The organism is Parahoeflea alexandrii, assembly GCF_027214025.1.
In the GTDB taxonomy this organism is placed as follows: domain Bacteria; phylum Pseudomonadota; class Alphaproteobacteria; order Rhizobiales; family Rhizobiaceae; genus Hoeflea; species Hoeflea alexandrii_A.
Genome location: NZ_JAPWHB010000004.1, coordinates 338,797 through 454,139, shown reverse-complemented (window position 1 = coordinate 454,139; position 115,343 = coordinate 338,797). Strand labels below are relative to the sequence as shown.

Genomic DNA, 115,343 nt, shown 5'->3' with positions numbered 1-115,343 from the left:
GATCTCGGTCTTGCCGGCATTGCCGGCGGTGCGGGCGATGTCGTCGATCAGGAAAGTGTGCTTGAGCGGGGCGCCGGCGCATTTCATCTCGGTCGCCGGACGGGTGAAGATGCCGACACCGCCCTCTTGGGTGAATTTCGACGCGGCCTGCCAGGTGCGCGCGGCATGGTCGGGGCCGGCATAGAGCGCGCCGATGCCGTTCGAGCCGACGAGATCGAGCGAGAAGCCCTCGATGGCGTCGTGATCGAGAACCAGGCCGGGGGCGACGACGAGAAAGTCATAGTCGAGCTTCTGGCCGCCGGAGGTGGTCACGGTGCGGGTCTCGGGGTCGATGCCGGCGGCGGCCTCGTTGATGTAGGTGATGCCGCCGGGCAGCCAGTCGCTGGTCCTGCTCTGGGTGTAGGACGCGGGCTTCAGCCCCGCGGCGACCAGCGACAGGCCAGGCTGGTAGAGGTGCTCCGCGCGGGCGTCGAGAATGGTGATCGCAGCGCCGTCGAGCCGGTCGACCAAGCGGTTGACCAGGGCCGTGCCGGCGGCGCCGGCGCCGATGATGACAATACGCGCGGAGGTCTTGATCGGAGCCGAGCGGGCCGGGCCGCCAAGGGTAGCGGCGGCCACGCCAGTTGCGGCGAGGCCGAGGAACATGCGCCGCGAGGGCGCGAAATCTGAATAGGTCATCCGGGGTTTCCTCCAAAATTATTCCGCATCTGTGCCACAGGATTTGGCGGCGGCAATTGATCTGGGTCAAAATACATTCGTATATTTGAATTCTTTTATGGACTTGCCGCCGCCGTCATGACCGAGGGCGGGAGCCCGGCATTTGCGACCGGCGCCAGAATGGCTGTTTACAAAAATAATATAGTATGATTTTTTAGCCTTCGGGCAGGAGCCCTGAATTTGGGAGGAAAACATGATTTCGAAGAAAGCTCTCGTTGGAGCGGGTGTACTCGCGTCCATGCTTATGATGTCGTCCAGCGTTATGGCGCAAACTGTCGGCTTTTCGCAGATCGGTTCGGAGTCGGGCTGGCGCGCGGCCGAGACCACGCTGACGCTGCAGCAGGCCAAGGAACGCGGCATCGACCTGAAGTTCGCCGATGCGCAGCAGAAGCAGGAAAACCAGATCAAGGCGCTGCGCTCGTTCATCGCGCAGGGTGTCGACGCCATCCTGATCGCACCGGTGGTCGCCACCGGATGGGATTCGGTGCTCGAGGAAGCCAAGGAAGCTGAAATTCCGGTGATCCTGCTCGACCGCATGGTCGATTCGTCGAAGGATCTCTACCTGACCGCGGTCGGCTCCGACCTGGTGCATGAAGGCAGCGTTGCCGGCCAGTGGCTGGTCGATACGCTTGCAGGCAAGGACTGCAACGTGGTCGAGCTGCAGGGCACCACCGGCTCGTCGCCGGCGATTGACCGCAAGAATGGCTTCGAGCAGGCCATCAAGGGTCATGACAACATCAAGCTGATCCGCAGCCAGACCGGCGACTTCACCCGCACCAAGGGCAAGGAAGTGATGGAAAGCTTCCTCAAGGCCGAGGGCGGCGGCAAGAACATCTGCGCGCTCTATGCCCACAATGACGACATGGCCGTCGGCGCCATCCAGGCGATCAAGGAAGCCGGCCTGAAGCCGGGTTCTGACATCCTGGTGGTCTCGATCGATGCCGTGCCGGACATCTTCCAGGCGATGGCCGCGGGCGAAGCCAACGCCACGGTGGAACTGACCCCGAACATGGCCGGCCCGGCCTTCGACGCGCTCGCCGCCTACATGAAGGACGGCACCATGCCGCCGAAGTTCATCCAGACGGAGTCCAAGCTCTACACCCAGGCCGATGATCCGCAGGCCGTCTACGAGCAGAAGAAAGATCTCGGCTACTGAGATCAGCCATTTCGGCGGCCGGAGATATTCTCCGGCCGCCTTTTTTGCTCTGGCCCCGATATGCCCTATTGTGCGCGCGGGGGATGACATGATCCAGACAACCGGGAGGCCCTGATGCCGCATGGCGATGCCAGGCAACCGCTGCTTCATGCGCGGGGTGTGCGAAAGATATTTCCAGGCACCATCGCGCTCGACGGGGTGGATTTCTCGCTTCATGCGGGCGAGGTGCACGCGCTGCTCGGCGAAAACGGGGCAGGAAAATCCACTCTGATCAAATGCCTGACCGGCGCCTACCGGCGCGACGGCGGTGATATCCTGCTCGACGGAGAAAGCATCGACCCCAAGGGGACGCTCGACGCGCAGGCCTACGGCATCGGCACGGTCTACCAGGAAGTCAACCTGCTGCCCAATCTGAGCGTGGCGGAAAACCTGTCGCTCGGCCACCAGCCGACGCGGTTCGGCATGATCTCGGTCCGCGCCATGAATGCCCGCGCCCGCGAGGTGCTTTCGCAATACGGGCTTGATATCGATGTCACGCGCACGCTCGACAGCTATTCGGTCGCCGTGCAGCAGGTGATTGCCATTGCCCGCGCGGTGATGCTGTCGGGCAAGGTGCTCATTCTCGACGAGCCGACGGCGAGCCTTGATGCCCACGAGGTGAAGATGCTGTTCGACGTGGTCCGCTCGCTCAAGGAGCGCGGGCTCGGCATCGTCTTCATTTCGCATTTCCTCGACCAGATCTTCGAGATTTCCGACCGCCTCACCGTGCTGCGCAACGGCCAGCTGGTGGGCACGGAAGTGACCGCCGAGATCGACCGGGTGCGGCTCATCAACATGATGCTGGGCCGCGAACTCGAGCACGAGACGCGGGCGCACGGCAAGCTGCATGAGGCTGCGGGCGATCCGCGGCTGGTGTTCAGCGGCTTCGGCCGCAAGGGCAGGATCGAGCCATTCGACCTGTCGATCCATGCAGGCGAGGTGATCGGGGTGGCGGGGCTTCTGGGCTCGGGGCGGACGGAAACCGCCGAAGTGCTGTTCGGCGTCGCCCATCATGACAGCGGCGAGGCGAGGCAGGACGGGGCGCCGGTGTCGCTTATGTCGCCCCGCCAGGCGATCAAGGCGGGATTCGGCTTCTGTCCCGAGGACCGCAAGACCGACGGCGTCATCGCCGATCTCAGCGTTCGCGAGAACATCGCTCTCGCCCTGCAGGCGCGGATCGGCTGGATGCGGCGAATTCCCGACCGGGAGCAGAAGGCGATGGCCAACGACTATATCCGCAAGCTGGATATCCGCACGCCCGACGCGGAAAAACCGGTGGGGCTCCTGTCGGGCGGCAACCAGCAGAAGGTGATGCTGGCGCGCTGGCTCGTCACCAACCCGTCCTTTCTCATCCTCGATGAGCCGACGCGCGGCATCGATGTCGGCGCGCATGCCGAGATCATCCGGCTGATCGAGGAGCTTTGCGCGCAAGGCATGTCGCTGCTGGTGATCTCGTCCGAGCTCGACGAACTGGTGGCCTACAGCCACCGGGTGATCGTCGTGCGCGACCGGCGCCACGTGGCAGAACTTGCCGGCGACCAGATCACAACCGGCAACATGGTCCGCGCCATTGCCGCACCGGAAAGGGAGGCCGTCAATTGACCGGGTTCAAGCTCCTGCTTCGCAGGATCCTGCCGCAGCTGATCACGCTGGCGCTGGTCGTCGGGCTGATATCGATCATGTTTCCCGGCTTCTTCGAGATCTCGCTCGCCAACGGGCGCCTCTATGGCAGCCCGGTCGACATCTTCAATCGCGGCGCACCGGTGGCGTTGCTGGCGATCGGGATGACGCTGGTGATCGCGACAGGCGGCATCGACCTGTCGGTCGGCGCGGTGATGGCGATATGCGGCGCGGTGGCTGCCTGGGGGATCACCGAAGGCTACGGCCTTCTGCCGACGCTTCTCATGGCGCTCGCCGCGGGCCTCGCTTGCGGATTATGGAACGGGCTGCTGGTGGCGTTTCTCGGCATCCAGCCGATCGTGGCGACACTGATCCTGATGGTGGCCGGGCGCGGCATCGCGCAATTGATCACCGAAGGCGCGATCCTGACATTCAACCACGAGGGGATGATCTTCTTCGGCTCGGGGTCGCTGCTGACCGTGCCGACGCCGATCATCATCGCGATCCTGACCGGTGCGCTGGTGACGCTGATCGTGCGGCGCTCGGCGCTCGGCATGCTGATCGAGGCGATCGGCATCAATTTCCGCGCCAGCACGCTTGCGGGCGTCAACACGCGCGTGCTGCTGGTCGCGGTCTACATGACTTCGGGCCTGTGCGCGGCGCTGGCCGGCATCATCGCGGCGGCAGACATCCGTGGCGCGGACGCGAACAATGCCGGGCTCTGGCTCGAGCTTGACGCGATCCTGGCGGTGGTGATCGGCGGAACCTCGCTGCTCGGCGGGCGGTTCTCGCTGATTGCGTCGCTGATCGGCGCGCTGATCATCCAGGCGGTCAATACCGGAATCCTGCTTTCTGGCTTCCCGCCCGAGTTCAACCTGATCATCAAGGCGGTGATCATCCTGATCATTCTCGTCCTCCAGTCGCCGCGCGTGCGCACCGTTCTGGCGTTCCTGTCCACGGCCAGGGCAGATGCTGCCGGCCAGGAGAAAAAGGTGGTGGAGCCATGAATTCCCGTCTCTTGCCGCTCCTGGCAACGCTCGTGATCTTTCTTGCGGCCTATGCGGTCTGTTACGCGCAATATCCGGCGATGCTGTCGACCCGGGTGATTGGCAACCTTCTGACCGACAACGCGTTCCTGGGCATCGTCGCGGTGGGCATGACGTTCGTCATCATCTCCGGCGGTATCGACCTGTCGGTCGGATCGGTTATTGCCTTTTCCGGGGTCTTCATCGCGGTCATGCTGCGTGACACCGGCCTGCATCCGCTCGCTGTCTTCGCGGCTCTTCTGGTGCTGACGACGCTGTTCGGCGCGGCGATGGGCGGGGTGATCCATTATCTTGAGATGCCGCCGTTCATCGTCACGCTTGCCGGCATGTTCCTGGCCCGCGGCATGGCCTATGTGCTGTCGATCGATTCCGTTCCAATCACGCATGAGTTCTACGAGGTGCTGCAGCGCAGCTATTGGCTGATGCCGGGCAAGGGACGGCTGACACTGATCGGCGGCATGATGCTCGTGGTGTTCCTGGCCGGGATCATGCTGGCGCACCGGACCCGGTTCGGCACCAATGTCTATGCCGTTGGCGGCGGGGTCCAGACGGCGCGGCTGATGGGCGTTCCCGTCGGGCGCACGACCGTCGGCATCTACGCGCTTTCCGGCTTCCTGGCGGGGCTGGCCGGAATCGTGTTTTCGATCTACACCTCGGCCGGCTACTCGCTGGCAACGGTCGGGGTGGAGCTCGATGCCATCGCCGCGGTGGTGATCGGCGGCACCTTGCTGACAGGCGGTAGCGGATTTGTCGCAGGAACCTTGATCGGGGTTCTGATAATGGGGCTTATCCAGACCTACATCATCTTCGACGGCACGCTGTCGAGCTGGTGGACCAAGATCCTGATCGGAATGCTGCTGTTTGCATTCATCGTGCTACAAAAGGGGCTGGTCTGGACTTCAGGCAAGAGACGGGCGGCCGGGGGATAGACGGCCAGGGAGAGAATATTTGCTCAACACCAGCTTTTCCGAACGCGCCAATCGCAGCCAGCATTCGTTCGTGGTCAACGAGCTTGGCAAGGAGATCGTGAGCGGGATCTATCCGAGCGGAACCCTGCTGCCGGGCGATGCGGAACTGGTGGAAAAGTTCGACGTTTCGCGCACCGTGCTGCGTGAGGCAATGAAGACCCTGACCGCGAAGGGCATGATCATACCGAAGGCCCGGATCGGGACACGCATCACCGAGCGGTCGGACTGGAACCTTTTCGATGCGGATGTCCTGGTCTGGCATATCGAAACCGGCGTCGATGTGACCTTTCTCAGGCACCTGACCGACATGCGCTATGCCATCGAGCCCTTTGCGGCCCGTCTGGCAGCCGAACGGGCCGGCAAGGACGAGATCGCGGTGCTCTACAAGCATGCCGAGGAGATGAGCAGGGCCAACTCCGACGAGAGTTTCGCCCAGGCCGACCTGAAATTTCACCTGGCGCTGCACGCCGCATCGGGCAATCCGTTCATGCTGTCGGTCGGCAACCTGATCGAGGCAGCGCTGGTGACGAGCTTCAAGATGAGCTCGCCCTATGGCGAATCCGACAGGCATGTGGCGACCGCGAACAAGCACCGGCTGATCGTCGAGGCGATCGAGCGCAAGGATGGCGAAGCTGCGTCGGCTGCGATGGAGCAGGTGATCAAGGACGGCTTTGAACGGATATCAAACAAGCTTGTCTGACGCAGGAATTTGTGGCCACACCCGTGCACGGTGTCGCGACATTTCCTGTCAGGTGGCGAGATCGATGAGAGCGCCGCGCTGCTGGATGACGGCGGCGGCCAGGGCGGATCCGGCAGCAAGTCCCTTGATCACGTCCCGGCTCTCGAGATAGCGGGCGAGAAATGCCGCGTTGAAACTGTCGCCGGCAGCCGTGCTGTCGACGATATCAGTGACGGGAGCAGGCCCGAAGCGGGTGATCTTGCCGTCTTCCAGCGCAAGCATCTCGCTGCCGGCATTCTTGACAACGACGAGGCGCACGCCTGCCCCGGCATAGCGTTGCGCGGTTTGCTCCGTCGCGACGTCGCCAAACGCGTTCGCGTCATCATCGAACGAGGGCAACAGGATGTCGCTGACCCGGGCTGCCGCCATCACGGCGTCGCGCATCGTGTCGGCATTTTCCCAAAGGCGGGGCCTGAGATTTGGATCGAAGGCCACGGTGGCACCGGCGCTGCGGGCTTTCGCAATTTCCGAAAGCAGGGTTTCCCGGTCCGCCGGCGAGAGGATCGCAAGGGTAATTCCCGAGAAGAAGATGACGTTGGCGGCCGCCAAGGCTGCGTGGAATGCGGCCGTGTTTGCGGCAAGCCTGCGGGCGGCCGAATCCGAGCGCCAATAGGCGAAGCTGCGCTCGCCGTTGTCGAGTTGGATCAGATAGAGACCGACCGTGCGATCGGGCAGGGTGCGGATCAAGTCGGTGCGGATGCCGGCGTCGCGGATGAAATCCGTCATGCGTTGAGACACCGCGTCCTGGCCGACGGCGGTGTAGTAGGCAATGTCCCACTCCGCACTGAATGTTTTCCGCGCATACCAGGCGGTGTTGAGCGTGTCGCCGGCAAACCCAAGGTGATAGTCACCCGACGCGGCCGGCGCCATTTCGACCATGCATTCGCCAATCGACAGGAAAGTCTGTGTCATGCATCGGTCTCGTCGGCGAAGTAGCGTTCGTGATCGGCGCGGATGCGGACGATCTGCTTCTTGATGCGGGAAAGATGCTCGCGCATGTTCTGCACGGCCAGGGTTTCGTCCCGGGCCCTGAGTGCATCCATGATGAGCAAGTGATCGCCGAAGGCGTCCTGTGAGGCGAAGGACAGGGAAAGGAACCGCACCCGATCCATGTGCGCCTTGTTCTCGCGAATGATGTCCCAAGCAAATCCAAGCCCGGCACGTTCGCAGATTTCCTTGTGGAACTGGTCGTCATAGCCGTGGAAGCTGACCGGATCCCTGGCCTCCACTGCCTGCCGTTGCTTTTCGATGATCGCGTCAAGTGCGGTCATGTCGTCGTCTGTCAGCACCTGGCATGCCATGCGGACGGTTTCGGCCTCGATGGCGCTGCGAATGAAACGTGCCTGCAGCACGGCGGTCGAGGAGATCTGGGAAACGAGCGTCGCCCGCTGCGGCCGGATTGACAGGAAGCCAAGCTTGGACAGGCGGTAGAAGGCATCGCGGACCGGCTGGCGCGAGACGCCAAACGCCTTGGCCACCTCGACTTCGGACATCTTGGTGCCTGGCGGAAGTTCCAGCAGCAGGATCTGGCTGTGCAATTCGTCAAACACGGTATCGGCCACCGATGGACGATTGAGCGGTTCCAGATTCCGCAAGGAGGAAGATACGGACATGCGTTCACTCCGTTGACTCAATATGCATACTAGCATATTACATTACCAGATTGATTGAAAGGGGCGCTTCGACAAGCGGCCTGTTTGGGAGGACTAGGGTGACATTGTTGGCCCCTGACAGATTGTTTCCGGTGGACCCGCAGACGCGGGGAATCGCGCGCGAACTCTATCAGACAGTTGCCGACAAGCCGATCATCAGCCCGCACGGTCATACCGATCCGCGCTGGTATGCCGAAAACCAGCCGTTTTCCGATCCGGCTCAATTGTTCATCACGCCGGACCACTACGTCTTCCGCATGCTGTTTTCGCAGGGGATCAGCCTCGAGAGCCTCGGCGTGCCGCGCGTTGATGGCGGCCCGACCGAGACCGACGGCCGCAAGATCTGGCGGCTGTTTGCCGAGAACTATCACCTGTTCCGGGGTACGCCGTCGCGGCTGTGGCTCGATCATGCGTTCCAGGACGTGTTCGGCATGACGACGCCGGTTTCGAAGGCGACGGCTGACCAGACCTATGACCATATCGCCGAGTGCCTGACAAAGCCGCAATTCCTGCCGCGGGCGCTGTTCGAGCGGTTCAACATCGAGGCGATCGCCACAACCGAGGGCCCGCTCGACGATCTGCGCTGGCACCGGATGATCCGCGACAGCGGCTGGAAGGGTCGGGTGGTCACCGCCTATCGCCCGGATGCGGTCGTGGATCCGGAATTTGCCGGCTTTGCCGCCAATGTCGAACAACTCGGCGCGTTGACCGGCGAGGACACGTCGACCTGGGAAGGTTACCTGCGCAGCCACCGCATCCGCCGCGCCTATTTCAAGGAGTTCGGCGCGACATCTTCGGATCACGGCCACCCGACGGCGCGCACCGAGAACCTGTCTGCACCGGAGGCAGCGGCGCTTTTCGCCAAAGCGCTCAAGGGAACGTGTTCGGCGGAGGAGGCCGATGCGTTCCGCGGGCACATGCTGACCGAGATGGCGCGCATGAGCCTGGAAGACGGGCTGGTGCTGCAGATCCATCCGGGCAGCCACCGCAACCATTCCGACCCGATCATGGCGGCGTTCGGGCGCGACAAGGGCTTCGATATCCCGACCCGGACCGACTATGTCCGCGCGCTCAAGCCGCTTCTCGATGCGGTGGGGCTGGAGAAGGATCTCACAATCATCGTCTTCACGCTCGACGAGACCAGCTATGCCCGGGAACTGGCGCCGCTTGCCGGCGCCTATCCGGCGCTGAAGCTCGGTCCTGCCTGGTGGTTTCACGACAGCCCCGAGGGCATGCGGCGGTTTCGCGAGATGACCACTGAAACCGCCGGCTTCTACAACACCGTCGGCTTCAACGACGATACACGTGCCTTCTGTTCCATCCCCGCCCGCCACGATGTGAGCCGGCGGGTGGATTGCGCCTTTCTCGCCACGCTGGTCGCGATCGGCCGGCTCTCCGGCGAGGATGCATTCGAGGTCGCAAATGACCTTGCCTATCGGCTTGCCAAGCAAGCTTACCGGCTCTGAGAGCCATTTCTGGGAGGAGACTGAACATGAAACTGATGAAAACCCTGGCCGGCATGCTGCTGGCCACCGCAGCCATGGCGATGACCGCAAGCGCATGTGAAACCACGCTCAAGTCGTCCGACACCCATCCCGACGGCTACCCGACGGTCGAAGCCGTCAAGGCGATGGGCAAGATGCTCGAAGAAAGCACCGGCGGCAAGCTGTGCGTCGAAATCTACCATTCGGCCCAGCTGGGCCAGGAGAAAGACACGATCGAGCAGACCCAGTTCGGTGCCATTGACCTGAACCGCGTCAGCCTTGGACCCTTCAACAACATCATCGAAGAAACCCAGGTTCCTTCGCTGCCCTACATCTTCCGCTCGGTCGATCACATGCACAAGGTGATGGACGGTCCGATCGGCCAGGAGATCCTGGACGCGTTTGCCGCCCATGACCTGATCGGTCTGGCGTTCTACGACGGCGGTTCGCGCAGCTTCTACAACAAGGAAAAGCCGATCAAGTCGATGGAAGACCTGAAGGGCATGAAGTTCCGCGTCATGCAGTCCGACATGTTCGTCGACATGGTCAGCGCACTGGGCGCCAACGCCACGCCGCTGCCTTACGGCGAGGTCTACTCGTCGATCCAGACCGGCGTCATCGATGGTGCGGAAAACAACTGGCCGTCCTATGACACCTCGGGTCATTTCGAAGTGGCGAAATACTACACGCTCGACCAGCACCTGATCGTGCCGGAAGTGCTGGTGATGTCGAAGAAGAGCTGGGACAAGCTGAGCGCCGACGAGCAGGAGAAGGTTCGCGCCGCTGCCAAGGCCTCCGTTCCGGTGATGCGCGAGCTCTGGGTCGCGCAGGAGAAGAAGTCGGAAGACAAGGTCCGCGCCGCCGGCAGCGAGATCATCACCGACATCGACAAGACCCCGTTCATCGAGGCGATGAAGCCGGTCTACGAGAAGTACGTCAAGTCCGACAAGCTCAAGGACATGGTCGCCCGCATCCAGGCAACCGAGTAGTCTTGATCACCGGCCCGCGGGGACTTTTCCCGCGGGCCGATTCCCAACGGAGGGGTGGACGTGCAGAGCCAGATGAGAAGTGTGGCGCGGGTAACCAGCGCCATGGCGCAGGCTGCGCTGTGGACATCGGGAGCGGGCCTGGTGCTGATGACGGTGCTGATCGCCTGCCAGGTGTTCTGGCGCTATGTTCTCAATGACAGCATTTCATGGACCGAACCCGGATCGGTGATGATCATGGGCTGGTTCATTTTCCTCGGGGCCGCGGTCGGCATTCGCGAGGGCTACCACCTTTCCTTCGACATCATGCTTCACCTTGTGCCTGAGCATGTGAAGCTGTGGATGCAGTCGATCTCGGACCTTGTCGTGATCGCCTTCGGCGGCGGCATGGTGGTCTATGGCACACAACTGGCGGTCAACGCCGCACCCAACGTGCTGCCGAGTCTGGGCATATCGGGCGCATTCGATTTCATTCCCATCGTAGCCGGCGGGGTGCTGGTGATCCTGTTCTCGATCGAACGCATTGCACGACGCCTGGCAGGCCTGCCGACGGCGCTTTTCGGCGAAACCGAGCTGGAGGACTAGGACAATGGAATTGTGGGTCCTTTTCGGCTCCTTCGTGGTGCTGCTGCTGCTTGGCACGCCGGTGGCGTTCTGCCTCGGCGTCTCGAGCTTCGCCACCATAGCCTATCTCGGGCTGCCGCCGGTCGTGGTGTTCCAGCGGATGAATTCCGGGGTCTCGGTGTTCGCGCTGATGGCGATCCCGTTCTTCATCTTCGCCGGCGACCTGATGGTGCGCGGCGACATCGCCCGGCGCCTGGTTGCGCTGGCCGGCGCCATGGTCGGCCACCTGCGCGGCGGTCTCGGGCAGGTCAATATTTTTGCCTCGATCATGTTCGGCGGAGTTTCCGGATCGGCAGCCGCTGACGCCAGTGCTGTCGGTGGGCTGATGGTGCCGCAGATGAAGGAGCGCGGTTACGATGTCGACTACGCGGTCAACATCACGGTGGTCGGGTCGATCATCGCGCTGATGATCCCGCCTTCGCACAACATGATCATCTATTCGATTTCGGCCGGCGGGAAGATCTCGATTGCCGACCTGTTCACCGCCGGCATCATCCCGGGCCTGCTTCTGGCATTGTCGCTGATGGTCGCCGCCTGGTTCGTGGCCAAGCGGCGCGGCTATCCGACCGAGGCTTTCCCCGGCTTCAGGATGCTGCTCAGCCTGTTTGGCAACGCCGTGCCGGGCCTTATCTTGATCGCGATCATCTTCGGAGGCGTGCGCTCGGGGATCTTCACGGCATCGGAATCCTCCAACATCGCCGTTGTCTACGCGATGTTCGTGACCTTCTTCGTCTACCGGTCGCTGAGCTGGAACGATTTCGTCGCCGCCACCTTCGCGGCAGTGCGCACCACGGCGATGGTGCTGATGGTGATCGGCTGCGCCGGCGCGTTTGGATGGCTGCTCGCCTATACGCGCGTCCCGGCCTCGATGGTGATGATGCTCAAGGGGCTCTCGGACAATCCGATCGTCATCCTGCTGTTGATGAACGTGGTGCTGCTGATCCTCGGCACCTTCATGGACATGTCGCCGCTGATCGTCATTACCACGCCGATCTTCCTGCCGGTGGCCACGGCCTTCGGCGTCGATCCGGTGCATTTCGGGGTGATCCTGATCCTCAACCTCGGCATCGGGCTGTGCACGCCTCCGGTGGGGGCGGTGCTGTTCGTCGGCTGCGCGGTGGGCAAGATACCGATATGGCAAGCGATGCGCACCATCTGGCCATTCTACGGCGCCGCTTTCGCCACTCTGATGCTGGTCACCTATATCCCGCAGCTATCGCTGTGGCTCCCGGCCCTGTTCCACTGAGGTCCCCATGATCAAGTGTTTTCCCGAGGTTCAGGCCGATCCCGGCGTCAGGCGGCAGGTGCTCAGCGACAGTCCGGAACTGATGGTAGTGGCCTTCCGGTTCCAGGCGGAAGGTGCGGAGGGCAAGCTGCACAGCCATCCGCATGTGCAGTCGACCTATGTCCAGTCCGGGCGGTTCGTGTTCTGCGTTGCGGACGAGGAATTCGAGGTTGCTCCGGGCGACAGCTTCGTCATTCCGTCCAACGCGGTGCATGGCTGCCGTTGCTTGGAACCCGGAACCCTGATCGACACGTTCGCGCCGCGGCGCGACGATTTTCTGACGCCTAACCCCTGAAGGGAGAGTTTCCATGCTGACGGTTGAAACCCGGCACGCCATCGATCCAGCCACGGCCAAAGGCCTCGACACGGCGGGACTGCGGTCGCATTTTCACGCCGGCGGGCTGTTTGCCGATGGCGAAATCCGGCTGGTCTACACCCACTACGACCGCCTTATCCTGGGCGGTGCGGTTCCGGGTGCGGGAAAGCTGACCCTCGACCATGTCAAGGAATGCGGCACGGCAACCATTCTCGAGCGGCGGGAGATGGGCATTCTCAATGTCGGCGACACGGGAACGGTTTCGGCCGGTGGCACCGACTACACCGTCAACCGCGGCGATGTGCTCTATCTCGGCATGGGTTCGGGACCGGTGACGTTTTCCGGCGGTGGCCGGTTCTACATCCTGTCGGCTCCGGCGCACCGAAAGTGCCCGAGCAAGCTGATCCGGATCGAGGACGCGCGGCGGGTGGAAATGGGATCAGCGGAAACCTCGAACGAGCGCGTCATCCTGCAGTTCCTGCATCCCGAGGTGGCCGAGAGCTGCCAGTTGCTGATGGGCTACACCCAGTTTGCGCCGGGCTCGGTCTGGAACACCATGCCGGCCCACCTGCATGACCGGCGCATGGAAGCCTATCTCTATTTCGACATGGGGCCGGAGCAGCGCGTTTTCCACATCATGGGCCGGCCGGATGAAACCCGCCACATCGTGATGGCGAACGAGGATGCTGTGATCTCGCCGCCCTGGTCGATCCACTGCGGTGCGGGCACCGGGGCCTACACCTTCTGCTGGGCCATGGCCGGCGACAATGTCGATTTCACCGACATGGACATGGTGGCGATGGGAGACCTGCGGTGAGCCCATTTTCGCTCGCGGGCAAGACGGCGCTGGTGACCGGCGCCAACACCGGCATCGGCCAGGCCATCGCGCTGGCGATGGGCCGGGCCGGAGCCAGCGTCATCTGCGCGGGACGCCAGTCCTGCGCAGAGACCGTGAGCCAGATGACGGATGCACGCGAACTGCTTCTCGATTTCGCCGACCCGATGGCAGCACGCGACGTGTTTTCGAACGAGCGGATCGATATTCTGGTCAACAATGCCGGGATCATCCGCCGCAACGACGCGGTCGATTTCACCGAGAGCGACTGGGACGACGTGCTGGACGTGAACCTGAAGGCGGTGTTCTTCACCTGTCAGGCGTTCGGGCGCGCTGTCTTTGCCCGTGGCGGAACCGGCGCGATCGTCAACATCGCCTCATTGTTGTCGTTCCAGGGCGGGATCCGCGTGCCGTCCTACACCGCTTCCAAGCATGGCGTTGCCGGCATCACCAAGCTGCTTGCCAATGAATGGGCAGCAAAGGGCATCAATGTGAATGCGATCGGTCCCGGCTACATCGTGACCAACAACACCGAAGCCCTGATCAGGGACGAGGCCCGCAACAAGGCGATCCTCGAACGTATCCCCGCCGGGCGCTGGGGCGAACCTGAAGACATCGGCGAGACGGCAGTCTTCCTGGCGTCGCCGGCGGCGAAGTACATTCATGGCGCAATCCTCAATGTCGATGGAGGCTGGCTTGCGCGTTGACGATCAAAGGCTCGGCCGTTCGGATGCTGTGAGGCCGGGGGCGGGGATCGTGCATCTCGGGCTGGGCGCCTTCTTCCGGGCTTTCGGCGCGGTCTATGTCGAGGATGCCGCCCGGTTGTCCGGCGGCGACTGGGGCATCGTCGGCGTGAGCCTGCAAAGCCCGTCGACGCGCGACCGGCTTGCCCCGCAGGACTTCGTCTATACCTGCGTGACCCAGAATGCCGAAGGCGGCGAGACCTTCCGCAAGATCGAGATCGTGCAGGATGTCCTGGTGGCGCCTGAAGACCCCGAAGCCGTTCTCAAGCGGATGGCTGATCCGGCGATCCGCATCGTCACGCTTACGGTGACGGAGAAGGGCTACTGCCATGATCCGGCGACCGGGAAGCTTAACTTCGACCATCCCGATATCGTTCACGATCTCGGCAACCCGCTGCCGCGTTCTGCTCCCGGCTTCCTGGTTCGTGCGCTGCAAAGGCGGCGAGACGCCGGGCTGCCGCCCTTCACGGTGCTGACCTGCGACAATCTTCCGGAAAACGGCAGGCTGGTCCGCCGCGCGGTGCTGGATCTGGCGGCAAAGGTCGATCCGTCGCTTGCCGACTGGATCGCGGCGGAGGGGCGGTTTCCGGCAACCATGGTCGACCGGATCACACCGGCCACGAAGCCCGAGGACATCGAGCGCCTGGCGCAGAAGATCGGTTACCGCGATGAAGCACCGGTGATGTGCGAGCCTTTCCGGCAATGGGTGGTGGAGGACGATTTCGTTCCCGCCTATGGCGCAGACGCCCGCCCGGATCTGGCCGCCGCCGGCGCCGAGATGGTGAAGTATGTGACGCCCTACGAGAACATGAAGCTCCGGATGCTCAACGGCACGCATTCCTCGCTTGCCTATCTCGGCTATCTCGCCGGTCATGAGACCATCGCAGAGACGGTGGCGGATCCCGTGTTCGCAACGTTCGTCAAGCGGCTGTGGCGCGAAGAGATCATGCCATCCTTTGCGCCGCCTGAAGGGGGTGACCTCGAAGCCTATGCGGACGCTCTGTTCGAGCGGTATTCCAACCCGGCCATCCGGCACCGCACCTGGCAGATCGCCATGGACGGTAGCCAGAAGCTGCCGCAGCGGATTCTCGGGACCATCACAGACAATCTTGATGCGGGCAGGGCCTGCCCGGGGCTGATGCTCGCGGTCGCGGGCTGGATGCGCTACGTCGGCGGCATCGACGAGAAGGGCCAGCCGATCGAGGTCAAGGATCCGCTGGCTCACCAGTTGCGCACCCTTTCGGATGCGGCTCCGACAGCGGAGCTCAAGGTCGCCGCGCTGCTCGGGGTTCGCGATGTCTTCAGTTCCCGGCTGGCAGACGAACTCGGTCAACCCGTCGCCCGCGCTTATGAATTCCTGTCCGTGCATGGCGCACGCAAAGCAGTTGAGGAAATCAAGTGAAGGAAAGCTGGCGCTGGTACGGCCCTCTCGACAAGATCTCTCTCGGTGAAATTGCGCAGACCGGCGCAAGCGGGATCGTGACCGCCTTGCACGAAGTGCCCTATGGCGAGGTCTGGAGCCGCGAGACGATCGCCCGGCGCAAGGCCGAAATCGAGGCTGCGGGTTTCGAGTGGGTGGTGGTCGAGAGCCTGCCGATTCACGAGCGGATCAAGCGGGGCGAGGGCGACCTGTCGGGGCTGTTTGCCAATTACCGCCAGTCGATGGCGAACCTCGCCGCCGAGGGGCTTTTCACGATCTGCTACAATTTCATGCCGCTGCTCGACTGGACCCGCACCGATCTTGCGGCACCCGTCGACCGCGGCGGCAGTTGCCTGCGGTTCTCGGCACCGAAGATGGCGGCGCTGGAACTCTTCATGCTAGGCCGCGGCGAGGCGCGCCAGGATTATCTGCCGGAGGTCGTTGCGCAGGCCGAGAGCTGGTTCCAGGCTTCCTCCGACGACGACCGTTCGCAACTCATGCATTCGGTGATGGCAGGCCTGCCCGGCGCCTATGACCGTTACGATGCCGACGGCCTGAAGGCCGCGCTCAAGCTCTATGAGGGCATCGACCGCGCGGAGCTGCGGAGCCATTTCAAGCGGTTCCTCGAAGAGGTGATCCCCACCGCCGAGGAACTCGGCATGCGGTTCTGTGTGCATCCCGACGATCCCCCCAGGAACATCCTCGGGCTTCCGCGCATCGTCTCCTGTGCCGATGACATCGCCTGGCTTCTGGGGACGTTCGACAGTCCTGCGAACGGGCTGACCCTGTGTTCGGGTTCGCTCGGGGCCAATCCGAAGAACGACGTGCCGGCGATTGCGCGGCGATTTGCGGACCGGATCCGCTTTGCCCATCTGCGCAATGTGCGCAAGGATGCAGACAGTTCCTTCGAGGAAGCCGCGCATCTGACCGGTGATACCGACATGGTCGATCTGGTTGCGGCGCTGCTTGAAGAAGAAAGCCGCCGCCGTGATGCGGGCCGAGCTGACTGTGAGATCCCGTTCCGGCCGGATCACGGTCACGAGTTGCTCGATGATGCGAGCCGGAACAGCCATCCGGGCTATCCGCTGATCGGGCGGATGCGGGGACTGGCGGAACTGCGCGGCGTTATCGCCGGCCTATCTTACGGCACGAAGCAAGCTGGCTGAACACGGCCGGTGAGAAACAACCTGTTCCGGACGACATCGGCCAAGATCGCGCGTCAGACCCGAAGTTCGATCATGCCGGTTTCCTTGACCGACTCCATGACCGCAAAGGAATGGGTCTGCATGACAGACGGCAGCTGGCTGATGCGCTCGCCGAGCAATTCGCGGAACTGGGTGATGTCGCGGGTGCGGACCTTGAGCATGTAGTCAAACGGACCAGCGATCATCAGGCAGCTCTGGACTTCCGGGATCAACCTCACGGCGCGGTTGAAGTCGTCAAGCGAACTGTCGCTGGTCTTGGACAGGTTTACATGCACGATCATGACATGCCCCATATCGACTTCAGAGGGGTCGATGCTGGCGCAATAGCCGGAAATGACACCTTCACGCTCCAGCCGTTTGACCCGTTCCGAACACGGGGTCTTGGTCAGATGCACACGTTCGGCAAGATCAACGATAGACATTCTGCCATGGGCCTGCAGCTCATTGAGAATACGGCGATCAATGGGGTCCAAGTTCCTTCTCATCTGGTCTTTTTTCCTTGTATTTCCTGATTTTTGGCCGAATGTCTTGAATGTAGACCAATAAAAGGTCCAATGACTAGTCTTTTTGACTAGAGTTACAGTGCGGGATCAACCGCACGGAATGCGTATTTCAGCGCCAGTTTCAGAAGTTTGATTGGTCGTATTGAGTGGTTGTTTCGGAAGCGGGCGTGGTTGCGACAACGACAAGAGAGGGACTTTGAAATGACGACAAAACTGGTTGTCGGCCTTGACGGCCACGAGTCAGGCGAACGCGCCCTGGCCTATGCGGAGCGACTGGCAAAACTCATCGGCGATTGCGAGCTGATGATTGTCTATGTGGTGGAATGGTCGCCCTATTCGTTCCAGACCGCGGAGGAGAATGCCCAGCGGCACAAGCGTCGCGAAGAGGAAATCTCGACCGCAACGGAGCGGGTCGTGGATCCGGCCGTGGCCAAGGTGACGGCTGCCGGTATCAAGGCAACTGGAAAGGTTCGGCATGGCGACGTGTCGTCGATCCTGATGGCTGTTGCCGAGGAAGAGAAGGCCGAGCAGATCATCGTCGGCCGTTCGTCGGAAGGCGGATTTGCCAAGCGCATCTTCGGCAGCGCCGCCTCCAACCTCGTCATGCACGCGTCCGTGCCTGTCACAGTCGTCAACTGAGGGGGCAATCATGAATAATCTTGGAAAACTGATGCTGTTGACGATTGCATCTTCAGCCCTTGCCGGCGCTGCCCATGCGCAGGAAGCCATGACGCTTGACCAGAAGGTCAATGAAATCTTTGCCGCAGTCACCGGCCCGTTTGTCAGTCTCATCTTTGCGCCAATTCCGGGGACTGGCTTTCCCTGGATCGTCATGTGGCTGGTTATCGCCGCGACGATTTTCACAATCTACTTCGGGTTTGTTCAGTTTCGCTTCTTCGGTCATGCCATCGGGCTGGTGAAGGGCGACTATTCGGATCCGAACGATGCCGGCGAAGTCAGCCACTTCCAGGCGCTTGCGACCGCGCTTTCAGGCACGGTCGGACTCGGCAACATTGCCGGTGTGGCTGTTGCCGTCGGCATCGGTGGCCCCGGCGCGACATTCTGGATGATCCTTGCGGGATTGCTCGGAATGGCGTCCAAGTTCACCGAATGTACGCTCGGTGTGAAGTACCGAAACGAGTATGAGGATGGCACGGTTTCCGGCGGTCCCATGTACTACATCTCCAAGGGCTTCAAGGAGCTGGGTCTTCCTGGCGGCAAGTTCCTCGCGATCATGTTCTCCATCTTCTGTATTCTGGGCGCCTTCGGCGGCGGCAACATGTTCCAGGCCAATCAGGCGCATGCCCAGATTTCCGGAATTGTCGGCGACTATCCCGGCTGGATTACAGGCATCATCTTCGCAGCGGTGGTCTTTGCGGTCATCGTCGGCGGAATCAAGTCGATCGCCAATGTGACCGAAAAGATCGTTCCGTTCATGGGCATTCTCTATGTCGGTGCGGCGCTGATCATCCTGCTGGTCAACTACGACAAGATCGGCTGGGCCTTCGGCCAGATCCTCGGTGGCGCCTTCACAGGCCTGGGCGTTGCCGGTGGCTTTGTCGGTGCCCTGATCCAGGGCTTCAAGCGGGCGGCATTCTCCAACGAAGCCGGTGTCGGTTCGGCGGCAATTGCCCACTCGGCGGTCAGGACCAAGGAGCCGATTACCGAAGGTTTCGTCTCGCTGCTCGAGCCGCTGATCGATACCGTCGTGATCTGCACGATGACTGCTCTGGTCATTACCATCTCGCAGCAGCTGATCGTTGATCCGGCGACCGGGCTTTACCAGCTCAACGAAGCCGGTTCTTCGATCGCCACTGTCGGCGATGTCAGCGGCGTTGCCCTGACCTCCGCGGCGTTCGGTTCGGCAATCGGCTGGTTCCCCTACGTGCTGGCGATCGCGGTTGTGCTGTTTGCCTTCTCGACGATGATTTCGTGGTCCTACTACGGTCTCAAGGCCTGGACCTATCTGTTCGGCGAAGGCAAAAGCTCCGAGCTGACGTTCAAGATCATCTTCTGCATCTTCATCGTCATCGGAGCGGCGGCCAGCCTCGGTCCGGTCATCGACTTCTCGGATGCCGCTATCTTCGCAATGAGCGTGGTCAACATCTTCTGCCTCTACTTCCTGATGGGTCTGGTGAAGAAGGAGCTGAGGTCCTACGCCTCACGTCTGAGCGCCGGAGAGATCAAGAAGTTCAAGCACTAGATCGTGTGACTGGAAAAGCACGAGGGGCGGGGAGATCCGCCCCTCAACAACGCGGCACCGGCGCAAAACGCCGGCGCCGTTTGTGTTGGCGGGCGTTGGCGCCCGAAACTTCATTACCAGAGTTTAACTAGGAGCCGGCGGCTATCGGGCGTATTCCAGAACACGGATTGGGAGGCAGATCGGAAAGGACCTAAACCGTGAAAAGCATACTCTCCTCTCGATATTTCTTCTGGGCGGTTCTGGCGCTGCCGGCGCTGCCGATGATGATTGCCCTGTCTTCCGATCCGGGCGCGGCCAAGGGGCTGCTGCACCCCAGCGGCGAGTTTTCCGCCCGTTTCATGATCATCGCGATGATGATCACGCCGCTCAGGATGATCTTTCCCAAGGCCGGCTGGCTCAATTGGCTCATGCGACGCCGCCGCGCGCTGGGCGTCGCGGCGTTTCTCTACGCCGTCCTGCACCTGGTGCTTTACGTGATGGAGAAAGGCGCGCTGGCGCCAATGCTGGCCGAGTTCATGGAACTGGGGATCTGGACCGGCTGGCTGGCGTTCGCCATCTTCGTGCCGCTGGGCCTGACCAGCAACAACATCTCGCAGCGCTGGCTGCTGAAAAAGTGGAAGACGCTGCAGCGGTTCGTCTACCCGGCAGCGGTGCTGACGCTTGTGCACTGGATCTTCGTGCACGACAATCTCGGGCCGGCGCTGGTCAACTTCCTGCCGCTGGCGGCGCTTGAAGCCTGGCGGATCTGGAAAAACCTGTCGGGTAGCGGCACACGGACAGTGGCTGCATAGCGCTGTCGGAGCGGGGCTCCGATTCAACCCCTGCCGGGATCGGCCGCCAACTGCCGGCGCACGCTTTCGAGCAGGCGCCGGTGGACATGGGAATGGCGGTTGCGCAGATGCATGGCACAATAGACTCCCTGGGGAATGCGCGGCGCGTCCTCGACATAGTCGAAGCCTTGCGCCGCCACCATCTCGGTGGCGGATTCCTCGAGCACATAGGCCGAGCCGCCCAGCGATGAAAGCAGGCCGCAGACGGTGATGTTCTGGCCGCTCGACAGCGGCGCCTCGGCGAGGTCGGCCATCATCGGATTGTGTACCTTCTCGAAGGCCGGCGAGAAGCGGGTGAAGATGTAGCTGGTCGGCTCGATCTCGGCGATGCGCCTGGCATTCGAGCTGATCAGCCGGTAGCCGACCTCGCCGATGAGTTCATGGTGAAGGTCGGGCATGTGCTTCGGCGTAAACATGATCGACAGGTCGAGTTCGCCCGCCAGCAGGTCGACGCTCATCTGGTTGGAAAAGTCGAGATCGATGTAGAAGGCGGCCCTTGGCAGGATGGCGCGAAAGCCTGCGACCCAATCGGCGATGTGGTTGGAGGCAAGGTCGTGTTGGATGCCGATCCGCATCGACTGGTCGAAATTGCCGGTGCTTTGCACTGAGCGGCGGGCCTCGTTCCATTGATGGCGCAGCGCCCTTGCATGGTCGAGCAGCCGGTATCCCGCGGGCGTCGGCTGGGTGCCGGCGCGGCTCCGCGTGAACAGCCTCTTGCCGAGCACCGATTCGAGCGTGTTGATGCGCGCCGACACGGTTGATTGCTTCAGGTTCAACCGGTCCGCCGTCCGGTTGAAGCTTTTCGTCTCCATCAGATCGAGAAATGTCTCCAGCAATTCGATCTGCATGGTCGATCTCCCGGAAATTGTTGCCCTGCACCCTAATCGAGTTTGTCGATTAATAATGGTGTTCGGGCCTGATTGCGAACTGAAAATTCGGGCTCGATACTCGCTTCAGACCGATCGATATGAGGGAGATGGCGGGTGAGCGAGATTGCAGGGCATGCGCGGGTTGTCATCATCGGTGGCGGCGTGGTTGGCGTCTCGGCGCTCTATCATCTGGCCAAGGCCGGCTGGACCGACTGCGTGCTTCTGGAGAAGAACGAGCTGACGGCTGGCTCCACCTGGCATGCGGCGGGCAACGTGCCGACTTTCTCGTCCTCCTGGTCGATCATGAACATGCAGCGCTATTCGGCCGAGCTCTACCGGGGGCTCGCGGCTGCGGTCGACTATCCGATGAACTACCACGTCACCGGTTCGATCCGGCTCGGGCATTCGAAGGAGCGGCTCAGGGAGTTCCAGCGCGTCGTCGGCATGGGCCGCTACCAGGGCATGGATCTCGACATTCTGTCGCCCGGCGAGATCACCTCGCGCTATCCCTTCGCCGAGATCCACGATCTCGCCGGCGCGCTTTACGATCCTTATGACGGCGACATCGATCCGGCGCAGCTGACCCAGGCACTGGCCAAGGGCGCGCGGGATCTCGGCGCGAAGATCTACCGCTTCTGTCCGGCGACCGGCGCGCGGCGTGAAAACGACGAGTGGGTGATCTCGACCGAAAAGGGCGAGATCCGCTGTGAATACGTGGTCAACGCTGCGGGCTATTATGCCCGCGAAGTCGGCAAGATGTTCGGCCGCGACGTGCCGATGATGGTGATGAGCCATCAGTACATGCTGTTTGACGAAGTGCCGGAAGTGGCGGCATGGACCGCCGAGGTCGGCCACAAGCTGCCGTTGATGCGCGATGTCGACAGCTCCTACTATCTCAGGCAGGAGAAGAACGGCTTCAATCTCGGCCCCTACGAGCGCAACTGCAAGGCGCATTGGGTGACGCCCGACGATCCGATGCCCGAGGATTTCTCGTTCCAGCTCTATCCGGACGATCTCGAGCGGCTGGAATGGTACATCAACGACGCCTGCGCGCGGGTGCCGCTGCTGGGCACGGCGGGGCTCACCAAGAACATCAACGGGCCGATTCCCTACACGCCGGACGGCAATCCGCTGATCGGGCCGATGCCGGGTGTCCCCAACGCGTTCGAGGCCTGCGTCTTCACCTTCGGCATCTGCCAGGGCGGCGGCGCCGGCAAGGTGCTGGCGGAATGGGTGATGGAGGGCGAGACCGAGTGGGACATGTGGTCGTGCGACCCGCGCCGCTTCACCGCGTTCTGCGACCAGGACTACACGGTCGCCAAGGGCATGGAGGTCTACGGCCACGAATACGCCATGCATTTCCCGCACCATGCCTGGCCGGTGGGGCGCAACAGGAAGCTGTCGCCGGTGCATGACCGGATCGCAGATCTCGGTGGCCAGTTCGGCGCCTACAATGGCTGGGAACGGGCCAACTGGTATGCGCGGCCCGGCGACGACACAAGCGAAGAGGCAACGCAGACCTGGGCGCGCGAGGGCGCATGGTTCGAAGCGGTCCGCGAGGAGTGCCTGGCGGTGCGCGACGCGGCCGGCATTCTCGACCTGCCGGGGTTCTCGCGGTTCCGGGTGCAGGGTGCGGGCGCGCGCGACTGGCTCAATTCGCTGATCACCGGCACGGCGCCGAAACCGGGCCGGATCGGGCTTGGCTATTTCGCCGATGCCAAGGGCCGCATAGTCACCGAGATGTCGCTGATGGCGCTGGACGAGGATTTCTTCTTCCTGATCACCGCGGCGACGGCGCAACTGCACGACTATGAATGGCTGATCAAGCACCTGCCGGCCGGCTCGGAAATCGCGGTCGAGGACGTCACCGAAGCGTTCTCCTGCCAGATCCTGACCGGTCCGAAATCGCGCGAGATCCTGGCGGCCGTGACTGAGGCGGATTTAAGTAAGGGATGGCTTACGCATCAGTCGGCGCAGCTGGATGGCACCTGGTGCCAGCTGGTGCGGGTGTCGTTTGCCGGCGAGCTCGGCTGGGAAATTCATTCCAAGGTCGAGGACACGCCAAAGATCTTCGATGCGGTGATGAAGGCCGGCAAACCGCACGGGCTCAAGCCCTTCGGCATGTTCGCGCTCAATTCGCTCAGGCTCGAGAAGGGCTACCGGGCCTGGAAGGGCGATCTGTCGACCGATTACACCGTGTTGCAGGGCGGTCTCGACCGGTTCGTCAAATGGGACAAGCCGGACTTTCTCGGCAAGCAGGCGCTCGAGGCGGAAAGGCAGCAGGGTGTTTCCAAGCGGTTCGTGACGCTGACCGTCGAGGCGGGCGACTGCGACGCGCCCTACATGTCGACGCTCTGGCACGACGGCGTCGTCGTGGGTGAAACCACGTCGGGCGGCTGGGGTCACCGGATCGGCAAGTCAATCGCGCTCGGCATGGTGCGGGCCGACCTCGCCGAACCCGGCACCCGGCTGGATGTCGAAATCTTCGGCGAACGCTTTTCCGCCACGGTTGAACCGGATCAGCCGCTGTGGGATCCCCAAAACGAAAGACTGCGGGCATGAGTGTGACTGTTCCCCAAAACGCCCGCGTGGTCATCGTCGGCGGCGGCGTCTCCGGCTGCTCGGTGGCCTATCACCTGGCCAAGCTGGGCTGGACCGACATCGTGCTTCTGGAACGCAAGCAGCTGACCTGTGGCACCACCTGGCATGCGGCCGGGTTGATCGGGCAATTGCGCGCCTCGCTCAACATGACGCGGCTCGCCAAATATTCCGCCGATCTCTACGTCAAGCTGGAGGAAGAAACCGGCGTCGCCACCGGCATGCGGCAATGCGGCTCGATCACCGTGGCGCTGACGGAAGCGCGCAAGGAAGAGATCTACCGGCAGGCGTCGCTTGCCCGGGCGTTCGACATCGACGTCCAGGAAATCGGGCCGGACGAGGTGCTGAAGATGTATCCGCATCTCAACATCTCCGATGTCACGGCGGCGGTGCACCTGCCGCTCGACGGGCAATGCGATCCGGCCAACATCGCCATGGCGCTGGCCAAGGGCGCGCGGCAGAACGGCGCACGGATCATCGAGGGCGTGAAGGTCACGTCGGTCAACAGCGCCAATGGAAGGGTGACCGGGGTCGACTGGCAGCAGGGCGAGGAAAGCGGCACGATCGCCGCCGACCTCGTGGTCAATTGCGGCGGCATGTGGGGCCGGGATCTGGCGGCGCAATCCGGCGTGACGCTGCCGCTGCATGCCTGCGAACATTTCTACATCGTCACCGAGGCGATTGAGGGCCTGCCGCGGCTGCCGGTGCTCAGGGTTCCGGACGAGTGCGCCTACTACAAGGAAGATGCCGGCAAGATGCTGCTCGGCGCCTTCGAGCCGGTGGCTAAGCCCTGGGGCATGAACGGCATCTCGGAAGACTTCTGCTTCGACCAGTTGCCGGAGGATTTCGACCATTTCGAGCCGATCCTCGAACAGGCCGTCAACCGGCTGCCGTTGCTTGCCACCGCCGGCATTCACACCTTCTTCAACGGGCCGGAAAGTTTCACACCGGACGACCGCTACTATCTCGGCGAAGCGCCGGAGATCAAAGGCTACTGGCTTGCCGCCGGGTACAATTCGATCGGTATCGTTTCCTCCGGCGGCGCCGGTTTCGCGCTGGCGCAGTGGATGAATGACGGCGAGCCGCCATTCGATCTGTGGGAAGTCGATATCCGCCGGGCGCAGCCCTTCCAGAAGAACCGGCACTACCTGCAGAGCCGCGTCACCGAAACGCTCGGCCTGCTTTACGCCGATCACTTTCCCTACCGGCAAATGGCGACGGCGCGCGGCGTGCGCCGCTCGCCGATCCACGAGCAGCTGAAGGCGCGCGGCGCGGTGTTCGGCGAAGTCGCCGGCTGGGAGCGGGCCAACTGGTTCGCGGACGAAGGGCAAACGCCCGAATACCAGTATTCCTGGAAGCGGCAGAACTGGTTCGACAACCAGAAGCGCGAACACCTGGCGGTGCGCGAAAAGGTCGGTCTGTTCGACATGACCTCGTTCGGCAAGATCCGGGTCGAGGGACGGGACGCGCTTAGCTACCTGCAGCGGCTCTGCGCCAACGACATGGATGTCGAGCCGGGGCGGATCGTCTACACCCAGATGCTCAATACGCGCGGCGGCATCGAGTGCGATCTGACCGTGACGCGGCTCAGCGAGACGGCGTTCCTGCTTGTCGTGCCGGGCGCGACGCTGCAGCGCGACCTCAGCTGGCTGAGGCGGCACCTGGGCGACGAGTTCGTGGTGATCACCGACATCACCGCGGCGGAATCTGTGCTCTGCGTCATGGGGCCGAATGCCCGTGCGCTGATGCAGGCTGTCAGCCCCAATGATTTCTCCAACGACGCGCATCCCTTCGGCACCGCCCGCGAGATCGAGATCGGCATGGGGCTCGCCCGCGCCCACCGGGTCACCTATGTCGGCGAACTGGGCTGGGAGCTCTACGTCTCTTCCGACCAGGCGGCGCATGTGTTCGAGGCGCTGGCGGAAGCGGGGAGCGATCACGGGCTCAAGCTTTGCGGTCTGCACGCGCTCGATTCCTGCCGCATCGAAAAGGCCTTCCGGCATTTCGGCCATGACATCACCGACGAGGACCATGTGCTCGAGGCCGGGCTGGGCTTCGCGGTGAAGACCGGGAAGGGTGATTTCATCGGCCGGGATGCGGTGCTGCGCAAGCGCGAGCAAGGGCTTTCGCGCCGGATGGTGCAATTCCAGCTGACAAACCCCGAACCATTGCTGTTCCACAACGAGGTGGTCGTGCGCGACGGCGAGATCGTCTCGATCGTCACCTCTGGCAATTACGGCCATCATCTCGGCGGTGCCATCGGCCTCGGTTACGTGCCGTGCGCCGGTGAAAGCGCGGAAGACGTACTCGCCTCAACCTATGAAATCGAAATTGCCGGGGAACGCCATTCTGCAACGGCGTCTCTCAAGCCCCTGTACGACCCCGGCGCGCTCCGCGTCCGGATGTGAATTGACCTTTGCTTCGGACCTCCTGGAGACCGCGATGGAACCCGTAATCGAACCTGCAATTGACCCCGTGGCAGAAATGCCGATCGTACCGCCAGTTCTCGAAAGGCAGGGCCGCCGCTCTGGTGGCCGTGCCGGGCGTGTCGCCGTCAGGACGGCGCCACTGGCCGAAAACCTGAGGCCGATCCGGCCGGGCATGAGCGGCGGGCAGTACTCGCCGCTGACGGATGCGAATGTGCTTCGCATTCACGAAGCCGCACTTGATGCGCTGGAAACCATCGGCCTGTCGCAGGCTCCGCCCTCGGGCGTCGAGATCATGACCCGGGCCGGGGCGATCCTCGGCGATGACGGGCGGTTGAGGTTCCCGCGCGCCCTGGTCGAAGACATGCTGGCGCTGGCCAAGAAGGATCTCGTGCTGTTTGGCCGAGACCCGAAATTCGATCTCGACCTGTCGGGAACACGGGTGCATTTCGGCACGGCAGGTGCGGCCGTTCATGTGGTCGACGTCGAAAAGCGCGAGTACCGGGAATCCACGGCGCAGGACCTCTATGACGCGGCGCGGCTGACCCATGCGCTCGACAATGTGCATTTCTTCCAGCGCGCCATGGTCTGCCGCGATGTCGTCGACAATTTCGAGATGGACATCAACACGCTCTATGCCTGCTGCGCCGGCACGACCAAGCATGTCGGCACCAGCTTCTCCGATCCGTCGCATTTCGAAGGCTGCATGGATCTCATTCACATGATCTCCGGCGGCGAAGCCAACTGGCGGGCGCGGCCGTTCGTGTCCAATTCCAACTGCTTCGTGGTTCCTCCGATGAAATTCGCGGAAGAGAGCTGCATCACCATGGAGAAGTGCATTCGCGCCGGCATGCCGGTGCTGCTGCTTTCGGCCGGGCAGGCGGGCGCCACGGCGCCGGCACCGCTCGCCACCGCGATCGTGCAGGCCGTGGCCGAATGCCTCGCCGGCGTTGTCTATGTCAACGCCATGGCGCCGGGCCATCCGGCGGTGTTCGGCACATGGCCGTTCGTCTCCGATCTGCGGTCCGGCGCGATGTCCGGCGGATCGGGCGAGCAGGCGCTGCTGACGGCGGGCTGCGCCCAGATGCACCGCTTCTACGGACTGCCCGGCGGGGCGGCGGCGGGGATTGCGGATTCCAAGCTGCCCGACATGCAGGCGGGATGGGAGCAGGCGATCTCCAACACCATGGCCGGACTGAGCGGTCTCAACATGGTCTATGAGGCGGTCGGCATGCATGCCTCGCTCCTAGGCTTCTGCCTTGAATCGCTGGTGCTGGGCGACGATCTGCTGGGCCAGGTGCTGCGCTGCGTGCGCGGCATCGACGTCACCGAGGACAGCGTCAGCCTGGAAGCGATGCGGGAAGTGTGCCTGGAAGGCCCCGGTCATTACCTCGGGCACCCGCAAACCTTGAGCGTGATGCAGACCGAATATGTCTATCCGGCGGTGGCCGACCGCACCAGCCCGAAGGAATGGGCTGAACTCGGCAAGCCGGATCTGATACAAAAGGCCATCGAGAGGAAGAACCGGATTCTTTCGCAATCCACGGGGCCTTTGTTCGATCCTGCCACCGACGCGGCGATCCGGGCGGCCTTCAACATCTATGTGTGAGGTTTGATCGATGGCCGATTACGGCAATCTCGGACGGTTCTATATCAATGGCGGGTGGGTCGCACCTTCTCAAGGCGCGACGCTGATCGACGTGATCAACCCGGCGACGGAAGAGAGCGTGGCGAAAGTGCCGCTTGGCACATCCGCCGATGCGGTAAAGGCAATCGCCGCGGCGCGGGCAGCGTTCCCGGGCTTCAGCGCTTGGAGTGCGGCCGACAGGCTCGCGCTTCTGGGGCGGATCCGCGACGCCTATGAATCCCGGCTTGACGAGATTGCCGAGGCGATCAGCACCGAAATGGGCGCGCCGCTGAAAATGGCGCGTTCCGACCAGGCCTGGTCCGGGCTCGGCCACATCGAAGCGACCATGACCGCGCTCAAGGATTTTGTGTTTGAGGAAAAACGCGGCTCGACGCTGATCGTGCACGAAGCCATCGGGGTCGCCGGGCTGATCACGCCCTGGAACTGGCCGATGAACCAGATCGCCTGCAAGGTGGCGCCGGCGCTGGCAGCGGGCTGCACGGTAGTGCTCAAGCCGAGCGAGATCGCGCCGCTGAGCGGCATCCTGTTCGCCGAGGTCCTGCACGAGGCCGGCGTTCCGGCCGGCGTGTTCAACCTGGTCAATGGCGACGGGCCGGGTGTCGGGCAGGTTCTCAGTTCCCATCCCGACATCGACATCGTCTCGTTCACGGGTTCGACGCGGGCAGGCATTCTGGTGGCAAAATCTGCGGCCGATACGGTCAAGCGGGTGGCGCAGGAGCTCGGCGGAAAATCGCCCAATCTCATCCTGGCGGACGCCGATCTCCAATCCGCGGTGGCCAATGGCGTGACCGGATGCTTCGGCAACAGCGGCCAGTCCTGCGATGCGCCGACGCGGATGCTGGTGCCGCGCGACCGTCATGAGGAAGCGCTCGCCATTGCCAAAAAGGCAGCCGAGGAACTGGCGACCGGGGATCCGCGCGATCCGCAGACCAACCTTGGACCGGTGATCAGCCAGGTCCAGTATGACAAGATCCAGGGCCTGATCGCATCGGGGATCCAGGACGGGGCGATCCTGGTGACCGGCGGGCGCGACCGGCCGGAAGGGCTCGACCGCGGCTATTATGTCAGGCCGACGGTGTTTGGCGGCGTGACGCGAGACATGCGTATCGCACGCGAGGAGATCTTCGGCCCGGTGCTGTCGATCATGCCTTATGACACCGAGGAAGAGGCCATCGAGATCGCCAACGACACGGTCTACGGGCTTGCCGCCTATGTGCAATCGGGCGATCTGGAGCATGCGCGCAAGGTCGCGCTGCAGATGCGCGCCGGCCAGGTGCATATCAATTATCCCGACTGGGATCTGTTCGCGCCTTTCGGCGGCTACAAGCAATCGGGCAACGGCCGCGAATATGCCGACTGGGGCATGCACGATTATCTCGAGACCAAGGCGCTGATCGGCCACGGCTGACGGCGCCCGCTCTCCCCCGCCATCTCTCTGAAGGTCATTCTCATGCGCTACGGTTTCATCGGTCTTGGCAATCTCGGCGGACATCTGGCGGCGAGCCTGCTGAAAGCGGGCTTTGAGGTCACGGTCAATGACCTCGATCCCTCGCTTGGCAAGCGCCATGTCGACATGGGCGGCGCCTGGGCCGCGACACCGGCGGAGCTGGCTCGCGAGTGCGACGCCATCGTCACCTGCCTGCCGTCGCCGGCGGTTTCGGAGAAGGTTCTCAAGAAGGTGCTGACGACGGCGAAATCGGGCGCCACCTGGATCGAGATGTCGACACTCGGCCGCGACGAGATCCTCCGGCTGGGTGCAATCGCCGCCGAAAAGGGCGTGCGCACCATGGAACTGCCGGTGACCGGCGGCGTTCACCTGGCGGCGCAGGGCCAGATCACCATGCTGGCGGGCGGCGACAAGGACCTGTTCGACCTGCATCTGCCGGCGCTTCAGGCGATGGGAAACCAGATCTTCCACATGGGGCCGCTCGGCAATTCCTCGATCATCAAGGTGATCACCAACATGCTGGCCTTCATTCATCTGAAGGCCTGCGGCGAGGCGCTGATGCTGGCCAAGCGCGGCGGTCTCGATCTCGGCCAGGCCTGGGCGGCGATCAAGGCGTCGTCGGGCAATTCCTTCGTGCACGAGACCGAGGGAGCGCTGATTCTGAACGGTTCCTACGACATTGCCTTCAACATCGACCTGGCGCTCAAGGATCTCGGCTTCGCCATGGAGTTCGGACGCGAATTCGGGGTGCCGCTGGAGCTGGCCTCGATGACGGAGCAGACCTATGTCGAGGCCAAGGCCGCCTATGGCGGAAACGCCCAGTCGCCGATGATCGCCAAGCTGCTCGAAGACCGGCTCGGCACCGACCTGCGCGCACCGGGGTTCCCCGCACGGCTCGAATAGCTCGGACCGGACCGGCCTTCACCTCCGCCGTCGTCGGGTGGGGGGAATGACGTGGATCAATACCTTCTGCCGCCGCCTGAGGCATGATGGCGTCGCCCTACCGGTCAGTCAGGAGGCCTCATGTTCAAGAATGCAGTGCAACTGTTCGAGATCTTTGACTTCAAGCTGAAGGTCGATCCCAGCTGGCTGCTGATCGCGGCGCTGATCGTCTGGAGCCTGTCGACCTCCTATTTCCCCGAAGCCCTGCCAGGCGAGACCGCGGGGCTCTACACGGTGCTCGGGATTTTCGCGATGCTCGGCATGTTCGTCTCGCTGATCCTGCACGAGCTGTCTCATTCTCTGGTGGCGCGATCGTATGGGCTTAAGGTCGGCGGCATTACGCTCTTCATCTTCGGCGGTGTTGCCGAGCTCGAGGAAGAGCCGCACGATCCGAAGTCGGAGTTCCTGATCGCCATTGCCGGGCCGCTGATGAGCCTGTTGCTGGCGGCGCTGTTTTATGGCGCCTCGGCGCTGGGCGATGCGCAATCGGGGGCCAGCCTCGCCGGCGCCGTGTTCGGCTACCTGGCGCTGATCAACCTGGTGCTGGCCGTATTCAACATGGTCCCGGCATTTCCGCTCGATGGCGGCCGGGTGTTCAGGGCCGTGATCTGGGGGGTGACGCAGGATCTTCTGAAGGCGACGCGGATTTCGAGCCGCATTGGCTTGGTGTTCGGGCTGTTTCTGATGCTCACCGGCGCGCTCGCCGTGTTCACCGGCGGTGGTGTCGGCGGTTTCTGGCAGATCCTGATCGGTTTCTTCATCCTCAATGCCTCCAACGGCAGCTACCAGAACCTCTTGGTCAAGACCGCGTTGCGCGGCAAGACCGCCAGACAGCTGATGAGCCGGACGGTTCACGCCGTCGACGCCACGGCATCCATCGCAGAGCTGGTCGACGATGTGATGCTGCGCCACGGAGTCAGTTTCGTTCCGGTGCTTTCGGGCGATGCGCTCAAGGGATATGTCGATACGGCGGCCGTGCGCAGCGTTGCCAGGGAAAACTGGGCTTCCCGGTCGGTCCTTGACATCACGGTGCCTGCGGAAGCCGACAATACGGTTGCAACGGATACGCCGCTCAATGAAGTATTCAGGCGGATGACGACCAACACAAGGCGCAAGCTGATGGTTGTCGAGGGCCGGCGCCTGGTGGGGGTGATCTCGCTTTCTGATCTGATGCATCACCTGGCGCTGGAGCAGGAGATCGGGACCGAGTTCAGGGCCGGCGGCTGAGGGTCGCCGTCATTTCGTTTGCGGAATGCATGCCCGGTCCCGGGCCGTTGATGCGATTGCCGGCTGTGGCAAAGTCAAAGCAGGGCGGATGATGAAGATACTGATGTTCACCAATACCTACACGCCGCATGTCGGCGGCGTGGCACGCAGTGTCAGCGAACTGGCGGCGGGGTTGCGGCGGGTCGGCGACGAGGTGCTGGTCGTGGCGCCCGAATATGGAAACATGGCAATCGAGGAGCCCGGGGTCCGGCGGATACCGGCGGTGCAGAACTTCGCGGGAAGCGACTTCTCCATGCCGCTGCCGCTTTCTCCCGGCCTTGCCGAGGCAACGGAAGCCTTCGATCCCGACATCATCCACAGCCACCATCCGTTTCTGCTCGGCGATACGGCGTTGCGGACGGCCAGCCTTCTCGATGTGCCCGTCGTCTTCACGCATCACACCCGTTACGAGCTTTACGGTCACTATGTGGCGCAGGATTCAGAGCTGCTGAAGCGCCTGGCGCTCAGCCTTTCGCTCGGCTATTGCGACCTCTGCGACGGAGTGATCGCGCCGAGCCGGAGCATTGCGGAATTTCTCGCCGATCACGGTGTCAGCACGCCTGTGAGCGTTGTGCCGACGGGGGTCGATGTATCCTGCTTTGCCGCAGGGGAACGCGCGCGCGGCCGCTCGTGCCTGTCCGTTCCCGACGGCGTCTTTCTCGCTGGGCATGTCGGGCGGTTGGCGCCGGAGAAAAATCTCGCCTTTCTGGCTGAAGCCTTTGTAAAGTTTCTGCGCCGGAATTCCAAAGCGCATGTGCTCGTCGTCGGCGACGGACCATCCCGGCCGGAGATGCAGCGGACGCTTGAAAGAGAGGGCATGGGCCATCGCGCGCATTTTGCCGGCGTGTTGAAAGGCGGTGCTCTTGCCGACGCTTACGCGGCCATGGATGTCTTCGCGTTCTCCTCGTTTTCTGAAACCCAGGGACTGGTGCTGGTGGAGGCGATGACGACCGGGAGCCCGGTGGTGGCGCTGGACGCGCCCGGCGCGCGGGATGTGGTGACGGACCGGCTCAACGGCCGTTTGCTTGACGCGGATACAGATGTGGCGGGGTTTGCCGCAGCGCTCGAGGAGCTTGCGACGGCCGGGGAAAGCCATCGACAGGCGATGCGCCGCGCCGCGCTGGAGACCGCCGCCGACTACGCGATCGACAAGACCGTCGCGCGAACCCGGGACTATTACCGACGGATACTCTCGGGCAACCGGAGCCAGGTCGCCGAAGCCGACAGTCTCTGGGCCCGCGCCAGGCGATCGCTTGCGCGGGAAATGGAAATTCTCGGAAACTTTGCCTATGCGGCGGCGGACGCCATTCTGCCGGATGACGATGGAAAGCCGGACAAGCATGGCTGAACGCATCCGGAAGATCGCGACCTCGATTGGTGTCCGGCTCGTTGCCGGTGCCTTTGTCGCGATCCTTCGGATATGGAGCGCTTCGCTTCGCAAGGACACGAGTCAGCTTGACAGGCTGGACCGCTACATCGCCGAGGGGCATCAGGTGCTGGCGGTTTTCTGGCACGGCAAGTACCTGCCGCTGTTTCCGTTGGCAAAAGGCAAGAACGCGATCGTCATTACCGTGAACTCGTTTCGCGGCCGGGTGATCGGAGAGATCTGCAAGCGCTTCGGCTACCGGCCGGTCCTGCTTCCCACGGATGCGAACTCGCATGGGTTTCCCGAGCTGGTGAGACAGGTGAAGGAGAGCGCCAGCCTGCTCGCGCTGGCCCTCGACGGTCCCAGCGGCCCACAACACCGCATCCGTTCGGGTGCGCTTACGCTCAGCGCCCTTCACGGCGTGGTGCTGGCGCCCATCGGCGTGGCCAGTTCGCGCAAGATCGTGATGAGATCCCGCTGGGACAGGCGGGAGGCGCCGTTGCCGTTTTCCCGCGTTGCCGTGGCGGTCGGGGAGATGATCGACCTCTCGCAGGATAAAAACCAGTTAGACGTCAAACAACAGGAGCAGATCGTGCGGGAGAGAATGGATGCGGTTGAACGGGAGGCGGAGTCCATCCTTGATGGGATGAGGCATTAATGGCCTGGTCCGGAGGAATCTTTTCCCTCAATTGACGTATGTCAATGGGACACGACCAACGGGCGGTACTCTCTCTTCCTGACGTTTTGAGAAAATGCCTGCCGGTCCGGTGTCCAGCCAATCGACCGGTCGGACCGTTACCAAGAAACCAAACCTGGAGGTCATCATGAGCATTGTTCGGAACAAGTCTGGCCGCATCGCCGCGGCACTGGCGTTTTTCCTTGCCTCGGCAACGGCGGCATCGGCATTCACCGCGTGTCAGGTCACCGACACCGGCGGCATTGACGACAATAGCTTCAACCAGACGGCGTGGAAGGGTGTCGAGGACGCCAAGGCGCAACTGGGCATCGAGGGCCGCTTTCTCGAGTCCCAGGCCGAAACGGATTACGAGGCCAACATCAACTCACTGCTCGGCGGCGACTGCGACGTGATCATCACCGTCGGCTTTCTGCTCGGCGACGCCACCAAGACAGCGGCGGAAGCCAATCCGGACCAGAAATTCTCGATCGTCGATTTTGCCTACGATCCGGCGGTTCCGAACATTCTGGGGCAGGTCTATGCGACCGATGAGGCAGCGTTCATGGCTGGCTATCTGGCTGCCGGGATGTCCAAGACCGGTGTGCTGGGTGTCTTTGGCGGCATCAACATTCCGCCGGTGACGATCTTCATGGATGGCTTCCATGCCGGCGCTGCCTACTACAACGAAAAGAAGGGCACTTCGGTCAGCGTTCTGGGCTGGGACCCGAAGACCCGCGAAGGGCTGTTCACCAACAATTTCGATTCCCTCGACGACGGCCGGGCCTTCGCGCAGAACCTCTACGATGAAGGCGCCGATATCATTGTTCCGGTCGCCGGTCCTGTCGGCCTCGGTTCGGCCACGCTGGCATCCGAGCTTGGTGCGGACAAGCTGAAGATCATTGGCGTCGATGCCGATCTGGTCCTCACCGATCCCGAACACAAGGAAATATACCTGACCTCCATCACCAAGCGGATGGATGCGACGGTGTTCGATGTGATCAAGCAGGTCATGGACGGCAAGTTTGAAGGCGGCATTCTTTTGGGGTCGCTGGAGAATGGCGGTGTTGATCTGGCTCCATTCCACGAGATGGAAGATGTGGTACCCGCCGATCTGAAGCAGGAACTCGAAACCATCCGCGCCGGCATTATCGACGGATCGATCACGGTCTCTCCGAAGTAATCCGCTCCGCTGAAAGACTGGCGCAGGGGCTTCCCTGCGCCACAGGACTCAAGGGGTGTGAGATGGATGTCGAACTTCGCGGTATCACCAAGCGTTTCGGGCCGGTGGTGGCCAACTCCGGCGTAAACCTGACGATCCGCAGCGGTGAAGTGCTGGGGCTTCTGGGCGAAAACGGCGCCGGCAAGTCGACGCTCATGAATGTGCTGTGCGGCCTTTACCGTCCCGACGAGGGCGAGATCCTGATCGACGGCAAGCCGGTCAGCTTCGACGGGCCAGGCCAGGCAATCGCAGCCGGCATCGGCATGGTGCATCAGCACTTCATGCTGGTGCCGGTCTTCACCGTGGCCGAGAACGTGGTGCTGGGCGTCGAGCCGACCGGCAGGCTCGACTATCTCGACCTGGGGACGGCGCGGGCCCAGGTGCTCGAGATCCGGGAGAAATATGGCCTTGCGGTCGATCCAGACGCGCTGATTGAAAACCTGCCGGTGGGCGTTCAGCAGCGGGTCGAGATCATCAAGGTGTTGTTCCGTTCCGCGGAGGTGCTGATCCTTGACGAGCCGACGGCGGTGCTGACGCCACAGGAAGTCGAGGAGTTCTTCGAAATCGTCAAATCCCTGCGCGATGCAGGCAAGGCTCTGGTGTTCATCACCCACAAGCTCAACGAGATCCTCGAGATCGCCGACCGGATCAGCGTGCTGCGCGGCGGTGAGATCGTCGGCGAGGGTGATCCGGCGACGGCCACGACGACGGAACTGGCGGAAATGATGGTCGGACGTCCGGTCAGCTTTGACGTGGTCAAGAAAGCTTATGAGCCGGGTCCGGTGCTGATGGAGATCGATGATCTCGTGGTGCTCAACGAGAACGACCAGATATCCGTCGATCACCTGAGCTTTTCGGTCAGGAGCGGTGAAATCGTCGGCATTGCCGGCGTGCAGGGCAACGGACAGACCGCGCTGGTCGAAGCGCTTGCCGGCGTGCGGGAGGCCGCCAGCGGGTCGATTCGCTTTGCCGGTGCGGATATCACCCGCGCCTCGCCGCGGGCACGCCACAGAATGGGCATCGCCCATATTCCCGAGGACCGTCAGCGTGCCGGCATCATTACCGATTTCACCGTGGCCGAGAACATGGTGCTCGACACCTATTATGACGAGAGATTTTCGTCGGGCATGCAGATCCGCTGGGACAAGGTCCAGGAGAGTGCGGCCCGGAACGCCGTGGATTTCGACGTTCGGACGCCCTCGGTGTTTGCCGAAGCCGGGACCCTTTCGGGCGGCAACCAGCAAAAGCTTGTCGTGGCGCGGGAAATGGCGCGCGACACCAGGTTCATGATTGCCGCACAGCCAACCCGCGGTCTCGATGTAGGGTCGATCGAATATATCCACCAGCGGCTGATCGATGCCCGGGACGAGGGGGACGGGGTGTTGATCGTCTCTTCCGAACTTGACGAGATCCTGGCGCTGTCGGACCGCATCCTGGTGATGTTCAAGGGCAGGGTGGTGGCCGAGTTCGACGCCAGCAAGGGCGAGGTCGACAAGAATGCCGTCGGATTGGCGATGGCGGGAGCAGGCGCATGAGCGAGGGAAAGACCGACACTGCCATCCAGAGCCTGCTCAAGCGGGCGGCGCCCGGGCGGCACGAATTCGAAGACCTGGTCATCGTGCCGTTGTTTGCAATCGTTGCGGCATTGGTGCTCGGCGCGTTGACGATGCTGGCGACCAGTGTGGAACCGGCGACAATCGCCAGGTCCTACCTGGCGCTGCTGCAGGGCTCGGTTGGATCGATCAGCGCGATATCGGAGACGCTGACCGCGGCGACGCCGCTCATCCTTGCCGGGCTCGGGCTGGCGCTCGGGTTTCGCGCCGGGCTGTTCAACATCGGCGCGGAAGGCCAGATCCTGATGGGGGGAATGGCGGCGGTGATAACCGGGTTCAGTTTTCCCGGCCTTCCGGTTTTCGTGCTCTTGCCGCTGTGCCTTCTGAGCGGGGCGCTGGCGGGTGCGTTCTATGCGGGGATCGCGGGCTGGCTGCGGGCCGCCACCGGTGCGCACGAGGTGATTTCCACGATCATGCTCAACCTGATTGCCTACCGCCTGATCGATTACATGCTGCGGCTGCCGTTCGTGCAGCGGCCGGGCCGCGCGGATCCCATCTCCAAGTCGGTTCCGGACCACGCGGGGCTGCCGCGATTGCTGGACTGGATCGATCCCAACCTGCGCGTCCATGCCGGCATCTTCCTGGCGCTGGCGGCGGTCTACCTGGTCTACTGGCTTTTGTTCAGGACCAAGATCGGCTTCGAGTTCCGGGCCAGCGGCGCCAATCCGGATGCGGCCCGTTTCGCCGGCATGCGCTCAGGGCTGATCATCGTCCTGGCGATGGCTTCGGCGGGCGCATTGGCAGGGCTTGCCGGTTCGGTGCAGGTGCTCGGTGTACTCGACCGGGTGACACCGGGATTTTCCGCCGGCATCGGGTTCGACGCCATTGCCGTGGCGCTGCTCGGCCGGTCGCATCCGGTCGGCGTGCTGTTCGCCGGGCTGCTGTTTGGCGGGCTTGAGGCAGGCGGCCGGCAGATGCAGGTCGACGCCGGGGTCAGCATCGATCTGATCGGGATCATCCAGGCGCTGATCATTGTCTTCATCGCCGCACCTCTCCTGGTGCGCGCAATATTCCCCTGGGGCTTTCGAAAGCCCGCAACACAACAGGGTAAATAACACTGATGGCGATGACCACCAATACGACTCCGACCTCTTCCTCCGCACTCGATATCGGCAAGCGGAAACATGCCCGGATCGTCGGGGCGGTGTTGATTGCCCTGGCTGTGCTGGTGGGGCTGGTGTTCGGGGCGGGCAGCGACGGCAACGCGGTGTTCCGGCTGTCGCGGCCAAACGATGCGCTCGTGCTGCCCGATCTGAGTGTCCCGGCGATGCAGTTCAACTACATCATTGCCGGTCTCCTGGCGTTCCTCGGTGTGCGCCAGTTCCTGCGTGGCGGCGTCAGGTGGTCGTCGCTGTCGCTTGGCATCGGCCTGGCGCTTGTCGTGGTGACGTTCCTGGTCTGGGCGACGGCCGGCAAGGCGTTCTCGCTCACCGGCATGCTGCAGGCGACGATGGTGCGGGCGGTGCCGATCGCGCTCGGGGGACTGGCCGGCGTGCTATGCGAGCGGGTCGCCGTCGTCAACATCGCGATCGAGGGCATGCTGCTGGCAGGCGCTTTCACGGGCGCGCTGCTGGGATCGGTCTTTGGCGGGATCACCGGACTTGCGGCTGCGGTTGCTGTTGGCGGTCTGTTTGGCTTCATTCTTGCGGCGCTGGTGGTCACCTACCGGATGGACCAGATCATTGCCGGGGTGGTGATCAACCTGTTCGTGCTTGGATTGACGTCCTATGTCAGCAGCCAGGTGTTTCAGGAATACCGGTCCCTGAACAATGCGCCGGTGTTCCGGGCGATCAAGGTTCCGCTTCTGGGCGACATTCCGGTGATCGGGCCGATGCTGTTTTACCAGAACATCTTCGTCTACGGCGCGCTGATCATGGTGGCGGTGGCGACCTATTACCTGTTCTACACCCGCAACGGGCTGAGAGCACGGGCGGTGGGCGAGCATCCGCGGGCCGCCGACACGCTTGGCATCGATGTCTACCGAACCCGCTTCATCCATGTGACGCTCGGCGGCATGGTGGCGGGCTTCGGCGGGGCCTGGTTCACGCTCGGTTCGGTCGGCCGGTTCGACGAGAACATGACCGGCGGGCGGGGCTATATCGGGCTTGCGGCGATGATCTTCGGCCGCTGGCACCCGGTGGGGGCGCTGATGGCGGCGCTGGTGTTCGGGTTTGCCGATTCCATGCAGCAGAAACTGGCGCTGCTGCAGACCCCGATCCCGTCGGAATTCCTGGCCATGGCGCCCTATATCGCGACAATCATCGTCGTTGCCGGCTTCATCGGACGGGCGCGGGCGCCGGCGGCGGATGGCCAGCCCTACATCAAGGAATAGCCGAACGCCGGAGCAGCCGCTTTAAAGGTCATTCGTGCCTTCTGATCGCGGTCAGCCAATGGCGGCGAGGAGCCGGTCGCGGTGGATGAGCACCGCAGCGGTGGCAGCCTCCGTGTCGAGCGCGTGCATGGCGACGACGCCGATGCAGGCTTCCGCACTCAGGCCGGAGCGGTCGGTGCGCGCCAGCGGCGCGGCCACGCCGATGGCGCCTTCCTGCAATTGCCCATGCGTGAGCGCGAAGCCGTCGCGCCGCGCGATCTGCAGCTCCTCCGGGTCGGTGCGCCGTGGCGGGCGCTGCATTGCAATCGCCAGCCCCGCCGCGCCCCTGGTGACGGGGTGCCTGCTGCCGACGCGGTAGGAGACCTTCAGCAGGGGCGCCTCCGGTTCGGCGACCTCGATGGCGACGCATTCGTCGCCCTGGGCGATGCAGAGGAAGGCGGTTCCGCCGCTTGCCTCGGCGAGAGACCTGAGGACCGGCTGCGCCGCGGTGCGCAATTGCGGCTGGTAGCGTTCGCTCAGCGCCACGACGCCGCCGCCGATGCCGATGCGGCCCTCGGGATCGCGGACAACCAGCAGATGTTCCTCGAGCGTTGAAACCAGCCGGTAGGCGATCGCCCGGTGGACGCCAAGCGCCTGGGCGATCTCGGCAATCGACAGGCCCGAGGCCGAACGGGAGACGATTTCCAGGACCTGGAGCCCGCGGGACAGGGTTTGCAGCGTGCTCATGTCATCTCCTCACTGCGGCTTTGTTGACCAGGCGGCCCATGGACGTTACAAATATAGAACATAATGTGCACTATTAGTAAATGGAGCGGAGCATGACGGATCGGCAGCCTGGAACGGAAAACCCTGTGCAGGCGCCGGCCGGTTGTCCGGTCCATGCCGCACCGGGCGGCTGCCCGGTCTCGGCGCAGGCGCAAGCCTTCGATCCGTTCGCCGCCGAGTACCTGGCGAACCCGGCGGAGGCGCTCAAATGGTCGCGCGAGCAGGAGCCGGTGTTCTACAGCCCTGAGCTCGGTTACTGGGTGGTCAGCCGCTACGAGGACGTCAAGGCGGTGTTCCGCGACAACGTCACCTTCTCGCCCTCGATCGCGCTCGAACGGGTGGTGCCGCCGAGCGAGGAGGCGATGGAGAGGCTCAAGCGCTACAATTACCAGATGAACCGGACCCTGGTGAACGAGGACGAGCCGGCGCACATGGAGCGGCGGCGGGTGCTGATGGAGCATTTCCTGCCAGAAAACCTGGCCGCCAAGGAAGACATGATCCGCCGGCTTACCCGCAAGAAGGTCGATGCCTTCGTCGATTCCGGGCGGGCCGACCTGGTCGAAGCGATGCTGTGGGAGATCCCGCTGACGGTGGCGCTGCATTTTCTCGGCGTACCCAAGGAAGACATGGATGCGCTGAAGGAATTCTCGGTCGCGCATACCGTCAACACCTGGGGCAAGCCGTCGCCGGAACAGCAGTTGAAGGTCGCCGATGCCGTCGGCCGGTTCTGGCAATATGCGGGAACCGTGCTCGAGAAGATGCGCAAGGAGCCGGACGGCACCGGCTGGATGCATCACGCCATCCGGATGAACGCGGAAGTCCCGGAAGTCGTCACCGATTCCTACCTGCATTCGATGATGATGGCGATCATCGTCGCCGGGCACGAGACAACCTCGCTGGCCAGCGCCAATGCGCTCAAGCTTCTGCTGTCGGACCGGCTGGTCTGGGAGCGGATCTGCAGGGATCCGGAGCTGATCCCGAACGCCATCGAGGAATGCCTGCGGCTCGAAGGCTCGGTGGTTGCCTGGCGCCGGAGAGCGACCTGCGACACCGAGATTGCCGGCGTGGCGATTCCGGCGGAGGCGAAGCTCCTGATCGTCAGCGCCTCGGCCAACCATGATTCCCGGCATTTCGAGAATGGCGATTTCCTCGACATCTACCGCGACAGCGCCGCCGAGCACCTGACCTTCGGCTATGGCAGCCACCAGTGCATGGGCAAGAATTTCGCACGGCTGGAAATGCGGATCTTCATCGAGGAGTTGTCGCGGCGGCTGCCGCACATGCGGCTCGTCGAGGACCAGCAGTTCAGCTACCTGCCGAACCTCGCCTTCCGGGGACCGCAACAGCTCCTGGTCGAATGGGATCCGGCGCTCAATCCGGAACGGTCCGATCCCGCGCTCGTCGAGCGCCGTGTCTCGTTTCCCATCGGCGCGCCGTCGAGCAAGGAGATCGCCCGCACTGTTCGCGTCGCCGATATCACGACCGGCGCGGAGGGGACCAGGATCCTGCATCTGGAAGACCCGGACGGGCTTGCCCTGCCGGCCTGGAGCCCGGGCGCGCATGTCGACCTGGTTGCCGGCGAATTCTCGCGCAAATATTCTCTGTGCGGCACCCCGTCGGACCCTCGTTACACGATCGCCGTGCTGCGGGAAGAGGAAGGCCGCGGCGGTTCGCGCTTCATCCATGACCAGGTGACAAAGGGCATGACCCTGCGGCTGCGCGGGCCGAAGAATTATTTCCGGCTCGAGGAAGAGGCGGACCGTCACGTGCTGATCGCAGGCGGCATCGGCATCACCCCGATCGTCGCCATGGCCGACCGGCTAAAACAGCTCGACCGGGACTACAAGGTGCATTATTGCGGCCGGTCGCGCGGCGCGATGGCCTTTGCCGATAGGCTCATCGAAGACCATGGCGGCCGCGTTGTGCTGCATGTCTCGGACGAGGGAGGCCGGGCCGACCTCGCCGGGATCGTCGCGGAATGCGGCGCTACAGGGGCGCGCATTCACGCCTGCGGGCCTGCCCGGCTGCTCGATGCGCTCAGCGAACTGTGCGCCGATCTGCCGGAGGGCACGCTGCGCAGCGAGCTGTTTGTCAGCGAGGCTTCCGGTGCGGCGAAGCCCGGCGATGTGGCCTTCGAAGTCGAGCTCGAGGATTCGGATCTCCATCTCAGCGTGCCTGCCGGACAGACCTTGCTCGAGGTGGTCCGCGCGGCGGGCATCGATGTGCCGAGCGATTGCGAAGAGGGGCTCTGCGGCAGTTGCGAGGTGCGGGTGCTCGAAGGCGGTGTCGATCATCGCGACCGGGTGCTGTCGGCGTCCGAACGCGCCGAGGGCGGACGGATGATGGCCTGCTGCTCGCGGGCGTCGGGACAGAAGCTGCGGCTGGCGCTCTGATTTCTCCTGAAATGTTGCTCGCCGGTCCCGGTGCGATTATCAGGGGATGAACGCTTCTTACTGTCCAATCGCCCAGGCGGAACGGTGATGCCCAAACTGCTGATTGTCACCGACGCCTGGCGCCCGCAGATCAACGGCGTGGTGCGGTCGATCGAGAACCTGGTGCGCGAGCTCGAAAGCTTCGACATCGAGGTCGACATTCTCTCGCCGGCGGAGTTCCGGACGATTCCGTTGCCGGGCTATCCGGAGATCCGTTTGGCGCTGACAACGCCGGGCCGGGTTGCCCGCCGGATCGAGGCGTCCAATCCGGATTTCATCCAGATCGCCACCGAAGGTCCGCTCGGACTGCTTGGCAGACGGGCCGCGCTCAGGCGCAACGGGTTTACGTCGAGCTACCACACGCGGTTTCCCGAATATGTCTCGGCGCGCTATCCGGTTCCCGAAAGCTGGCTCTACCGTTTCATGCGCTGGTTTCACAATGCGGGGCGCGGCTGCATGGTGGCGACGGAGAGCCTGCGGGCCGAACTCGAGGCGAAGGGGTTCACCAACCTGCATATCTGGTCGCGGGGCGTGGATACGGAGCTGTTTCATCCCGGCTATCCGGAGCCTCTCGATCTGCCCCGTCCGGTGTTCGTCCACGTGGGGCGGATGGCGGTCGAGAAGAACGTCGAAACGTTTCTCGCCATGGACCTGCCTGGAGCCAAGCTGGTGGTCGGCGACGGCCCGATGCTCGAGGATTTCAAGGCACGCTATCCCGAGGCCACTTTCACCGGCGCAAAATCCGGGGCTGAACTTGCGGCGCTATATGCGATGGGCGACGTTTTCGTGTTTCCGTCTCTGACCGATACGTTCGGCCTGGTGGTGCTCGAAGCGCTGGCGTCGGGCGTGCCGGTTGCAGCCTACCCGGTCACCGGCCCGAAGGACATCATCGGCCAAAGCGGCGCGGGCGTCGTCGACGCGGATCTGCGCCAGGCCGCGCTTGCCTGCCTCGAGCTTTCCGGCGACGCGGCGCGTGCCCGGGCGCTTGAGTTTTCCTGGCCGGCCTGCGCCCGGCAGTTCCTGGATGCCACTTATGAAAGCTACGGCGTCACGCGCTAACGTACATGCATTGTTTCAAAGTCCTGCAGCGTCCTTTGGGCATCCGATTGGATGCACAGCGCTGTAGGCGGGCATCGGCAATGTGGGTTCGGCAGCAACGGTCCTGACCGTGATCCACGACGTTTCGGCTCGGAATTGCCGAAAATTTTTCAACAATTGCAAGCGTTTGTTCGTTCTCCGTTAACAGGCGGCAGATAGTCTGGTGTTGCGCATGATGCGAATATGGATTTGGGGATAGCCCTGCTGTTGCAAGATCGGTGCGCATTTTCCGCCCGGATTTTCACGCAAAGGCTCCCTGTCAATTGTTTCCAGGTCGCCGGACAAATTGCGTCCGGTACCCATCCGGCGGCGGAGTTGTTTACGTGTCTAAAAAATTGCAAAAAAAGTGGTTTGACTGGGGTGCAGAGTTCAGTTTTTCGGCAATTCTCTTCGGGCTTTTCGCCCTTGTCCTGGCTTTTGACCATTTTTTCCGGAACATCGATTATACGAACGGCTTCCTCATCGACATCACCGATGCTGCCATCATCGCCATCCTTTCCGTTGGCATCCTGTATCTCGCCATTGCGCATGTGGATTTGAAGGGAAAGCTCCGCTCGCTCGGCAAGCGCTACAACAGTCTTCTCGCCCAGTCGGAGCGGGATGTCCTGACTGATGTTCTCAACCGGGAGACATTTGTTTCGCAAGCCAAGGAGGCGCTGGAGGCACGCGGCAAGACCCGGTTCTTTGCCCTCTTCCTCATTGATGTCGACCATTTCAAGCAGGTCAACGATACGCATGGCCATCCGGCCGGAGACCGGGTGCTGGTTTTCGTTGCCGAGAAGCTTCGGTCGTATTTTCCCGGCGCCATGGTGGGCCGTCTGGGGGGTGACGAGTTCGCGGTGCTGATCGAGCACTCCGATCCGATGACCGGCAAATGGGCGGAGGAGCAGTGTGCCGGCTTCGCGGCCGGTTTGGCAGGCAAGGTAAGTATCGGCGCGCAGCGGCTCGCCGTCTCGGCATCCATCGGCATCGCGTTTGCGCCTGATCACGGCAAGACCTGGAGCGCGCTGGTCATCAATGCCGACATGGCGCTTTACGCCTCGAAGAAAAACGGCAGGGCCTGTTCGACACTTTTTCAGGATGACATGCTGACCGACATCCGCAACGAGAAGGCGCTGGTGCGCGAATTGCGGGCGGCGATGCTACTGAGGCATCTGCGGGTGGCGTATCAGCCGATTGTCGATGGCGACGGGCGTTTGATCTCGTTCGAGGCGCTGTTGCGCTGGCGGCATCCGCTCAGGGGCGTCATTCCGCCGGATGTGTTCATCCCGGTGGCGGAACGGGCATTGATGATCGGTGAAATCGGCTACTATGTGGCTCGGCAGGTCGCCGAAGACATTCCAAACCTGCCGGAGGTGAGCGTGAGCATAAATCTCTCGGCCATCCAGATCGCGATGCCGGACCTGAAGGAAAAGTTGCTCGATATTCTGGCGGAATCGGCGACCAGCCCGCAGCGCATCGTGCTCGAGATTACCGAAAGCGCATCGCTGGCGGTCAACGAGCGCATTGCCGGTCAGATCTCGTCGCTGCAGGATGCCGGGTTCCGGATCGCGCTCGACGATTTCGGCATGGGCTATTCCGAGTTCAACCAGTTGCGCGCGCTTCCCTACGATGTGATCAAGATCGACAAGAGCTACATCTGCGCTCTTGGCACGGACCATGTGACCGATGTCTTCGTCAGCGCGGTGGTCGAAATCGCCCGGCGTTGCGGAAAGTATGTCGTCGCCGAGGGCATTGAAACCGAGGACGATCTGTTGCGCGCGCGGGCTGCAGGATGCGATCGCTTCCAGGGCTACTATTTCGGCAGACCGGTGTTCCTGGAAGAAATCTCCCGCGACCGAATGGATTACGGCAACAAACCTGCCGAGCCCGAGGACAGGCAGTCCGTCGCCTGATTGGCACGGGCTTGTCCACAAAGCGAGATCAGGGGGTCGGCGGCGTTACCGACTTTCGCCACTGCGACAGGAACTGCGCCCGTTTGGCGCGATCGAGCGAGACCAGCAGCGCCGGAGTCAGGGGTATGGGCCGGAACGCCGGTTCTTCCTCGCCACCCGATCCGGCCAGGGCTGCGGGGCCGCTCAAAGGTGTGAGTAGATGGGTTTCGCCGTCAAGGATGGTGCGGCCGCGCGGCGATAGCGCGAGTTCGAGAAACAGCCGGGCGGCAACCGCGTTTCGCGCTTCCCGCGGGATATATCCGGCGCGCGCCAGCACCAGGGTGTAGTCCGTCGGCAGCACGACCCCGATGCGTGGATCCTTGTCGGCCCTGGACTGCGCGTAGGAGCCCAGGACGTTGTAGCCGATATAGGCGCGGCCATCGGCGACCCGGTCGATGACTTCGGAACTGCAGCAGAACGTGGCGACGCTGTTGCGCCCGAAACCCTCGATCAGGCGGCCCCAGGTGCTGGCCTCGGCCGAATCCTGGAACGCGAACAGGTAGCCAACGCCGGATTCCTCGATGTCATAGGTGGCGATGCGGCCGTTGAGGTCGCCCGACTGGCGCATCAGGTCGATCAGGTCGAAGCGGCTGCGCGGCGGCCCGTTTTCGGAGAATGCAGCCTTGTTGTAGACCATCACAGCCGGTTCATAGGTCAGGCCGATCAGTTCGCCGCGCCATCGCGCCCAGTCCGGCAGGTTGGAGACCACCGGGCTGCCGATCTCGCGGGCGCATCCGCCATTGACCAGCCGGACCTGCTGGGCAATCGACGAGGAAATCACAAGATCGGCGAAGAAGCCGCGGTCTGCACAGGCGCTCGATACGCTGGCGTCGAGACTGTTGGACGTGTCCTCGATGTAGGTGACAGAGATGCCGGGGTTTAATTCCTGGAAAGCGGCAATCAGCGGCCGCATGAAATCGAGATCGGTGACGCTGGCGATCACGAGTTCACCGGATTGGGCCGCGCGTGCCTCGAATCTGGTGATCGTCTCGGCTGCCTCGGCGGAGCCCGATGCTTGCAGAAGCAGGAAGCTGATAACGGCCAGAGGAATCAAGGAGCGGGTCATGCTGCGTCTTCCCCCGGGTTTCCGGTGGGGAGCGCCTCGGCAAGCGGCAGTTCGATGCCGACTTCAAATCCTTCACCGGGCATGGTGGCGGTGCGGATCGAACCTTGATGAAAGCCTGCAACCTCGGCGACGATGGCGAGGCCCAGCCCTGCGCTTTGCGGGTTCGACGCGTCGCGGGCAAAGCGCTCGCCGATGCGATCGAGTTGTGCCGCGCTCATGCCGTCGCCCTGGTCATGAGCCGCGATCAGCGCCCTTCCATCCCCGGTGACGCTCACACGCAGGCGGACCGGCCGCTTGCCGTGGGCAAGCGCGTTGGTGACGAGGTTGCGGGCGGCCTCGCGCAGGCTGAAGGCGTCGCCTTCAACCATCACCGGATCGGCGGGCAGGTCGAGTTCAATGCCCTCGGCGCCGCCGGTCCGCCGCGCTTCGCGCTCGGCTTCCACCGCCACGCGCCTGAGGTCGATCTGCTCCAGCGTGGCGGAATCGGCGCGATGCGTCACCAGTGCGTGCGAGAGCAACTGGTCGGTCAGGCGGCTGACACCGATCGCCCGGTCGCGGATGCGGCGCTGCAGGGTCTTGAGCTTGTGCGGGTCATCCTCTTCCATGGCCAGCTCCGTCTGGGCCCTGAGCGCGGTGATCGGGGTGCGCATCTGGTGCGCGGCATCGGCGACGAAGTCCTGCATGGCGCCGACACGCCTGTCTAGACGGGCCATGAAGCGATTGATGGCGGCGACCAGCGCCTCGACCTCGCGCGGGGTGGTGGTGGAGAACGGCGTGAGATCCTTGGGATCGCGGGCAAGGATGGCGCGCTCGATGCGGCGCAACGGGCTCAGCGCCAGGTGCATGGCGAGAAGCGCCAGGGCGAGGGTGACGCCGCCGGCGACCACCACGCCGATGACGGCCCGCGCGACGATTTCGCTGGCAAGTTCGGAACGGGCGCGCAGCGTCTGCGCCACAATCACGGTGATCGGCCCGCGTACCGCGCGTTCGGCCAGGAAACGCTGCATGCTGATGGCGCGGACGGCTTCCCCGGAGAAGGCCGTGTCATAAAGCAGGGGACCATCGTTGCGTGCCGAAACCTCGGGCAGGGGGAAAGTCTCGTCGCCGGTCAGCGTCTGGCCCTCGGGGCCGATGATCCGGTAGAAGATCCGGTCCTCGGATGCGAGCGACAGCAGGCCGAACGCCGAGAGCGGAATGTCGATCACCGTTTCCCCCTCGACGACGCTGATACGCTCGGCGATCTGCAGCGCGGCGCCGGTCAGCAGGCGGTCGAAGGCGCGGGTTGCCGCGGTCTGGCCGTAGCTCAGTGCCGCGACGACCGTCCCGGCCGCGGCAATCGTCAAGAGCAGCGTCAGCAACAGCGTCAGCCGCCAGGCGATCGACCTGCCGGGACCGGTGGCGAGCCGGGCTGTAAGGCTCGTCACGCGCGGGTGCTCCCCGAATCCGTCGCGAGGGCCTGGTAGCCGAGGCCGCGAAGGGTCTTGATCTCGAATGCGGCACCGGCAAGCTTGCGCCGCAGGCGGCCGACATAGAGCTCTATCGCGTTTGCCCCGACATCGGCCTCGAGGCCGAACAGCCGCATGACGAGTTCATCCTTTTCCAGAACCCGGCCCTTGTTGACCATGAAGATTTCCAGCAGCAACTGTTCGCGCGGCGTCAGCGACAGCGGTTGCCCGTCGATCGTCGCCAGCCGCGTTGCCATGTCGAACTGCAGGTTGCCTGAGGAGAGCGAAACGCCCGATTCTCCGCTCCGCCGGCGGATGATGGCCCGGACCCGGGCTTCCAGTTCGCCCAGATCGAACGGCTTGACCATGTAATCATCGGCGCCGAAATCGAGCGCACCGATCTTGTCGTCGACGGCAAGCCGCGCGGTCAGCACCAGCACCGGCACGGCGTTCCTGCGCTGGCGGATCCACTTGAGGAAATCGAGCCCGGAACCATCGGGAAGATTGATGTCGAGAATCACCAAGTCGTAAGCCGAAGCTGACGCGAAGTGCTTGGCATCTTCCAGCGAGGCGGCACGGTCACAGGCATGTCCGCCGCGCCCAAGCCGCTCGATGATGGCTTCGGCAACATCGGCCGTATCCTCGACGACCAGAAAATGCATGGGCAACTCCTCCCGCCCCGACATCCGGCTGACAGCTTGTTGACAGCTTTGCGGGTTAGCATAGCCACCATTCCGCTTTTGAGGAAAGGCGGCTTGTTCATTGTGGAGGAAATCATGAAGAATTTTATCACGCGGCTCGCCGCGACCGCTGTCGCCGTGGTTTCGCTGACGGCCGCCGCTCATGCGTTTGACCCGGGCGCGACCGAGTGCATTGCACCGGCCAATCCCGGCGGCGGCTGGGACTTCACCTGCCGCCAGGTCGGCAAGACCCTGCAGGATCTCAAGCTGGTTCCCGGCACCATGCAGGTGACCAACATGGCCGGCGGCGGCGGCGGTGTCGCCTATGCCGAAGTCATCAACAAGCGCAATGACGCCAACAACCTGATCATCGCCGCCTCGTCGGCCACATCGACGCGGCTGGCGCAAGGCGCCTATCCGGGCAACACCATGGATCAAGTCCGCTGGGTTGCCTCCGTCGGCGCCGACTACGGCATCATCGCCGTTGCCAAGGATTCGGCGATCAACACGCTGCCCGAGCTGATGGACATGATCAAGGCTGATCCGACTTCGGTCTCCATTGCGGGCGGCTCCGCTGTCGGCGGCTGGGACCATCTGAAGGTGCTGATGGCAGCCAAGAAGGCCGGCATCGCCGATGTGCGCACCATCAAATATGTCGCATTTGACGGCGGCGGCGAGGCCGTCACCCAGCTGCTCGGCGGTTCGGTGCAGGCCTTCACCGGCGATGCCTCGGAAGCCAAGGGCTTTGTCGATTCGGGTGACATCAAGGTGCTGGCCGTGCTGGCGCCCGAGCGGCTGGAAGGCGACTTCGCCTCGTTCCCGACCGCCAAGGAACAGGGCATCGACGTGATCGGCGCCAACTGGCGCGGCTTCTACGCTCCCGGCGGGTCTTCCGACGAGGCCTATGATTACTGGGTCAATGCCATCGGCACCGTCTATGACAGCGCCGAGTGGAAGGACGTGATGGCCCAGAACGGCCTGGCTCCGCTCAACCTGCGTGGCGCCGATTTCCAGGCCTTCGTTGCCGACTCGGTTGCATCGATCACCGACATCTCCAAGGAAATCGGCCTGATCAAGTAAGATCGCCGAACGACTTCCGCCCCTTGACGGGCGGAGGTCGTCTGTTCCCGGCTGCAATCGGACAAGAGGGGGGCGCCATGAGCGACCGGATTATGGGAGGCGTTGGCCTCCTGCTGGCAGCATTCTTCATCTGGCAGGCAACACTGATCCAGGAGAGCTTCATTTCCGATCCGGTCGGACCGAAGATCTTTCCTATCATCATCGGCGGGCTTGTCGGTCTTTCCAGCCTGGCGATCTTCCTCAAGCCCGATGACGAACCGGAATGGCCGGATTTCAGCCGGTTGTTCGAGGTGGGCCTCACGGTCGCGGTGATGGTCGCCTATGCCTATGCGCTTCCGAGTGCCGGCTTCGTGGTCTCGACGGCCGTTGCCGCCGGCTACCTGTCCTGGCGGCTGGGAACGCCGCCGGTCAAGGCGGCTGTCGCCGGAGCCGTTATCGCCATCGGCATTTATGTCGTTTTCCATCTCATTCTGGGTCTGTCGCTGGCGCGCGGTCCCTGGGGCTTTTGAGGTTGCGTCATGGACACTCTTTCCGCACTCGCAGACGGCTTCTCCATCGCTCTGACCTTTCAAAATCTTGGGCTGGCGCTGATCGGCTGTTTTCTCGGCACCATCATCGGCGCGTTGCCGGGGCTTGGACCGTCGAACGGCGTCGCCATTCTCATTCCACTCGCCTTCACGCTTGGCCTTCCGGCAACACCGGCGCTGATCCTGCTTACCAGCGTCTATTACGGCGCGATGTATGGCGGCCGGATTTCGTCGATCCTGCTCAATATCCCGGGTGACGAGCCGGCGCTGATGACGACGCTCGACGGCTATCCGATGGCCAGGAAGGGCATGGCCGGCGAAGCGCTGGCCTTGTCCGGCATTGCCTCCTTCGTAGGCGCGTTCTTTGCCACCTGGGGGCTGGTGTTCCTGGCGCCGCAGCTGGTCAAGGTGGCGCTGCTTTTCGGACCGGCCGAGTATTTCGCGTTGTTCGCGCTCGCCTTCGCCACGCTCGGCGGCATCGCCAGCAAGAACCAGGCGAAGGCGGCGCTGGCCGCGGGTATCGGTCTTGGCATCGCGATGATCGGCGTGGACGGCCAGACCGGTGTGCCGCGGTTCACCTTCGGCGAAGTGCATCTTTACGACGGGATCGATTTCCTGGTGGCGATCGTCGGCCTGTTCGCGCTGTCGGAAGTCTTCATCTTTCTCGAGCATCGCGGCACGGCGAAGGCCACCGGCGATGCATCGGACATCAAGCTTGGCCGGCTGACGCCGCCGATGTCGATGCTCAAGCAGACCGTTCCCACCATGGCGCGGTCGACGGTGCTCGGCTTCATCGCCGGCGTGCTGCCGGGAGCGGGGGCATCGCTGGGATCGTTCATTTCCTATTCGGTGGAAAAACGGCTCGTTGACAAGAACAACACCTTCGGCACCGGCGACCCGCGCGGCGTGGCAGCGCCCGAGGCCGGAAACAACGCCGCGGCAGGCGGCGCGCTTGTGCCGATGCTGGCGCTCGGCGTGCCGGGTTCGGGCACCACGGCGGTGCTGCTGGCCATGCTGCTGGCGCTCAACATCACGCCGGGTCCGCTGCTGTTCACCAACAATCCGGACGTGGTCTGGGGGCTGATCGCGGCCCTGTTCATCGGCAACGTCATGCTTCTGGTCATGAACATCCCGATGGTCAGCCTGTTCGTCCGCGTGCTGCTGGTGCCGCCCCGCTACCTGATGCCGGCCGTGGCGATGATCTCGTTTGTCGGCATCTACGGCATATCCGGTTCGACCTTCGACCTGATGGTGATGGTGTTCTTCGGCGTGCTCGGCTGGATCTTGCGGAAGCTTGACGTGCCGCTGGTTCCGATCATTCTCGGCGTGCTCTTGGGTAACCAGATGGAAGCCAACATGCGCCGCGCGATGACGATCTCGGACGGCGACTGGAGCGCGCTGTTTGCCTCTCCGCTGTCGATCGGGCTGTGGCTGTTCGCCTTCTTCGGCTTCATTCTCCCGATCATTGCCGGGCGGTTCTTCCGGCCGAAGTTCCCGCGCACCGACAGCGAGGCGGATCCCGATTGATGGCAAGGCCGGGATTGCTGGCCACCGGGCAAACGCCTCGTTAGGCTTGAACCGGGCAAACTGATTCTGGCGGGGCAACCTGGCCGTAGGCGAAGGCAGTGCAGGAGTTGAGCCGGATGGCGACGAATTCATGGCGGGCGCCGCTGATGACCTTCGGGATTGCCGCACTCGGCGCGGCTTTGACTTTCGCCCTGTCCTTCCCGGCGCCGTTCCTGACCGGCCCGGCAATCGCCGTCACGCTTGCCGGTCTTGCCGGGATCAGGACCGCCGGGCCACCCCGGCGGGTGCGCGATGCGGTGTTCGTCATTCTCGGGCTCACCATCGGGCAGGGTGTGACGCCGGACGTGTTCGAGGCGATGCGGACCTGGCCGGTGACGCTGGCGGCGCTGGCCGGAAGCCTGTTCGCCATTATCTGGCTTACCCCGGCCCTGCTTGTCCGGTTCTGGTCGATGGATGCCACCACGGCTTTCCTGTCGTCATCGCCGGGACATCTCAGTTACGTGCTCGGTCTGAGTGAAGGGGTCAAGGCGGATCTCAGGACCGTCAGCATCGTTCAGTCGATCCGGGTTCTGGCGCTGACACTGCTGGTTCCCGTTATGGTCACCCTGACCGGTCAGGTGCCACAAAAGGTGCTGGACATCCCGCCTGAAACCGCCCCGCTGCCGCTGCTGGCTATGATCGTTGCCGCCGGGATGGCCGGATACCTGCTCGAGCGGCTGCGGCTGCCCGCGGCCTTCCTGATCGGCGGCATGCTTGTGTCCGTGGTTGCGCATGTGACCGGGCTGCTCAGTGGCGTGATGAACTACTGGCTCGCCGCCGCGGCCTTTGTCGCGCTGGGCGGCCTCATCGGCTCCCGCTTCTCGGGCGTGACCTGGATGCAATTGCGCCACGCATTCGGAGCGGGGATTCTGGTGACGGTGCTGGGCGTTGTGCTGGCGGGGGCCTTCGCGGTGATTGCCCACTGGATCACCGGCATGGACCTGATCGCCATCCTGATTGCGTTTGCGCCGGGCGGACTTGAGACCATGGCGGCGATGTCGGTGATCCTCGGTATCGACCCGACCTTCGTTGCCAGCCATCACGTGGCGCGACTGCTGATGCTGACGGCGATTGTCCCTATCTTTGTCCTGCGCGGGCGGCGGGATCGCGGCTGAGCAGCGTTTTTTGCCGCTGCGCCATTTTATTGCAGGGCCATCCGCATTATGTGGGGGTGGTCTGCAACGACAAACCCGTGGAGTGCAAGGTGAGCGTGACCAAAGAAGAGGTTCTGGCGAAGCTGAGATCGGTCAAGGGGCCGGATCTCGAAGGCAATATTGTGGATCTCGGGCTGGTGTCGGAAATCTTCATCGCCGATGCGAAGGTCTATTTCTCGCTCACCGTTCCGGCCGCGCGCGCGCAGGAACTCGAACCTCTGCGCGAAGCCGCCGAACGCGCCACCAAGACCGTTCCCGGCGTCAAGGGCGCGATGGTGGCGCTGACTGCCAGCCGCGAGCCGGGCTCCGGTGCGTCGACGCCTCCGCCGCAGCAGCGCCCGGCCCATTCGCACGCGCCGGCTCAACCGGGCCAGCCGCAGGGACGCGCCAAGGCCGGTGTTCCCGGGATTTCCACCATCATTGCCGTTGCCTCGGGCAAGGGCGGTGTCGGCAAGTCGACGACCGCGGTCAACCTGGCGCTCGGGCTCCAGGCCACCGGTCTCAAGGTCGGCATTCTCGACGCCGATATTTACGGCCCCTCGATGCCGCGTCTGCTGGGCATCTCCGGCCGTCCCGAACAGCTTGAGGGCCGGATGCTCAAGCCGATGGAGAATTACGGCCTGAAGGTCATGTCGATGGGCTTCCTGGTGGAAGAAGACACGCCGATGATCTGGCGCGGGCCGATGGTGATGTCGGCGCTCAACCAGATGCTGCGCGAAGTGGCCTGGGGCGAGCTCGACGTGCTGGTGGTCGACATGCCGCCCGGCACCGGCGACGCGCAGCTGTCGATGGCGCAGAACGTGCCGCTGGCCGGCGCTGTGATCGTCTCGACGCCGCAGGATCTTGCGCTGATCGACGCCCGCAAGGGGCTCAACATGTTCAACAAGGTCAGCGTGCCGGTGCTCGGCATCGTTGAGAACATGAGCTATTTCGTCTGCCCCGATTGCGGCGGACGGCACGATATCTTCGGTCACGGCGGCGCCCGTGACGAAGCCGCACGGATCGGCGTGCCGTTCCTGGGCGAAGTGCCGCTGGCAATGCCGATCCGCGAGACCTCCGACGCGGGCCGGCCGGTGGTGGCCACCGCGCCCGACGGGCCGCATGCGAAAGTCTACCGCGAGATCGCGGCCAAGGTCCGTGCCCGGCTTGAGGAACTCGCAGGCGACGGCGCGCGGGTGATGCCGGACATAGTCTTCGAATAGGGCCGGGTCAGCTCTCGCTGCTCAGCTTCGCAAACAGCGCCAGCAGACCCTGGTCGAGCGCATCGGTCTGCGGCTCGTGCTGGGACGAGGTGCAGACGATCACGGTCGCGGTGTCGGGATCGCAGTAGCAAAACTGGCCGTGAATGCCTGCGGCCAGGAACGCGTTGGAGCTGCCGCCGACCTGGTACCAGTTGTTGCGGTAGCGGCCGGTCTTGAGGAAGTTCGCCTGGGATCCGCGCGCCCAGACCCCTTCATCGCCGTTACGCTGCATGTCTTCGATCCAGCGCGGGGAGACGATCTGCCTGCCATTGGCCGTGCCGCCATTGATGAGCATCTGTCCGAGCGCCAACAGGTCGTGCGGCCGGCAGGAGACGCCGCCCGCGGTGCGCGGGGCGCCTTCGGGGTCGACGGTGATAAAGGCGTCGGCACTGGCCCCGAGCGGCTGCCACAGAAGCCGGGCGCACAGATCCGGGAAACGTTCGCCGGTGACCCGCTCCAGCACGATGCCGAGCATGTCCGAGTTGGGCGAGAGATAATTGTGATCGGTGCCGTGCGGACCCTCGGCCTTCTTCAGGCTGCACAGGAACGGCAGCATGGCCTCGTCATCGCCCTTGCCCGACGGCGGGTTCCAGGACATGGCGCGGCGGTAGCGGGCGTAATCGAGTTCCGACAGGTAGGATTCATCGAAGTCGAGACTGACCCGCATGTCGAGCAGGTCCTGCACGGTGGCGTCGGCGTAGGCGCTGTTGGCGGCTTCCGGGACCAGATCGCCAACGGGTGTGGCTGGATCGAGGATGCTCTGATCCTCAAGAATCCCCGCCACCAGCGCGGTGATGGATTTGGAGATTGAAAATACCAGATGCGGATCGCCGCGATCGACACCTGGCGCGTGCCACTCCCCGACCAGCTTGCCGTTCCTGGACAGGATGAAACTGTCGGCCTGGCTGCGGGTCAGCAGATCGGCGATCGTTTCGTTCCCGCCGGGTACGGCGGCGCGCGCCAGCAGTGCCGGGTTTTCCGCAACCGGCGGCAGGGGCGCCGGGCTCACAGTCCTGATGCGGGCCGAGCGGACCATTTCCGCCACATTTCGAAAGGCCCAGAAGCTGTAGGGGCGGGTGCGCCAGTTGGCCAGATTGATCGCTTCCCGCGCAAAACCGTTCAATGTCTCGAATTTTGTGGCTCTTGCCATGTATTCCTCGTTTCTGGCCCGTTTCATCGGGATGCAATAAAAACTTGAATGAAAGGGTTTCCTTTTTCTGGAAGCATTCTAAACTGCTAACTCTGCCGATTGGAAGCAGAGCCTGAGGACTGGAGCCGGAAAAATGCGCCTGACACGCCAAACCAACTATGCGGTGCGGATATTGATGTATTGCGCAGCCAACGATGCGCCGTTGAGCCGTATCGGTGACATCGCGAAGGCCTATTCGGTGTCCGAATTGTTCCTGTTCAAGATCCTGCAGCCGTTGACCAAAGCGGGGCTCATCGAATCGGTGCGCGGACGCAACGGTGGCATCCGGCTCGGGCGCTCGGCGGACAAGATCTCGCTGCTCGACGTGGTCAAGGTGACCGAAGACAATTTCGCCATGGCCGAGTGCTTCGAAAACGATGCGACCGAATGCCCGCTGGTGGATTCCTGCGGATTGAACGCGGCGCTGAGAAAGGCGCTCGGCGCCTTCTTCGAAGTGCTGGCTGGCTACTCGATCGAGGATCTGGTCAAGTCGCGCCCGTCGATCAACTTCCTGCTCGGGCTTGAAGAGCGGGCGGCCGTGCCTGCGGCATAAAGCCTACATCTCCAGACCGGCCTTGCGGCCATCGTAAATTGCGTAGGCGGCTTGCCGCGGAGCGGCTCCGTCGCCAATTTCCCTGAAGCTGACGCCACGGTCCCGCAGCGCTGTGGCGAGGCTGGTCTCGGCGGTGTTTGCCGTGGCGAACACAAGCGTGTCTGCCTCGATTTCGGTTTCGCTGCCGTCAAGGAATGACTGAACCGTGGCCGAGATTCCGGACCAGCTGGTTATGGCGCTTTCGACGACGAACCTGACACCCAGCCCGGCGAGCGTCCGGCGCAGCGGGAAATCGGCTGCGGTGCGCTGCAATTCCTTGCCGACCATCGGGTCGGGCGTGACCAGGGTGACGTCGTGCCCGTCCTCCGCCAGCTTCCAGGCGGTGCCGCAGCCCTTCCAGTTGCCACCCTCGTCGAGAACGATAACCCGCCTGCCGGGCCGCGCTTGCCGCGCCATGATCTCCTCGGTGGAGCAAACGCTGCCGTTTTCGAGCCCGGGCAGCGTCGCCAGATGCGGCATGGCCTTCTGGAAACCGGTTTCGCGCGGCAGCGACCCGGTGGCGAGGATGATCTCGTCGGCGGCTTCCGCGATCACGTCGTCGGCGTCCATATAGGCGTTGAGCCGCACCTCGGCCTGCAGCTTCATCAATTGCCGCTCGTACCAGTCGATCAGGTCGGTGATCTGGGCGCGGCGCGGCTGCAGACCGGCAAGCCGGAAGGCACCGCCGAGGTGGCTCGAGGCTTCCGCCAGCACCACGCGGTGGCCGCGTTCGGCGCTGACGCGGGCGGCCTCAAGCCCGGCCGGGCCGCCGCCCACCACCAGAACGGATTTTCGCTTCGGGGCAGGGGTGAAGCGGTCGCCGCCCCACTCCGCCTCGCGGCCGGTGGAGGGGTTGACCACGCAGGAGATCCAGTAGTCGCGCGAGCGCCGGCCCCAGCACATCTGGTTGCAGGACAGACAGCCGCGGATGTCCTCGGCCCGCCCCTCCCGCGCCTTGCTGGCGAGATGCGGATCGGCGATCTGGCCGCGTACGATCGACACCAGGTCCGCCTGGCCCTGGCCCAGAACGGTCTCGGCATTGTCGGGCGTGCGGATATGGCTCTCGGCGGTGACCAGCGCGTGCCTGACCACGCCCTTGAGGGTGGCGGCGAGATCGGCGCCGAGCTTTTCCGGATAGAGAAAGGTCGGCATCAGCTTGTAGAAATCGAAATAGCTGCCCGAACCGCAGGTGACGTAGTCGATCATCTGCTCCCGGTCGTGGCGCTCGATGATTTCGCTGATCGCCTCGCGCTGCAACGCCACCTGGACATCGGGCTCGTCATTGACGGCGAGGCCGATGATGAAACCGTCGCCGCAGGCCCTGCGGATGCGGGAGATGATCTCGCGGGAGAAGCGGGTGCGGTTTTCGAGGCTTCCGCCCCATTTGTCGTCGCGGCGGTTGGACCAGGGCGTCCAGAACTGGTCGACCAGCCCGTGATAGGCGGCCCAGACCTCGACGCCGTCGAAGCCTGCTTCATGGCAGCGTCGCGCCGCCTCGACGAAGCCTGTGATGGTTTCCTCGATTTCGGCCTCGGTCATGGCGTGCGAGCCGTCGCTGTCGTGATAGCTCGGCATGCCCGAGGGCGACCAGGCCGGATGGAAGGCGTTGTCCTGGTCGCCGTGACTGCCGATATGATAGAGCTGCTGGATGGCGACGGCGACCGCGCCATGACCCTTGATGGCGTCGGTGACCTTGCGGAAGTGCGGGATCACGGCATCGTCGCCGTGGCGGAAATTGCCGCGCGTGAGCACGGCTGCGGCATGCACCGGCATCGGCTCGACCACCACCATCGCCGCCCCGCCCATGGCGCGTTCGGCGTAGTAGGCGGCATGACGTTCGGTCGGCAGGCCCTCGACCGCCATGTTGGTGGTATGCGCGCCGAAGACGATGCGGTTGCGCAAGGCATGGCCGCGCAGATCTATCGGTGAAAAGAGCTTTCTGAAACGATGCTCTGTCATCAGTGCCCCTCCCCGGCACGCAAGCTGAAGCAACAACTCTACCAGCGATCCGTCAATGGGCTGTGCTGGCTGCGAAGCGCGGTGGTCCCGTTGCGCTTTCAGGGTGACGGGCGGTTGCGATGAAGTATGACACGGCTGTGCTTGTGGGCCTTGAGCGAGTCTATTAAAACGATTGAAAGCCGGGTGCGCCGGACCGCGCAAATTCCCCGAGTGGAGCGAGCCTTGACGAAGACATCATCCTCCGACTGGTGGCGCGGCTGCGTCATCTACCAGGTCTATCCGCGATCCTACCAGGACACGTCAGGCGACGGCATCGGCGACATCCGCGGCATCATCAGGAGGCTCGATCATATCGCCTCGCTCGGTGTCGACGCGATCTGGCTGTCGCCGTTCTTCAAGTCGCCGATGGCCGATTTCGGCTATGACGTGTCGGATTATTGCGACGTCGATCCGATGTTCGGCACCCTGTCGGATTTCGACGAGCTGGTGGAACTGGCCCATGCAAAGGGGATCAGGATCATCATCGACCAGGTGATTTCGCATTCGTCCGACCAGCATCCCTGGTTCAGGGAGAGCCGGTCGAGCCGGGACAACGCTAAGGCCGACTGGTATGTCTGGGCAGACCCGAAACCCGATGGAACAGCGCCCAACAACTGGCTGTCGATCTTCGGCGGGCCGGCGTGGGAATGGGACAGCACGCGGCGCCAGTACTACATGCACAATTTCCTGGCCTCGCAACCGGACCTGAACTTTCACAATCCGGATCTGCAGAACGCGATCCTCGACACGGTCAGGTTCTGGCTCGACCGCGGCGTTGACGGTTTCCGGCTGGATACGGTCAATTTCTACGTTCACGACAAGCATCTGCGGGACAATCCGCCGTTGTCGCTGTCGACCGAGGATGGCAATTTCATGGGGGTGGATGCGCCTGACACCAACCCCTACGGCTTCCAGGACCATCTCTACGACAAGTCGCAGCCTGAAAACATCGTCTTCCTGCAGCGGCTGCGTGCCCTGCTGGATCAGTATGAAGGCCGCACCACCGTGGGAGAAGTCGGCGACGGACGGCGGTCGCTGAAGACGGTCGCGGCCTATACCAATGGCGGCGACAAGCTGCACATGTGCTACACGTTCGACATGCTGGGCGCGGACTTTTCCGCCGAGCATTTCCGCCGCAGCATCGCCAATTTCCAGTCGGTGGTCAAAGACGGCTGGGTCTGCTGGGCCTTTTCCAATCATGATGTTGAGCGGCACGTGTCGCGCTGGAAGCGGGAGGGCGACGATCCGGAACATCTGGCGCGGTTCGCGATCACCATGCTTGCGTCATTCCGGGGATCGATCTGCCTGTACCAGGGCGAGGAACTGGGGCTGGAGGAAGCCGAGATCGCATTCGAGGATCTCGTCGATCCCTATGGCATCAGATTCTGGCCAGCCTACAAGGGCAGGGACGGGTGCCGGACGCCGATGGTCTGGGAGAAGGACGCCGCGCATGCGGGGTTTTCGGACGCGCCGCGCACATGGCTACCGGTTCCGGAGAGCCATCTCCGGCATGCGGTCGACCAGCAGGAGCACCTGAGCGGCTCGCTGCTCAACCATTACCGCCAGACTCTGGCCTTCCGGAAATCCATCCCGGTCCTGATTGACGGCCCTATGAGCTTTCTCAACACCAACGGCGACCTTCTGGCCTTCATCCGCGGGGAGGGCGCAGACCGGCTGCTGTTTGTGTACAATCTTGACCAGGGACCCGTCGAGTGGACGCCGCCGTCAGATCTTCGGATCGCCGAAACGGTGCGATTGCCGGGTTTTGCGCCGCGCCACGAGGGCGGCACCGTGATGCTCGAAGGCCTCGACGTCTTCTGCGCCCGGCTGGCCTGATCCATCCTTTCGACCGGGCCAATTACGGATCGATGATCTCGAAGGCGTCGACATCGATCATGCCACGGTCGGAAATCTTCAGGTGCGGAATCACCGGCAAGGGCAGGAAGGCCAGCTGCAGGAACGGCTCGTCGAGCGTGCCGCCGAGTGCCTTGGCGGCCTTTCTGAGCGGGATCAGCGTTTCGCGCACATGCTCATAGGGCTGGTCGCTCATCAGGCCTGCCACCGGCAGGGCGATTTCGGCGACGACCTTGCCGTCCTCGGCAACGACGAAGCCGCCGCGGATTTCGCTCAGCCGGTTGGCGGCCACCGCCATGTCGGATTCGCTCGCGCCAACCACGCAGATATTGTGGCTGTCATGGCCGACGGTCGAGGCGATGGCGCCGCGCTTGAGGCCGAAGCCCTGAACGAAACCGGTGGCGATATTGCCGTTCCTGCCATGCCGCTCGATCACGGAAATCTTGAGAATGTCGCGGGCGAGATCGATCTGCTTCTCGCCATTGTTAATAGTGAGATCGAGGTCGCGGCGCTCGGTGATGATCTTGCCGGGAACGATGCCGATCACCGGTGTCTGGCTGCGGTTCTTGCGAACCGTGAAGGAGGCGGCCTCCACCTTTGGCGCGCGCACGCTGTCGGTGCCGACCGGCGCAGTCACCTTGCGCGCGGCAAACAGTTCGTCGGTGACCAGCCTGCCGGCGCTGAACACCATCTGTGCGTTGCAGTCTTCGAGGCTGTCGAGCACCACCAGATCGGCGCGCCAGCCGGGCGCCACGAGACCGCGGTCTCTGAGGCCGAAGGCGCGGGCGGCGGAAATCGAGGCGGCGCGGTAGATCGCCAAAGGCTCGACGCCCTTCGAAATGGCATGGCGGATCATGTAGTCGAGATGGCCATGCTCGGCGATGTCGAGCGGGTTGCGATCATCGGTGCACAGCGCAAGGAATGGCGAATTGCGTTCGGTGATGATCGGGATCAGGGCGTCGAGATCGCGGCTGACCGAGCCTTCGCGGACCAGCACGTGCATGCCCTTCGACATCTTTTCCAGCGCCTCCTCGGCGGTGGTGGATTCGTGCTCGGTGCGGATACCGGCGGCGAGATAGCCGTTCAGCCCCAGTCCGCGGAGAAGCGGCGCGTGGCCGTCGATATGGCCGCCCTGGAAGGCCTCGAGCTTGGCCATGCAGGCCGGGTCCCTGGCCAGCACGCCTGGAAAGTTCATGAATTCCGCAAGACCTATCACCTGGGGATGGTCGCGGAACGGCAGCAGGTCCTCGATGTCGAGCCGGGCGCCGGCGGTTTCGAGATGGGTGGCAGGCACGCAGCTTGAGAGCTGTACCCTTATGTCCATGACGGTCTGTTCGGTACAATCGAGGAAATAGCGGATGCCGGTGGCGCCGATGACATTGGCGATTTCGTGCGGATCGCAGATGGCGGTGGTGATGCCGCGCGGCAGGACGCAGCGGTCGAACTCGTGCGGCGTGACCAGCGAACTCTCGATGTGCAGATGGGTGTCGATGAAGCCGGGGACGACGATCCTTCCGGTGATGTCGATCTCGCGGACGCCGGAGTAGCTCTCAAGCGTGCCGACGATGCGGTCGCCGCAAATGGCGATGTCGCCGTCGCGCAAGGTTCCGGTCGTGAGGTCGAACAGCCGGCCGCCCTTGAGCACGATGTCGGCCGGCGCCTTGCCCTGGCCCTGGTCAATCATGTCGCCAAGTCTGTCTGTCATGGATGGCCCCCGTTGGTCGTCTGCCGAATCAAAAACCGGCCGGCTTTGCAGCCGACCGGTCGAGTTTATCCGAAAAGGATGATTACATCTTGTCGGTGACGGTCGAGGTCCAGGCGCCTTCCGGCTGCTTGGTGATGATCCCCTGGTCGAGCAGCGCCTTGGCGGTGCGCTCATAGGCTGCCTCGATCAGCTTGGCATCGGGTTCGCCGATCAGCTTGGCCACTTCGCCCATCATCCGCTTCTGGTGATTTTCGTCCTGGCCGCCATTGTCCATGACGATTTCAGCGGCTTCATCCGGGTTGGCGATGGCGTATTCCCAGCCCTTCATCGAAGCCTTGACGAACTTGACCATCTTGTCTTCGAAGGCCGGATCCTTGAGGTCGTCTTCCATCGCATAGAGGCCATCCTCGAGCAGGTCGTTGCCCATTTCGGAGTAGTTGAAGACGATCAGGTCTTCCGGCTTGTAGCCGGCATCCATCAACTGCCAGTACTCGTTGTAGGTCATGACCGAGATGCAGTCGGCCTGCTTCTGGATCAGCGGCTGAACGTCGAAGCTCTGCTTGAGAACGGTCACGCCATCGGCGCCGCCGTCGGTGGACAGGCCAAGCTTGTTCATCCAGGCAAAGAACGGGTACTCGTTGCCGTAGAACCAGACGCCCAGCGTGTGGCCCTTGAAGTCGTCCGTGGTCTTGATCGGCCCGTCAGCCGGGCAGACCATTTCCATGCCGGCCTTCTTGTAGGGCTGGGCGATGTTGACCAGGCCCACACCCTTTTCGCGGGCCGCGAGAGCGCCGCCCATCCAGTCGACGATGACGTCGGCGCCACCGCCGGCGATCACCTGCTCGGGCGCGATGTCCGGGCCGCCCGGCTTGATTTCAACATCAAGGCCGGCTTCTTCATAAAAACCCTTGTCCTTGGCGACGAAGTAGCCTGCGAACTGGGCCTGGGCGACCCACTTGAGCTGCAGGGTGACCTTGTCCGCTGCGCTGGCGGCACCGGCCATCAAAGTCATGGTGAGTGCGAGTGTCAGTCCGATTGTTTTTTTCATTCTTGGTTCCTCTCTGGTTGCGGCTCAGGGCTATCTATCTGCGATAGCTCGGATGCCAGAATGTGACGGTGCGCTCGAGAAGTGCAAGCGCACCATAGAACAGCGACCCGACAACGGCTGCAAGGGCGATTTCCGCCCAGACCATGTCGAGGTTCATTCGACCCACTTCGGTCGAAATCCTGAAGCCCATGCCGACAATCGGCGTTCCGAAAAACTCTGCGACGATGGCGCCGATCAGCGCCAGCGTGGAGTTGATCTTGAGAGCATTGAAGATGAAAGGCATTGCGGCCTGAAGCCGCAGCTTGAGCAGCACCTGCCAGTGGCTGGCGCCGTAGGTTCGCATCAGATCCCGCTCCATGTCGCCGGTGGCGGCAAGGCCGGCGAGCGTGTTGACCAGCATCGGGAAGAAGGTCATGACGATGACGACGGCTGCCTTCGACTGCCAGTCGAAGCCGAACCAGATCACCATGATCGGTGCGATGCCGATCATCGGCAGGGCAGAGACCATGTTGCCGATGGGAAGCAGGCCGTTGGCAAAGAAGCGGAAGCGGTCGGCGAGGATGGCGACCAGAAAGCCGGTGAGCGAACCGACAACATAGCCGAACAGCACGGCCTTGAGCACGGTCTGACGGAAATCGGCGGCGAGGATCGGCAGCGAGCCGGCAAACCGCAAACCGATGGCCGAAGGCGGCGGCAGCAGCACGAAGGGGACGCCGGCGCCGCGGACGATGCACTCCCACAGGATCAGCACCCAGATGCCGAACAGGGCCGGAACCGTGATCGAGATAAGGTTGCCGCTCTGGCTGCCGCGGCTGCCGTCGCCCGAAAGCACGGTAACCAGCCGCCAGCCCAGCAACCAGGCGGCGACCAGGGCTGCGAAGTAGCCGGCGGTGGCGGTACCGGATGCATCTGCCAGACCGACGATCAGCAATGCCGCCGCGCCGAAACTGGCCAGTGCGAGAGCCGTGGTTTGGATGGAGGAAGCCGCCCGCAGCATCGACACAAGCGCGCCAGCGGCGAGGATCACCACCGCGGCAATCGACCAGGCCGGATTCATGGTGGCGGTGAAGGGAAGCGCCGTGAGGCTGTAGATCGTGGCGAGCAGTGACAGAAGCGCCTGCCAGTTGGGACGGAAAGCACTCATTGGCTCCTGGCTCCCATGCGGGTGTTGACGAACCGCCCGACTATATCGACGGTGGTGACCAGCAGGATGGCGACAACCGATCCTGCGATCAAAGCGGCGAAGATATCAACCGTCTGGCTGTAATAGGAGCCGGCCAGCAGTTTCGAACCGATGCCGGCGACGGCGCCGGTTGGCAATTCGCCGACGATGGCGCCTATGAGGCTCGCGGCAATCGCTACCTTCATCGAGGTGAAGAAGAACGGAACCGAAGCCGGAATCCGGAGCTTCCACAAGGTCTGCAACTTGTCCGCCGAATAGGTCCGCATCAGGTCGAGATGCAGCACGTCCGGCGAGCGCAGGCCCTTGACCATGCCGACGGCGACCGGGAAGAACGACAGATAGGTCGAGATCAGCGCCTTGGGCAGGAGTCCGGTGACGCCGATGGCGGACAGAAGCACGATGATCATCGGTGCTATGGCCAGGATCGGAATCGTCTGCGAGGCGATGATCCAGGGCAGGAAGGAACGGTCGAGTGCCGGAACGTGGACGATGCCGATGGCGATCACCACGCCGAGCGCGGTTCCCATGGCAAAGCCCAGCAGCGTCGCCGATAGCGTGATCCAGGAATGATAGACCAGGCTGCGCTTCGACCAGGGCTTGACCGTGAAGGTGTTCTTCCAAAGGTTTGATGCGACCTGATGCGGTGCCGGCATGGTCGGCTTGGGCTGGGTCATGGTCAGCATCAGGAATTCGGCCGTGGTGCGGGTTTCCCCTGCACGGCGGTCGAAATCGCGCTGGAACGGCGCATTCATCGAATAGGCTGCGACATACCAGGCAATCAGGATCACCAGCAGGATCGAGCCGACGGGAACCAGGCGGTCCCTGATGAAGCTCTTTTCGTTCATCCCTGCCTCCCCTGCGGCCAGACGATCATGGTGACGGCAACGATGCCGAGCGTGATGCCGCCTATCTGCATGGATGACGGCCGCTCGCCGAAAATCAGCAATCCGATCAGGTTGATCAGCACCAGTTGCAGCACGGCGGAGACCGACATGGCGACGGCAAGGCCGCTTTCGCGCATCACCCTGATCATCATCAGATTGCCCGCGGTATAGAGCCCTATGGCCAGAACCAGCAACCACACCGACGGCCGGTCGACATAGACCCTCAGGCTGCTTGCCGCGGCCATGAAAATAGCCATCACACCCGCCAGCCAGATCATCAAAGAGGGGCTCATTGGGCACTCCCCTGCCAGCGCAGCCGTAGGGTCGGGATGCCCTCCTCGGAGACTTCCCTGCGTCCCCCGGGCACTTCGACGAGACCTTCGCGCATGTAGAAACGCAAGGCGTCTGTGTTGGGTTCGAAAACCTCGAGTTCAAAGCCCTGGGGCCGGGCATTCTTGGCGGCATCGAGCAGCGTCTTGCCCAATCCATGGCCGCAGGCCCACGGACGCAGATAGAGCCCGTGGATGAAACCGGCGTTGTGATCCATCGACATATAACCGATGATGCCGCTATCCTCTTCGGCGACGAAGATGATCCGCCTGTCGAGCAGATCCGCAGCGAACATCCGCTCGATGGTCCGGCGGTCGGTTACGCGCTGCAGCCAGAAAGTGTCATCCATGTAGTCGTTGATGATCGCCGCACAGGCCGGCAGATCTTCGACCGTTGCACGGCGAACAGACGGTGTATCAAAAGCAGGGCGGAGAGCGCTACTCATCATAGCTGTGTCCCGCTTTCAGGCCTTCGCGGACCTGGTGGGCGATCCTGAGGAATTCGGACGTTTCGCGAATATCAAGCGGCCGGTCGGCACCGAGATCGCAATCGATGATCTCGTGGATGCGGCCGGGGCGCGGGCTCATCACCACGATCTTGGTCGACAGGAACACGGCTTCGGGGATCGAGTGGGTGACGAAGACCACGGTCTTTTTGGTCTTGGCCCAGAGTTTCAGGAGCTGTTCGTTCAGGTGATCGCGGACGATCTCGTCGAGCGCGCCGAAAGGCTCGTCCATCAGCAGCATGTCCGGCTCGACGGCCAATGCGCGGGCGATGGAAGCGCGTTGCTGCATGCCGCCCGAGAGCTGCCAGGGGAACTTCTTCTCGAAGCCTGCCAGATTGACGAGTTCCAGATTGCTCTTGATCCGGCCGCTGCGGGTCGCCTTGTCCAGCCCCATCACTTCCAGCGGCAGCGCGACATTGTCCTCGATGGTGCGCCAGGGCAGGAGTGCAGCCTGCTGGAACACATAGCCATAGGCGCGCGCCAGGCGCGCCTGCTCGGGCGTCATGCCGTTTATCGAGACAGTGCCGCCGGTCGGCTGCTCGAGATCGGCGATGACACGCAGCAGCGTGGTCTTGCCGCAGCCGGACGGGCCGATCAGGGAGACGAATTCGCCCTCGGCAATATCGAGGGTGATGTCTTTCAGCGCATGTACGGGGCCGTCATTGGTCTCGAAGGTCAAGTCCAGATTCTGGGCACTAATGACTGTCTCAGGCATGAGTTGCTGCTTTTTGTTTCATTGTGTTCCCCCGGGGAATTGCCCTGTGTCAGTCCTTGCCGGCACCTCAGGGATGCCTGCAAGGACCATGCCATTAAACCCCTGTCGCCGGAATGCCCGAACGCTCGACCTTGCGCGGCGAGGTCAGCTCCTTCCAGGTCGACAGCGCCTTGTTGGTTGGCGTCACCGGTTCGCGGGCGACGAACTTGCCGTGACCTTCCTGGGTCCGGATTTCACCGTCATGCACGGCGACATGGCCGCGGGTCAGCGTGTAGCGCGGCAGGCCCTTGACCTCTTTGCCCTCGAAGACGTTGTAATCGATCGCCGATTGCTGTGTGCCGGCCGAGATGGTCTTGGACTTTTCCGGGTCCCAGACCACCAGATCGGCGTCGGCGCCAACCAGGACGGCGCCCTTCTTCGGGTAGCAGTTCAAAATCTTGGCGATGTTGGTCGAGGTGACGGCTACGAATTCGTTCATGGTCAGCCGTCCTGTGGCGACGCCGTAGGTCCAGAGCATCGGCATGCGGTCTTCGAGACCGCCGGTGCCATTGGGGATCTTGGTGAAATCGCCGACGCCGTAGCGCTTCTGTTCCGTGGTGAAGGCGCAATGGTCGGTGGCGACCACCTGCAGCGAACCGGCCGACAGCCCGGCCCAGAGCGAATCCTGGTGCAGCTTGTTGCGGAACGGCGGGCTCATCACCCGGCGGGCGGCGTGATCCCAGTCGGGGTGGGCGTATTCGCTCTCGTCCAGCGTCAGGTGTTGGATCAGCGGCTCGCCCCAGACCCGCATGCCCTTCTGGCGGGCGCGGCGGATGGCCTCGTGGCTCTGCTCGCAGGATGTGTGCACGACGTAGAGCGGCGTGCCGGCCATGTCGGCGATCATGATGGCGCGGTTGGTGGCTTCGCCCTCGACTTCGGCCGGCCGTGAATAGGCGTGGGCTTCCGGACCGTTGTTGCCTTCGGCCATGAGCTTTGCCTGCAGCTGCGCCACCACGTCGCCGTTTTCGGCGTGGACCATGGCGATCCCGCCCAGTTCGCCGACGCGGCTGAAGGAAGCGTACATCTCGTCGTCATCAACCATCAGCGCGCCCTTGTAGGCCATGAAGTGCTTGAAGGTGGTGATGCCCTTGTCCTTGACCACCGTTTCCATCTCGTTGAACACCTGCTCGCCCCACCAGGTGATCGCCATGTGGAACGAATAGTCGCAATTGGCCCGCGTCGACTTGTTGTCCCACATGGTCAGCGCCTCGAGCAGCGACTGGCCGGGTGAGGGGAGCGCAAAATCGATGACCATGGTGGTGCCGCCGGACAGCGCCGCGCGGGTGCCGCTTTCGAAATCATCGGCCGAGTAGGTGCCCATGAACGGCATTTCGAGATGGGTGTGCGGATCGATGCCGCCGGGCATGACATAGCAGCCGGTGGCATCGAGCGTCTTGTCGCCGACAAGATTGGGGCCGATGGCGGTGATCACGCCGTTCTCGATCATCACGTCCGCCTTGTAGGTCAGATCGGCGGTGACGATGGTTCCGTTCCTGATGACGGTGGTGCTCATGTGCACGTCCTCTTGCTGTTCCAGTTCGTGTCTTGATCGGCCGTCTTCATGCGGCCTTCACAAAATGTTTGCTGTCTAGTCGGCATAGCCGGGGTTGTCCCGGTCGAGCACGCGCTTCATTTCCTCGAAATGCGAGAACTCGGCATCCTTGTAGACCTCCCATTCGCGGGCGACGGATTCGGCCAGTTCGTCGTTCATCACGTTGAGCGGCTGGCCGGTTGAATAGGCCAGCACCATGGTGCGCGCGGCGCGCTCGAGATGGTACATGGCGTCGAAGGCCTCGGCCACCGTACGGGCGACCGTGGTGACGCCGTGATTGGCCATCATCACGTTGGAGTAGTTGCCGATGGAGGCGGCAATGCGTTCGCCCTCGGCCTCGTCATTGGCGATGCCGCCGAAATCCATGTCCATCGCCAGCCGGTTGAAGAACCGCGCGGTGGTCTGGTCGATCGGCTTGATGGAGGGATCTTTCAGTCCGGCAAGCGCTGTTGCATGCGGGGGATGGAGATGCAGCGCCACGCGGGCGTGCGGCACGCGGCGGTGGATGGCGCCGTGGATCGACCAGGCCGACGGATCGGGCGCATCGGGCCGCTTCATCGTGTCGGGATCGTCGGCGTCGATCAGTAGCATCTCGCTGGCCTTGGCCATCGAGAAATGCTTCCAGCGCGGGTTCATCAGGAACTTCTTCCCGTCCGGCGAGACAGCGGCGGAGAAGTGGTTGGCGACGCCCTCGTGCCAGTTGTAGTAGGCGGCAAGACGGAGGGCTGCGGCGAGATCGATGCGAAGCTGAGTCTCGTCGGAGTTCTCGAGGGACACGACTTTGGCTGATGTGTTCATGACATTACCTCGGGCTGTGGATTAGCCATTCCCCATCCCCCTTGAGGGATAAGGTCAGGGGTAGGGGGACTGCTCGAATGTAGAGGAGAGAGGATCAGCGCGAATGGAGGACGGGACGTCTGGCCTTGGGATGTCTCAGACCTCAATGAGGCCAAGCCGCATTTCAATACGGGAAACGCGTTCATCCATCCGGTCGAGCCGGTTCGACAGGTTTGCGTATTGCATTTCGATAATGCCGAGCCGACCTTTGATTTCCCGCAGGTCTTCCGAGTGCTTATCCTGAGTCGCGCGAATGGCGCGAAGATGTTCAAGCACAAGGCTCTCTGTTGCCGGCGACATGGCCATGGCTCCAGTCGATTGAGGGTGTCCCAATATAAGGCCATTTGCGCTATTCCACCACCCCGGCGGTTTCCACCACCGCATGCATCAGCACGTCGCAACCGGCGCCGGCCCATTCCCTGGTGATTTCCTCGGCCTCGTTGTGCGACAGGCCGTCGACGCAGGGGCACATCACCATGGCGGTCGGCGCCACGCGGTTGATCCAGCAGGCATCGTGACCGGCGCCGGAGATGATGTCCATATGCGAGTAGCCGAGCCGGTCGGCGGCGTCGCGGATCGCCTTGACGCAGCCATGGTCGAATTCCGGCGGGTCGAACTGGCCGACGATTTCCGCCTCGAAGCTCACGCCCAGCGCGTCGCAGAGTTTCGGCGCCTCCGCCATCAGCCTCTCGACCATGCCATTCAAGGTGTCGAGTTCATGGCTGCGGAAATCGATGGTGAAGACCACCTTGCCGGGGATGATGTTGCGGGAATTCGGGTAGACGTCGATATGGCCGATGGCGCCCACCGCATTGGGAGCGTTGGCCATGGCGATCTCGTGCACCAGCTCGGTGATCTGGGCCAGCCCGCGGCCGGCGTTGCGGCGCATCGGCATCGGGGTGGAGCCGGTGTGGCTTTCCTTGCCGGTGACGGTGCACTGGACCCAGCGCAGCCCTTGGCCATGGGTGACGACGCCGATGTCCTTGCCCTTGGCCTCGAGGATCGGTCCCTGCTCGATGTGCAGTTCGAACAGCGCGTGCATCTGCCTCGCGCCCACTTCCTCGTCGCCCTTCCAGCCGATGCGCTCGAGCTCGTCGCCGAAGCGCTTGCCCTTGGCGTCGACCCGGTCATAGGCCCAGTCCTGCTTGTGCACGCCGGCGAAAACGCCCGACGCCAGCATGGCGGGGGCAAAGCGGGTGCCTTCCTCGTTGGTCCAGTTGACCACCACGATCGGGTGCTTCGTCTTGATGTCGAGATCGTTCAAGGTGCGCACCAGTTCGAGTCCCGCCAGAACGCCAAGCACGCCGTCATACTTGCCGCCCGTCGGCTGGGTGTCGAGGTGAGAACCGACATAGACCGGCAGCGCGTCCGGATCAGTCCCGGGCCTGGTCATGAACATGTTGCCCATGGTGTCGACGCCCATGGTCAGCCCTGCCTGCTCGCACCATTTGCGGAACAGGTGACGGCCTTCGCCGTCCTCGTCGGTCAATGTCTGGCGATTGTTGCCGCCGGCGACGCCCGGTCCGATCTTCGCCATCTCCATGAGCGAGTCCCACAGCCGGTCGGGGTTGATGCGGAGGTTTGCTGCGGGTGCGGACATGGTGGTCTCCTATTTCAGTTCGACTTCGACAAAGCTCATCGGCCCTGTCCCGGCATTGATCACATTGTGCTCGACGCCGAGCGGCCGGCGATAGGCCTCGCCCGGTGCCATGGTGACTTCACGTGAGCCACCGCCCGGTTCTTCAAGCCGCATGACGCACTCCGTCACCGGAGTGACCACGTAGTCATGCGCGTGAACATGCCAGCCGGTCTCGGCCCCGGGCGCGAAGTCGAAGCGGGTCACGCGGACGCGCTCATCATCGACCAGGGTTGTTGCGGTGGCAGGTTCGCGTTGCATGGATCAACTCGGGAAGGTGAAGACGGCGCCGGACTTGATGCCGTTGGGCCAGCGCGAGGTGATGGTTTTCAGCCGCGTGTAGAAGCGCACGCCTTCCGGGCCGTAGATCGAGTGGTCGCCGAACAGCGAACGCTTCCAGCCGCCGAAGGAGTGATAGGCCACCGGCACCGGGATCGGCACGTTGACGCCGACCATGCCGACCTCGATGGAATCGGAGAAAGCGCGGGCGGCATCGCCGTCGCGGGTGAAGATCGCGGTGCCGTTGCCGTATTCGTGGTCGTTGATCATCTTGACCGCATCATCGAAGGTGCCGGCACGGACGACCGATAGCACGGGGCCGAAGATCTCTTCCTTGTAGATGGTCATGTCGGTGGTCACCCGGTCGAACAGTGTGCCGCCGACAAAGTAGCCGTTCTCGTAGCCCTGCAGCGAGAAGCCGCGGCCGTCAACCACCAGCTCGGCGCCTTCGCTGACGCCCTGGTCGATATAGCCGAGCACCTTCTGCTGGTGCATCTTGGTGACCACCGGCCCCATTTCCGCTGTGTCGTCGGTGGCCGGGCCGATCTTCAGCGCCTCGACGCGGGGCTTGAGCTTGGCGACCAGCGCGTCGGCGGTCTTCTCGCCGACGGGGACGGCGACCGAGATCGCCATGCAGCGCTCGCCGGCGGAGCCGTAGCCCGCGCCCATCAGCGCGTCGGCGGCCTGGTCCATGTCGGCGTCGGGCATGATCACCATGTGGTTCTTGGCGCCGCCCAATGCCTGCACGCGCTTGCCGTTGGCGGTGCCGCGCGAATAGACATATTCGGCGATCGGGGTGGAGCCGACGAAGCTGATCGCCTTTACATCGGGGTGATCAAGCAGGCTGTCGACGGCCAGCTTGTCGCCGTGGACGATGTTGAGCACGCCTTCGGGGAAACCCGCTTCCTGGAACAATTTCCAGGCCAGCATCGGCGCTGACGGGTCGCGCTCGGAGGGCTTCAGGACAAAGGTGTTCCCGCAGGCGACCGCGATCGGGTACATCCACATCGGCACCATGGCCGGGAAGTTGAACGGGGTGATGCCGGCGACGACGCCCAAGGGCTGGCGGTCGGCGATGGAATCGACGCCGGGGCCGACATTGCGGGAGAAATCGCCCTTCAAGAGATTGGGGATGCCGCAGGCAAATTCCACCACCTCTATGCCGCGGGCGACTTCGCCGAGCGCGTCGTCATGGGTCTTGCCATGCTCGCGGGAGATCTCGCGGGCGATGTCGGCCGCGTGGCGGTCGAGCAGTTCCTTGAACTTGAACATGTAGCGCGCGCGCTTCAAGGGCGGCATGGCGCCCCAGGCTGGCTGGGCCGCCTTGGCGTTGGCGACGGCCGCGTTGATTTCCTCGACCGTCGACAGCGGCAGTTCGGCGATTTGTTCGCCGGTGGCCGGGTTGAAGACGGGGGACCTGCGGTCCGAGCCGGAAATCGTCAGCTTGCCGCCAATGGCGTTTTCAATGATCTGCATGGTTACGCTATCCCCTTGAGCACTGTACGCAGTTTTTCGAACAATTCGTCGATCTGATCCTTCGAGATGATCAGGGGCGGGGAGAGCGCGATGATGTCGCCGGTGGTGCGGATCAGCAAACCGTCATCATAGGCCTTGAGGAAGGCCGAGAAGGCGCGCTTGGTCGGCTCGCCGGCTATGGGCTCGAGCTCGATGGCGCCGATGAGGCCGGTGTTGCGGATGTCGATGACATGCGGACAGTCCTTGAGCGAATGCAGTTGCTCTTCCCAGTACGGTGACAGCTCGGCAGCGCGGGTGAACAGGCCCTCTTCCTTGTAGGTGTCGAGTGTCGCCAGCGCCGCGGCCGAGGCGATCGGATTGCCGGAATAGGTGTAGCCGTGGAAGAACTCGATCATGTGCTCCGGACCCTGCATGAACGCGTCGTGGATCTCGGAGGTCACGAAGACCGCACCCATCGGGATGACGCCGTTGGTCAGGCCCTTGGCGGTGGTGATGATGTCAGGCATGACGTCGTAATGCTGGGCTGCGAAGGGCGAGCCGAGACGGCCGTATCCAGTGATGACCTCGTCGAAGATCAGCAGGATGCCGTGTTTGGTGCAGATCTCGCGCAGTTTCTTCAGGTAGCCCTTCGGCGGGATCAGCACGCCGGTGGAACCGGCGACCGGCTCGACGATGACGGCGGCAATGGTCGAGGCGTCATGCAGGGTGACAATGCGCTCGAGTTCGGAGGCGATGTCGCCGCCATGTTCGGGCTGACCTTTGGTGAAGGCGTTCTGCGCGGGCAGGTGGGTGTGCGGCATGTGATCGACGCCGGTCAGCAGCGTGCCGAACATCTTGCGGTTGGTGACAATGCCGCCGACCGAGATGCCGCCGAAATTGACGCCGTGATAGCCGCGCTCGCGGCCGATCAGGCGGGTGCGGGAACCGTTGCCCTTCACCCGGTGGTAGGCGAGCGCGACCTTCAGCGCGGTTTCGACCGACTCCGAGCCGGAATTGGTGAACAGCACATGGTCCATGCCATCGGGCGCGATGTCGACCAGGCGGTTGGCCAGTTCGAACGCCTTCGGGTGGCCCATCTGGAAGGCGGGGGCGTAGTCCAGCTCGCCGGCCTGCTGGGCAATAGCCTCGGTGATCTTCGGGCGGCAATGGCCGGCGTTGACGCACCACAGGCCCGCGGTGCCGTCGAGAATCTTGCGGCCGTCGGAGGCGGTGAAATGCATGTCCTTTGCGCCGACCAGCATACGCGGGTTCTGCTTGAACTGCCGGTTGGCGGTAAACGGCATCCAGAAGGCACGAAGGTCGTTGGGTGTTGTGTTGAGCCGGTTCGACATGGCTGGCGCGCCTCCTGACGCATTGGCTTCCCGATCTTCCAGCCAAGCGCCACTTAAGGTGGCTTGTATCCGCTGACAGGCAGACTGAGTTGCGAAATATTGACTGTTTGATAAAACTCTAGCAGGGTCAATCACCCGGTCAAGGCAAATTCGGCGTTGTGCGCAAGAGCTTTGGCGCTTCGGATTGGCGGCAGCCGCGGGAATGAAATGGAGCGGATGACTTGAAGGCAAGGGCCACCGAAACCCAACGCAAGACTCGCATTCAGATCGAGAATGAGGAACGTATCCTTGATGCCGCTCTTGAAGAGTTTTCGGCGCATGGATTTCGCGGTGCGACCATCGACCGGATCGCCGAGCATGCCGGCATGTCGAAGCCCAACCTGCTCTATTATTTCCGGCGCAAGCAGGACATCTACGAGGCGCTGATCGCCCGCCTGCTCGACAAGTGGCTGGAACCGCTGCAGGCACTCAATGCGGTGGGTGATCCGCTGCCGGAGCTGCAGTCCTACATCCGCCGCAAGCTCGAGATGGCGCGCGACTTTCCACGCGAAAGCCGGCTGTTCGCCAACGAGATCCTGCAGGGCGCGCCGCGCATCAAGCGGCTGCTGGAGAGCGAGCTGAAGCCGCTGGTCGACGAGAAAGCCGAAATCCTGCGCGGCTGGATGAGGGCCGGACAGATCAACACCGTCGATCCCCGGCACCTGATCTTCTCGATCTGGTCGACCACGCAGCATTACGCCGATTTCGACGTCCAGGTTCAGGTGATCCTGGGGCCGGATCGGGGCGCTGTGGGCCGGTTCGAGGATGCGGCGCGCTATCTCGAAACCCTGTTCCTCGACGGGTTGCGGCCGAAGGACAAGACCGGCGGAACGCCGCGCGTGCGCGATCTTTGACTTTCAGCGGGCGGTCAGGCGATCAGCCCGACAGCCCGCCTTGCTTCCTCGGTTTTGAGCGAGAAGTCTCCGCCATCATGGGGACGGCCGGCATCGGTTGCCAGCCAGGCGATCGCCTCTCCCACCCAGTCGGCGGAAATGTGGCTTTCCCAGTTGAGCTGGCTGACCGGGTTGATGCCGGAATCCTTGATCGATTTCTGCATGTCGGTCGCCACGGTTCCGGGCGAAAGGCCAACGACGCGGATGTTGTCGGCCATGGATTCCCGGTAGGCGAGCTTCGTCAGCGACAGGACCGCGGCCTTGGTGGCGCAGTAATGGCTCCAGCCCTCCAGCGCTGCGATGGCGGCGCCGGAGGAGATGTTGATGATCACGCCGCCGCCCTGCCGCTTCATGACGGGAATCGCGGTGCGCAGGCCGTGATAGACGCCCTTGAGGTTGATATCGACCACCCGGTCCCAGGCCTCGGGGTCGGAATCCTCGATGCGGGCAATGGGGTCGATCATGCCGGCATTGTTGACCAGGATGTCGAGGCTGCCGAAATGTTCGACCGCCTTGTTGACGGCATTCTCGACATCGGCGTAGAGCGCGACATCGCAGGTGACGGCCAGCGCCTTGTCACCGAGATCGGCGGCAATCCGTTCGATGTCTTTCGCTGACCGCGCAGCCAGCACGACATTTGCACCGTAACCGGCAAAAATGCGGGCTGCCGCTTCGCCGATGCCGCGGCTGGCGCCGGTGATCAATGCTGTCTTGCCGCTCAGATCAATGCTCATTCTTAGCTCCCTTGTGATGATGCCCTTTTGGAACCGATGGCGCGCGCAATCAAGATGCAAGGCGTCAATGCAATGATCATTTTTCGGCGCGGGCGTGGATCGCAAAGCCATTAATCAAGAAATCTTGATGTAATACTGGCATTGCATTGCTGCCTGGGTTAAGCGGGGTGAATGCAGACGCCAAAGGTCGAGGAGCCGATCATGAGCATTGTCATTCATCACAATCCCGGTTGCGGCACCTCCCGCAATGTTCTCGAAATCATCCGGGCCTTTGCCGGCGAACCGGTGATTGTCGAATACCTGAAAACCGGCTGGACCCGGGGGCAGTTGCAGGGGCTGTTTGCGGCTGCCGGATTGACGCCGCGCGAGGCGCTCAGGGTCTCCAAGTCTCCCGCTGAGGAGCTGGGTCTGACAGCCCCGGACGTCAGCGACGAAGCCATCCTCGATGCGATGCTCGAGCATCCGGTTCTGGTCAACCGGCCGATTGTCTGCTCTACCAAGGGCGTGGCGCTGTGCCGCCCGTCGGAGAAGGTGTTTGATCTTCTCGATGTCGATCCGGGCGCCACCTACACCAAGGAAGACGGCGAGGTGATTACCGTTCCATGATCAAGGACATGCCGAATATCGAGCCGGAAAATTTCCACCGTCCGGCAATCGACAAGCTCGCGCTGCCGGGGGAACCCGGCCATCCGCCGCGGGTGCTGATGCTCTACGGATCGCTCAGGGGACGGTCCTATTCGCGGTTCCTGACGCTCGAAGCGAAGCGGGTGCTCGAAGCGCTGGGCGCCGAGGTGCGGGTCTTTGATCCCGCAGGGTTGCCGCTGGTGTCCGACGATGCGGAGAGCCATCCCAAGGTTGTCGAACTCAGGCAGCTGTCGCTCTGGTCTGAAGCCCAGGTGTGGTGTTCGCCCGAGCGTCACGGGGCGATGACCGGGGTGATGAAGACGCAGATCGACTGGCTTCCCCTGGCGCCGATCGGAGGCGTGCGCCCGACGCAGGGCCGGACGCTGGCGCTGATGCAGGTCAGCGGCGGATCGCAAAGCTTCAACACGCTCAACCAGATGCGGGTGCTGGGCCGCTGGATGCGGATGATCACCATCCCCAACCAGTCCTCGGTGCCCAAGGCCTTTGCCGAGTTCGACGAGGAAGGGCGGATGAAGCCGTCGCCGTTCTACAACCGCATGGTTGACGTGATGGAGGAACTGATGAAGTTCACCCTGCTGACCCGCGGGCGGTCGGAGTATCTCGTCGATCGCTACTCAGAACGGGTGGAAAGCGCCGAGGCGCTCTCCCTCAGGGTCAATCAGCGCGCGATCTAGCGCTGCCGTTGCTTCCCGAGCGGGGTTATACCGCGCCGGTGTATTCGCCGCGTGCCGGATAGTCGTTCTTGATGGCGAAATCGAGCGCGCTGACCAGTTCCGAAAAATGCGGGCGGACAAACGGCATGGTCTGGACCGAGCCGTAGTAAAGCGTCCGCTGCGGCGTCACCATGAACAGGCCGGGTTCGGAGAACAGTGCCGGCTCCTCGATGCCGATCGAGGTCTTGCCGCGCGAGGTCGAGATGTAGAGCCCCCATTCCCGCGCCTTGGCCAGCGGCAGGTCATAGCCGAAGCGCAACGTGTCCGCGCCGATCTTCCCGGCCATCTGGCGGGCGCGCTCCTGACCGTCGGAACTGACGGCAATGGTCGCCACGCCGCGTTCGGCGAAGTCGTCGACGCGCTTTTGCAGCTCGGTGAGATAGGTGGCGCAGATCGGGCAATGAAGCCCGCGGTAAAAACAGATCACCGTTCCGCGGTCGGAGGCGTCGGTTTTCAGGTCGAATTCGCCGTGCTCAAGCGTCGGCAGTTTCAGATCCGGGGTTTTCTGGCGGGGCAGGAGCATGGGGAAGCCTTTCCATCGGGGTTGTGCATGCACCTTATCGGAATTAAGGTCTGAAAAATCCGATTTAACCGACGAAAACACCGATATGAATCCTCTGGACAGGCTGACAACGCTGATGGAACGGTTCACCCTGCAGGTGAAACCGGCGCCGTTGAAGGCCGCCACGCTTGTGGTGACTGCGGGTGGTGACGGCGATCCGGGCCAGGTCTGGTTCGGGCGTGCCGGCATTGGCGCAGGGTTGCCGGTTGAAACGGTGCGGTTTTCCGCCGAAGTCGACTGGGGCGGGGCTTCCAATCCGTTGCTGGCGGCACTGCCGGACAGGATCTGTTTCGATCTGTCGGGGGACCGGGAGGCGGCCAGTCTCATCGAGTTGATGTTGTCGGAACGCGCATCGGCCCGATGCGGATCGGCCTCGGTCGTCAACCGCCTTGGCGAGGTGATGGTCGTGCGGCTGCTCAGGGCGCAGATCGAGGCAGGCTCGACCGAGCCGGGGCTGCTTTCGGGTCTTTCGGATGCGCGGCTCAACCGGGCGATCGTCGCCATTCACGGCAGCCCCGGGCGCACCTGGCGCAATGAGGACCTTGCCGGGATCGCCGGGCTCTCGCTCAGCCGGTTCGCGGAGACCTTCGTGTCCGCCGTCGGTGAAACGCCAGCGGCTTACCTGCGCAGATGGCGGTTGTTGCTGGCGCGGCAGGATCTGCAGAAGGGAGACCGGGTCGAGGCCGTGGCGCGGCGCTATGGCTACCGCTCGCCGGAAGGATTCGCGCGGGCCTTCAGGCAGCAGTACGGGCAGAAGCCGCTCTCCATGCGCAACATCCGACAGACTGGTCCGGCTGCCGGAAAGGCGCTTTCCTAAGGCTGGCGCTTCGCCCAGTCCCTGCCGATATCGGTTACAAGATCCGACATCGACGCCTGCCGCCAACCCTTGCGGTCACCCTTGATGTAGCCGACAAGGACGAGGCCGTGCCCCTTGCGGATCGCCGAAACGGCAACACTGTCGGGCATGATCGTGCGCACGCCGTAGATCTCCGTGACCGGCAGGTCGAGCTGCGGCATGGCGCGCTGGATCAGTTCGGTGCAGAACGTGCAATCGGGCGTCTCCACGTCGAACAGGAAGTCGAACCTCATTCCCAGGGCGGCAAAGAAATCGCGCGCCGTCTTGCGCCGCTGCTTGAGGCTGCTGAATTGCGGCCGCAGGATCGCGACCGCATCGGTGTTGAGTACGATGGAACGCGGTGACAGGTGCACGCCCTCGGCATCGGCTTCGATGAAGACATCACCGCTGCGGACCTTGGCGAGATGTGGCCTGACCTCCGCGGATGCCGAGATGCCGAGACGCTTGAGTTCATCTTCCGTGCCGAGATAGACGGCGGCATGACCGAACAGCCCGGGAATGATCTGTCCCGAGCGTCTGCCCTTGGAACTGACGAGGACAATGTCGAGCGGCTGCAGGACATCCATGATGGCATCCTGCGCCGACCGCTTTGACTTGAGGTAACCGGCGCGCCAGGCAACGTGGCTGAGCACGGTGCCTAACGCCGGGGCAACCGCGCGCGCCATTTCGACATACCAGCGTGGATACTCTTCCATATTGGTGCAGCAGGCCCGAAGACTTGTCTTGGCGGGCTTCATGTCCGCACCGGCGATGCCAAGCTGAGTACAGCCCTGTGCAAACGCCATGATCGATAGGAGCAAGACCAGAACTATCCGGCGAACGGCCGGTGCCGAGACAGTGTCACGCATGCGCAGACCTAACGATCATGTGTTCCTGACAGCGTCAGGATGACGTGCCGGAAATTGGTTTGCTTGACTGACCGCGCGGCAGCCAGACGCAAGGCGAAAGCTCTGCCTGCCGGACAGGACGGCGGTTTGCCACAGTGGTCAACCCTGCGACAGCGGCACCGCGCGGTAGCGGAAGTCTTCCATATCGTCCTCGATGCGGCGCAGATCTGACTCCAGCCGGCCGATGTCACGATCCATGTCGCGGATGTTGCGGCGGTTGTCGTCAATCCGCCGTTCCACGCCGCGGGAGTCATCGGCGCCTCTCGACAGCAGATTTACATCGTCACGGATCGATTGCTCAAGACTGCGGACGCGGGATTCCAGATTGTTGAGCTCGCGTTTCTTTTCGTAGTGGATCCGCCCGAGCTCGTAGCCCTCGCGGAACCCGGATTCCAGATTGACCGGACAGACGTTGGCGTAGCTCTGACCCTGGCTACCGACGTTCAGACCGTTAAGGGGTGTGCAGTAACGGGGCAGACCCTGCTGATAGCCCTGGTACCAGGCGGTCTGGTCGGCGGCGACACCTGCCTTGGTGCAGGCATTGACGTGCCGCGCAAATCGGTCCTGCGGATTGTAGCCTGCCGCGCCATCCTGTTCCCCGATCACGCGCCAGTCGGCGACGGCGCATTCTTCCTTGGACATGGTCTGACACGATGTCAGTACAAGACAGGCAAGTAGAACCAGTGCGCTATACAGTTTCATGATTTTCCCCAGGCAGCAGACAGTCCTCGATCCTGATAGCAACCTGCAGGCCGGGAGACAACCAATCAGTAAGTTTTATCAACCCGGTTTTATCGCAGCCGGTTTCCCGGACAGCCGGGGCCTGTCACCAAAACCGACAGACCGGAAAACCAAAAGACCGGCCGTTGCGCACGGCCGGTCTTCCGGGAGGGACAATCCGCTGGCGGGCCAACAGTGAAGGAGCTATTCCGCAGCCTGTTTTGCCATCGGATTGTTCGGGTGTGTCGTCCAGTTGGCATAGTCGTGGTCGATCGGCCGGCCGGTGCGCGGATCCGATCCCTCGGTCATCTGCACCATGGTGATGCAGTCATCGACCGGGCAGACATTGACGCAGAGATTGCAGCCGACGCATTCGTCGTCCATCACCTCGAAATGCCGGACGCCATCGACCATTGAGGTGATCGCCTGGTGCGACGTGTCCTCGCAGGCGATATGGCAGCGGCCGCACTTGATGCAGAGATCCTGATCGATCTTCGCCTTGGTGATGTAGTTGAGATTGAGGTACTGCCAATCGGTGACATTCGGGACCGCGCGGCCCTGGAAGTCGGCGATGGTCTCATAGCCTTTCTCGTCCATCCAGTCCGACAAGCCTTGCGCCATCTCCTGGACGATCTTGAAGCCGTAGGTCATCGCCGCGGTGCAGACCTGAACGGTGCCGCAGCCGAGCGCAATGAACTCCGCCGCGTCACGCCAGGTCTGGACGCCGCCGATACCGGAGATCGGCAGTCCGCGGGTTTCGGGATCGCGGGCGATCTCGGCGACCATGTTGAGCGCGATCGGCTTGACCGCCGGTCCGCAATAGCCGCCGTGCGAGCCCTTGCCGTCAATCGTCGGAACGGGCGCGAAATTGTCGAGATCGACCGAGACGATCGACGAGATGGTGTTGATCAGCGACACGGCGTCGGCGCCGCCGGCCTTGGCCGCACGTGCCGGGTAGCGGATGTCGGTGATGTTCGGCGTCAGCTTCACGATGACCGGCATTTTCGAATAGTGCTTGCACCATTCGGCGACCATCTGGATGTATTCGGGCACCTGGCCGACGGCCGCCCCCATGCCGCGCTCGCTCATGCCGTGCGGGCAGCCGAAATTGAGCTCGATGCCGTCGGCGCCGGTGTCCTCGACGCGCGGCAGGATCGATTTCCAGCTACTCTCCTCGCAGGGCACCATGATCGAGACGATCATCGCCCGGTCGGGCCAGCGCTTCTTGACCTCGGTGATTTCCCTGAGATTGATCTCGAGGTCGCGGTCGGTGATCAGCTCGATGTTGTTGAGACCGAGCAGCCTGCGGTCGGGACCCCAGATGGCGCCGTAGCGCGGGCCGTTGACGTTGACGACCGGCGGGCCGGCTTCGCCAAGCGTCTTCCAGACGACACCGCCCCAGCCGGCCTCGAAGGCGCGCTCGACATTGTAGGCCTTGTCGGTCGGCGGAGCCGATGCGAGCCAGAACGGGTTGGGGGACTTGATACCGAGAAAATTGGTGGAAAGGTCAGCCATGATATCTTTTCCTTCCTCAAGCCATCAGGGCTTTGTGAATGCTTTCAGCGGCGATCTTGCCGTCCTCGACGGAGACCACGGTCAGGTCTTCGCCACCGGCAACGCAGTCGCCGCCGGCCCAGATCTTGCTGTGCGAGGTGCGGCGCTGGTCATCGACGCGAATGCGACCCTTCTCCAGCTCGACCGAACCGGCAAGCGGTCCGGCATCCGGAGTCTGGCCGATGGCCTTGAACACCTGGTCGGCCTCGATGGTCACCTTTTCTCCGGTGCCGACAAGCTTGCCACCGGCGTCGAGCGCCGTCCTTTCCAGCGTGATCGCGGTGACCGCGCCATTGCTGACATTCAGGCTGTCGGGCATCAGCCAGTGACGAATGGCGATGCCGTGGGTCTGGGCCAGTTCCTGTTCATAGAGCGAGGCGTTCATGTGCTCCTGGCCGCGGCGGTAGGCGACGGTGACGTCCTCGGCGCCCAGCAGCTTGGATTGCATGGCGGCATCGATCGCGGTCATGCCGCCGCCGATGACCACAATCCGGCGGCCGATCTCGATCTGTGACAGATCTTCGGCCTGGCGCAGCACGCCGATGAAATCGACAGCGTCGATGACGCCCGATGCATTCTCGCCCTCAAGACCCAGCGCGTTGACGCCGGGCAGTCCGAGGCCGAGGAACACGGCGTCGAAATCCGCGGTCAGCTGTTCCAGCGCGACGTCGCGACCGAGCGCCTTGCCGTTCTCGATGGTGATGCCGCCGACCTGCAGGATGAACTCGACCTCGTCCTGGGCGAAATCGTTGGTCGTCTTGTAGGAGGCGATGCCGTATTCGTTGAGGCCGCCGGCCTTCTCGCGGGCTTCATAGACGGTGACGTCGTGGCCCTTGGTTGCCAGCCGGTGGGCGCAGGAGAGGCCTGCGGGGCCGGCGCCGATGACGGCGATCTTCTTGCCGGTGGGCGCTGCGCGGCTGAAGGGATGGGGTTGTTCGCGCTCCATGAAGGTGTCGGTCGCATAGCGCTGCAGCAGTCCGATCTTGACCGGCTTGCCTTCGGCGGTTTCGCGCACGCAGACTTCCTCGCAAAGGGTTTCGGTCGGGCAGACGCGGGCGCACATGCCGCCCATGATGTTCTGCTCGAAGATCGTCTTGGCGGAGCCGACGGGGTTGGCGGCCTGGATCTTGCGGATGAACATCGGAATGTCGATCGATGTCGGGCAGGCGGTCATGCACGGCGCGTCATAGCAGAAATAGCACCGGTCCGCTTCCACCAGCGCCTCGTGCGGGGTCAGCGGTGGATGGATGTCGGAAAAATTGTCGGCATATTCGGCGCCGGAAAGACGGTTCGCCCTCACGTCGCTCGTCTCGGACTCAGTCATCAGAACCCCTCTCGTTTCGAGAACCTCGTCTGCGGTCTTTTTGGGGCAACTCCCGAGCGCCACCACTGCCGCAGTTCGGAAAGAATGAAACGGTTTGATCAAAAGGTCAATTTTTTTATCAATTGATCAAAATTTGACTTTTACCGTCAACATTGCGCTTCGGCCGAAGCCCGGTAAATATGTCGCCAACCAAGGAGACCGCAGTGACAGATTACCCGATTACCGACTACGACGATGCCTATGCGAATGGCGCCCACATTGCCGGCGCAGCGGATTATCCGCCGCGATGGACGGCGATGGCCGAGGCCTTCCGGGAAGAGTTGAGCAAGGCGGGCAGGGCGCGTCTGGATCTCGGTTATGGGCCGGCTCAGCGCAACCGCCTCGACCTGTTCCTGCCCAAGGATCCTGCAAAGGGGCTGGCTGTGTTTGTCCATGGCGGCTACTGGAAGGCGTTCGACAAGTCGGTCTGGTCGCACCTGGCCTCCGGGCCGCTGGCGCATGGCTATGCGGTGGCGATGCCGAGCTACACTCTGTGTCCGGACAACAGTATTTCCGGGATCGCCAGGGAAATTGCCGCGGCGATCGGTTTTGCCGCAGGGGAAGTCGCCGGTCCGATCCGGCTTACCGGTCACTCCGCCGGCGGCCAGCTGGTCACCCGCATGATCAGCGGTGCACCGCTGTTGTCCGACGCGGTCCTGAGCCGCATTGCCGGCGTCACATCGATCTCGGGCGTTCACGATCTCAGGCCGCTGATGCGCACCGAGATGAATGAGATCCTGAAGATCGATGCGGCCGAGGCGCAATCGGAAAGCCCGGTGTTGCTGGCGCCGCTCAAGCCGATCCCGGTCACCGCATGGGTGGGGGCTGCCGAGCGGCCGGAATTCGTGCGGCAGAACCGGGCGCTCTATGAAATGTGGCGGGGCTTTGCGACGCCGATGCAGATGCACGAGGATGCCGGCAAGCACCATTTCGATGTGATCGACGGGCTGTCGGATCCGGATCACCCGCTCTGCCGGGCGTTTGTCGGACTGGAGGGCTGAGCGGCCTCGAGCTCGGGGGGCGAGGTCAAGGACCGGGCGAGGAGGCCGGGTGCAGTTAAGGTTTTGTTGACGGCGACAGCCTAATTTTGTTGCGACAGCCAATGCATTGCGGCCATCAGGGCCGTCATTCTTCCCGATCACTGAATCCGGAAACAAACATGACGTATTCCAGGGCCATGACGGGCCTCCTTGCCTTGCTGGCGTCCTACGCCATATCCGAACGAGCCGCAGCGCGCGAAATGCTGCCTGATCCGGTGTTTGCCCAGCCGGTGCTTGCCGGAGAATGGTGGGCGACACCTTCCATCAAATTCGAGTATCAGCCCGGCGCGCTCTGCGGCGTGGTCGCCGGCGGTACCGCCCAGCCCTGGGACGCGATCCTCGGGTTCAACGGGCTTTCGTTCAAGAAAGGCGAGCGTTACCGGCTGTCAGTCACGGTTTCAGGCGATCCGGGTGGACCGATGCGGGCCCTGGCGCAGAAGGCCGCCGAACCCTGGACCGCGGAAGGCGAGATTTCGCGCAGCGTCAATGCCGGCAAGCAGACACTGAACGAGGATTTCACCGCGGCCGAAACCCATGCGGAAGCCCAGCTGGTCTTCCAGCTTGGCGGGTCCGATACCCCCTGGCGTTTCTGCCTGCACGCGGCCTCGCTGCAGTCCGGCCAGGAAGCCGCCGCGGAGTCCGCGGCCAGCGCGTCGTCAGCGATCCGCGTCAACCAGTTCGCCTATTTTTCCAACGGTCCCAAGCACGCCACCCTGGTGCGCAAGGACCGGTCGCGGGTCGAGTGGCGATTGCTCTCGGCTTCGGGCGAGCAGGTCGCTTACGGGTTCAGCAAGCCGCAGGGATACAACCCATCCTCCGGACTCGATGTGCACACGATCGATTTCAGCGGGGTCCGGGCTCCCGGCGACGGCTACCGGCTTGTCGTCGGTGAAGAGACAAGTCCGCCGTTTTCGATTTCGGCCTCGGCCTACGAGGCGCTGCGGGTCGACGCGCTCGGCTATTTCTACAAGGTCCGCAGCGGCATCGAGATCAAGGATGCGCTTGCCGGCAAGGGCTATGGCCGCCCGGCCGGTCACCTGGGCAAGGCGCCCAACCGTGGCGACACCTCGGTTGGCTGCGTCGACACCCGGACGGCGCGCAAGGTCTATGGCGAGGCGTGGAGCTGCGGCTACAAGCTCAATGTGGCCGGCGGCTGGTACGACGCGGGCGACTTCGGCAAATACGTCGTCAATGGCGGCATCGCCGTGGCCCAGCTGCTCGGGACCTACGAGCGGGCGCTTCATCATACAAGGGGCGCGTCGCCGGCGCTCGCGGACGGGCTGGCGCTGATTCCCGAAGCAGGAAACGGCATTCCGGACATTCTCGACGAGGCCCGCTGGGAGCTTGATTTCCTGATGTCGATGGTTGTTCCCGAAGGCGAGGCGCTTGCCGGGATGGCGCATCACAAGGTGCATGGCAACCGCTGGACCGTGGGGCCGATCCTGCCGCATCGCGATCGCGAACTGAGAGTTCTGCACCGGCCATCGACTGCGGCCACGCTCAACCTTGCGGCGGCGGCGGCGCAGGGGGCGCGGCTGTTTGCCCGCTATGACCGGGCCTATTCGGAGAAACTGCTCGCCACGGCAGTCCGCGCCTATCGTGCGGCGGAAGCCAATCCGGCGCTTCATGCGCCCTATACCGATGGCAGCTTTGGCGGCGGGGACTATCAGGACGACGATGTCACCGACGAATTCTACTGGGCCGCGTCGGAACTGTATCTGACCACGGGAGACGAGGCATGGCTCGACCGCGCCAAGGCATCGCCCTACTGGTCCGGAGCGGCGTTCCCGCCGAACGGGTTCGACTGGCGCTCGGTCGCAGGCCTTGCCCGGCTGCAGCTCGCCTCGGTTCCATCGAATATGCCGAAGCGCGATCTGAAGGCGGTTCAACTGTCGGTCCGCGATGCTGCCGAGGCTTACCTTGCGGACCAGAGGCAGGAGCCCTTCGGCCTGATGTACAGGCCCGAACGGTTCGGCTGGGGATCGAACCATTCGGTGATCCAGAACATGATCGTCGTCGCTACCGCCTATGACATTACCGGTGACAAGCGCTTTCTGCAGGCGGCGCGTGAAAGCATGGACTACATTTTCGGCCGCAATGCCCTGGGGATCTCCTATGTCACCGGCTACGGCACGACCTATGCGCAGCGGCAATATTCCAACATGTTCGCCGCCTCGACCGATCCGTCCTACCCGGCGGTGCCGAAAGGCGCGCTTGCCGGCGGGCCGAACAGCGGCCTTGCCGACGACTATGCCATCCGGAAACTCGAAGGCTGCGCGCCGCAGGCCTGCTATGTCGATGATGCGCGGTCCTACTCGACCAATGAAATCGCCATCAACTGGAACGCGCCGCTGACCTGGATCGCGTCATTTCTCGCGGATGCACGCTGAACACCGGCTGCGGACCGGCACGCGCAGGCAACCGCATCTTAACGTCGCATTGCTAGTCTGAAGACATCAGCTGGCCGGAACCCAGGACCCATGACCAAGATCGCACTTGTCGGCACCGGCTTCGTTGCCGACTACTACATGACCACGCTTGCCAACTATCCCGGGCTCGTTGTTGCGGGAACATGGGATCACGATGCCGGCCGGCTCGCGCAATTCTGCCGCTTTCACGATGTTCAGGCCTACGGATCGCTCGAAGAATGCCTGGCCGACGGTGAAACCGAAATATTCGTCAACCTGGCGTCGCCGGAGAGCCATTTCGAACTCAACTGCGCGGCCTTGAACGCGGGCAAGCATGTCTATTGCGAAAAGCCGCTTGGCATGACCTACGAGCAAGCGCGGGCGGTCATCGATCTGGCCGACAGCAAGGGGCTGACGGTCTGCGGTGCGCCGGCCAACGGTCTTTCGGATGCGCAGCAGCTGGTCGCCGGCCTGATCGCAGCCGGGCGGATCGGTGCGCCGCGGCTTGCCTATGCCGAAATGGAAGACGGACCGGTGTTCAAGGACAACTGGACGGAGTGGCGTTCGCGCTCGGGTGCCAAATGGCCGGGTCTGCATGAATTCGAGGTCGGCTGCACGCTCGAGCATGCCGGTTACGGCCTGTCCTGGCTGGTGTCGCTGTTTGGCGCTGTCGAGCAGGGGCAAGCCTTTTCGGCGCTCACCTTCCCCGACAAGGGGCCGGGCACAGGAAACATCGCCATGGCGCCGGATTTTGCCGTCGGCTGCCTGTCGTTCAGTTCCGGGGTGACGGCGCGCCTGACCTGCGGGCTTGCCGCGCCGCGCGACCGGTCGCTGACGATTGTCGGAGAAGAGGGCACCATCGTTGTGCGGGATCTCTGGGACGACCGCTCGCCCGTGCATCTGAGCCGGTTTGACGGCAAGCGACCGCTGCTGCAACGCCTGGCGGGGCGGTTCGAACGCTCGCGCGGACAAGTGTTGCCGCTCAGGCTGACCCACGGCCGGCCGGTCGCCTATCCGGCTCCGCCGAAGGCGGTCAAGCTTGCGGCGTTTCCCTCGCAGATCGACTTTGCCCGCGGCATCGCCACCATGGCGGAGGCGCTGGCGAACAACCAGGTGCCGTTCTTTTCCGGCCAAAGGGCTCTGCATCTGACGGAACTGGCGTTGGCGATGAACGAAGGCGTGGGATCGTTTACCCCGCGCTCCGGATTCTAGCGGTCTTATCCTGCGGCCGGAGGTTTTGCGAGAACGGCCGCGATGATCCTCAAGGCGGCAATGCTGTCGCCCAGACGGTTGTCCGGTTCTTCGCTCAGGCCCTGACGGATGGCTTCGGATGCGGCTTCGATCTCGAACTGCAGCCCGCCGCCTTCAAACCCGAAATGGTGGATTGCCGTTCCGGGCAGCGGCAGGCGCTTGAAAAGTTTCCGGCGGATCCGGTCCGGCAAGCCGTTGCCACCCGGCTGGGCCAGATCGGCGAGGCGGCGGGATGGGTAGACCGTGAACCCTGACGCCTTGATGAACGGCGGCGCGATCACCACAACCCCTTTGTCGCCTTCGATCAACATCCGGTTGGATCCATTGCGATCGAAGCCGCACCGGATCTCGGCTTCGGCGTCTGCAAATTGCATATGCAGGGTTGCCGCGATATCGACACCCGATGGCGCGGCCCGCCAGGATGCGTCGACGCTGTCGGGATCACCGAGAAAGTAACGTGCCAGCGAGATCGGGTAGATCCCGAGATCGTGCAGCGCGCCGCCGCCCTGGGACTTGTCGAAGAACCGGTTTGCGGCATCATATTCGTGTTTCCAGGCAAGATCCGCCTCGATCTTGCGGACGGTGCCGATCAGGCCGTTGCGCAGGGCCGTTCGCAGGGCCCCCATGGCGGGGAGGTAGCGGCTCCACATCGCCTCCATCACGAGGCTGCCGCCAGTGCTCGCAGCCCGCTCGATTTCCAGGGCTTCGTCAAGGCTGGCCGTCATCGGCTTTTCGATGAGCACCGGGATGCCCGCGGCGATGCATTCGAGGGCGGCCTGCCGGTGCGCCGTATTCGGGGTGGCGAGATAGACAGCGTCGACGGCCTGCGCGTCGAGCATAGAGGCAAGCGAGCCGAAAGCATGGACGCCGGGCTGGCGCTCAGCAAACTCACGCGCCCGAGCCACGTCGCGCGAGCAGACTGCCGCCAGCACCGCGCCGCGCGCATGGCCGATGTCGGAAGCGAACTGCCGGGCGATGGTTCCGGTGCCTGCGATGCCCCAGCGGATGATCTTCGTCTCGTTCATGGCAGTCTTATAGGATGATGCTGGTGAAAGCCGGGTAAAGAGTGGAGTTCGCGGGAGGGCAGGATCGGCGCAATCAGCGCCCTTACCAGGGCAGCGGCTCGCCGTTGTAGTCAAAGAAGCCGCCGGTCTCGGCCGGCGTGAGCCGGTCAAGCGCGCCGATCAGCAGGGCGGCGGCTTGGTCCGGCCGGCGAACCTTGAGGCCGGTCCTGGCAAAATCCGACGACAGGCCGGTGTCGACGGTTCCGGGGTGCAACGCCACGCAGACGGCTTCAGGTTTCCGGCGGGCCAATTCGATTGCCGCGGTGTGGACCAGCTGGTTGAGTGCCGCCTTGGAGGCACGGTAGCTGTACCAGCCGCCGAGCCGGTTGTCGCCGATCGAGCCCACCTTCGCCGACAGGGTGGCAAAGATCGATTTTCCCTGCTTCGGCAGCAGTGGCAGGAAATGTTTCATCACCAGCGCCGGCCCCATCGCATTGACGGCAAAGGCATGGGCCATGTGCTCGGGCGTGAGGGCGGCGAGCGATTTCTCAGGCGTGAAACCGCTGCCATGCAGGAAGCCGGTCGCGTCTAAGACCAGGCGGAGATCCATTTGCCTCGCCCTGACGGTGTCGGCGGCGCGGATGATGCTTTGCTCGTCGAGCAGATTGATCCCGGGCTGCGATGTTCGTGAGAACCCGGTGACGCCGGCAAAGGCGCCGGACTGTTCCAGGATATCGGCCATCGCCGCGCCGATGCCGCCGGTGGAGCCGATGACGACTGCCAGTCCACCCTTTTTCAAGCTGTCCATTTCGCTCCTCCGTTGGCGCCGCCAACGAGGGGAGATGTTTCACCCGGCGTGCTGCGTCATGACCATCATATAGTCGGCCATGAACATTTCCGGGTCCGTGTCGACCATCACCATATGGTCCGGTCTGCCGTCAAAGCAACGGGCCCGGCTCTTCGTGCCGCCGGGCTGGAACAGGGTCTGACCGATGGCGGGGCCGTCGGTGATCACGGCAAGCGCGCCCTTCTGCAGGCGGAAGGCGCCCGGAACCGTCAGCCAGGACAGCGCCATCACATCATGCGGCACGCAGCCGCCGATGCCGAGATGGGAGCGGTAAAACCGGGCATAGAATTCGGCCATGGCCGCCAGAGGCGTTCCCATCGTCGGGTTTTCCCTGGCCAGGGCCTGCATGAAGTCAGGCGTGAAAACCACCGGCATGGTGCAGTCGAGCGGCGCCAGAACCAGCGGCCAGCTTGCCGCCAGCACGGCATCGGCGGCGTCCGGGTCATTCCAGAAATTGGCCTCCGCCACCGGCGTGACATTGCCCTTGCGGTGCACGGCGCCGCCCATGACGATGACGCCCTTGAGGCGGGAGACCACCTCCGGATCGCGCTCGAGCAGCCTCGCCAGGTTGGTCAAGGGGCCGACGGCGCAAATGGTGATTTCTCCCGGATGGCGTTTGGTCGCCTCGATGATGTAGTCGACTGCGTCCAGCACGTGTTTTTGCCGGGTGGAAGCCGGTATGTCGACTTCGCCAAAGCCGTTGCGGCCGTGAACCAGATAGCTTGGCTGGTTGGCGGGCATCGACAACGGCGCCGGCTCGCCTTCGGCCACGTCTGCGCTGACGCCCCAGTGGTCGAGCAGCGCAAGCGCGTTGCGGGTCGCCTCGTCGGTGCGCACATTGCCGAAGATGGTGGTCAGGGCCAGCAACTCGATATCGGGGTGAGCGATCGCATAGGCAATTGCCATGGCGTCGTCGATGCCGGGATCTGTATCGATAATGATCTTGTGCTTCATGGCCTGTTCCTGTTCATCCGGGCACTCCAATGCCACGGCAAGGCAGCCGTCACAAGGGAGCCGGCTTGCGAGGTAAGGCCGGTGCAAGATTGGGTGTTCATTTTCGCCAGCGACCGGCGGCATGGCAGGGATTTCCCTGCCGTCGCTTGACGGGCGTTATTCTCGCCGGATAACGCCCGTCTGCATTCCGGGATGTATCCGAATTGTCCTCAAGTGGGTCTGCGGCGTTGCGATGTTCCGGCGGTAGAAGATATCTTGAGTCGTTTTTCACCTAATACCAATAAGACTGGGGTGTTTAACCATCTTTTAAAAAAATAGGTCCAATTGTTGTCCAAAAGGAGACAACCATGGGCTTTTCGAAAAGCATATTTTCCGCAGCCGCCATGTGCGTGCTGGCTTCCGCGGCGTCAGCGGAACCCGCCAAACCCGATGTTCATCGTCTCATTACCGCACCGGTGGTGGAAGAAATGCGCCAATGGATCGAAACCGACATCGTGCGGATTTCGGTCGGCGCCCAGAATGACCGCATCCAGAAGCTTCCCCAGGAAAAGATCGATGCCCTCGATGCCCAGTGGCGGGCTGAACGCGAAAGCGATGACAAGCCGTTGATCGCGGCGACACTGTCGAACCCGCTGTCGGTCTACCTGACGCGCCTGCAGGGAAAATCACTTGGTCTGTATGCCGAAATCTTCGTCATGGACCACAACGGCCTGAATGTCGGACAAAGCTCGATTACCAGTGACTACTGGCAGGGCGACGAAGCCAAGTTTCAGAAAACCTACGATGTCTCCGGTGATGCGCTGTTTGTCGATGAGCCAGAATGGGACGAGGACAACAAGATCTGGCGCGGTCAGGTCAGTTTCACTCTGACCGACAACGACAAATCCATCGGCGCAGTGACCATGGAAGTCAACCTGACAGAACTTGAACGTCGTATCGCCACCGGTGCATGACCAAGCCCATACAGATAGCGTCGTAATATACTGAGCCTTCCAGGCCGCGACACCTCAGACCCAACAGGACGTTTAACATGCTCAAGAACATATCCGTCAGCACAAAGGGGTTCGCAGCCTTCGCAATCCTGGCTTTCATTGCCATCGGTGCCTCCAGCCTCATTTACATGCGGGCACTGACCGCAAACGAACTTGCCCAGCACAGCCAGACAATGGCGGAGTTGCTGGATGAGACCACCAACCTCAACTCCGAGGTCAACAAAGCCAATCTTCACGTGAAGAACTTCCTGCTGACGGGCAATCGCGCGTTCGTGACGGCTTACGAGGAATCAAGCGCGTCCATCGACGCCGAGTTTGCCAAGCTCATGGATCTCTATTCGAAACATGCCGCCAGTGAGGAGCCGGCTTTAAGAGAAGCCGCAACGGTGATTGGCGAATGGCGCAGCGCTGTGGTGGAACGCCAGATCAAGCTGATGCGGGATCCAATGACGGTTGAACTGGCGCGGGTACTGGAACTGACAGGCGAAGGCACCACGCTCCTGGCGGACTTCGGAGCGAAAGTCGGCGGATTGCTGAGCACGATCCAGCAGAAGAGCGCCGCTGCTTCCAGCGACCAGATGTCGGCCCTTACAGCCGTTGAATTCATCAGCCTCGCGGCATCCATCATCGTCGCCCTCGTGGCCGCCGGCATGGGCCTCATGAACTTCCAGATGGTCTCGCGTCCGCTGAGCCGCCTGGCTGACGCCACCGCAAAACTCGCCAACGGCGACCTCGACGTGACCATCGAAAAGGGCGGCAAGGACGAGATCGGCAAGATGGCGGAAGCCATGCAGGTGTTCCGCGAAGCCGGTGTTGCCAACCGGCGCCTGCAGGCGGAAGCGGAAGAAAACCGCAAGCAGGCCGAGGCAGATCGCATCGCCGCGCAGGAAAAGGCGGAGGCCGATGCCGCGGCTCGCCTGAAAATCGCCACGTCCGGCCTCGCCGCAGGCTTGAAGCGACTGGCCGCGGGGGATTTGTCGTTCCAGCTCGAAGAGGCCTTTGCGCCGGACTTTGAAGCCCTGCGCCATGACTTCAACCAGTCGGTCCGGCAGTTGAGCTCGACGATGGGGTCGATCACCGACAGTGTCTCGATGATGGAAACCGGAACCCGCGAAATCGCCAACGGCACGGATGACCTGGCAAAGCGCACCGAGCGTCAGGCTGCCGCGCTCGAGGAAACGGCAGCCGCCGTTGAGGAAATCACCGCCAATGTGGTCAATTCCACAAAGCGCACCGAAGAAGCCCGCGGCGTAGCCTCCCAGGCCAATTCCTCGGCAAACCAGTCTTCCGAGGTCGTCGGGCAGGCAGAGGACGCGATGCGGCGGATCGAGGAAAGCTCGAAGCAGATCTCGAACATCATCGGGGTGATCGACGAGATCGCCTTCCAGACCAACCTTCTGGCGCTGAATGCCGGCGTCGAGGCTGCACGCGCCGGGGAAGCCGGCAAAGGCTTCGCCGTCGTTGCCCAGGAAGTGCGCGAGCTGGCCCAGCGCTCCGCCAATGCGGCAAAGGAAATCAAGGAGCTCATCCACAACTCCTCGACGGAAGTTTCCAGCGGCGTGGATCTGGTGCGCAAGGCAAGCGAAGCGCTTCGTACCATCGGTGGCTTCATCACCGAAATCAACACCCACATGGACGCGATTGCCGTCTCGGCCAAAGAGCAGTCCACCGGTCTGTCCGAGGTCAATCAGGCGGTCAACCAGATGGACCAGACAACCCAGCAGAACGCCGCGATGGTGGAACAATCCAACGCTGCCTCCGCCGAACTGGCCGCCGAAGCCGGAAAGCTTCGTGAACTGATCTCCCAGTTCACGATCGATGGCTCGGCAACGGCGCAATCGGCCGTGCTGCGCCAGACCGCACGGACCATGGCGAAGCCGGCTCCGACTGAGGCCCGCCGGCCCGCCGCCAGCGCTGCCCGGCCGCAGATGCGCAGCCAGGGAAATGCAGCCGTCGCACAAGACAGCTGGGAAGAGTTCTGACCGGGCGGACCGGATCAGATCTTCGGTTCAAGCATCAAGAAAGGCCCGTCTCCGAAGAGGCGGGCCTTTTCGATTCTGTGCGCATTTGTGCAAGCAAGGCGCGAGAGTTCACCTGCCTGTCAGGTGCGGGCCGGGAATGAAAGGCCCGTTTCTCCGCTTCCTTTGCAGCTGTCCGCGACGAGGGCTTCAGTCCCTGGCAAAGCCCGGTTTCCACCGCGCCATCAGGGCGGAATTGGTGACGACGCTGACCGAGGAGAAGGCCATGGCGGCGCCGGCAAAGACCGGCGGCAGGATGCCGAGGGCGGCCAGGGGAATGCCGATCAGATTGTAGACAAAGGCCCAGCCGAGGTTCTGCCGAATGGTTCGCCGGGTCTTCGCCGCGACATCCAGAGCCGCAGACACGAGGCGGAGATTGGGCCGCATCAGGGTGATGGCGGCCGCTTCGCGGGCGGCGTCGGCTCCACCGGCCATGGCAATGCCGAGATTGGCCGCGGCGAGCGCCGGCGCATCATTCAAGCCGTCCCCGACAAAGGCGACATGACCTCCTGTGCTTTTCGCCAGATCGCGGATGACGTCAAGCTTTTCGCCAGGCAGCAGCCCGGCGCGAACATCGGACACGCCGGCCTCGGCCGCGATCGCCCGGGCGGTGGCCTCATTGTCTCCAGTCAGCATCACGCTGGGTAGTCCTCTTGCCGCCAGATCGGCAAGGGCCTGCCGGGTTTGCGGCCTGATGGTGTCGGCCAGGCGGATCACGCCAATCAGCAGATCGCCCTTGGCAACCCAGGCCAATGTGCCGGTTTCATCGCGCGCGCCTGTTGCTTCGGCGCCCTTCGTATCGATGCCGGCCTCGGCGAGAAACCGCTCCGAGCCGACCCGTATCTTCACTCCGTCATTGGTTCCTTCCAGGCCGCGGCCGGGAACGGCGCGGATGTCCGCCGCCGGGGAAATCCGGATGCCCTCGCGATTGGCACGGGCAAGGATGGCACGGCCAAGCGGGTGTTCGCTTCCCGTCTCGACCGAACCGGCAAGGCCGAGCAGTTCGGGCGTGCTGGTGCCTGCCACCGGGTAAAGCCCTGCAACTTCGGGCGTGCCCATGGTCAGGGTTCCGGTCTTGTCGAACGCCACCAGCCTTATGTCGGTGGCGCGTTCGAGCGTCTCGATGTCCCGGATCAGGATGCCGGCTCTTGCCGCGGCGCCGGTGCCGGCAACGAGCGCGGTGGGCGTGGCAAGGCCGAGTGCGCAGGGGCAGGCGATGACCAGCACCGCGACGGCCGCGACCATGGCGGTTTCAAAGTCCGCGCCCGAGAGCATCCATCCCGAAAATGTCGCCAGGGCGATGACCAGGATGAGCGGAACAAAGATCGCGGATATCCGGTCGACAAGCTTCTGTACCGGCGCATGACCGGTCTGGGCCTCCTCGACCAGCCGCGTCATGCGGGCAAGCCGCGTGTCAGCACCGGCGGCGGTCACCTGGACCTCCAGCACGCCATCCGTGTTGGTGGTGCCGGTGATGACCTGGTCTCCGGGCCCGCGGGAAACCGGCATGCTTTCGCCTGTCACCATGGCCTCATCGAGGGAGGACCGGCCGGTCAGGATGACGCCATCGGCGGCAACCCGCATGCCCGGCCTGACGACGATGACATCGCCGGCCGCAAGGCGTTCGACCGGAATTGTGCGGACCGACCCGCTCAAGGTTTTCAGCTCGGCTGTGTCGGGCTGCAGCCGGCCAAGTGCCCGCAAGGCACCCGCGGCGCCGGATTTGGCCCGGGCTTCGAGGTATTTTCCGAGCATGATGAGCGTCAGCACGACTGCGGCGGCTTCAAAGTGGAGATGCGAGGCCATCGCCTGTCCGTGACCGGCGTGTGGATCGTTCCAGCCGCTTGCCATTACCCACAGCGACCAGACATAGGCGACGCCGGTGCCGAGACTGACCAGTACGGCCATATTGGCCGACCCGCCACGCAGGGCGCCGAAGGCTTCGCGCCAGAACCGGCTGCCCGATACTGCCATCACCCCGGTGGCCAGCAGCGCCTGCCAGACGGGGGAGATCCACGCGTCGCCGAGGCCGGTCATCATCGGAAGCATGCCGATGACGATGGGCAGGGTGAGGATGGCTGAAACGATGAGGCGCAGCAGGGTCTGCCGCTCATCGGCGCGGCGGCTGGCTGCTTGGGCTTCGTCGGCGTCACGGTGTGCGGCGAAATCGTCGCGGCGCAGCACGGCGCCGAAACCGGCACGTGCGATGGCTTCGGATAGGCTCGATGGATCGAGATCGGTTCCCTCTATGTCGGCGCGTTCTAGCGCCAGATTGACGCGCGCCTCCACCACGCCCGGCTGGCGCGAAAGCACCTTCTCCACCCGCGCCGAACAGCTTGCGCAGGTCATGCCGGTGATATCGAACGTCACATGGTCGGGTTTGGCGGTCAATGGATCGGCCTCAGGCCGTGACGCCGGTCACGTCGAAACCGCAATCCTCGATAACGCCTTTCAGCGTGTCGACCAGCTCAGGTCTGTCGATATCGGCCCTCAGTTCGCCGCTCTCGAGGTTGACCGACAGGTTTGAAACACCGTCGACAGACTGTGCGGCTTTCTCGACGGAACGCACGCATCCGCCGCAATGCATGCCATCAATCCGGATAGAAATAGTCATCAGCATCATCCTTTCCGCCCCATATGGGGATGGGCCGGTGGCATCGTCAAGCGCCCTGATCAGGCTGTGGCGACCTGACCCAGGATCAGATGCGTTGCTTCAGTTGCAATAGATGCTGCTCAGTGTCCGCAGCATCTGCAGAACGGGTTCCGAGTTGATCGAATAATACACCGACTGCGCCTCGCGGCGGGTCTTGACCAGTTGACGCGTTCTGAGTTTGGCAAGGTGCTGGGACAGGGCGGACTGGCTCAAGTCAACCTTCTCCGCCAGGGTGCCAACCTGCATTTCTCCCTTGGCGAGATTACAGAGAATCATCATCCGCTTCTGATTGCCCATCGCAGCCAGAAGGTCTGCTGCTTCCTCAGAGTAATTTTCCAGACGGCTCGTATCAATCATGGGTATCATCCGTAGCCACCGCCCGCGGCGGGCTTCAATAAATTAGTCCAAATGCTCAAAAAATGTCGTCGATTATATTTCAACTATAAAGCGGTCAATGTACACCCTTATTTTCTCACAGCGTACGGGAGAGTTCGGCAAGTTTCGTCCGCAACCCGGACGCCTGTTGCAGGGGCGTATCGAATTCGATGCGCAGAAGTTCGTCGCCATTGGCAAGATCGAGGCCCGCGCAGTCAATTCCGCAGACTTTCCACCCCGTTTTCTTCGATTTTCCGAGGTTCCGGGCATAAGAATCGATGGAATCGGGGTGATCGGCATTCATATGATTTATCGCGCTCGGTTCGATTTCTCCGACATCGGCGATGGCCGGTGAGACGATATGAAGATCGGACGAATCGAGCACGAAGGCCTTGCCGAAGCCACCATTGAGGCTGGCTGATTCGGGAACCATGCGGAAAAACGAAAAATCGGGAAAGTCAGCGTAGAGTGCCGCCTTGGGATGCCTGGCAATGAAGCGGGCGCGCAGGCGGATATGGGCCAGATCCTGCCTTGCAACGCGTTCCGCCCGGGTGCGCACGGTGATGCGGGGGTGGGCGAGCGGGTCGCCCTTGCCGGGTTCGCCGAACAGAAGCGAAGCGCGCGGATCGGCAGTCAGCGCACCGGTGTGCACCGAGAGTGCCGAGACCAGGATCAACGGCGTGCCGTCGATATCAGTGCCGGTCAGGACCCGGCTGGCAAAGGGAAAGCCGGTGCCTGGCTCAAGCACGGCGATGGCGCCAAAGCGGGCGCCACGGATGAGCCGGCGCGCGAGCCTGCGCGCTTCCTCGTCCGTGTCGCGTATGGTCTTGACGGGCTCCTTCATCAGAGGACCCAGCTCCCTATTTCGGTGCCATCCGGATCGCCCCGTCAAGACGGATCGTCTCGCCATTGAGCATGACATTTTCGATGATGTGCATGGCAAGGCTGGCATATTCCTCAGGCTGCCCCAGACGCGACGGGAAGGGGACGGAGGCGCCGAGGCTGTCCTGGACTTCCTGCGGCATGCCGAGCAGCATGGGGGTGGCGAAGATCCCCGGTGCAATGGTCATCACCCTGATGCCGAAGCGGGCAAGCTCGCGCGCGATCGGAAGCGCCATGGCGTGCACGCCGCCCTTGGAGGCGGAATAGGCTGCCTGGCCGATCTGGCCGTCGAAGGCTGCAACGGAAGCCGTCGAGATCACCACGCCGCGTTCACCGTCAGCGAGCGGCTCAAGCCTGGAAGCGCGGTCGGAAAACAGCCGCAGCATGTTGAAGCTGCCGATCAGGTTGACTTCGACGACCTTGCGGAACACGTCGAGATCGTGCGGGCCTTCGCGGCCGACAACGCGAACGGCGGGTGCGATACCCGCGCAGTTGATCAGGATCCGTGCTTCTCCCAGGGCTTCGGCGGATTGAGCAAGGGCCGCTTCGGCGGCAGCGGCATTGGAAACATCGCAGGCGATCGCCTTGCCGCCGATTTCGGCGGCGACCTTTTCGGCCTGCGCGAGATTGACGTCGAGCAGGGAGACCTTTGCGCCCGCTGCTGCCAATGCCCGTGCGGTTGCCGCACCGAGCCCCGAGCCTCCACCAGTCACAACGGCGGTTTTGCCCTTAACTTCCATACTCTGATCTCCTTGACTGCACTGCGTTAATTATCTGGACCCGGTCAATCTGAGCGGCGGTGCCGCGTCAGGCCGCGAACAATATCGTCGGCTGTGATGGAGCCTGTGACGACGCCCTTGTCAATCACGCCAACGGTCCCTTCTCGCCTCGCCAGTGCGTCCATCACGTCGGAAAGCGGCGTATCGGGGGTTACGGACGCCGACAGCGGCGATTGGCCGCGCGAGATGTCGGGCTTTCCAGGCTCCATGACATCGCGCGCGGTGAGCATGGCGATCGGGTTCATGTTGGCGACGAAATCGGCGACATACTTGTTGACGGGCGAATTGACGATGTCGCGCGGCGTGCCGCATTGGATGATGCGGCCGCCTTCCATGATGGCGATGCGGTTGCCCAGTTTCATGGCCTCGTCGAGGTCGTGGCTGACGAAGATGATGGTCTTGCCGAGCCGGGATTGCAGTTCGAGCAACTCGTCCTGCAGCCGGGTGCGGATCAGCGGATCAAGCGCCGAGAACGGCTCGTCCATCAACAGGATCGGTGCGCCGGTGGCAAAGGCGCGGGCCAGGCCGACGCGCTGCTGCATGCCGCCCGAAAGTTCGGCCACCATGCGCTCGGACCAGTCGGAGAGGCCGACGAGCGCGAGCTGTTCGGCAACCCGCCTGTCACGTTCGGACTTGGGGACACCGGCGATTTCAAGGCCGAAGCCGACATTGTCGGCCACCGTGCGCCATGGCAGCAGGCCGAATTGCTGGAACACCATCGAGACCGTGTCCATGCGCAGCTGCTTGAGCTGCCTGTCGTCACAGGCCCCGACATCGAAAGTCTCGTCGCCGCAATGGACGATGAGCTTGCCGCGGCTGATCGGGTTGAGCCGGTTGACGGCACGCAAAAGGGTGGATTTTCCCGAGCCGGACAGGCCCATCAGGACCAGGATCTCTCCCTCGTTGATATCGACGGTGCAATTGTGCACACCGAGCACGTCGCCGGTGGCTTCCTGGATCTCGGTGCGGGATTTGCCGGCGTCGGCGAGTGCCAGGCTCTCGGCTGAACTGTCGCCGAAGATGATGGAGACATTGTCGATGCGGACCGAGCCGCGCGCAGCATCAGGGCTCATGACGTGGCTCCGATCCGGACCCGGCAGATGCGGTCGAGGATGATGGCGAGAATGACGATGGCGATGCCGGCTTCAAGCCCGAGCGGAATGTTGACCGTGTTGAGCGCCCGCACCACCGGCTTGCCGAGCCCGTTGGCGCCGATCAGCGCGGCGATCACGACCATCGACAGCGACAGCATGATGCACTGGGTGAGGCCTGCCATGATGGTCGGCAGGGCGGCGGGCAGTTCGACCTTGCGGAGCAGCTGCTGGGGCGAGGCGCCAAAGGCTTGTCCGGCTTCAACCATAGGCCTGGGGACCGAGGTGATGCCCAGATAGGTGAGCCGGATCGGCGCCGGTGCGGCGAAGATGATGGTGACAAGCAGGCCCGGGGCGAGGCCGAGGCCGAAGAGGATGAGCACCGGGATCAGGTAGACGAAGGTCGGCATCGTCTGCATCAGATCGAGGACCGGCTGAACATAGGTGTAGAGCCGCTGCCGGTGCGCCAGCCAGATACCGATCGGAACGCCGATGAGCATCGACATGAAGGCGGCGGATATGACCAGGACAAGGGTTTCGACGGTTTCCTTCCACAGGCCCTGATTGATGATAAAGGTCAGCCCGAGAACGATCCCGAGCGCCAGTTTCCAGGATTTCTGGATGCGCCAGCCTATAGCCGCGATCACCGCGACGAGGACGAGCGGGGGCAGCCACAAGAGACCGTCAATCATTGAATCGAGGAGGAACTTGAGGCTGTCGGCGATGGCGTCGAAGGCGAACTCGAAATTGTCGGTGAGGAAATTGAAGAAGCTCTTTCCCCATTGCCCGACCGGGATTTTCCAGGCCGTTATGAAATCTGCCAGTCCATCCATGTCATGTCCCCCGACACCCAAAACGGTCCGGAACCGGCAAGCAGCCCCGGACCGTCATTGCAAGTCTTACATGCCGAGCTTGGCTGTAACGGCTGCGGCAGCGTCGCCGCCGTCGAAGGTGGTGACGCCTTCAAGCCAGGGCTTGACCGCATCCGGGTTGGCCTTCAGCCAGGCAAGGCCTGCGGCATTCGCGTCTTCGCCCTTGAGGATCGCGTCCATGATCTGGTTTTCCATCGACAGCGAGAACGACAGGTTCTTGATCAGGGTTCCGACGTTCGGGCACTCGGTGGTGTAGCCGGCGCGCACATTGGTGTGCACGGTGGCGGCGCCGAAGCCGCTGTCGCCCATGCCATCGAGATAGGCGATCGACATCTCGCCCATCACCGGGTGCGGGGTCCAGCCGAGGAATGCGATCCACTCCTCGTTCTTGAGCGCCTTTTCGGCCTGCGACAGCATGCCGGCTTCGGAGCTTTCGACCAGTTCGAAACCATCGAGGCCATTGGCCGGATCGGCGATCATCTCGAGCACGATGCGGTTGCCGTCATTGCCCGGTTCGATGCCGTAGATCTTGCCGTCGAACTTGTCCTTGAACTTGCCGATGTCGCTCAGGCTCTTGACGCCGGCTTCGGCGGCATAGGTCGGGACAACCAGGCCATAGCCTGCGCCGTCAAGGTTCTGGGCGACGGTTTCAACCGAACCATCGTCGAGGAAGGGCTGCACGTCGGCGGCCATCGAGGGCATCCAGTTGCCAAGGAAAACATCCATGTCCTCGTTCTTCAGCGACTGGTAGGTCACAGGCACGCTGAGCACCTGGACTTCCTGGGAATAGCCGAGTGCGTCAAGCACGACGCCGGCGACGGCCGTGGTGGCCTGGATGTCGGTCCAGCCGACATCGGCAAAGCGGACATTCTTGCAGGATTCGGCATCGGCCGCCTGAACGGATGCGGTTCCGGCGAGCAGGATTGCAGCGAAAGTAAGGGTCATTTTTCTTGTCATGGTCGGTCTCTCCCGTGTTCCGATTGCAGAAACAACCACCTATGGGCGGTGAACTCAAGCCGCAATGCCGTCAATTTTTGTGCTGGGATCGAAAACGGCTGTTGAAAGCGGCATGACGGGGCTGGAATTTGACCGCGCTGACCGGCAAGAGAGGCGTAACCGGTGTTCATGGTTTCGCCGGGTCTTGACTCCTGCGGGACGCGTCGGCGAGACGCGGATGCCGGGAGATAATCGGGAGCCGGTCTTGGCCAAGCTTTATTTCAGCTATTCCACCATGAATGCCGGCAAGTCGACGCTTCTGCTGCAGGCCTCCTACAACTACCGGGAACGCGGCATGCGGACGGTGCTGTTCATCGCGGCCTTCGATGACCGTGCCGGCGTCGGACGCATTGCCTCGCGCATCGGGCTCGACAGCGAGGCGCACGCGTTCCGTCCGGAAGACGATCTCTACGAAACACTGAAGAGCCTGCAGGCGGGCGGCGACATCGCCTGCGCCTTCGTTGACGAGGCGCAGTTCCTGACCGAAGCGCAGGTGTGGCAACTGGCGCGCGTGGCGGATCGTTTGAAGATCCCGGTGATGACCTATGGCCTACGGACTGATTTCCGCGGGCAGCTGTTTCCAGGGTCGCAGGCCTTGCTTGCGCTTGCCGACGAGTTGCGCGAGGTGCGCACGATTTGTCATTGCGGGCGCAAGGCGACGATGGTCGTCCGCATGGACGAGCAGGGCAGGGTGATCCGCGAGGGCGCCCAGATCGAGGTCGGCGGCAACGAGAAATATGTGTCTTATTGTCGCCGTCACTGGGACGATGTGATGAATCCTGACGCTCAAGAGTAGGGTTTTGGCTGCATCAGGCATTGTTTTTGCTGAATTTCAGTTCTCTGGCGTTCCGATTGCGCCGAAGTGCTGATTGCCCTCATTTCAGTATGAGCTATAACAGCGGCTATCTGAAAATAAGCGAACGGAGACTGTTCTATGCGCATTTCCCTTTCCATGATGTTGGGCGCCGTCATCGTGGCCGGCCTTTCCGCCCCGACCGTGGCACTTGCTGATGGAGACGCCGCCAAGGGCGCCAAGGTGTTCAAGAAGTGCGCGGCTTGCCACACTGCCACCGAAGCCAAGAACAAGGTCGGCCCGCACCTGGTCGGCATCATCGATCGCCCGATCGCCTCGGTCGAGGACTACAAGTACTCCAAGGCGATGACCGAGCACGCCGCCGAAGTGCCGACCTGGACGGTCGAAGCGCTGAACGCCTACCTGCACGACCCCAAGGGCGTTGTGAAGGGAACCAAGATGGCCTTCGCCGGCCTGAAGAAGGATGACGACATCGAGAACGTCATCGCCTATCTCAAGGATCCCGCGGCAGCCGAGTGAAGCTGATCCGAAGCGCCGAAATCGAGGCCGCTCCCGGAGGAGCGGCCTTTTTTTTGGGCTTCGGAATACCCACCTTGCCAGCGTGAGGTTTTCGCAGCATTGAACCGGTGCTACGAATACAATGGTGTCCGGCGCTACTGGACGGGTTGCTTGAGCGTCATCTTCAGAGGACGCAGATAAACAGGGGAATTGGACATGGCCGATATCAAGGCGCTCGATGCGGAAATCGAAAAGACACGCTCGGTGGTCAATGACATGCGCTCGAAGATCGAGGCGTCGGGCGTGGTGCTCGAAAAGCTGTCGGAGGCCGATGCAGAGCTTGGCGATCCGCAGTTCGATATCGAAAATGCCCGTATTCAGGACGTCCTGCGCCAGCAGCGGATGATGGAAACCAACATCGCCGACCTGATTATCGGGCTCGAGGACGCCACCAACGTGTTCGGTTCCGAATTCGAAAGCATGAAGGGCTTTTCCGGAATGGAGAGCTTTGTGGCGATCTTCTCCAAGGCGCGCGCGCAACGGATGCGCTCGGACCGGGTCAGGAACATGTCGCTGTCGGGCAACCTGCAGGAGCTTCTGAAGAAGTCCGACACCATCACCGGCATCCTGAAGGACCAGAAGGATATCCTCGACAGCCGCTACAAGACCTCGGAGGCGAGCCTGATCAAGGTGATCGAGCGGCGCAAGGTGACCATGGCCAATCTCGAAACCACGCAGCAGCGGATCGAGGAACTCAATCCGCTGCTGATGGACATCGAAAACAAGATTGCCGCTTCGACCGATCAGAAGACCCGCACCGAGCTTGAAAGTGATCGCTCGAAGCTCGCCACCGAGTACAATGAGCGGCAGGCCAAGGAGCAGGAACTGCTGGCGGAAAGCCAGACGCTGGAGCGCTACACCTCGATGTTCCAGACCTTCGTGGATTCGCTCAACAACCAGATCGCCGCGCAGAACACGCTGATCAACAAGCTGACCATCGATACCGAACAGCGCATCGTGCTCTACAAGGCGCTCGAGGATTCGTTGAAGACCGCGGCGCAGCAGGACGTGGCCCACAAGATCAACACGCTCGGGAGCCGGGTCGACACCGCCGCGGAAGAAACCATGGCCGGAATCGGCGCCGCCGCGCAGAAGCACATTGGCGACCTTCTGGAGATGCATGAGAAGAACATGCTGTCGACGCAGGACATCCAGCGCCGCAAGAAGCTTGCCGACGACGCGTTCGCCCGGCGTTTTTCAGAGGTTCTGGAAAAGCACAATTCAGCCAACTACGTGAAATCCTAAGCGCGCCGTGATGAAACCGGAGGCCGGCCATGCGTGCTGACACCGGCGCTGCCGGAGCTTATTTCAGGTCGATGCACGCCGCCTTGCAGGGCTTGCGGGTCTATCTTGCCGACGACAATTCGCCGCTTTACGCGCACGGGTTGGTCGGCCAGGTGATCATTCCCTATGTCGACCGGCTGGAGGCGACGTTTTCGGCCTGGGAAAACCGGGTGGGCTTCATCGAGCGCTTCCGCATCAGCCGCGCGGAGAGCGGCTTTCCGATGTTCCAGAACGTGCTGACGCTGGAAAACGACCGCGCAACGGCCACGGAAAGGCTGGCGTCGATCCCCGATGTCGAGACGCTGAAGGCGGAAATGGCCGACTTCATCCTGCGCCACAAGGAATTTCCCGCGGCCCTGCAGGAACAGATCGCCGAGCGGCTGTATCTCGAGGAGATCGGCAAGGATGCGGTGTTCGCGCCGTTCATCCTGCCCGAAACGATACGGGTTTCGGTCAATCCGAGAAACGGGCGCCCCTTTTACGTAGTGCACTGGGGCGTTTTCGACGGCAGCCAGACGCTGCCGATGGTCTACATGGCGACGATCGAGGATTCGAGCGAATCCATCGCCAAGATGCTGGTGACCAAGGACGGCAAACTTAATCCGGAAGTCGATATCCCGCTGCCTGTCGGCGGGCTGCTCAATCCGGAATTCGCCCGCGCCTTCGATGCCTCGGCCGAAAAGAACGGCGCCTATTCGCTGTCGCCGGTGACGATCGCGCAGAACCTCGACGCCGATTTCGAGCACCTGCACCCCAAGCAGTTGCGCCGCTTCGTGCTCGGGCCATTCTATTCGGCCGGCGTGACGGAGAACAGCGACCGGATCTCGACGATCCTGTCGAAGGTGCGCAAGGACGAAAACGCCTGGCTTCTGACCTGGACCATGCAGGAGGTGTTTTCCAAGGCCGAACGTCCGGCCAGGCGGGGGCTGTGGAGCTCGGAGCCGGCGCGGGACGAATACCATATCGAAACCGATGACCTGGAAGCGACGCGGCAGGGTGTAAGCGCCTACCAGAAACATGCGCTTGTGCCGCACGACGCCTACCAGGCGCTTTATGCCTCGGGCGAGGCCGAGAGCATTTTCTCGGGCTTTACCGTGCATGTGGTGTCGGGCAACCAGGTCATAAGCGAGGTATGAGATCATGAGCCAGACAACAGGGCTGACAACGATTTCCGAGGAAGACATCGCCCGGCACCAGACGGTGGCGCAGTCGATGGTAACCCGCGTCGTGGTGCTGACCAAAGAGGACGGCACATCCTCGACGCCGCTTGCGGGAACCCAGAGGCGGTTCGTCTCGACGGTCTCGACCGGAGGCATGCGCCGCACCCGCGAAATCGAGTTTGCAAAGACCATCCAGTCGGTCCGGGCCAATGACCAGATGTTGTCGATCCCGCAGCACGCTCTTCTCTATCGCACCCGGCGCGGGATTGCGGTGGCGCTGGCGGTGGCGGAAATGTTTGCCGAGCAGACCGATCTTGAAAGTCTGCAATCGCGCAATGCCGGTGCGCCGCTGCAGGGCGAGGAGGCGGAGCGTTTCAAGCGGCTGCTCTCGGCCTCGGCCTATGTGGCGGCGTTCACGCTTGCCGCCTACATCCTGCAGACCGTCGACGGCGAAAGCGAACCGGCGAACGACACCGAGGAGCCGGATTTCCAGTTCGACACGCCGCAGGATGCGCTGAAATCAATCGTTGCTGCGCTTGACGAGGCGATTTCCGGCGCGCCGGACGAGACCGCGATGACTTCGCGCGCCCGTGCGCTGGCGCGGGTTGCGATCGAGGGGCTGATCAGCCGGCGCGCCCGGTTCGACGCGCTGAGCGCTTTCGCGCAATCGCATCTCAGGCTCGAAAGCGACAATTTCACCTTAGACGGCTTCGACGTGGCGCCGGGGCAGCGCCGCAAGCCGCTGGTGATGAGCTTCAAGAAGCCGGGCGAGATCATCGGCAACCATCTTGCCAAGCATCAGGCGATGCGGCTGGCGCGGATGGTCATGGCCTATGATTTCGACCGGCAGCTCAATCCGTTCGTCGAACTCGGCGGCTTCCTGTTCACCTTCATGGGCGACGGGGCGCCGGGCACCGGCAAGACCATCCTGATCCAGATGCTGGCCGGCATGATCAACGATTACTGCGAGGTCGCGGGCTATCCGTTTCACTACGAGAATTTCGGCGTCGACCAGATCTCGTCCTACCAGGGCAAGTCGGGCCAGAACTGCAAGGCCTTCGTCGACAACGTGCTCAATCCGCGCGCCATCGGTTTCGGCACCATCGACGACATCGATCAGGTCGCGGCCAAGCGCTCCGACGACCGGGCGTCGGCGGGCCAGCAGGAAGTCACCGCCGTGCTGATGGAAAGTTTCGCCGGCGCCTCCACCGTGGTGCGCGGCAATTGCAGCTTCGGCATGTTCTCGAACTATCCGGAAAATGTCGACGATGCGCTCAGGCAACGCGCCGGCGCCCGCTGGCTGGTCGACGGGCCGCAATCGCTTGACGACTACATCGACATCTTCGCGCTGCTGGCCGGCAAGAACCACTCGATCCCGCTCGGGGCGCACGATCTGTTTGCCAGCCAGGAAATCAAAAAGGCGGTTGAACGCTCCTATGACGGCCATGACCGGCCGCAGGAGGAGGGGCTGCTTTCAGTCTGGGAACGGTTCGAAAGCGAGCACGGCAAGGTGACGACCATTGCCGATATCGGCGCCTATCTGCACCGCATCAAGCTTGCCGAACCGCGCTTTACCGGCCGGGCGATCAAGAACATCAGCGACGCGATCAAGATGCGGGCGATGGACATCGACCTGCCGGACGAGTGGTTCGAAACGCCTGAAGCCTTCATGCACAAATCCTATGACGACAAGATCGCGATGATCTCCGAATTGCGCAAGCCGTTCACCATCGAGATGGTGCTGCAGGAGATCAATCGCTACGCCGACTCCGAATTCCGCTACACCGACCGCTCGGATGCCACGGCCGTCGACGACATCATCCGCCGCGAGCGGCAGCGCGAACGGGCGATCCGCGAGATCGAATCCATGAAACGGGACGGGCGCTGGCAGCAATGAACCGGCTCGTCGAAAACGAACTGATCTACGGGCGGTTGCTTCCTGTCGCCGAGCCGCATCTCGTGGCGCGCTACAACAAGGCGCTGCGGGCTTTCGGACTGCCCGAAACAAAGCTCGAGGAGTTCCGCATCGACATGACCGGCTTCTCGCCGGAAATCGCCGAGGAACTCGGCGACGTGCAGTATCTCGACCCCAACGGCGTCAACCGCCGGTTCATCGTGCTGACCCCGGAGCAGGAGAACCTGCCGGTGGTCCACACCCATTTCTCCAACACCGCCGGGTTGATGCACGAGTTCTTCGACGGCAATCGCCGCGCCGTGCACGCGGTGACGATCAAGGATGCGCTGTTTGGCGAGATCGAGGAGCCGGTCGATGTGGTGACCGGGGTCGAGGATCTGCTGTCGATCAACGAGGTCCGTTTCCGGGTGATGTCGGCCGAGAACATGCTGGGCAAGGCGACGGAATTGCGCGCGCTGGTCGACCGGCTGAAGTCCTCGAAGGACGGCTGGCGGGATGACGCCATGCTCAACAGGATGGTCGAGCTTGCGAAGGAAACCGGTGACATTCGCCAGAACGCGCTGGTGCCCGACAAGCTGGTGTTCCCGCACAATTCCTACTGGGCCAACCATTTCGGCGGCGTATTCATCTTCCGCGATGACCGGACCACCACCGTGATCTGCGACAGTCACGCGCCGGGGTTCCGGCGGTCCCGCCCGTGGGAAGTGAGCTATATCGACATTCGCGACCATGCGCGGATCTTCGAGTACCTGTCGAAATCGGAGCGGCTGCAATTGCCACGGGCTTCCTGGGTCGAGCCGTCGGGATTCTTCGCCCACCGGGCCGAGATGGCGGTGTACGATCTTATCCGCAGGGCCGATCCGTCGGTCGATCTCGCGGGAACCGACCGGATCTGGATGCAGACATGGATGCACCGGAATTCCGCGCTGATTGCCGAGGAGGGGATCTATCCGTTCCTGCAGGAGGCGATGCGCGAGGTTGCATCGACCGGACAGGTGAAGATGCGTGAAGTTCGGGCCGACCGGCGGCTTATGCTGTGCCGAGCGGTCCCCGCGCATCCGGACCAGTGGCTCGTCAACCGGCTGCTTGCGGGATTGGCGCCGTTTGACTTCGTCAGCCGCTTCGTCTTTGACAAGCAGGGTTTTTACACGGCTTATGACGGCTATTCCGAGAGCTACCGCGCTCATGTTGTGGATGTGCTCGCGGCCACCTATCTGAACAACAAGGCAGCGCTGAGGGCGCGGCTTTACGGACTGGAAGGATACCAAGACGATGCTTGACCCGGTGATTGAGTTTTTTGAGCGGATCTTCCACGCCATCGGCCGCGGTATCGGCATGCTGATTTCGCTTCTTCTGTGGCCCTTCGTCACGATGGCGGGCTGGTACCGGCGGCGTGGCTTCCTTCTCAAGGCCATCGTCGGCGGCATCATCGTCGTCTTTGTCGGGCTTTACGGCTACTTCTTCTGGCAGACCCAGGTCTGGAGCGGGTTCGATCCTGACTATCCGGCAAAGCGCGAAGCCATGGCAACGACGCCTGGAACCAAGCAGGCCGATGGCACTTGCGCGCCTTCGGCAATGGTATCGATGACATCTGACCTGATCGACTTCAACGTCAATCAGAATGCCTGGATTTCGTCGATGATCCTCTACAAGGCAGGCCTGTTCGGTGTGGAGTGGGATCACACGCCTTTCTTCGACAACAAGGCGGCGTTTCAGCGCGGCGTAAACCAGGCGATCCGCCGGACCACGGTCGAGTTTGTCGACACGCTGGGGCGCGTGCGCGGCACCAGCCAGGTCGACGGCGACCTGCAGGATGCGCGCGGCGCCATGCAGTTTGACGAATACACCTGGTATTTCGGCATCAGCCCGTTTGGACCAAAGACACCGACGCCGTCTTTCTACCGTTCGGCGATCCAGAACCTTGAGGCATTCAACACCCGCCTGAGCAAGTGCGAGGCAACCTACGATGCCCGCACCGACAACCTGGTTCAGTTCCTTGACAGGATTGCATCAGACGTCGGGTCGACCTCGGCGATCCTGCGTGACCGGTCGGAGAACTTCAATTCCGGCTGGTTCGATACACGCGCTGACGACCGGTTCTGGTTTTCCTATGGCCAGCTCTACGGCTATTACGGGATCCTGAAGGCAACCCGCGAGGACTTCCGCGATGTGGTGGCGCAACGCAATCTCGGTCAATTGTGGGACGATATGGACGTGCAATTGTCCTCGGCGCTGAAGATCCAGCCTTTCATCATCTCGAATGGCAATGAAAGCGGATGGATCATGCCGACGCATCTGGCGACCATGGGGTTTTATGTGCTGAGATTCCGCTCGAACCTGGTCGAGATGCGCGCAATTCTGGATCGCTGATCAGTTACCGGCCAGCCGAGGTCATGCCGCCCGCAATATGGGCGTTGAAGGCCACCCGGAACGGCGCAGCAGGTCGCTGCATGCAGGAATGTTGTCACCCAAAAGGCTTCATGTGAGCGTGACAGGCATCAACAGATAATGCGCAGCCTGAGCGCCTTGGCCACCAGGTGGGTTCTGTTGACGCAGTCGAGCTTGCGGATGGCGTTGTTGACGTAGGTGTTGACGGTGTGCTCGGACAGCGAAAGGATCGAGGCGATCTCGCCCGATGTCTTGCCGTTCGCCACCCAGCGAATGGCTTCGAGTTCGCGCGGCGTCAGCCCGCCATCGGTTTCCCGGGTTGCGTTCTTCAGGTTCGAGTAGACGCTGTATGCGTGGGCGGTGAAAACGCCAAGTTCGCCCATTTCCGCGTGCGTCAGTTGGTTTCGGTTGCCGAGAAATCCGAACACCGCGCGGGCTCCTCCGGATCCGTGGACGGGGAAAAACGCGGCCGTCGTGATGTTGTAGCTTGCGAAGAACCGGGCGGCTGCCTGAGCCTCCTCCGATGGGCGTGTGTCGTGAAATGTCAGCGTGTCGAGTGTGATCGGGGCGGTTGAGCGCCGCAAGGTCTGGAAGATCTGGGAATTCCTCAACAGTCCCAGTTCGTCATAGCCTTCAATCATCCCGGCGGGCAGATCCGACAGCTCGATCCTCGGCAGCAGATTGTCTTCGGTCAGTCCGGGAATGCTGAAAAGCATGAATCCGGTGAAGTCGAAATGCCTGGAGAGCCTCCGCAAGAAAATTGCAAGTTCGGCCTCTGTCCGGATCTCATGCAGAGCACACAAGAGGTCGCTTTGATCTGACATCAGCGGTGCTCCGTCGCGGGAATCTGATCAAGGCCATCAAAGATGGTGTGTTCCTTCCTGGCGAAGTTTCCGGTTCTTGATGGCATGAGTGTGCGGATGCGGTTCATTGCATGATACGAGGTCTTACGAAGTAATCAATCAGTCAAACCGGAAGTTTTCCGGTGTTTTTTACTTCTTCCATGACCGGGTATGTGTGTGTTTCACGAACGCCGGGCAAGGACAGAATGATATCGGAAAGAAAGCTGCGGTATGCTTCCATGCCTTTGACGCGGGCCTTGACGAGATAGTCGAAGCCGCCGGCGACCATGTGGCATTCCATCACATCGTCGGACTTGCGAACGGCCTCGGAAAATGCGTCAAATACATCTGGAGTGGTCCGGTCGAGCTTAACCTCGACGAAGACAAGCATCCCGCGGTTGAGTTTCTCGGGGGAGAGCTTGGCGGTGTAGCCCTGAATGTAGCCGTCGCGGTTGAGGCGTTTGAGGCGTTCGGCCGTTGCGGTGGGGGAAAGGCTGATCGTGTCCGCCAGTTCGAGATTGGTCAGCCGCCCATTGTCCTGTATGGCGCGAAGGATCTTCCGATCAATCCGGTCTATTTCCCTCATCAAATCCCCCTGAATTCTCGAATTTGTAGAGAATGATTCAATCTCCTGACCCAAATACAGTGAGAAACGCTACTCATCAAGGGTTATGCTGCGGCATCCACGGGGAAATTGCCATGACCGCTACAGCCGCGCCAGTTCTGACCGCCTTTCATGCCTCACATGCACCGGATGACGACCGCCTGATCCGGGGTTTCAGCGAACGGCTGAATTTCACCAGCGCCCAGGAGCGGGCGATCGATGCGCGCGCCACGAAGCTGATCCAGGCGATCCGCACCGATTCCGGCCAGATGGGCGGGGTCGAGGACTTCCTGCGCGAATACGGGCTGTCGACACGGGAGGGTCTTGCGCTGATGGTGCTGGCCGAGGCGCTGCTCAGGGTGCCTGATGCGCTGACCCAGGACCGGCTGATCGAAGACAAGCTGAAGGAAGGCGGCTGGAGCGATCACGAGACGCATGGCGACACCTGGTTTGTCTCCGCCTCCGCCTGGGCGCTCGGCATGTCGGCGCGGGTGATCAAGCCGGGCGAGACGCCGGAAGGGGTGATGCGCGGGCTGGTCAAGCGGATGGGCATGCCGACGGTGCGGACGGCGACGCGGCAGGCAATGCGCTTCCTTGGGCACCATTTCGTGCTCGGCGAAACCATCGGCGAGGCGCTCAACCGCGCTGCCAAGAACGAGACCCGCGGCTTCCGCCATTCCTACGACATGCTCGGCGAAGGGGCGCGGACCCGCGCCGACGCCAAACGCTATTTCAAGTCCTATGCCGATGCCATCGCGGCGATCGGGAAATCCGCCGACAAGGTGTCGGCCGGGCGCAAGCTGCCGGACCGTCCGGGCATCTCGGTCAAGCTGTCGGCGCTGCACCCGCGCTATCTCGCCACCCATCGCGAGCAGGTGCTTGCGGAACTGGTGCCGGATCTGGTCAAGCTGGCGCAGATGGCCAAGGCGCATGACCTCAACTTCACCGTCGACGCGGAAGAGGTCGACCGGCTGGAACTGTCGCTCGATGTGATCGACCGGGCGTTCGCCGATCCGTCGCTGGCCGGCTGGGACGGGTTCGGTCTCGCCATCCAGGCCTATCAGAAACGCGCGCCGCAGGTGATCGACCATATCGCAGGTCTTTGCCGCAAGCACGGCCGTCGGATGATGGTGCGGCTGGTCAAGGGAGCCTATTGGGACACCGAGATCAAGCGGGCGCAGGAGCGCGGGCTCGAAGGCTACGCGGTCTATACCCGCAAGGCGGCGACCGATTTGTCCTACCTCGCCTGTTCGCGGCAGCTGCTTGACCTGCGCGACGTGATCTATCCGCAATTCGCCACTCACAATGCGCTCACTGTCGCCACCATCGTGGAGATGGCGGAGGATCGCAGCGGCTTCGAGTTCCAGCGCCTGCACGGTATGGGCGAGGTGGTCTATGACAGCCTGAGCAAGAGCAATGACCGGGTGCCGTGCCGGATCTATGCGCCGGTCGGCGGCTACCGCGACCTGCTGGCCTACCTGGTGCGCCGGCTTCTCGAGAACGGCGCCAACTCGTCCTTCGTGGCGGTGGCCGGCGACAAGAACATTCCCGTTGAATCTCTGCTGGAGCGTCCGGACGCAAAGCTCGGGCTGGCCCGGGGGCAATCGGCCCGCAACAGCCAGATCCCGCTCCCCGAGGCGATCTATCCCGACCGGCCGAATTCGCGCGGCGTCGAGTTCGGCGACCGCTTCCAGCTGGCCTCGCTCATCGAAGGCATGGGGCGCTCCTCGGCTGCGGTCGAGGCCGGGCCGCTGGCGCCGGGGCTGAAGGGCGGTGCGGCGCAGCAGGTTCGTTCGCCGTCCGATCCGTCGCGAGTTGCAGGCACGGTGCGGTTCACCGATCCAAAGGATGTCGACACGGCCGTGACCACGGCGCTCAAGGGCTTCAAGAGCTGGTCGCGGACCGATCCGGGCGAACGCGCGGCGGCGCTCGACCGGGCCGCCGACCTGCTCGAAGACCGGCGCGACAGGTTCATGGCGCTTTTGTCGATTGAAGCGGGCAAGACGCTCGATGACGGCATCGCTGAAATCCGCGAGGCCGTCGACTTCCTGCGCTATTACGCCGCCCGCTCGCGCGACATGTTTACGAAGATGCTGCCGATGCCGGGGCCAACCGGGGAGGACAACCGGCTTGGCTGGCGCGGCCGTGGCGTGTTCGTCTGCATCTCGCCGTGGAACTTTCCGCTGGCGATCTTTCTCGGCCAAGTCTCGGCAGGGCTTGCCGCCGGCAATGCGGTGATTGCCAAGCCGGCCGAGCAGACGCCGCTGATCGCCCATGAAGCGATTTGCCTGATGCATGAGGCGGGCGTGCCGAAGGACGTGCTGCTATGCCTTCCCGGTGCGGGCGACGTCGGTGCCGCGCTGACCTCGCATCCGAAGATCGGCGGCGTGGCCTTTACCGGTTCGACCGAGACCGCGCGCGCCATCAACCGGACGCTTGCCGCCAAGGACGGGCCGATCGTGCCGTTCATCGCCGAGACCGGCGGCCTCAACGCGATGATCGTCGACGCGACAGCGCTGGCCGAACAGGTGGCCGACGACGTGGTGATGTCGGCGTTCCGCTCCGCCGGCCAGCGCTGTTCGGCGCTGAGGCTGCTGTTCGTGCAGGAGGATGTCGCAGACGCCATGCTCGAGATGATCGAGGGGGCTGCGCGCGAACTCAAGCTCGGCGATCCGTCGAAGCCGTCGACCGATGTCGGCCCGGTGATCGACGAAGCGCAGCGCGAGATGCTGGCGGACCATATCGCGACGATCTCGAAAACCCAGAAGCTGGTTTATGCGGGCGACGCGCCGAACGAGGGGCTGTTCTTCGCCCCGCACATTGTCGAACTCAAGGATGCGGCAGCACTTGATCGCGAGATCTTCGGACCGGTGCTGCACGTGGTGCGCTTCAAGGCCAAGAAGCTCGACACGGTGCTTGACGCGATCGACGCCACCGGCTTTGGCCTGACGCTCGGTGTGCATTCGCGCATCGAGGCCACCGTGCGCAAGGTGATCGACCGGCTCGACACCGGCAATGTCTACATCAACCGCAACATGATCGGCGCGGTGGTCGGCACCCAGCCATTCGGCGGGTCCGGCCTGTCGGGCACCGGCTTCAAGGCCGGCGGCCCACACTACCTGATGCGGTTCGCCGTCGAGCAGGCGGTCTCGGTCAACACCGCGGCTGCCGGCGGCAATGCCGGGCTGATCGCCATGGGGGACGGATAGGTCGGCGGGACCTTGAAGCACGGTTGTCGGGAGGCGGATGCGGAGCTGCCTTGTCACGCTTGGGCTTGATTGCTAGCCTCGCTGCATGCGCGGATTCCGAAGCCATGGATTGATGTTTGGGCGGCGGAGCCGGCGCGGATGAGGGCACGCGCGATCCCGTTTCTTTCCGGTCAAGGGCACCGCCTCTTGAGGACGGTCGGTGCGATTGCCGTGGCTGCCTTGGGATTCTTAGGGAGTGCATCGGGTGCTCCCGCGGGGGCTGCAGAGAATGCGCCGTCCCGGGAAATGGTGTTTTCCATTGTCCGAAAAAGCGATTCAGCCTGCGAGCCCGATTGTCCCGAGTGGATTGCAGCCGATGGCGACATACGAGAAAACGCCGAAAAGGCATTCAAGGCCATTCTCGAGCAGGTCGGCTCGCGGAACCTTCCGTTGCTCATCAATTCGTTCGGCGGGAGAGTCGACGTCGCGATGGCGATGGGACGGCTGATCCGCGAACGTGACATGACGGTCGAAGTTGCGCGCACGGATTATCGGCGCTGCAAGCCTTGGGACGCCAAGTGCAAGCCTGACTTCAAAGACGGCGCTTATTACGGCTACGCCAATTTGACGTTCGGTGTTTGCAACTCTGCCTGTCCCATATTGCTGGCTGGCGGCGCCCGCCGGATCGCAGGCCCACTTGCCGGTATCGGTGTTCATCAGATTGTGACAACCCGGGAAAAATACAGGAACAGGTACAAGGTTTACCAGGAGAGGTTGGGCAACGGTTCCATAGTCACCAAAAGGGAACTGGTGGAGCGGCAAAAGATCGGAACGGTCCGATCGACAGAATTGCGGGGCTCCCTGCGTTCGGATCTGGAAAACTACCTGAGCGCCATGAATGTCAAACCAGCCTTGATCGAGCTGATGCTATCGACGCCTCCGGAGGAAATCAGATATCTGAATTTGCAGGAGCTCAAGAGCCTTGGAGTGGTCACCGATATCCACGAGATTGAACGCCTGGTTGCGGCGGGGATCTGCAGGAGCCAACCTCGACCCAAAAATTGTCTTTTGCGCAATTAGAAATTTACTTGAAGCGCCGCAGCCTGGGATTCAGTACGGTGACCTGCAAGCATCAAGGCGTTTGTTGCGGAAGGGAAACCCATGAAGTATCTGCGGCTCTATGCCGATGAAACTGGCGAGAGCCGTGTCGAGGAGATGCAGGCCGAGTTCGATATGGCGGTCTACGCTCCACCGGCGCCGGCATTCGGCGTGTCCCGTCCGACCGATGCAATGCGCTTCATCATGGTGCATTTCCCGGCGGGCTGGGACAGCGAGCTGCATCCTGCGCCGCGGCGGCAACTCTTCGTCATGCTGTCGGGACAGTTCCAGGGGCAAGCCAGCGACGGCACCGTGATGGATCTGGGGCCGGGCGACGTCATCCTCATGGAAGACACGACGGGCAAGGGACATTCCGCCAGAACAATTGGCGGATCTGATGTCCATGCCCTGATGGTGCATCTGGAGTAGCCCGAACGCCCGGCGTCTCGTAAACCGGCGGCTTCGGCAGATACCTTTCTCTCCCGTGTCGCAATTGGCGCATTGGGCGTCCCGTTTCATGCAAGCATCGGCCGGGCTTTCGGTTTCTATTCACCGGCACAGGCCGCACGGGAGATGCGGTCGGGTCGGGAAGAGGAAAACGACACAATGGCTGAGTACAAGACCGATATCGAGATTGCCCGCGCGGCAAACAAGAAGCCGATCCAGCAGATCGGCGAGAAGCTTGGCATTCCGCTCGAGGATCTCGTTCCCTACGGCCATGACAAGGCGAAGATCTCCGCCGATTTCATCGCCCGGCAGAAGGACAAGAAAGACGGCAAGCTGATCCTGGTCACCGCAATCAACCCGACGCCTGCCGGCGAGGGCAAGACCACCACCACGGTGGGGCTGGGCGATGGTCTCAACCGCATCGGCAAGAACGCGATGATCTGCATCCGCGAAGCCTCTCTCGGGCCGAATTTCGGCATGAAGGGCGGGGCCGCGGGCGGCGGCATGGCGCAGATCGTGCCGATGGAAGAGATGAACCTGCATTTCACCGGCGATTTCCATGCCATCACCTCGGCCCACAACCTGCTCTCGGCGATGATCGACAACCACATCTACTGGGGCAACGAGCTGGAAATCGACGCGCGCCGGATCGTCTGGCGCCGGGTGATGGACATGAACGACCGGGCACTGCGCGACATCGTGGTCAATCTCGGCGGCGTCGCCAACGGCTTCCCGCGCCAGACCGGGTTCGACATCACCGTGGCCTCGGAAGTCATGGCAATCCTGTGCCTCGCCAAGGACCTCAAGGACCTGCAGGAGCGGCTCGGATCCATCGTTGTCGCCTACCGCCGGGACAAGACGCCGATCTATTGCCGTGACATCAAGGCCGACGGCGCCATGACCGTTCTGTTGAAAGATGCGATGCAGCCCAATCTGGTGCAGACGCTGGAGAACAACCCGGCCTTCGTGCATGGCGGGCCGTTCGCCAACATTGCGCATGGCT

The 115,343-nt window shown here is 62.9% G+C and carries 103 protein-coding genes (2 of these 103 only partly in view); 59 read left to right on the top strand and 44 right to left on the bottom strand.

Annotated elements, in window-relative coordinates:
• A protein-coding gene (locus O4H62_RS15725) for an NAD(P)/FAD-dependent oxidoreductase (protein WP_269389235.1) crosses the window boundary here: on the bottom strand, positions 1–678 show its 5' portion. Its footprint begins 636 nt before the window's first position; the window shows 678 of its 1,314 coding nt (coding positions 1–678); its start codon is at positions 676–678; its stop codon lies beyond the left edge, outside the window.
• A gap of 232 nt (positions 679–910) precedes the next feature.
• Between O4H62_RS15725 and ytfQ the strand changes: the two genes are divergently transcribed.
• From ytfQ to O4H62_RS15700, 5 genes are all read left to right on the top strand, one after another.
• A complete protein-coding gene (ytfQ, locus tag O4H62_RS15720) occupies positions 911–1,873 on the top strand; it encodes a galactofuranose ABC transporter, galactofuranose-binding protein YtfQ (protein WP_269389233.1) in 963 nt (320 codons plus the stop codon).
• A gap of 114 nt (positions 1,874–1,987) precedes the next feature.
• The gene (gene ytfR / locus O4H62_RS15715) at positions 1,988–3,514 is read left to right on the top strand and encodes a galactofuranose ABC transporter, ATP-binding protein YtfR (RefSeq protein WP_269389232.1); all 1,527 of its coding nucleotides are present in this window, start codon (positions 1,988–1,990) and stop codon (positions 3,512–3,514) included.
• Positions 3,511–4,539, top strand: a complete 1,029-nt coding sequence (locus O4H62_RS15710; protein WP_269389231.1) for an ABC transporter permease — start codon at positions 3,511–3,513, stop codon at positions 4,537–4,539. Before ytfR ends, O4H62_RS15710 begins: the two co-directional genes overlap by 4 nt.
• Complete coding sequence (yjfF, locus tag O4H62_RS15705; protein ID WP_269389230.1) at positions 4,536–5,507, top strand: galactofuranose ABC transporter, permease protein YjfF; 972 nt, start codon at positions 4,536–4,538, stop codon at positions 5,505–5,507. Before O4H62_RS15710 ends, yjfF begins: the two co-directional genes overlap by 4 nt.
• Before the next feature lie 19 nt (positions 5,508–5,526).
• Positions 5,527–6,246: a FadR/GntR family transcriptional regulator gene (locus tag O4H62_RS15700; RefSeq protein ID WP_269389229.1), complete on the top strand. Its 720-nt coding sequence runs from the start codon at positions 5,527–5,529 to the stop codon at positions 6,244–6,246.
• A 48-nt stretch (positions 6,247–6,294) separates the two neighbouring features.
• Here the strand turns inward: O4H62_RS15700 and O4H62_RS15695 are convergent, their stop codons facing one another.
• Together O4H62_RS15695 and O4H62_RS15690 are read right to left on the bottom strand one after the other, a co-directional pair.
• Positions 6,295–7,197 (bottom strand): sugar kinase, encoded by a 903-nt coding sequence (locus O4H62_RS15695; RefSeq protein ID WP_269389227.1) that lies wholly within the window; start codon positions 7,195–7,197, stop codon positions 6,295–6,297.
• The gene (locus O4H62_RS15690) at positions 7,194–7,898 is read right to left on the bottom strand and encodes a GntR family transcriptional regulator (RefSeq protein WP_269389226.1); all 705 of its coding nucleotides are present in this window, start codon (positions 7,896–7,898) and stop codon (positions 7,194–7,196) included. Before O4H62_RS15690 ends, O4H62_RS15695 begins: the two co-directional genes overlap by 4 nt.
• A gap of 98 nt (positions 7,899–7,996) precedes the next feature.
• On the opposite strand from O4H62_RS15690, the gene uxaC reads away from it, so the two are divergent.
• From uxaC to uxuA, 9 genes are read left to right on the top strand one after another with little or no spacing between them, the layout of a single operon-like run.
• Positions 7,997–9,403 carry a glucuronate isomerase gene (gene uxaC, locus O4H62_RS15685; RefSeq protein ID WP_269389225.1) on the top strand — a complete coding sequence of 469 codons (1,407 nt, stop codon included), beginning with the start codon at positions 7,997–7,999 and terminating at the stop codon, positions 9,401–9,403.
• A gap of 35 nt (positions 9,404–9,438) precedes the next feature.
• Positions 9,439–10,410, top strand: coding sequence for a TRAP transporter substrate-binding protein (locus O4H62_RS15680; protein WP_269389493.1), 972 nt, complete (start codon positions 9,439–9,441; stop codon positions 10,408–10,410).
• 60 nt (positions 10,411–10,470) lie between these two features.
• Positions 10,471–10,992: a TRAP transporter small permease gene (locus O4H62_RS15675; protein ID WP_430538443.1), complete on the top strand. Its 522-nt coding sequence runs from the start codon at positions 10,471–10,473 to the stop codon at positions 10,990–10,992.
• Positions 10,993–10,996: 4 nt separating this feature from the next.
• Positions 10,997–12,277: a TRAP transporter large permease gene (locus tag O4H62_RS15670; protein WP_269389223.1), complete on the top strand. Its 1,281-nt coding sequence runs from the start codon at positions 10,997–10,999 to the stop codon at positions 12,275–12,277.
• 7 nt (positions 12,278–12,284) lie between these two features.
• Positions 12,285–12,611 (top strand): cupin domain-containing protein, encoded by a 327-nt coding sequence (locus O4H62_RS15665; protein ID WP_269389222.1) that lies wholly within the window; start codon positions 12,285–12,287, stop codon positions 12,609–12,611.
• Positions 12,612–12,624: 13 nt separating this feature from the next.
• Positions 12,625–13,449 carry a 5-dehydro-4-deoxy-D-glucuronate isomerase gene (gene kduI, locus O4H62_RS15660; protein ID WP_269389220.1) on the top strand — a complete coding sequence of 275 codons (825 nt, stop codon included), beginning with the start codon at positions 12,625–12,627 and terminating at the stop codon, positions 13,447–13,449.
• Positions 13,446–14,174: a 2-dehydro-3-deoxy-D-gluconate 5-dehydrogenase KduD gene (kduD, locus tag O4H62_RS15655; protein ID WP_269389219.1), complete on the top strand. Its 729-nt coding sequence runs from the start codon at positions 13,446–13,448 to the stop codon at positions 14,172–14,174. Before kduI ends, kduD begins: the two co-directional genes overlap by 4 nt.
• The gene (locus tag O4H62_RS15650; protein ID WP_269389217.1) at positions 14,131–15,612 is read left to right on the top strand and encodes a mannitol dehydrogenase family protein; all 1,482 of its coding nucleotides are present in this window, start codon (positions 14,131–14,133) and stop codon (positions 15,610–15,612) included. The genes kduD and O4H62_RS15650 overlap by 44 nt, the downstream gene beginning before the upstream one ends.
• A complete protein-coding gene (uxuA, locus tag O4H62_RS15645) occupies positions 15,609–16,796 on the top strand; it encodes a mannonate dehydratase (RefSeq protein ID WP_269389215.1) in 1,188 nt (395 codons plus the stop codon). The genes O4H62_RS15650 and uxuA overlap by 4 nt, the downstream gene beginning before the upstream one ends.
• A 53-nt stretch (positions 16,797–16,849) precedes the next feature.
• Here the strand turns inward: uxuA and O4H62_RS15640 are convergent, their stop codons facing one another.
• Positions 16,850–17,320, bottom strand: a complete 471-nt coding sequence (locus O4H62_RS15640; RefSeq protein ID WP_269389214.1) for an Lrp/AsnC ligand binding domain-containing protein — start codon at positions 17,318–17,320, stop codon at positions 16,850–16,852.
• Between the two features lie 219 nt (positions 17,321–17,539).
• Between O4H62_RS15640 and O4H62_RS15635 the strand changes: the two genes are divergently transcribed.
• The 3 genes from O4H62_RS15635 (at position 17,540) to O4H62_RS15625 (ending at position 20,332) form a co-directional block, all read left to right on the top strand.
• Positions 17,540–17,977 carry a universal stress protein gene (locus O4H62_RS15635; protein ID WP_269389213.1) on the top strand — a complete coding sequence of 146 codons (438 nt, stop codon included), beginning with the start codon at positions 17,540–17,542 and terminating at the stop codon, positions 17,975–17,977.
• A 10-nt stretch (positions 17,978–17,987) separates the two neighbouring features.
• Positions 17,988–19,541: an alanine/glycine:cation symporter family protein gene (locus O4H62_RS15630; RefSeq protein WP_269389212.1), complete on the top strand. Its 1,554-nt coding sequence runs from the start codon at positions 17,988–17,990 to the stop codon at positions 19,539–19,541.
• 197 nt (positions 19,542–19,738) lie between these two features.
• Positions 19,739–20,332: a sulfite oxidase heme-binding subunit YedZ gene (locus O4H62_RS15625; protein WP_269389210.1), complete on the top strand. Its 594-nt coding sequence runs from the start codon at positions 19,739–19,741 to the stop codon at positions 20,330–20,332.
• 23 nt (positions 20,333–20,355) lie between these two features.
• On the opposite strand, the gene O4H62_RS15620 is transcribed toward O4H62_RS15625, so the two are convergent.
• On the bottom strand, positions 20,356–21,219 hold the full coding sequence (locus O4H62_RS15620) for a LysR family transcriptional regulator (protein WP_269389209.1): 864 nt from the start codon (positions 21,217–21,219) through the stop codon (positions 20,356–20,358).
• Between the two features lie 135 nt (positions 21,220–21,354).
• Here O4H62_RS15620 and O4H62_RS15615 point away from each other — a divergent pair, with 135 nt between their 5' ends.
• The 12 genes from O4H62_RS15615 (at position 21,355) to O4H62_RS15560 (ending at position 38,773) form a co-directional block, all read left to right on the top strand.
• Positions 21,355–23,802, top strand: coding sequence for a GcvT family protein (locus O4H62_RS15615; RefSeq protein WP_269389208.1), 2,448 nt, complete (start codon positions 21,355–21,357; stop codon positions 23,800–23,802).
• Entirely contained in the window at positions 23,799–26,246 is a 2,448-nt protein-coding gene (locus tag O4H62_RS15610) for a GcvT family protein (protein WP_269389207.1), read from the top strand. Before O4H62_RS15615 ends, O4H62_RS15610 begins: the two co-directional genes overlap by 4 nt.
• A 76-nt stretch (positions 26,247–26,322) precedes the next feature.
• Entirely contained in the window at positions 26,323–27,873 is a 1,551-nt protein-coding gene (locus tag O4H62_RS15605; protein WP_269389489.1) for a trimethylamine methyltransferase family protein, read from the top strand.
• A 10-nt stretch (positions 27,874–27,883) separates the two neighbouring features.
• Positions 27,884–29,320, top strand: coding sequence for an aldehyde dehydrogenase family protein (locus O4H62_RS15600; RefSeq protein WP_269389206.1), 1,437 nt, complete (start codon positions 27,884–27,886; stop codon positions 29,318–29,320).
• Between the two features lie 42 nt (positions 29,321–29,362).
• Positions 29,363–30,262, top strand: coding sequence for an NAD(P)-dependent oxidoreductase (locus O4H62_RS15595; RefSeq protein WP_430538442.1), 900 nt, complete (start codon positions 29,363–29,365; stop codon positions 30,260–30,262).
• A 120-nt stretch (positions 30,263–30,382) separates the two neighbouring features.
• Positions 30,383–31,528 (top strand): site-2 protease family protein, encoded by a 1,146-nt coding sequence (locus O4H62_RS15590; protein ID WP_269389205.1) that lies wholly within the window; start codon positions 30,383–30,385, stop codon positions 31,526–31,528.
• Between the two features lie 88 nt (positions 31,529–31,616).
• On the top strand, positions 31,617–32,915 hold the full coding sequence (locus tag O4H62_RS15585; RefSeq protein WP_269389204.1) for a glycosyltransferase: 1,299 nt from the start codon (positions 31,617–31,619) through the stop codon (positions 32,913–32,915).
• Positions 32,908–33,591 (top strand): lysophospholipid acyltransferase family protein, encoded by a 684-nt coding sequence (locus O4H62_RS15580; protein ID WP_269389203.1) that lies wholly within the window; start codon positions 32,908–32,910, stop codon positions 33,589–33,591. The genes O4H62_RS15585 and O4H62_RS15580 overlap by 8 nt, the downstream gene beginning before the upstream one ends.
• Before the next feature lie 166 nt (positions 33,592–33,757).
• Positions 33,758–34,789, top strand: a complete 1,032-nt coding sequence (locus tag O4H62_RS15575) for a BMP family lipoprotein (RefSeq protein ID WP_269389201.1) — start codon at positions 33,758–33,760, stop codon at positions 34,787–34,789.
• Positions 34,790–34,851: 62 nt separating this feature from the next.
• Entirely contained in the window at positions 34,852–36,363 is a 1,512-nt protein-coding gene (locus O4H62_RS15570; RefSeq protein ID WP_269389199.1) for an ABC transporter ATP-binding protein, read from the top strand.
• Positions 36,360–37,496 (top strand): ABC transporter permease, encoded by a 1,137-nt coding sequence (locus tag O4H62_RS15565; protein WP_269389198.1) that lies wholly within the window; start codon positions 36,360–36,362, stop codon positions 37,494–37,496. The genes O4H62_RS15570 and O4H62_RS15565 overlap by 4 nt, the downstream gene beginning before the upstream one ends.
• Positions 37,497–37,501: 5 nt before the next feature.
• Positions 37,502–38,773 carry an ABC transporter permease gene (locus tag O4H62_RS15560; RefSeq protein WP_269389197.1) on the top strand — a complete coding sequence of 424 codons (1,272 nt, stop codon included), beginning with the start codon at positions 37,502–37,504 and terminating at the stop codon, positions 38,771–38,773.
• A 51-nt stretch (positions 38,774–38,824) separates the two neighbouring features.
• Here O4H62_RS15560 and O4H62_RS15555 read toward each other — a convergent pair whose 3' ends face one another.
• Positions 38,825–39,499 carry an IclR family transcriptional regulator gene (locus tag O4H62_RS15555; protein WP_269389196.1) on the bottom strand — a complete coding sequence of 225 codons (675 nt, stop codon included), beginning with the start codon at positions 39,497–39,499 and terminating at the stop codon, positions 38,825–38,827.
• Positions 39,500–39,591: 92 nt separating this feature from the next.
• Between O4H62_RS15555 and O4H62_RS15550 the strand changes: the two genes are divergently transcribed.
• The 3 genes from O4H62_RS15550 (at position 39,592) to O4H62_RS15540 (ending at position 44,963) form a co-directional block, all read left to right on the top strand.
• Positions 39,592–41,931, top strand: a complete 2,340-nt coding sequence (locus tag O4H62_RS15550) for a cytochrome P450/oxidoreductase (RefSeq protein WP_269389195.1) — start codon at positions 39,592–39,594, stop codon at positions 41,929–41,931.
• 87 nt (positions 41,932–42,018) lie between these two features.
• Positions 42,019–43,029: a glycosyltransferase family 4 protein gene (locus O4H62_RS15545; RefSeq protein ID WP_269389194.1), complete on the top strand. Its 1,011-nt coding sequence runs from the start codon at positions 42,019–42,021 to the stop codon at positions 43,027–43,029.
• A 362-nt stretch (positions 43,030–43,391) separates the two neighbouring features.
• Positions 43,392–44,963, top strand: coding sequence for a putative bifunctional diguanylate cyclase/phosphodiesterase (locus O4H62_RS15540; RefSeq protein WP_269389193.1), 1,572 nt, complete (start codon positions 43,392–43,394; stop codon positions 44,961–44,963).
• A 28-nt stretch (positions 44,964–44,991) separates the two neighbouring features.
• Here O4H62_RS15540 and O4H62_RS15535 read toward each other — a convergent pair whose 3' ends face one another.
• Genes O4H62_RS15535 through O4H62_RS15525 form a run of 3 tightly spaced genes read right to left on the bottom strand, consistent with a single transcriptional unit; the run spans position 44,992 to position 48,175 of the window.
• Positions 44,992–46,068: an ABC transporter substrate-binding protein gene (locus tag O4H62_RS15535; RefSeq protein WP_269389192.1), complete on the bottom strand. Its 1,077-nt coding sequence runs from the start codon at positions 46,066–46,068 to the stop codon at positions 44,992–44,994.
• Positions 46,065–47,492, bottom strand: a complete 1,428-nt coding sequence (locus tag O4H62_RS15530) for a sensor histidine kinase (protein ID WP_269389191.1) — start codon at positions 47,490–47,492, stop codon at positions 46,065–46,067. Before O4H62_RS15530 ends, O4H62_RS15535 begins: the two co-directional genes overlap by 4 nt.
• Entirely contained in the window at positions 47,489–48,175 is a 687-nt protein-coding gene (locus O4H62_RS15525) for a response regulator (protein ID WP_269389190.1), read from the bottom strand. The genes O4H62_RS15530 and O4H62_RS15525 overlap by 4 nt, the downstream gene beginning before the upstream one ends.
• A 114-nt stretch (positions 48,176–48,289) precedes the next feature.
• Between O4H62_RS15525 and O4H62_RS15520 the strand changes: the two genes are divergently transcribed.
• From O4H62_RS15520 to O4H62_RS15500, 5 genes are all read left to right on the top strand, one after another.
• Positions 48,290–49,273, top strand: a complete 984-nt coding sequence (locus tag O4H62_RS15520) for a Bug family tripartite tricarboxylate transporter substrate binding protein (RefSeq protein WP_269389188.1) — start codon at positions 48,290–48,292, stop codon at positions 49,271–49,273.
• Between the two features lie 77 nt (positions 49,274–49,350).
• Positions 49,351–49,782, top strand: a complete 432-nt coding sequence (locus O4H62_RS15515; protein ID WP_269389186.1) for a tripartite tricarboxylate transporter TctB family protein — start codon at positions 49,351–49,353, stop codon at positions 49,780–49,782.
• Positions 49,783–49,791: 9 nt separating this feature from the next.
• Complete coding sequence (locus tag O4H62_RS15510) at positions 49,792–51,327, top strand: tripartite tricarboxylate transporter permease (protein ID WP_269389185.1); 1,536 nt, start codon at positions 49,792–49,794, stop codon at positions 51,325–51,327.
• A 116-nt stretch (positions 51,328–51,443) separates the two neighbouring features.
• The gene (locus O4H62_RS15505; protein ID WP_269389183.1) at positions 51,444–52,481 is read left to right on the top strand and encodes an AbrB family transcriptional regulator; all 1,038 of its coding nucleotides are present in this window, start codon (positions 51,444–51,446) and stop codon (positions 52,479–52,481) included.
• Positions 52,482–52,570: 89 nt separating this feature from the next.
• A complete protein-coding gene (locus tag O4H62_RS15500) occupies positions 52,571–53,722 on the top strand; it encodes an Mrp/NBP35 family ATP-binding protein (RefSeq protein WP_269389181.1) in 1,152 nt (383 codons plus the stop codon).
• A 7-nt stretch (positions 53,723–53,729) separates the two neighbouring features.
• Here O4H62_RS15500 and O4H62_RS15495 read toward each other — a convergent pair whose 3' ends face one another.
• Positions 53,730–54,911: a serine hydrolase domain-containing protein gene (locus O4H62_RS15495; RefSeq protein ID WP_269389180.1), complete on the bottom strand. Its 1,182-nt coding sequence runs from the start codon at positions 54,909–54,911 to the stop codon at positions 53,730–53,732.
• Positions 54,912–55,044: 133 nt separating this feature from the next.
• Between O4H62_RS15495 and rirA the strand changes: the two genes are divergently transcribed.
• Positions 55,045–55,503: an iron-responsive transcriptional regulator RirA gene (gene rirA / locus O4H62_RS15490; protein ID WP_269389178.1), complete on the top strand. Its 459-nt coding sequence runs from the start codon at positions 55,045–55,047 to the stop codon at positions 55,501–55,503.
• Positions 55,504–55,506: 3 nt separating this feature from the next.
• Here rirA and O4H62_RS15485 read toward each other — a convergent pair whose 3' ends face one another.
• On the bottom strand, positions 55,507–57,501 hold the full coding sequence (locus O4H62_RS15485; protein ID WP_269389177.1) for an FAD-dependent oxidoreductase: 1,995 nt from the start codon (positions 57,499–57,501) through the stop codon (positions 55,507–55,509).
• 222 nt (positions 57,502–57,723) lie between these two features.
• On the opposite strand from O4H62_RS15485, the gene O4H62_RS15480 reads away from it, so the two are divergent.
• Positions 57,724–59,376, top strand: a complete 1,653-nt coding sequence (locus tag O4H62_RS15480) for an alpha-amylase family glycosyl hydrolase (protein ID WP_269389176.1) — start codon at positions 57,724–57,726, stop codon at positions 59,374–59,376.
• Positions 59,377–59,398: 22 nt separating this feature from the next.
• Here O4H62_RS15480 and ade read toward each other — a convergent pair whose 3' ends face one another.
• The 14 genes from ade to O4H62_RS15410 all read right to left on the bottom strand — a co-directional run bounded on the left by ade (position 59,399) and on the right by O4H62_RS15410 (position 72,914).
• Positions 59,399–61,099 carry an adenine deaminase gene (ade, locus tag O4H62_RS15475; RefSeq protein WP_269389174.1) on the bottom strand — a complete coding sequence of 567 codons (1,701 nt, stop codon included), beginning with the start codon at positions 61,097–61,099 and terminating at the stop codon, positions 59,399–59,401.
• 82 nt (positions 61,100–61,181) lie between these two features.
• Entirely contained in the window at positions 61,182–62,147 is a 966-nt protein-coding gene (locus O4H62_RS15470) for an ABC transporter substrate-binding protein (RefSeq protein ID WP_269389173.1), read from the bottom strand.
• A gap of 34 nt (positions 62,148–62,181) precedes the next feature.
• Positions 62,182–63,291 carry an ABC transporter permease gene (locus O4H62_RS15465; RefSeq protein ID WP_269389171.1) on the bottom strand — a complete coding sequence of 370 codons (1,110 nt, stop codon included), beginning with the start codon at positions 63,289–63,291 and terminating at the stop codon, positions 62,182–62,184.
• The gene (locus tag O4H62_RS15460) at positions 63,288–64,175 is read right to left on the bottom strand and encodes an ABC transporter permease (protein WP_269389170.1); all 888 of its coding nucleotides are present in this window, start codon (positions 64,173–64,175) and stop codon (positions 63,288–63,290) included. The genes O4H62_RS15465 and O4H62_RS15460 overlap by 4 nt, the downstream gene beginning before the upstream one ends.
• A complete protein-coding gene (locus O4H62_RS15455) occupies positions 64,172–64,507 on the bottom strand; it encodes a hypothetical protein (RefSeq protein WP_269389168.1) in 336 nt (111 codons plus the stop codon). The genes O4H62_RS15460 and O4H62_RS15455 overlap by 4 nt, the downstream gene beginning before the upstream one ends.
• Positions 64,504–64,989, bottom strand: a complete 486-nt coding sequence (locus tag O4H62_RS15450; RefSeq protein ID WP_269389167.1) for a GNAT family N-acetyltransferase — start codon at positions 64,987–64,989, stop codon at positions 64,504–64,506. The genes O4H62_RS15455 and O4H62_RS15450 overlap by 4 nt, the downstream gene beginning before the upstream one ends.
• Positions 64,982–65,764: an ABC transporter ATP-binding protein gene (locus O4H62_RS15445; RefSeq protein ID WP_269389166.1), complete on the bottom strand. Its 783-nt coding sequence runs from the start codon at positions 65,762–65,764 to the stop codon at positions 64,982–64,984. The genes O4H62_RS15450 and O4H62_RS15445 overlap by 8 nt, the downstream gene beginning before the upstream one ends.
• Positions 65,765–65,858: 94 nt before the next feature.
• Entirely contained in the window at positions 65,859–67,316 is a 1,458-nt protein-coding gene (gene hydA, locus O4H62_RS15440) for a dihydropyrimidinase (protein ID WP_269389164.1), read from the bottom strand.
• 75 nt (positions 67,317–67,391) lie between these two features.
• Entirely contained in the window at positions 67,392–68,153 is a 762-nt protein-coding gene (locus O4H62_RS15435) for a class II aldolase/adducin family protein (RefSeq protein WP_269389162.1), read from the bottom strand.
• A gap of 135 nt (positions 68,154–68,288) precedes the next feature.
• Complete coding sequence (locus O4H62_RS15430) at positions 68,289–68,498, bottom strand: hypothetical protein (RefSeq protein WP_331284466.1); 210 nt, start codon at positions 68,496–68,498, stop codon at positions 68,289–68,291.
• A 43-nt stretch (positions 68,499–68,541) separates the two neighbouring features.
• Positions 68,542–69,792, bottom strand: coding sequence for a Zn-dependent hydrolase (locus O4H62_RS15425; protein ID WP_269389160.1), 1,251 nt, complete (start codon positions 69,790–69,792; stop codon positions 68,542–68,544).
• Positions 69,793–69,801: 9 nt separating this feature from the next.
• Positions 69,802–70,089, bottom strand: a complete 288-nt coding sequence (locus O4H62_RS15420; protein ID WP_269389159.1) for a cupin domain-containing protein — start codon at positions 70,087–70,089, stop codon at positions 69,802–69,804.
• 3 nt (positions 70,090–70,092) lie between these two features.
• A complete protein-coding gene (locus O4H62_RS15415) occupies positions 70,093–71,583 on the bottom strand; it encodes a CoA-acylating methylmalonate-semialdehyde dehydrogenase (RefSeq protein WP_269389158.1) in 1,491 nt (496 codons plus the stop codon).
• 2 nt (positions 71,584–71,585) lie between these two features.
• Positions 71,586–72,914: an aspartate aminotransferase family protein gene (locus O4H62_RS15410; protein WP_269389156.1), complete on the bottom strand. Its 1,329-nt coding sequence runs from the start codon at positions 72,912–72,914 to the stop codon at positions 71,586–71,588.
• Positions 72,915–73,135: 221 nt separating this feature from the next.
• On the opposite strand from O4H62_RS15410, the gene O4H62_RS15405 reads away from it, so the two are divergent.
• Entirely contained in the window at positions 73,136–73,807 is a 672-nt protein-coding gene (locus O4H62_RS15405) for a TetR family transcriptional regulator C-terminal domain-containing protein (protein WP_269389154.1), read from the top strand.
• A 14-nt stretch (positions 73,808–73,821) separates the two neighbouring features.
• Here the strand turns inward: O4H62_RS15405 and O4H62_RS15400 are convergent, their stop codons facing one another.
• Positions 73,822–74,580: an SDR family oxidoreductase gene (locus O4H62_RS15400; RefSeq protein WP_269389153.1), complete on the bottom strand. Its 759-nt coding sequence runs from the start codon at positions 74,578–74,580 to the stop codon at positions 73,822–73,824.
• A 201-nt stretch (positions 74,581–74,781) separates the two neighbouring features.
• Here O4H62_RS15400 and arsC point away from each other — a divergent pair, with 201 nt between their 5' ends.
• Entirely contained in the window at positions 74,782–75,186 is a 405-nt protein-coding gene (gene arsC / locus O4H62_RS15395) for an arsenate reductase (glutaredoxin) (RefSeq protein ID WP_269389152.1), read from the top strand.
• A complete protein-coding gene (gene arsH / locus O4H62_RS15390; protein WP_269389150.1) occupies positions 75,183–75,899 on the top strand; it encodes an arsenical resistance protein ArsH in 717 nt (238 codons plus the stop codon). The genes arsC and arsH overlap by 4 nt, the downstream gene beginning before the upstream one ends.
• A 25-nt stretch (positions 75,900–75,924) precedes the next feature.
• Here the strand turns inward: arsH and O4H62_RS15385 are convergent, their stop codons facing one another.
• Positions 75,925–76,461 (bottom strand): peroxiredoxin-like family protein, encoded by a 537-nt coding sequence (locus O4H62_RS15385; protein WP_269389148.1) that lies wholly within the window; start codon positions 76,459–76,461, stop codon positions 75,925–75,927.
• A gap of 85 nt (positions 76,462–76,546) precedes the next feature.
• Between O4H62_RS15385 and O4H62_RS15380 the strand changes: the two genes are divergently transcribed.
• Positions 76,547–77,317: an AraC family transcriptional regulator gene (locus tag O4H62_RS15380; protein ID WP_269389146.1), complete on the top strand. Its 771-nt coding sequence runs from the start codon at positions 76,547–76,549 to the stop codon at positions 77,315–77,317.
• Here the strand turns inward: O4H62_RS15380 and O4H62_RS15375 are convergent.
• The 4 genes from O4H62_RS15375 to O4H62_RS15360 all read right to left on the bottom strand — a co-directional run bounded on the left by O4H62_RS15375 (position 77,314) and on the right by O4H62_RS15360 (position 81,841).
• The gene (locus tag O4H62_RS15375) at positions 77,314–78,204 is read right to left on the bottom strand and encodes a YiiX/YebB-like N1pC/P60 family cysteine hydrolase (protein WP_269389144.1); all 891 of its coding nucleotides are present in this window, start codon (positions 78,202–78,204) and stop codon (positions 77,314–77,316) included. The two genes, O4H62_RS15380 and O4H62_RS15375, sit on opposite strands and share 4 nt — an antisense overlap.
• A 138-nt stretch (positions 78,205–78,342) precedes the next feature.
• Positions 78,343–78,945: a DUF2799 domain-containing protein gene (locus tag O4H62_RS15370; RefSeq protein WP_269389143.1), complete on the bottom strand. Its 603-nt coding sequence runs from the start codon at positions 78,943–78,945 to the stop codon at positions 78,343–78,345.
• 222 nt (positions 78,946–79,167) lie between these two features.
• On the bottom strand, positions 79,168–80,478 hold the full coding sequence (gene preA / locus O4H62_RS15365) for an NAD-dependent dihydropyrimidine dehydrogenase subunit PreA (protein WP_269389142.1): 1,311 nt from the start codon (positions 80,476–80,478) through the stop codon (positions 79,168–79,170).
• 16 nt (positions 80,479–80,494) lie between these two features.
• Complete coding sequence (locus O4H62_RS15360) at positions 80,495–81,841, bottom strand: NAD(P)-dependent oxidoreductase (RefSeq protein ID WP_269389141.1); 1,347 nt, start codon at positions 81,839–81,841, stop codon at positions 80,495–80,497.
• Between the two features lie 203 nt (positions 81,842–82,044).
• Here O4H62_RS15360 and O4H62_RS15355 point away from each other — a divergent pair, with 203 nt between their 5' ends.
• From O4H62_RS15355 to O4H62_RS15345, 3 genes are all read left to right on the top strand, one after another.
• The gene (locus tag O4H62_RS15355) at positions 82,045–82,881 is read left to right on the top strand and encodes an alpha/beta hydrolase (protein ID WP_269389140.1); all 837 of its coding nucleotides are present in this window, start codon (positions 82,045–82,047) and stop codon (positions 82,879–82,881) included.
• A 158-nt stretch (positions 82,882–83,039) separates the two neighbouring features.
• Complete coding sequence (locus O4H62_RS15350) at positions 83,040–85,310, top strand: glycoside hydrolase family 9 protein (protein WP_269389138.1); 2,271 nt, start codon at positions 83,040–83,042, stop codon at positions 85,308–85,310.
• Positions 85,311–85,400: 90 nt separating this feature from the next.
• The gene (locus O4H62_RS15345) at positions 85,401–86,540 is read left to right on the top strand and encodes a Gfo/Idh/MocA family protein (protein WP_269389136.1); all 1,140 of its coding nucleotides are present in this window, start codon (positions 85,401–85,403) and stop codon (positions 86,538–86,540) included.
• 5 nt (positions 86,541–86,545) lie between these two features.
• Here the strand turns inward: O4H62_RS15345 and O4H62_RS15340 are convergent, their stop codons facing one another.
• The 3 genes from O4H62_RS15340 to O4H62_RS15330 all read right to left on the bottom strand — a co-directional run bounded on the left by O4H62_RS15340 (position 86,546) and on the right by O4H62_RS15330 (position 89,384).
• Entirely contained in the window at positions 86,546–87,604 is a 1,059-nt protein-coding gene (locus O4H62_RS15340) for a Gfo/Idh/MocA family protein (protein ID WP_269389134.1), read from the bottom strand.
• A gap of 82 nt (positions 87,605–87,686) precedes the next feature.
• Positions 87,687–88,391 carry an SDR family oxidoreductase gene (locus O4H62_RS15335; RefSeq protein WP_269389133.1) on the bottom strand — a complete coding sequence of 235 codons (705 nt, stop codon included), beginning with the start codon at positions 88,389–88,391 and terminating at the stop codon, positions 87,687–87,689.
• 39 nt (positions 88,392–88,430) lie between these two features.
• Positions 88,431–89,384, bottom strand: a complete 954-nt coding sequence (locus tag O4H62_RS15330; RefSeq protein ID WP_269389132.1) for a nucleoside hydrolase — start codon at positions 89,382–89,384, stop codon at positions 88,431–88,433.
• 347 nt (positions 89,385–89,731) lie between these two features.
• Here O4H62_RS15330 and O4H62_RS15325 point away from each other — a divergent pair, with 347 nt between their 5' ends.
• A complete protein-coding gene (locus tag O4H62_RS15325; RefSeq protein WP_269389130.1) occupies positions 89,732–90,337 on the top strand; it encodes a hypothetical protein in 606 nt (201 codons plus the stop codon).
• A gap of 77 nt (positions 90,338–90,414) precedes the next feature.
• Complete coding sequence (locus tag O4H62_RS15320; protein WP_269389128.1) at positions 90,415–92,358, top strand: methyl-accepting chemotaxis protein; 1,944 nt, start codon at positions 90,415–90,417, stop codon at positions 92,356–92,358.
• Between the two features lie 186 nt (positions 92,359–92,544).
• Here O4H62_RS15320 and O4H62_RS15315 read toward each other — a convergent pair whose 3' ends face one another.
• From O4H62_RS15315 to choX, 8 genes are all read right to left on the bottom strand, one after another.
• Entirely contained in the window at positions 92,545–94,785 is a 2,241-nt protein-coding gene (locus O4H62_RS15315) for a heavy metal translocating P-type ATPase (protein WP_269389127.1), read from the bottom strand.
• A 10-nt stretch (positions 94,786–94,795) separates the two neighbouring features.
• Positions 94,796–95,008 carry a heavy-metal-associated domain-containing protein gene (locus O4H62_RS15310; RefSeq protein WP_269389125.1) on the bottom strand — a complete coding sequence of 71 codons (213 nt, stop codon included), beginning with the start codon at positions 95,006–95,008 and terminating at the stop codon, positions 94,796–94,798.
• A 99-nt stretch (positions 95,009–95,107) separates the two neighbouring features.
• Positions 95,108–95,401: an ArsR/SmtB family transcription factor gene (locus O4H62_RS15305; RefSeq protein WP_269389485.1), complete on the bottom strand. Its 294-nt coding sequence runs from the start codon at positions 95,399–95,401 to the stop codon at positions 95,108–95,110.
• 118 nt (positions 95,402–95,519) lie between these two features.
• Positions 95,520–96,266 carry a HugZ family protein gene (locus O4H62_RS15300; RefSeq protein ID WP_269389123.1) on the bottom strand — a complete coding sequence of 249 codons (747 nt, stop codon included), beginning with the start codon at positions 96,264–96,266 and terminating at the stop codon, positions 95,520–95,522.
• A gap of 16 nt (positions 96,267–96,282) precedes the next feature.
• On the bottom strand, positions 96,283–97,044 hold the full coding sequence (locus tag O4H62_RS15295; protein WP_269389122.1) for an SDR family NAD(P)-dependent oxidoreductase: 762 nt from the start codon (positions 97,042–97,044) through the stop codon (positions 96,283–96,285).
• Positions 97,045–97,088: 44 nt separating this feature from the next.
• Positions 97,089–98,156: a choline ABC transporter ATP-binding protein gene (gene choV / locus O4H62_RS15290; protein ID WP_269389120.1), complete on the bottom strand. Its 1,068-nt coding sequence runs from the start codon at positions 98,154–98,156 to the stop codon at positions 97,089–97,091.
• Positions 98,153–99,007 (bottom strand): choline ABC transporter permease subunit, encoded by an 855-nt coding sequence (gene choW, locus O4H62_RS15285; RefSeq protein ID WP_269389119.1) that lies wholly within the window; start codon positions 99,005–99,007, stop codon positions 98,153–98,155. Before choW ends, choV begins: the two co-directional genes overlap by 4 nt.
• Before the next feature lie 66 nt (positions 99,008–99,073).
• Complete coding sequence (gene choX, locus O4H62_RS15280; RefSeq protein WP_269389117.1) at positions 99,074–99,991, bottom strand: choline ABC transporter substrate-binding protein; 918 nt, start codon at positions 99,989–99,991, stop codon at positions 99,074–99,076.
• A gap of 256 nt (positions 99,992–100,247) precedes the next feature.
• On the opposite strand from choX, the gene O4H62_RS15275 reads away from it, so the two are divergent.
• The 7 genes from O4H62_RS15275 to O4H62_RS15245 all read left to right on the top strand — a co-directional run bounded on the left by O4H62_RS15275 (position 100,248) and on the right by O4H62_RS15245 (position 108,143).
• Complete coding sequence (locus tag O4H62_RS15275) at positions 100,248–100,838, top strand: thymidine kinase (protein ID WP_269389116.1); 591 nt, start codon at positions 100,248–100,250, stop codon at positions 100,836–100,838.
• A gap of 138 nt (positions 100,839–100,976) precedes the next feature.
• Positions 100,977–101,375, top strand: a complete 399-nt coding sequence (locus O4H62_RS15270; RefSeq protein WP_269389114.1) for a c-type cytochrome — start codon at positions 100,977–100,979, stop codon at positions 101,373–101,375.
• A gap of 195 nt (positions 101,376–101,570) precedes the next feature.
• Positions 101,571–102,659 (top strand): hypothetical protein, encoded by a 1,089-nt coding sequence (locus O4H62_RS15265; protein WP_269389112.1) that lies wholly within the window; start codon positions 101,571–101,573, stop codon positions 102,657–102,659.
• Between the two features lie 29 nt (positions 102,660–102,688).
• A complete protein-coding gene (locus O4H62_RS15260) occupies positions 102,689–103,834 on the top strand; it encodes a hypothetical protein (protein WP_269389110.1) in 1,146 nt (381 codons plus the stop codon).
• 4 nt (positions 103,835–103,838) lie between these two features.
• Complete coding sequence (locus O4H62_RS15255; RefSeq protein ID WP_269389109.1) at positions 103,839–105,755, top strand: AAA family ATPase; 1,917 nt, start codon at positions 103,839–103,841, stop codon at positions 105,753–105,755.
• Positions 105,752–107,053, top strand: coding sequence for a DUF6638 family protein (locus O4H62_RS15250; protein ID WP_269389108.1), 1,302 nt, complete (start codon positions 105,752–105,754; stop codon positions 107,051–107,053). The genes O4H62_RS15255 and O4H62_RS15250 overlap by 4 nt, the downstream gene beginning before the upstream one ends.
• A complete protein-coding gene (locus O4H62_RS15245) occupies positions 107,046–108,143 on the top strand; it encodes a DUF2333 family protein (RefSeq protein WP_269389107.1) in 1,098 nt (365 codons plus the stop codon). The genes O4H62_RS15250 and O4H62_RS15245 overlap by 8 nt, the downstream gene beginning before the upstream one ends.
• A 128-nt stretch (positions 108,144–108,271) precedes the next feature.
• Here O4H62_RS15245 and O4H62_RS15240 read toward each other — a convergent pair whose 3' ends face one another.
• Both O4H62_RS15240 and O4H62_RS15235 read right to left on the bottom strand, forming a co-directional pair.
• Complete coding sequence (locus O4H62_RS15240) at positions 108,272–108,985, bottom strand: helix-turn-helix transcriptional regulator (RefSeq protein ID WP_269389105.1); 714 nt, start codon at positions 108,983–108,985, stop codon at positions 108,272–108,274.
• Positions 108,986–109,127: 142 nt separating this feature from the next.
• Positions 109,128–109,589: an Lrp/AsnC ligand binding domain-containing protein gene (locus O4H62_RS15235; protein WP_269389103.1), complete on the bottom strand. Its 462-nt coding sequence runs from the start codon at positions 109,587–109,589 to the stop codon at positions 109,128–109,130.
• Between the two features lie 113 nt (positions 109,590–109,702).
• Between O4H62_RS15235 and putA the strand changes: the two genes are divergently transcribed.
• The 4 genes from putA to O4H62_RS15215 form a co-directional block, all read left to right on the top strand.
• The gene (gene putA / locus O4H62_RS15230; RefSeq protein ID WP_269389101.1) at positions 109,703–112,816 is read left to right on the top strand and encodes a bifunctional proline dehydrogenase/L-glutamate gamma-semialdehyde dehydrogenase PutA; all 3,114 of its coding nucleotides are present in this window, start codon (positions 109,703–109,705) and stop codon (positions 112,814–112,816) included.
• A gap of 138 nt (positions 112,817–112,954) precedes the next feature.
• On the top strand, positions 112,955–113,875 hold the full coding sequence (locus O4H62_RS15225) for a hypothetical protein (protein WP_269389099.1): 921 nt from the start codon (positions 112,955–112,957) through the stop codon (positions 113,873–113,875).
• An 81-nt stretch (positions 113,876–113,956) separates the two neighbouring features.
• On the top strand, positions 113,957–114,322 hold the full coding sequence (locus O4H62_RS15220; RefSeq protein WP_269389097.1) for a cupin domain-containing protein: 366 nt from the start codon (positions 113,957–113,959) through the stop codon (positions 114,320–114,322).
• 177 nt (positions 114,323–114,499) lie between these two features.
• Positions 114,500–115,343 carry the 5' portion of a formate--tetrahydrofolate ligase gene (locus O4H62_RS15215; RefSeq protein WP_269389095.1) on the top strand. Its footprint extends 836 nt past the window's final position, so only the first 844 of its 1,680 coding nucleotides appear in the window; the start codon lies at positions 114,500–114,502; the stop codon falls past the right edge of the window.

Coding starts and splice junctions, on each gene's coding strand:
- ytfQ (WP_269389233.1), top strand. CDS start 911: ATGATTTCGAAGAAAGCTCTCGTTGGAGCGGGTGTACTCGCGTCCATG.
- ytfR (WP_269389232.1), top strand. CDS start 1,988: ATGCCGCATGGCGATGCCAGGCAACCGCTGCTTCATGCGCGGGGTGTG.
- yjfF (WP_269389230.1), top strand. CDS start 4,536: ATGAATTCCCGTCTCTTGCCGCTCCTGGCAACGCTCGTGATCTTTCTT.
- O4H62_RS15695 (WP_269389227.1), bottom strand. CDS start 7,197: ATGACACAGACTTTCCTGTCGATTGGCGAATGCATGGTCGAAATGGCG.
- O4H62_RS15690 (WP_269389226.1), bottom strand. CDS start 7,898: ATGTCCGTATCTTCCTCCTTGCGGAATCTGGAACCGCTCAATCGTCCA.
- O4H62_RS15680 (WP_269389493.1), top strand. CDS start 9,439: ATGAAAACCCTGGCCGGCATGCTGCTGGCCACCGCAGCCATGGCGATG.
- O4H62_RS15670 (WP_269389223.1), top strand. CDS start 10,997: ATGGAATTGTGGGTCCTTTTCGGCTCCTTCGTGGTGCTGCTGCTGCTT.
- O4H62_RS15665 (WP_269389222.1), top strand. CDS start 12,285: ATGATCAAGTGTTTTCCCGAGGTTCAGGCCGATCCCGGCGTCAGGCGG.
- kduI (WP_269389220.1), top strand. CDS start 12,625: ATGCTGACGGTTGAAACCCGGCACGCCATCGATCCAGCCACGGCCAAA.
- O4H62_RS15650 (WP_269389217.1), top strand. CDS start 14,131: ATGGCGCAATCCTCAATGTCGATGGAGGCTGGCTTGCGCGTTGACGAT.
- O4H62_RS15640 (WP_269389214.1), bottom strand. CDS start 17,320: ATGAGAAGGAACTTGGACCCCATTGATCGCCGTATTCTCAATGAGCTG.
- O4H62_RS15635 (WP_269389213.1), top strand. CDS start 17,540: ATGACGACAAAACTGGTTGTCGGCCTTGACGGCCACGAGTCAGGCGAA.
- O4H62_RS15630 (WP_269389212.1), top strand. CDS start 17,988: ATGAATAATCTTGGAAAACTGATGCTGTTGACGATTGCATCTTCAGCC.
- O4H62_RS15620 (WP_269389209.1), bottom strand. CDS start 21,219: ATGCAGATCGAATTGCTGGAGACATTTCTCGATCTGATGGAGACGAAA.
- O4H62_RS15610 (WP_269389207.1), top strand. CDS start 23,799: ATGAGTGTGACTGTTCCCCAAAACGCCCGCGTGGTCATCGTCGGCGGC.
- O4H62_RS15605 (WP_269389489.1), top strand. CDS start 26,323: ATGCCGATCGTACCGCCAGTTCTCGAAAGGCAGGGCCGCCGCTCTGGT.
- O4H62_RS15600 (WP_269389206.1), top strand. CDS start 27,884: ATGGCCGATTACGGCAATCTCGGACGGTTCTATATCAATGGCGGGTGG.
- O4H62_RS15595 (WP_430538442.1), top strand. CDS start 29,363: ATGCGCTACGGTTTCATCGGTCTTGGCAATCTCGGCGGACATCTGGCG.
- O4H62_RS15590 (WP_269389205.1), top strand. CDS start 30,383: ATGTTCAAGAATGCAGTGCAACTGTTCGAGATCTTTGACTTCAAGCTG.
- O4H62_RS15585 (WP_269389204.1), top strand. CDS start 31,617: ATGATGAAGATACTGATGTTCACCAATACCTACACGCCGCATGTCGGC.
- O4H62_RS15580 (WP_269389203.1), top strand. CDS start 32,908: ATGGCTGAACGCATCCGGAAGATCGCGACCTCGATTGGTGTCCGGCTC.
- O4H62_RS15575 (WP_269389201.1), top strand. CDS start 33,758: ATGAGCATTGTTCGGAACAAGTCTGGCCGCATCGCCGCGGCACTGGCG.
- O4H62_RS15570 (WP_269389199.1), top strand. CDS start 34,852: ATGGATGTCGAACTTCGCGGTATCACCAAGCGTTTCGGGCCGGTGGTG.
- O4H62_RS15565 (WP_269389198.1), top strand. CDS start 36,360: ATGAGCGAGGGAAAGACCGACACTGCCATCCAGAGCCTGCTCAAGCGG.
- O4H62_RS15560 (WP_269389197.1), top strand. CDS start 37,502: ATGGCGATGACCACCAATACGACTCCGACCTCTTCCTCCGCACTCGAT.
- O4H62_RS15555 (WP_269389196.1), bottom strand. CDS start 39,499: ATGAGCACGCTGCAAACCCTGTCCCGCGGGCTCCAGGTCCTGGAAATC.
- O4H62_RS15550 (WP_269389195.1), top strand. CDS start 39,592: ATGACGGATCGGCAGCCTGGAACGGAAAACCCTGTGCAGGCGCCGGCC.
- O4H62_RS15545 (WP_269389194.1), top strand. CDS start 42,019: ATGCCCAAACTGCTGATTGTCACCGACGCCTGGCGCCCGCAGATCAAC.
- O4H62_RS15535 (WP_269389192.1), bottom strand. CDS start 46,068: ATGACCCGCTCCTTGATTCCTCTGGCCGTTATCAGCTTCCTGCTTCTG.
- O4H62_RS15525 (WP_269389190.1), bottom strand. CDS start 48,175: ATGCATTTTCTGGTCGTCGAGGATACGGCCGATGTTGCCGAAGCCATC.
- O4H62_RS15520 (WP_269389188.1), top strand. CDS start 48,290: ATGAAGAATTTTATCACGCGGCTCGCCGCGACCGCTGTCGCCGTGGTT.
- O4H62_RS15515 (WP_269389186.1), top strand. CDS start 49,351: ATGAGCGACCGGATTATGGGAGGCGTTGGCCTCCTGCTGGCAGCATTC.
- O4H62_RS15510 (WP_269389185.1), top strand. CDS start 49,792: ATGGACACTCTTTCCGCACTCGCAGACGGCTTCTCCATCGCTCTGACC.
- O4H62_RS15505 (WP_269389183.1), top strand. CDS start 51,444: ATGGCGACGAATTCATGGCGGGCGCCGCTGATGACCTTCGGGATTGCC.
- O4H62_RS15495 (WP_269389180.1), bottom strand. CDS start 54,911: ATGGCAAGAGCCACAAAATTCGAGACATTGAACGGTTTTGCGCGGGAA.
- rirA (WP_269389178.1), top strand. CDS start 55,045: ATGCGCCTGACACGCCAAACCAACTATGCGGTGCGGATATTGATGTAT.
- O4H62_RS15485 (WP_269389177.1), bottom strand. CDS start 57,501: ATGACAGAGCATCGTTTCAGAAAGCTCTTTTCACCGATAGATCTGCGC.
- ade (WP_269389174.1), bottom strand. CDS start 61,099: ATGACAGACAGACTTGGCGACATGATTGACCAGGGCCAGGGCAAGGCG.
- O4H62_RS15470 (WP_269389173.1), bottom strand. CDS start 62,147: ATGAAAAAAACAATCGGACTGACACTCGCACTCACCATGACTTTGATG.
- O4H62_RS15465 (WP_269389171.1), bottom strand. CDS start 63,291: ATGAGTGCTTTCCGTCCCAACTGGCAGGCGCTTCTGTCACTGCTCGCC.
- O4H62_RS15460 (WP_269389170.1), bottom strand. CDS start 64,175: ATGAACGAAAAGAGCTTCATCAGGGACCGCCTGGTTCCCGTCGGCTCG.
- O4H62_RS15455 (WP_269389168.1), bottom strand. CDS start 64,507: ATGAGCCCCTCTTTGATGATCTGGCTGGCGGGTGTGATGGCTATTTTC.
- O4H62_RS15450 (WP_269389167.1), bottom strand. CDS start 64,989: ATGAGTAGCGCTCTCCGCCCTGCTTTTGATACACCGTCTGTTCGCCGT.
- O4H62_RS15445 (WP_269389166.1), bottom strand. CDS start 65,764: ATGCCTGAGACAGTCATTAGTGCCCAGAATCTGGACTTGACCTTCGAG.
- hydA (WP_269389164.1), bottom strand. CDS start 67,316: ATGAGCACCACCGTCATCAGGAACGGAACCATCGTCACCGCCGATCTG.
- O4H62_RS15435 (WP_269389162.1), bottom strand. CDS start 68,153: ATGAACACATCAGCCAAAGTCGTGTCCCTCGAGAACTCCGACGAGACT.
- O4H62_RS15430 (WP_331284466.1), bottom strand. CDS start 68,498: ATGGCCATGTCGCCGGCAACAGAGAGCCTTGTGCTTGAACATCTTCGC.
- O4H62_RS15425 (WP_269389160.1), bottom strand. CDS start 69,792: ATGTCCGCACCCGCAGCAAACCTCCGCATCAACCCCGACCGGCTGTGG.
- O4H62_RS15420 (WP_269389159.1), bottom strand. CDS start 70,089: ATGCAACGCGAACCTGCCACCGCAACAACCCTGGTCGATGATGAGCGC.
- O4H62_RS15415 (WP_269389158.1), bottom strand. CDS start 71,583: ATGCAGATCATTGAAAACGCCATTGGCGGCAAGCTGACGATTTCCGGC.
- O4H62_RS15410 (WP_269389156.1), bottom strand. CDS start 72,914: ATGTCGAACCGGCTCAACACAACACCCAACGACCTTCGTGCCTTCTGG.
- O4H62_RS15400 (WP_269389153.1), bottom strand. CDS start 74,580: ATGAGCATTGATCTGAGCGGCAAGACAGCATTGATCACCGGCGCCAGC.
- arsC (WP_269389152.1), top strand. CDS start 74,782: ATGAGCATTGTCATTCATCACAATCCCGGTTGCGGCACCTCCCGCAAT.
- arsH (WP_269389150.1), top strand. CDS start 75,183: ATGATCAAGGACATGCCGAATATCGAGCCGGAAAATTTCCACCGTCCG.
- O4H62_RS15385 (WP_269389148.1), bottom strand. CDS start 76,461: ATGCTCCTGCCCCGCCAGAAAACCCCGGATCTGAAACTGCCGACGCTT.
- O4H62_RS15380 (WP_269389146.1), top strand. CDS start 76,547: ATGAATCCTCTGGACAGGCTGACAACGCTGATGGAACGGTTCACCCTG.
- O4H62_RS15375 (WP_269389144.1), bottom strand. CDS start 78,204: ATGCGTGACACTGTCTCGGCACCGGCCGTTCGCCGGATAGTTCTGGTC.
- O4H62_RS15370 (WP_269389143.1), bottom strand. CDS start 78,945: ATGAAACTGTATAGCGCACTGGTTCTACTTGCCTGTCTTGTACTGACA.
- preA (WP_269389142.1), bottom strand. CDS start 80,478: ATGGCTGACCTTTCCACCAATTTTCTCGGTATCAAGTCCCCCAACCCG.
- O4H62_RS15360 (WP_269389141.1), bottom strand. CDS start 81,841: ATGACTGAGTCCGAGACGAGCGACGTGAGGGCGAACCGTCTTTCCGGC.
- O4H62_RS15350 (WP_269389138.1), top strand. CDS start 83,040: ATGACGTATTCCAGGGCCATGACGGGCCTCCTTGCCTTGCTGGCGTCC.
- O4H62_RS15345 (WP_269389136.1), top strand. CDS start 85,401: ATGACCAAGATCGCACTTGTCGGCACCGGCTTCGTTGCCGACTACTAC.
- O4H62_RS15340 (WP_269389134.1), bottom strand. CDS start 87,604: ATGAACGAGACGAAGATCATCCGCTGGGGCATCGCAGGCACCGGAACC.
- O4H62_RS15335 (WP_269389133.1), bottom strand. CDS start 88,391: ATGGACAGCTTGAAAAAGGGTGGACTGGCAGTCGTCATCGGCTCCACC.
- O4H62_RS15330 (WP_269389132.1), bottom strand. CDS start 89,384: ATGAAGCACAAGATCATTATCGATACAGATCCCGGCATCGACGACGCC.
- O4H62_RS15325 (WP_269389130.1), top strand. CDS start 89,732: ATGGGCTTTTCGAAAAGCATATTTTCCGCAGCCGCCATGTGCGTGCTG.
- O4H62_RS15320 (WP_269389128.1), top strand. CDS start 90,415: ATGCTCAAGAACATATCCGTCAGCACAAAGGGGTTCGCAGCCTTCGCA.
- O4H62_RS15310 (WP_269389125.1), bottom strand. CDS start 95,008: ATGACTATTTCTATCCGGATTGATGGCATGCATTGCGGCGGATGCGTG.
- O4H62_RS15300 (WP_269389123.1), bottom strand. CDS start 96,266: ATGAAGGAGCCCGTCAAGACCATACGCGACACGGACGAGGAAGCGCGC.
- O4H62_RS15295 (WP_269389122.1), bottom strand. CDS start 97,044: ATGGAAGTTAAGGGCAAAACCGCCGTTGTGACTGGTGGAGGCTCGGGG.
- choV (WP_269389120.1), bottom strand. CDS start 98,156: ATGAGCCCTGATGCTGCGCGCGGCTCGGTCCGCATCGACAATGTCTCC.
- choW (WP_269389119.1), bottom strand. CDS start 99,007: ATGGATGGACTGGCAGATTTCATAACGGCCTGGAAAATCCCGGTCGGG.
- choX (WP_269389117.1), bottom strand. CDS start 99,991: ATGACCCTTACTTTCGCTGCAATCCTGCTCGCCGGAACCGCATCCGTT.
- O4H62_RS15270 (WP_269389114.1), top strand. CDS start 100,977: ATGCGCATTTCCCTTTCCATGATGTTGGGCGCCGTCATCGTGGCCGGC.
- O4H62_RS15265 (WP_269389112.1), top strand. CDS start 101,571: ATGGCCGATATCAAGGCGCTCGATGCGGAAATCGAAAAGACACGCTCG.
- O4H62_RS15260 (WP_269389110.1), top strand. CDS start 102,689: ATGCGTGCTGACACCGGCGCTGCCGGAGCTTATTTCAGGTCGATGCAC.
- O4H62_RS15255 (WP_269389109.1), top strand. CDS start 103,839: ATGAGCCAGACAACAGGGCTGACAACGATTTCCGAGGAAGACATCGCC.
- O4H62_RS15250 (WP_269389108.1), top strand. CDS start 105,752: ATGAACCGGCTCGTCGAAAACGAACTGATCTACGGGCGGTTGCTTCCT.
- O4H62_RS15245 (WP_269389107.1), top strand. CDS start 107,046: ATGCTTGACCCGGTGATTGAGTTTTTTGAGCGGATCTTCCACGCCATC.
- O4H62_RS15240 (WP_269389105.1), bottom strand. CDS start 108,985: ATGTCAGATCAAAGCGACCTCTTGTGTGCTCTGCATGAGATCCGGACA.
- O4H62_RS15235 (WP_269389103.1), bottom strand. CDS start 109,589: ATGAGGGAAATAGACCGGATTGATCGGAAGATCCTTCGCGCCATACAG.
- putA (WP_269389101.1), top strand. CDS start 109,703: ATGACCGCTACAGCCGCGCCAGTTCTGACCGCCTTTCATGCCTCACAT.
- O4H62_RS15225 (WP_269389099.1), top strand. CDS start 112,955: ATGAGGGCACGCGCGATCCCGTTTCTTTCCGGTCAAGGGCACCGCCTC.
- O4H62_RS15220 (WP_269389097.1), top strand. CDS start 113,957: ATGAAGTATCTGCGGCTCTATGCCGATGAAACTGGCGAGAGCCGTGTC.